Genomic DNA, 115,343 nt, shown 5'->3' with positions numbered 1-115,343 from the left:
TCATTATGGGCGTGCGCGGCTTTAACTGGGGGCTGGATTTCACCGGTGGTACGGTTATTGAAATTACGCTCGAAAAACCGGCTGAAATCGATGTGATGCGTGATGCATTGCAGAAGGCAGGGTTTGAAGAGCCGATGCTGCAAAACTTCGGTAGCAGCCACGACATCATGGTCCGCATGCCGCCTGCTGAAGGCGAAACCGGTGGCCAGGTGCTGGGCAGCAAAGTTCTGAAGGTGATTAACGAAGCTACCAATCAGAACGCGGCGGTGAAGCGTATTGAGTTCGTCGGCCCGAGCGTGGGGGCAGACCTTGCGCAAACCGGTGCGATGGCGCTGATGGCGGCACTGCTGTCTATCCTTGTGTACGTTGGTTTCCGCTTTGAGTGGCGACTGGCAGCAGGGGTAGTAATCGCGCTGGCGCACGACGTTATCATTACGCTGGGTATTTTGTCGTTATTCCATATCGAGATTGACCTGACCATTGTGGCATCGTTGATGTCGGTTATCGGTTACTCGCTTAACGACAGTATCGTGGTATCGGACCGTATTCGTGAAAACTTCCGCAAAATCCGTCGCGGTACGCCTTACGAAATCTTTAACGTGTCGCTGACCCAGACGCTGCACCGTACTTTGATCACATCCGGTACTACCTTGATGGTTATCCTGATGCTGTATCTCTTCGGTGGCCCGGTGCTGGAAGGCTTCTCGCTGACCATGCTGATTGGTGTAACCATTGGTACCGCGTCTTCCATCTATGTTGCATCTGCGCTGGCTCTGAAACTAGGTATGAAGCGCGAGCATATGCTGCAACAGAAAGTGGAAAAAGAAGGGGCGGACCAGCCGTCAATTCTGCCGTAATCAAGTTTCAGCTGATGTTGAAAATCCCGGTCAGTAGACCGGGATTTTTTTTGATGTATGGTGATTGCGAAAATCCCCACATCTTGGGAAACTGCGCGTAACCCTACATTTTATCCAGGTAACTTTTTATGGCTATCATCCCAAAAAACTATGCACGGTTAGAAAGCGGTTATCGCGAAAAAGCATTAAAAATCTATCCGTGGGTCTGCGGTCGCTGTTCTCGCGAGTTTGTCTATTCCAACCTGCGTGAGCTAACTGTGCACCATATCGATCACGACCATACCAATAACCCGGAAGATGGTAGTAATTGGGAATTGTTGTGTCTGTATTGTCACGATCATGAGCATTCGAAATATACCGAAGCGGATCAGTATGGTACGACCGTTATCGCAGGGGAAGATGCGCAGAAAGATGTCGGTGAAGCGAAGTACAACCCATTCGCTGATTTAAAAGCAATGATGAATAAGAAGAAGTGATAAATACGCAAAATTGCCTGATGCGCTATGCTTATCAGGCCTACGTAATCTCAGCAATGTATTGAATTTGCGTGCTTTTGTAGGTCCGATAAGGCGTTTACGCCGCATCCTGCATGAACAAAGCTCACGTTGTCAACAATCTGAAATGCCGGGAATAAATCCCGGCATTTTCATAATCAGAAGTTGTAACCTACCACCAGGTAACCACCCCAGCCGGTAGAGCGAACGTTGAAGTTGCCGTTGCCGAAGTTCAGCTCTGCATCGTCGTTCCACTGACCACCGTCGTGCCAGTAACGTGCAACGACAGAGTAGTGCCAGTGATCGTAGTTCAGTGCCAGAATATGGCTGGAAGCGATGGAGTTATTGGTACGCGTCTTAATACCATTCATTGCGTTACCGCTGTCATCACCCAGATCGGAACCCCAGTCGAAGTTGGTGAAACCGATGTAGCTCAGCTGACCGCCCCACAGATCGGTAATCGGCACAAAGTATTTAATTTTGAAACGGTAACCGTCCCACTCGTTTTCGTTCGCTGCGCCGTAGTTCTGCCACTGATATTTCGCATAGACGTTCATGGACAGGCTCATCGGCAGGCCAGTGTCGATGTCAGTACCCAGACCCATGTACCAGGTGCTCTGGCGACCATCTTTGTTACGACCCATGTCGTAAATGTAGTTGTTCGCGAAGTACCACTCTTTGAACGGACCAAAGCTAAGATCAGTATTGGTCAGCTTATCGATGGAGAAACGCGGTTCGATTTCCATAAACAGCGGAGAACCGTGGTTCCAGATACCTTTGGCATCGGAGTTACCGCCGAAGAATACCGGCGCATCCGCGTAACCATAGAAGTCGAACCAGTCTTTTTTAGCGAATGCTTCATACTCCAGGTAGGTATCGTTACGGATCTGCGGTCCGAAACGAGTGTGATAGCTACCAACTACGTTAACGCTCTGGTGCCACCAGTCGGAAAGGTACTGAGGTTTATCGTTTTCAGCTGCGTTGACAGTAAAAGACGAAGAGAGCGCCAGTACCGCACCGGCTGCCAGTAATGTTTTTTTCATATGTATGCCACTGTTTGAAAATCCCTTGCGGGAGTGAAAAAGGCGCAAATTGCGTTTCTAAATATTTCCTATACAGAGGAGCCTATTATAAAAATCATTGCTCACAAAAATATGTTGTATTTCACAGTTCTATCATTTACGTAATCGATTGCGTTCACGAATACACATATTCGGGCGGGAATTGTACTGACTTTCACCCTTGTTGCAAACTTTTACTATCAATCTGGGTGATGTAAGCAGAGTAACAAAATGAAGGAGGAAGATGTTGCGGGACGCACAAAACGCCCCGCAAAACGTTTACTGCATAACAGGTTGAATGTCGTGGATGCGAACAAAACCTAACTGGTCTGTTGAAATGCCATTTAGCTGTAACGGAATGTCAACATCGCTCGGAGCGAGGACGCTGGCAGGTGCGTTAATCAATTGATTCTGCACATTGACTTCCTGAAAATTGTCAGTTGTTCCCTGAATTTGTCCATATTCAACGGTTCCGCTGAAAGCGGGTAAGGGATCATTAGACTCGCCCTGAATCCGTAACGTCAGAGCGGTGCCATCTGCATTTTGCGTAATATTCACCAGTGACATACGTAAAGTGCCAATTTGGCTTTCCAGCCGTGCCGGTGTATTTGCACCAGGCAACAGGTAAACCCCACTGCTGGATTTTGCGTTCAGCGTATTTTGCTGAGTGATTTTGACGGTTTCTTTGTTGAGCTGAGTCATCTCTTTATTCAACGTGTTGACGCTGTGTTTCATCTGGCGCACTTCGCTTTGCTGTACGCAGGCGCTCAGGCTGAACAGGCTTCCCAGCAGGAGTAGTCGAAAACATACTTTAATATTCATAGGTCGTCCCTTTCTCGTCTCAATAAGTCTAATGGTAGAGGCTTAAAGCGGTGAAAGCATCGATCCTTTATCTCAAAAGCGTTGCGCCTTTGTTGTATCGTCAGTTCAGGGTAAAATAGATTTCTATTAACCACCTGGTCAGGACGCCGTATGCATTGCCCATTCTGTTTCGCCGTGGACACTAAGGTAATTGACTCTCGTCTCGTGAGCGAGGGCTCTTCCGTACGCCGCCGTCGGCAGTGTCTGGTGTGTAATGAACGTTTCACTACTTTTGAAGTGGCGGAACTGGTTATGCCGCGTGTCGTGAAAAGCAACGACGTGCGCGAACCGTTTAATGAAGAAAAATTGCGTAGCGGAATGCTGCGGGCGCTGGAAAAACGTCCGGTGAGTTCCGATGACGTCGAAATGGCGATCAACCATATTAAATCGCAACTCCGTGCCACCGGTGAGCGCGAAGTGCCGAGTAAAATGATTGGCAATCTGGTGATGGAGCAATTGAAAAAGCTCGATAAAGTCGCCTATATCCGTTTTGCCTCTGTCTATCGCAGTTTCGAAGATATCAAAGAATTTGGCGAAGAGATTGCGCGCCTGGAGGATTAAACCGTGCAGGACGAGTTATACATGGCGCGGGCGCTAAAGCTGGCGCAACGAGGACGCTTCACCACTCACCCTAACCCGAATGTCGGGTGCGTCATTGTGAAAGATGGCGAAATTGTCGGTGAAGGTTACCATCACCGCGCGGGCGAACCGCATGCCGAGGTACACGCGTTGCGTATGGCAGGTGAAAAAGCCACTGGCGCAACGGCGTATGTGACACTCGAACCCTGTAGTCATCATGGTCGTACGCCACCGTGTTGCGACGCATTAATTGCTGCTGGCGTAGCGCGCGTGGTTGCCGCAATGCAAGACCCCAATCCGCAGGTCGCTGGGCGTGGACTTTACCGTTTGCAACAGGCTGGCATTGACGTCAGCCACGGACTGATGATGAATGAAGCCGAGCAATTGAATAAAGGTTTCCTCAAGCGCATGCGCACCGGCTTTCCTTATATACAGTTGAAACTTGGCGCGTCGCTAGATGGCCGTACGGCGATGGCGAGCGGTGAAAGCCAGTGGATCACTTCGCCTCAGGCGCGACGCGATGTACAACGTCTGCGTGCGCAAAGTCATGCCATTTTAACCAGTAGCGCCACAGTCCTGGCGGACGATCCGGCTTTAACGGTGCGTTGGTCCGAGCTGGATGAACAAACTCAGGCGCTCTATCCGCAACAAAATCTCCGCCAGCCGGTACGTATTGTGATTGATAGCCAAAATCGCGTGACGCCGGAACACCGCATTGTGCAGCAGCCGGGCGAAACCTGGTTCGCGCGTACGCAGGAAGATTCTCGTGAGTGGCCGGAAACGGTACGTACCTTGCAGATTCCAGAGCATAAAGGTCATCTGGATCTGGTTGTGCTGATGATGCAACTCGGCAAGCAACAGATTAACAGTATCTGGGTGGAAGCGGGCCCAACGCTCGCTGGTGCATTGCTACAGGCGGGTTTAGTCGATGAGCTGATTGTCTATATCGCACCTAAACTATTAGGCAGCGACGCCCGCGGATTATGTACGCTGCCAGGGCTTGAGAAATTAGCCGACGCCCCCCAATTGAAATTCAAAGAGATACGTCATGTAGGCCCGGATATTTGCCTGCATTTAGTGGGTGCATGATCTCCCGGCTCGAAAGGGAAGCAGCGCACGAAATATTATGCTAAAATCCGCCCCCCTGCGGGGCCATACTCGAACCCGAAGGAAGAAAATGAACATTATTGAAGCTAACGTTGCTACCCCGGACGCTCGCGTCGCCATCACCATCGCGCGTTTCAACAACTTTATCAATGACAGCCTGCTGGAAGGTGCAATTGACGCACTGAAACGTATCGGTCAGGTAAAAGATGAAAACATTACCGTTGTTTGGGTGCCTGGTGCCTATGAGCTGCCGCTGGCGGCGGGTGCACTGGCTAAAACCGGTAAATACGACGCGGTGATTGCGCTGGGTACGGTTATTCGTGGTGGCACTGCCCACTTTGAATATGTCGCTGGTGGTGCAAGCAACGGCCTGGCGCATGTTGCCCAGGACAGCGAAATTCCGGTTGCTTTTGGGGTTCTGACCACTGAAAGCATTGAACAAGCGATCGAACGTGCTGGCACCAAAGCTGGTAACAAAGGTGCAGAAGCTGCACTGACCGCGCTTGAAATGATTAATGTATTGAAAGCCATCAAGGCCTGAAATTAGTAAGGGGAAATCCGTGAAACCTGCTGCTCGTCGCCGCGCTCGTGAGTGTGCCGTCCAGGCGCTCTACTCCTGGCAGTTGTCCCAGAACGACATCGCTGATGTTGAATACCAGTTCCTGGCTGAACAGGATGTAAAAGACGTTGACGTCCTGTACTTCCGTGAGCTGCTGGCCGGGGTGGCGACTAACACCGCATACCTCGACGGACTGATGAAGCCATACCTGTCCCGCCTGCTGGAAGAACTGGGCCAGGTAGAAAAAGCAGTACTGCGCATTGCGCTGTACGAGCTGTCTAAACGTAGCGATGTGCCGTACAAAGTGGCCATTAACGAAGCGATCGAACTGGCGAAATCGTTCGGCGCAGAAGACAGTCATAAGTTCGTCAACGGCGTACTGGATAAAGCAGCACCTGTGATTCGCCCTAACAAAAAGTGATATCCAGGCCGGCAGAGTAACGGAAAAACAGTTCCGCACTCGCCGGCCTTTTCTTTTTTACCTGCTGAGGCATAACGTATGGCATGTGGCGAGTTCTCCCTGATTGCCCGTTATTTTGACCGTGTAAGAAGTTCTCGTCTTGATGTCGAACTGGGCATCGGCGACGATTGCGCACTTCTCAATATCCCCGAAAAACAGACTCTGGCGATCAGCACTGATACTCTGGTGGCGGGCAATCACTTCCTTCCTGACATCGATCCTGCGGATTTGGCGTATAAAGCACTGGCGGTAAACTTAAGCGATCTGGCGGCAATGGGGGCCGATCCGGCCTGGCTGACGCTGGCATTAACCTTACCGAACGTAGACGAAGCGTGGCTTGAGTCCTTCAGCGACAGTTTGTTTGATCTTCTCAATTATTACGATATGCAACTCATTGGCGGCGATACCACGCGTGGGCCATTATCAATGACGTTGGGTATCCACGGTTTTGTTCCGATGGGACGAGCCTTAACGCGCTCTGGGGCGAAACCGGGTGACTGGATCTATGTGACCGGTACACCGGGCGATAGCGCCGCCGGGCTGGCGATTTTGCAAAACCGTTTGCAGGTTGCCGATGCTAAAGATGCGGACTACTTGATCAAACGTCATCTCCGTCCATCGCCGCGTATTTTACAGGGGCAGGCACTGCGCGATCTGGCAAATTCAGCTATCGATCTCTCTGACGGTCTGATTTCCGATCTCGGGCATATCGTGAAAGCCAGCGACTGCGGCGCACGTATTGACCTGGCATTGCTGCCGTTTTCTGATGCGCTTTCTCGCCATGTTGAACCGGAACAGGCGCTGCGCTGGGCGCTCTCTGGCGGTGAAGATTACGAGTTGTGTTTCACGGTGCCGGAACTGAACCGTGGCGCGCTGGATGTGGCTCTCGGACACCTGGGCGTACCGTTTACCTGTATCGGGCAAATGACCGCCGATATCGAAGGGCTTTGTTTTATTCGTGACGGCGAACCTGTCACGTTAGACTGGAAAGGATATGACCATTTTGCCACGCCATAAAGATGTCGCGAAAAGTCGCCTGAAAATGAGTAATCCGTGGCATCTGCTGGCTGTCGGATTCGGAAGTGGGTTAAGCCCAATCGTTCCTGGCACGATGGGATCGCTGGCGGCGATCCCTTTCTGGTATCTGATGACCTTTTTGCCCTGGCAGCTCTACTCGCTGGTGGTGATGTTGGGGATCTGTATCGGCGTCTATCTTTGTCATCAGACCGCGAAAGATATGGGCGTGCACGATCACGGCAGCATTGTCTGGGACGAATTTATCGGCATGTGGATCACGCTCATGGCATTGCCGACCAATGACTGGCAGTGGGTCGCCGCCGGATTCGTCATTTTCCGTATTCTGGATATGTGGAAGCCGTGGCCGATCCGCTGGTTTGATCGCAATGTACATGGCGGCATGGGGATCATGATAGATGATATTGTCGCTGGGGTGATTTCCGCAGGCATCCTGTACTTTATCGGTCATCACTGGCCGATTGGTATCCTATAGTAGGCCGGATAAGGCGTTCACGCCGCATCCGGCGGTTGTGCGCCTTATCAGGCCTGGATTCTTATTTAAATCCAACCACCGGATGCGGCTTATACGGCGTTTCCAGCTCGGCAATCTGTTCAGGCTTCAAGGTGATATCCACCGCGTTCAGCAATTCATCAAGCTGTTCTTCCCGCGATGTACCGATAATCGGTGCAGCAATGCCCGGTTTACTCAACAACCAGGCCAGCGCAACTTGTGCTCGTGTCGCTCCCAGTTCTTCACTGACGCCCGTTAACCGCTCCGCAATTTGCGCGTCATTTTCATCGCTTTCTTTATAGAGATTTTTCCCCACCTCATCAGATACCAGCCGTGCAGTGGTTTCTCCCCACGGACGCGTCAGACGTCCCCGCGCCAGCGGACTCCACGGAATGACCGCCACGCCTTCCTGATAACATAGCGGCAGCATCTCGCGCTCTTCTTCGCGATAAATCAGATTGTAGTGATCCTGCATACTGACAAACTGCGCCCAGCCGTGCTGTTTTTGTAGATCCAGCGCCTGAGCAAACTGCGAGGCGTGCATGGATGACGCGCCGATATAACGCGCTTTCCCGGCTTTGACCACGTCGTTCAGAGCTTCCAGCGTCTCTTCGATCGGCGTGTTGTAATCCCAGCGATGAATTTGCAGGATATCGACATAATCCATGCCGAGACGGCGCAGGCTGTCGTCGATAGAGCGCAAAATTTGCGTACGGGATAATCCTTCCGGTAAATCACCAACGCGATGGAACACTTTGGTGGCAACGACCACGTCTTCACGACGGGCGAAATCCCGCAGTGCGCGACCGACAATCTCTTCGCTGCTGCCATCGGAATAGCTATTGGCGGTATCAAAGAAATTTATGCCGCCTTCCAGTGCGCGTTTAATTATGGGACGGCTGCTCTCTTCCGGCAGTGTCCATGCGTGATTACCGCGATCTGGCTCGCCAAAGGTCATACAGCCGAGGCAAAGTCGGGAAACGCGAAGGTCAGTTTTTCCTAAGGGGTTGTATTGCATGCTGCCACTCCTGCCATGAATAATTTCTTAAGCATAGCAGGAGTGGCGTAGGGATTATGCCAGCCAGGCCTTGATTTTGGCTTCCATACCGGCGGCATCGAGGCCGAGTTCGGCGCGCATTTCTTCCTGAGTTCCTTGCGGAATAAAGAAGTCCGGCAGACCAATGTTCAGCACGGGTACTGGTTTACGATGGGCCATCAGCACTTCGTTCACTCCGCTGCCTGCGCCGCCCATAATGGCGTTTTCTTCTACGGTGACCAGCGCTTCATGGCTGGCGGCCATTTCCAGAATTAACGCTTCATCAAGCGGTTTCACAAAACGCATATCGACCAGCGTAGCGTTCAGCGATTCAGCGACTTTCGCCGCTTCTGGCATCAGCGTACCAAAGTTAAGGATCACCAGTTTCTCGCCACGACGCTTCACAATGCCTTTGCCAATTGGCAGTTTTTCCAGCGGCGTCAGTTCCACGCCAACCGCGTTGCCACGCGGGTAGCGTACCGCTGACGGGCCATCGTTATAGTGATAGCCGGTATAGAGCATCTGGCGACATTCGTTTTCATCGCTCGGGGTCATAATGACCATTTCCGGTATGCAGCGCAGGTAAGAGAGATCAAAAGCACCCTGATGGGTTTGACCGTCAGCACCAACAATGCCCGCGCGGTCGATGGCGAACAGGACCGGGAGCTTTTGAATCGCCACGTCATGCAGCACCTGATCATAGGCGCGTTGCAGGAAAGTGGAGTAAATCGCGACAATGGGTTTGTACCCACCAATCGCCAGACCCGCAGCAAAGGTCACGGCGTGTTGCTCGGCAATTGCCACATCGAAGTAGCGATCCGGGAATTTACGTGAAAACTCGACCATGCCGGAACCTTCACGCATCGCCGGAGTAATCGCCATCAGCTTGTTATCTTTCGCTGCCGTTTCGCACAACCAGTCGCCAAAGATTTTTGAATAGCTCGGCAAACCACCGCTACTTTTCGGCAAACAACCGCTGGAGGGATCAAATTTAGGCACGGCGTGGAAGGTGATTGGGTCTTTTTCTGCCGGTTCATAACCACGACCTTTTTTGGTCATGATATGCAGAAACTGCGGGCCTTTCAGGTCGCGCATGTTCTTCAGCGTGGTGATAAGCCCCAGCACATCGTGACCGTCAACCGGGCCGATATAGTTAAAGCCCAGCTCTTCAAACAACGTGCCTGGCACCACCATGCCTTTAATATGTTCTTCGGTACGTTTGAGCAGCTCTTTAATGGGCGGAACGCCAGAGAAAACTTTTTTCCCGCCTTCGCGCAGTGAAGAGTAAAGCTTACCGGAAAGCAGCTGCGCCAGATGGTTGTTGAGCGCACCAACATTTTCGGAAATCGACATTTCATTGTCGTTGAGAACCACCAGCATATCAGGACGGATATCGCCCGCGTGGTTCATCGCTTCAAACGCCATGCCAGCGGTAATCGCGCCATCGCCAATGACACAGACGGTGCGGCGATTTTTGCCTTCTTTCTCGGCAGCAACCGCAATACCAATTCCGGCACTGATGGAGGTTGATGAATGCCCGACGCTTAATACGTCATATTCGCTTTCGCCGCGCCACGGGAACGGGTGCAGGCCACCTTTCTGACGGATGGTGCCGATTTTGTCGCGGCGTCCGGTCAAAATTTTATGCGGATAAGCCTGATGCCCCACATCCCAGATTAACTGGTCAAACGGAGTGTTATAGACGTAGTGCAGCGCCACGGTCAGTTCGACCGTGCCCAGCCCGGAGGCGAAGTGCCCGCTGGAACGGCTCACGCTGTCGAGTAAATAGCGGCGCAGTTCGTCGCAGAGTTTCGGTAAACTCTCTTTCGGCAACAGTCGTAACTCCTGGGTGGAGTCGACCAGTGCCAGGGTCGGGTATTTGGCAATATCAAAACTCATCAGGGGCCTATTAATACTTATTGTTTATTTATTACGCTGGATGATGTAGTCCGCTAGCGCTTCCAGTGCCGAGGTATCGAGTGATTGTTCAGCCAGTTGTTTCAGCGACTGGCGGGCATCGTCGATCAGATCCCGGGCTTTCTTCCGGGCTTGCTCAAGACCCAGAAGTGCAGGGTAGGTACTTTTACCAAGTTGCTGGTCGGCACCCTGGCGTTTTCCCAACGTTGCAGTATCTCCCACCACATCCAGGATGTCATCCTGAACCTGGAAGGCAAGGCCGATGCTCTCTGCGTACTTGTCGAGTACTGGCAGAGCACGACGCCCTTTATCTCCGGCGCTTAATGCACCAAGGCGAACGGCGGCGCGAATCAATGCGCCGGTTTTATGACGATGAATACGCTCAAGCGCGTCCAGAGGTACGTGTTTGCCTTCCGCGTCTAAATCCAACGCCTGACCACCACACATTCCGGCAATACCGCTGGCGCTCGCCAGTTCAGAAATCATCGAAATTCTGTCGCGATCCGACACTTCTGGCATATCAGCATCGCTTAAAATCGAGAACGCCAGCGTTTGTAAAGCGTCGCCAGCGAGAATCGCGTTCGCTTCGCCAAATTTCACATGGCAGGTCGGCAAGCCGCGACGCAGATCGTCATCATCCATCGCCGGTAAATCATCATGAATTAATGAGTAAGCGTGGATACACTCTACGGCGGCAGCGGGTGCGTCCAGCGTGTTTGTGCTAACGCCGAACATATGACCGGTGGCATAAACCAGGAAAGGTCGCAGGCGCTTACCACCTAATAATGCGCCATACTGCATGGTTTCGACCACGGGAGTGTTCTGAAAGGGCAGTGGGGCGATAAAACGGCTCAGCGCCTGGTTGGCCTGCTTAACGCAGGCTTCGAGTTGCTGCGGGAAGTCCATTACTCATTGTCCGGTGTAAAAGGGGTTAGAGAGGCGTCTTCGTTGTCAGACAGCAGAATTTGTACGCGCTGTTCGGCTTGTTGTAATTTAGCCTGCCCCTGACGTGCCAGCTGCACGCCACGTTCGAACTCGTTCAGCGCCTCTTCCAGCGGCAGGTCGCCACTTTCCAGACGGGTTACAATCTGTTCCAGCTCGCTCAGCGCCTTTTCAAAGCTGGTGGGCGCCTCATTTTTCTTCGGCATAATGAATGTCTGACTCTCAATATTTTTCGCCCCGTCATGGTAACGGACTCAGGGCAAATAGCAAATAACGCGCAATGGTAAGGTGATGTGCGCAGCAAAGCGATGTTAGTGGTATACTTCCGCGCCTGGATGCAGCCGCAGGTGTGGGCTGCTGTATTTTTCCCTATACAAGTCGCTTAAGGCTTGCCAACGAACCATTGCCGCCATGAAGTTTATCATTAAATTGTTCCCGGAAATCACCATCAAAAGCCAATCTGTGCGCTTGCGCTTTATAAAAATCCTTACCGGGAACATTCGTAACGTTTTAAAGCACTATGATGAGACGCTCGCTGTCGTCCGCCACTGGGATAACATCGAAGTTCGCGCAAAAGATGAAAACCAGCGTCTGGCTATTCGCGACGCCCTGACCCGTATTCCGGGTATCCACCATATTCTCGAAGTCGAAGACGTGCCGTTTACTGACATGCACGATATTTTCGAGAAAGCGTTGGTTCAGTATCGCGATCAACTGGAAGGGAAAACCTTCTGCGTACGCGTGAAGCGCCGTGGCAAACATGATTTTAGCTCGATTGATGTGGAACGTTACGTCGGCGGCGGTTTAAATCAGCATATTGAATCCGCGCGCGTGAAGCTGACTAACCCGGATGTCACTGTTCATCTGGAAGTGGAAGACGATCGCCTCCTGCTGATTAAAGGCCGCTACGAAGGTATTGGCGGTTTCCCGATCGGCACTCAGGAAGATGTATTGTCGCTCATTTCCGGTGGTTTCGACTCCGGTGTTTCCAGCTATATGTTGATGCGTCGCGGCTGCCGGGTGCATTACTGCTTCTTTAACCTTGGCGGCGCGGCGCATGAAATTGGCGTGCGTCAGGTGGCGCATTATCTGTGGAACCGCTTTGGCAGCTCCCACCGCGTGCGTTTTGTCGCCATTAATTTCGAGCCGGTAGTCGGTGAAATTCTTGAGAAAATCGACGACGGTCAGATGGGCGTTATCCTCAAACGTATGATGGTACGTGCCGCTTCTAAAGTGGCTGAACGTTACGGCGTACAGGCGCTGGTCACCGGCGAAGCACTGGGCCAGGTGTCCAGCCAGACCCTGACCAATTTGCGTTTAATTGATAATGTCTCCGATACGTTGATCCTGCGTCCGCTGATCTCTTACGACAAAGAGCACATCATCAACCTGGCTCGCCAGATTGGCACCGAAGACTTTGCCCGTACTATGCCGGAATACTGCGGTGTTATCTCCAAAAGCCCGACGGTGAAAGCGGTTAAGTCGAAGATTGAAGCGGAAGAAGAGAAGTTCGACTTCAGCATTCTCGATAAAGTGGTTGAGGAAGCGAATAACGTTGATATCCGCGAAATCGCCCAGCAGACCGAGCAGGAAGTGGTGGAAGTGGAAACCGTCAATGACTTCGGCCCGAACGACGTGATTCTCGATATCCGTTCTGTCGATGAACAGGAAGATAAGCCACTGAAAGTCGAAGGGATTGATGTGGTTTCTCTGCCGTTCTATAAACTGAGCACCAAATTTGGCGATCTCGACCAGAACAGAACCTGGCTACTGTGGTGTGAGCGTGGGGTGATGAGCCGTCTGCAGGCGCTCTATCTGCGCGAGCAGGGCTTTAACAATGTGAAGGTATATCGCCCGTAATTTGTAGTTTTTACGTCGCATCTGGTCAGATGCGACGTTTGCCGCATCCGACACTACTCGTAATAATTATAAATCCCTGCCGCCATCACCAGTTGTGATGCCACTTCATGGGCTTTCTCGCGCCCAACCAGCAGGTCGATAATTTTCAGACCAAAGTCGATAGCTGTACCCGGCCCCTGGCTGGTCAGCAATTTTACCCGTGCATCCCAGACGACGCGCTTGTCCTGCCATTGTTCAGCGGGAATTTTGTCTTTCAGCGTCGGGAAGCCGGTCATATTGCCAATCGGAAAGATATCGTGCGGCACCAGCACGGTGGCTGGCGCGGCGCAAATAGCCGCGACGATACGCCCGGAACGGTGGAACTGTTTAACGGTTTCAACCAGCAGGGTACTATCGCGAAAACACTCTGCGCCTTTAATGCCACCAGGCAGTATGATCACGTCATATTCACCATCAGCCACCTCGACCAGCGGCGCATCCGCCAGCAGCTTCACGCCGCGCGAGCAGGTAATTGCCAGGTTGCCATCGCTGGCTACGCTGGCAGTGGTGACTTTGATACCGCCGCGAACCAAGAGGTCGATCGTGGTGACGGCTTCAGTCTCTTCACTACCAGGGGCGAGGCAAACCAGTGCCGATGCGCTCATATTCACTCTCCTTTCTTTTTACCATTTCAAACAGGCGGGTGTTTTCCGGTACGGCAATCCCATGCGCGCGGGCGCGGCGTAAGAGAAAACCATTGATATAGTCGATTTCAGTGTGGCGCAGCGCGCGGATATCCTGCAACATCGACGAGATATTTTCCGCTGTGGCATCAATCACCTGCATCACGTAATCACGCAAATCTTCCGCTGAAGTATGATGCCCTTCGCGTTCGATCACTGCCGCGACTTCTTCGCATATTTGCATAATTTCTTGCGGATGATGACGTAATTCACCGTTCGGGCAATTCAAGATGGCGGTCAGTGGATTAATCACACAGTTGACTGCCAGCTTGCGCCACAGCTCGGCGCGAATATTGTTATGCCAGGCAACGTCAGGCAACACGGTTTGCAAAATATCCGCCAGATAACTGTAATCGCCGTCCTGTTGCCGTGCTGGACCAATATGCGTGATACCGTTTGCCACATGAATAATGACATTGCCGTCGCGGCGGGCGGCATGGGTGGTGGTGCCCATCAGTAATGGCTGCTGAATGTTTTGCAATTCTTCGATGGTGCCCATGCCGTTGTGAATTAACAGTATTGGCGTAGTTACAGGCAGTGTGGACGCGAGGCTTTTGACGGCATCGGAAACCTGCCATGCTTTCAGCGTCACCAGGAGCAGATCGCTGGTGGCAAGAAAATCGGGATCGTTGGCGGTCAGCGATTCGTTAAATATCGAACCATCAGTCTCAACCAGATTCACACTACAATAAGGTTGCGGTACGCGCAGCCAGCCCTGAACTTCGTGACCCTGTTTACAAAGTGCTGTAAGCCATAATTGCCCTAAGGCACCGCATCCCAATACGGTAATTTTCATTGTTCCTCCTCACCCGCAACCACTCCGGGTGTTCAATAAGGCTATCCCTTAATTGTGCATGCTGTTGCGACTATGCACAATTAAGGGATACGTCCTGGTGCAGGACTGTTGGTTATTTAACTTTGCAGGTATTATGCTTCGCATCAAAAATGAAGGGAGAGGAAAAGATGCCATCTTTCGATATTGTCTCTGAAGTTGATCTTCAGGAAGCACGTAACGCGGTCGATAACGCGAGCCGCGAAGTGGAGTCCCGTTTTGACTTCCGTAACGTTGAAGCCTCATTTGAGCTGAACGACGCCAGCAAAACCATCAAAGTGTTGAGCGAGTCCGACTTCCAGGTCAATCAGTTGCTGGATATTCTGCGTGCCAAGCTGCTGAAGCGCGGCATTGAAGGCAGTTCACTGGATGTACCGGAAAATATCGTTCATAGCGGTAAAACCTGGTTTGTGGAAGCGAAACTGAAACAGGGCATTGAGAGCGCCACTCAGAAAAAAATCGTCAAGATGATCAAAGACAGCAAACTGAAAGTGCAGGCGCAAATTCAGGGCGATGAGATCCGCGTGACTGGCAAATCTCGTGATGATTTGCAGGCTGTCATGGCGATGGTGCGCGGTGGCGATCTGGGTCAGCCGTTCCAGTTCAAAAACTTCCGCGATTAATCGCGACAACCTGCGCTTTGTTCATGTCAGATGCGGCATGAACGCTTGGTTCGGCCTACAAAGGTTTGTAAATCAGGAGCTTAGTAGGCCTGATAAGCGTAGCGCAGCAGGCAATTTCGCCTCGCTTTTATGCCTGGCGAATTGCCTGTTCAACATCAAAGCGATTCGTCACTTTGCTGTCGATTTTCACATAAGCTGAATGTTCTTCTTCTGCAATCAACACTTCTTTGATGCCTTCAGTTTCTAGCAAACGCACTTTTAACGCCTCGTTTGCGGCAATGTTCGCCGGGATTTCAATGCGCAAGCTGCTGACATACGGCGGTTCTTTCATGGTACTGGCGACTGCCAGCCACACTGCGGCCAGCATTGCGCCAGCGAGAAATACGCCCTGACCGTCAAACATGCCGTCAATCCAGCCGCCCAGTGAACCGCCAATCGCCACGCCAAGAAACTGGCTGGTGGAGTAAACACCCATCGCCGTACCTTTGTAACCGGCTGGCGACTCTTTACTGATAAGTGAGGGCAGGAGGGCTTCCATCAAATTAAACGCCACAAAGAAAAGCTGCACGCCGACCACCAGTTGCCAGAACTGCGTTTGCGCGTTCCACAACACAATTTCCGCAACCACGATCAACCCGACGCAGAAGACAAAGACTTGCTTCATTTTGCGCTTAACTTCAGCGTAGATAATGAAAGGCACGACCGAGCCAAAGGCGATTAGCATTGTCGCCAGATAGACCTTCCAGTGTTCAGCCGCCGGGAACCCCGCATCAGCCAGTTGTCCGGGCAGGGCAACAAAGGTCGACATCAGCAAAATATGCAGACACATAATGCCAAAGTTGAGTTTCAGCAGCCGCGGTTCCGCCAGCACTTTACTGAAACTGCCTTTCACCATTCCGGCCTCACGATTAAGTACGTGAGTGCTACTGTTGGGCACAACCCAAATGGTCAACGCAATGCCGGTCGTTGCCAGAATAGCGATCATCCAGAACAGCGCGTGCAGCCCAAGTTTGTGAGTGATGATCGGGCCAAGTACCATCGCAATGGCAAAGGTAATGCCAAAACTCACGCCGATAAACGCCATCGCTTTGGTGCGGTTTTGTTCGCGCGTGAGATCGGAAAGCAGCGCCATAACGGCAGCAGCAATCGCACCGGAGCCTTGTAACGCCCGGCCCAGAATAATTCCCCAGATGGAGTCAGAGAGCGCAGCGATAACGCTACCGGCAGCAAACACTGCCAGTCCGCCGACAATTAATGGTTTTCGACCAATGCGGTCGGAAAGTAGGCCAAACGGAATCTGAAAAACGGCCTGAGTCAGACCATAAATACCAATGGCAATACCGATTAATGCTTCGCTGGCACCTTGCAGAGCCATGCCGTACGTGGTCAGAACCGGCAGAACCATGAACATGCCCAGCATGCGCAACGAGAATACGGTCCCTAAACCCCAGGTCGCGCGCCGCTCAGCTGGCGTCATTTTATAATCGTTCATTACCACCTCTATTTTAAATTCGCGACTAGTGTAAAGCGGCAAACGAATGGGGTAAACATGCGGATTTTTTAGTAAATATTTCGAGAGGGATATGATTCTAATGCTAAGAAAAAAGGTGCCGTAGCACCTTTTTAATAGAGAGGTTGTGTTACCACACAGCAGCCAGCAGCGTATGCGAGTCCGGCACCATAAAATCAACGGACATCATCACCGAGAGGGCAGTGATGGCGATGATAGAGAAGCCGAACAGCTTGCGCGCCCAGACTCTGTCATCAGCAACTTTATAGCCGCGCAGGGCCATACCTAACCACCAGACACTCACCGCCGCGGCGACCACCAGATATTTATACCCAGCGTAACCGCCAAGAGAGAGCATCAGCGTGGCAACGGCAAAGGCGATGATATACAGCGTGATGTGATTCTTCGCCACCGAAATGCCTTTTACCACTGGCAATACCGGAATGTTTGCCGCCTGGTAATCCTTAAAGCGGAAAATGGCGATGGCATAGGAGTGAGGCATCTGCCACAGGCTGAAGATAGCCAGCAGAATCGCTGCGCCGCTATCGAACTCGCCCGTTACCGCACAGTAGCCGATCACCGGCGGCGCTGCGCCGGAGAGCGAACCAATCAATGTGCCGTAGACCGAGTGGCGTTTCATGTACAGGCTATAAACGCCGACATAAACCACAAAGCCCATCACCCCCAGCCAGCAGGCCAGCGGATTCGCGCCAAACCACAGCAGCATAAAGCCAGCAATACCCAGCAAGGTGGCGTACACCAGCGAGACAGCAGGAGAGATCAGGCCTTTAACCAGCACCCGATTCTTCGTCCTTTCCATCTTTCTGTCGATATCCCTGTCGATGTAGTTGTTAAACACACAACCCGACGCCACAACCAGTGACACCCCAACCAGCGTGTAGATAAACAGGGGATAATCAATGCTGCCTTTTGAGGCTAACAGGAATCCCCCAATCACCGAGATCAGGTTGCCAAAGATGATGCCTGGTTTCGTTACTTGCAGGTATTGCTTAAACATCATAACCGCCGCTCTTAGTGCATCATCATGTTGTAGTTGAGGTTCCACATAATCCAGATGGAGCCCACAACCAGGATAGCGATGATTAGCACGGTGAAGACAAACGCCGTCATGTTCCAGCCTTCATCTGATTTGGTATTCATGTGCAGGAAGCACACCAGATGCACCAGAACCTGTACCACAGCCATTACCAGGATTGTTCCCAGAATTACGGCCGGAGAGGCAGAACCTGTCATTACCATCCAGAACGGGATCACCGTCAGGATTACCGACAGGATAAAGCCTGTCATGTAGGTTTTTACGCTGCCATGGGATGCGCCGCTATGTTCGTTAGAATGACTCATTACATCGCCCCCATCAGATAAACAACAGTGAACACACAGATCCAAACCACATCCAGGAAGTGCCAGAACAAGCTCAGGCACATGATGCGGGTACGGTTAGTGCTGGTCAGTCCGCGACGGGCGATTTGCACCATCAGCACCGCCATCCAGATAAGACCGGAAGTGACGTGCAGACCGTGCGTGCCGACCAGCGCAAAGAACGCTGACAGGAAGCCGCTGCGATCCGGACCCATGCCGTTAACAATCAGGTGATGGAATTCGTAGATTTCCATCCCGATAAATCCGGCGCCAAACAACCAGGTCAACGCCAGCCAGGAGATAACCTGGCTTTTGTTGTTTTTGTACATGGCGATAGCCGCCATGCCGTAGGTGATGGAGCTGAACAACAGCAAGAAAGTTTCAACCAGAACGAACGGCAGTTCGAAAATGTCCTTACCTGTCGGGCCGCCTGCGGTGCCGTTCACCAGAACGGCATAGGTAGCAAACAAGATAGAGAACAGAATGCAGTCGCTCATCAGGTAGATCCAAAATCCGAAGATTTTGGTTCCGCCTGCATCGTGGTGCCCGTGTTCGTGCGCGTGGGCAGTCGCGTGCGTCAAAGTATCAGTTGCCATTTTTCAGCCCTGCCTTAGTAATCTCATCGAAATGCTGGTTTTCCAGTTTTTCGATTTCTGCCACCGGCACGTAGTAATCCACGTCCTCGTCGAAGCTTTTCACGATCCAGGTGATGATCATGCCTGCGAAGCCAACAATCGCCAGCCACCAGATATGCCAGATCATGGCGAAACCGAAGATGGTGGAGAAAGCTGCAATGACGATACCTGCACCGCTGTTTTTCGGCATATGAATTTCTTCATAGTGGTCAGGCTTTTTATACGCTTCGCCTTTCTCTTTCATTTCCCAGAATGCATCACGCTCGTGAACGTGCGGCACAACGGCAAAGTTATAGAACGGAGGCGGGGAAGAGGTTGCCCACTCCAGTGTACGGCCACCCCACGGGTCGCCAGTCAGGTCACGGTTCTGGTCGCGGTCGCGAATAGAAACGTACATCTGAATAACGAGGCAGAGAATACCCAGCGCAATCAGTACCGCACCGCTGGCTGCAATCATCAGCATGGTGTGGAACTGCGGGTCAATCTGCTGGCTCAAACGACGGGTCATGCCCATGAAGCCCAGCGCGTACAGTGGCATAAAGGCAACGAAGAAGCCGATGATCCAGAACCAGAACGCGCGTTTACCCCAGGTTTCGTTCAGTTTGAAACCGAACGCTTTAGGCCACCAGTAGGTCATCCCTGCGAAGCAGCCGAAGACCACGCCGCCGATGATAACGTTATGGAAGTGCGCAATCAGGAACAGGCTGTTATGCAGAACGAAGTCCGCGCCCGGTACTGCCAGCAACACGCCAGTCATCCCACCCACCGAGAAGGTGACGATAAAACCGATGGTCCACAACATCGCCGAATGGAACACGATGCGGCCCTGATACATGGTGAACAGCCAGTTGAAGATCTTCACCCCGGTCGGGATGGCGATAATCATCGTGGTGATACCAAAGAAGGCGTTTACGTTCGCGCCCGCACCCATCGTAAAGAAGTGGTGCAGCCATACGATGAACGACAGCACGGTGATACAGACGGTTGCCCATACCAGCGAGGTATAACCAAACAGACGTTTACGCGAGAAGGTTGCCGCAATTTCGGAGAACACACCGAAAACAGGCAGGATCAGGATGTAAACTTCCGGGTGGCCCCAAGCCCAAATCAGGTTGATATACATCATCATGTTGCCACCCATATCGTTGGTAAAGAAATGGGTGCCCAGATAGCGATCCAGGGTCAACAACGCGACGGTAACCGTCAGAATTGGGAAGGAAGCAATAATCAGTACGTTCGCGCACAGTGATGCCCAGGTAAATACTGGCATCTTGAACATGGTCATGCCCGGCGCGCGCATCTTCAGAATGGTAACGAAGAAGTTGATACCGGTAAGCGTCGTACCTATACCGGATAGCTGGAGACTCCATATCCAGTAATCGACACCGACTCCCGGACTGTACTCTATTCCCGATAGCGGTGGATAGGCCAGCCAGCCGGTCTGTGCGAATTCGCCCACGCCGAGAGAAACGTTAACCAGAATCACACCAACAACGGTAAACCAGAAGCTTAAGTTGTTGAGGAACGGGAACGCAACGTCACGCGCGCCGATCTGCAGCGGAACCACCAGGTTCATCAGACCGATAACGAAAGGCATCGCCACGAAGAAGATCATAATCACGCCGTGCGCGGTGAAGATCTGATCGTAGTGGTGAGGTGGCAGGAAGCCCGCTTCGCCCGCCGAGGCAAGAGCCTGCTGGCTACGCATCATAATCGCGTCAGCAAAACCACGCAGCAACATCACAATCGCCACGATGATATACATGATACCGAGGCGTTTATGGTCGACGGAGGTCAGCCACTCTTTCCACAGGTAGGTCCACTTACCGAAGTAAGTGATCAGGCCAACGAGCGCCAGACCTCCCAAAATAATGCCAGCGATCGTAACCATGACGATAGGTTCATGGAACGGGACTGCATCAAGTGATAATTTTCCGAACATCTTTATTCTTCCTCAACCCCTTTAATGGGCGGATTCCGCGTGGCTCATGTCCATGCCTTCCATACCTTCGTGTGCGCTGTGCTCACCTTCTGGCTGGGTCATGTCCATGCTCTTACCGTGAGCCATAAACTTGTTAATTACATCGGCAAACAAATCTGGTTTCACGTTGGAGAAATATTCCACCTGGTTGTATTCGCTAGGCGCAGCCAGTTTTTCGAACGCAGCCATGTCAGACATGCTGTTCGGCGACTGTTTCGCTTTTGCGACCCACTGGTCGAATGCGGCGCGATCTGGTGTGGCGATAGCTTTAAACTTCATGCCTGAGAAGCCCGGACCGCTGTAGCTGGCGGAGATACCGTCATAAGTACCGGGTTCGTTGGCGATCAGATGCAGGCGAGTCTGCATACCGGCCATGGCATAAATCTGGCTACCCAGACGCGGAATAAAGAAGGAGTTCATCACGGAGTTGGAGGTCACTTTGAAGTACACCGGAGTGTTCGCCGGGAAAGCGATTTCATTCACAGTAGCAATGCCCTGTTCCGGGTAGATGAAGAACCATTTCCAGTCCATGGAAACCACTTCGATGGTAATGGGCTTCTCGTCGTGTGCCAGCGGCTTGCTAGGCTCAAGAGCGTGAGTGGTTTTCCAGGTCAGTACCGCAAGGAAGATGATGATTAAGATAGGTACCGTCCAGACCACAGCTTCCACTTTATTGGAGTGTGACCAGTTCGGGCTGTACTTAGCATCTTTATTGCTCGCACGGTACTTCCAGGCGAAACCAACAGCCATCAAGATTGCGGGAATAACGACAATCAACATCAGGCCAAATGCCGTCAGTATCAGTGAACGTTGCTCCAGACCAATCTGTCCTTTGGGATCTAACAGCGCAGAATTACAACCACTGAGCAATACAGTGCCTGCAAATAATGACAACCATCCCAAACTTTTATTGTATTTCCTGAGTCTCATTTAACGACCTCAATTCCACGGGATCTGGTGGCGTTTAAAGTGTGTGGGCATTTTACGGGAAGGTTACATTACTGTAAACATGATTAAATTCCTGTTACTTGGATTTGGCTGTCAGGTCACATATGTTGCGAAACATATCAAGTTGGTTTTAAGAAGCTGTTGCAAAAGGGCGTTATAACGAAAGGGGCGTGCGGAAGTGGTGGGGCAGGGCAATTGGTATAACCAATTACAGAATAAAACAATTATTTAACAAATAATTATCATTGAAGTGACAATTAAGGTGAGGGGAAATAAAGTGTCATTTGCTGAATCGTGTAAGAAAAATAGAATCTATAAATGGCGTCAATAATTTTCGAAATCTAAGCCGCACAAAAGAACAAATATTATTAAGCGATGCTGATGTTTATTTAGCCGTAATAATTACGCCGGGTGATTACTACAGCTAAATAATATTCACAGTTTACGTCAGATGCGTTTTTCGTAGCGCCAGGTAATCCAGTAAACCACCAAGCACGACACCGCACAGGGCGACTAAAACGCCGACTTCCAGTAGAGCAGACAGGAAGGAGAAGTGGGTCAAATCCAGGGCATCCATCGTTAACAGCAATAGCCATACGGCCAAAAGACCGAAGCCCGCCGCAAGGGTCCACATGGCGAAGGCATAACCTGACGGATACTCGGTACGTGGGATAAAGTTGTCATTGACCCGCGTGTACTCCAGCGTCTGTCTGCAGACCAGCAGCAAAATAAGTCCAGGTATGGCGGCGGCAACAGAGAATAGATAGAACGTCGGCCAGCCGTGAGCTTCAACAAACCAACCAGCTACTGGTCCTACATAAACCCGTCCTACAGCAGAAAGCGCTGAGAGCAGAGCAAACTGGGTGGCGGAAAATGACTTATTACACAAAGTCATTAACAGCGCTACAAACGCCGATGTACCCATCCCTCCACACAGGTTTTCGAAAAAGACGGCCGCGCCCATGCTGTAGAGATGCTTATCAGTCACGGAAAGCAGCCAGTAACCTGCGTTGGACGCGCCTTGTAAAATGCCGAAAATCATAAGCGCACGGAACAATGACAGGCGCTGCATCAAAATTCCGCCGAACAATGCGCCGACGATGGTCGCCAGCAGACCGAGCGTTTTGTTAACTACACCCACTTCGCCGGCATCAAATCCGACGCCGCGAATCAAAAAGGTGGTTGTCAGGCTCATGGCGAAAGCATCGCCCAGCTTGTACAGAACGATAAGAAGCAAAATAAGCCAGGCATTATTGCGGCCAAAGAAATCTCGCAGGGGGGCAACAACCGCTTGTTCCAGCGTTTTGGGCACAGGAATAGTGTCGGTTGGTTCTGGTGCAAGCAGCGTCGCGATAATGCAGGGGATCAGCAGCGCCGCCATCAACCAGTACATGCCCTGCCAGCCCAGCCATTTATCCGCCAGCCATAAAGCCAGACCGCCGGAAACCAGCATCCCCAGGCGATATCCCAGCACGCTGATTGCCGCACCTGCGCCGCGTTCTTCCGCTGGCAACACATCCGTTTTCCAGGCATCAAAGACGATATCCTGGGAGGCGGAACAAAAAGCGATCACCACCGCCAGTGCCGCCATCCAGCGGAGTTGAGTGCCTGGTTCGAGAAAACCCATCGCCGCAATAGCGACTAATAACAGGATTTGCGTGGCGAGCAACCAACCGCGCCGCCGCCCAAAAAACGGGGGTGTGTAGCGGTCCATCAGCGGTGACCAGAGGAATTTAAAGACGTAAGCCTGGCCGACCAGAGAGAAGAAACCAATGGTTTTGAGATCGATATTCTCGACCGTCATCCACGCCTGTAAGGTGCCGGATGTCAGGGCGAGCGGTAGCCCGGAAGCAAACCCCAGGATCAGCAAAATAGCTGAACGTGGCTGTTGGAAAATACGTAAATATTGACTGGACATGGGCGTCTACAGGCCCGGCTTGCGCCGGGCCAGAGGGCAGAAATTAACGCGCGTTCTGCTTGATGAATTCGTGGATGCTGGTGTCCTGAGACATGTCAGCAATGGTGTCGGTTAGCACACTGTTAACCGCATCAGCGATATTTTTATTGGAAGCCTGAAAAGCGCCTTCAACGTTGTAGCTGGCACGATAGTTTTTGGTCATCTTGTTGCCATTCTGCGCGGTGGCGATGATGGCGATATCTGCTTTAGTGGCGATGTTGTAACGCACGTTGCCCTGGGATACGTCCGCATATAACTGACTAACAATAATTTGCAGGTTCACCGGACCATTTGGGCCGACCATGTAACCACGAGCGGTCATTTGTTTTTCCAACACTTCTTGCAGCAGGAAACGCAAATCGCGAGAGGCGGTCAGGGTGACAATCTGATTATCGCGGGTCACTTTCGCCAGCGCCTGATCGGTACGTTGATCGGCGCCATTAATGCTAACGGTGACGCCCATCAGGCTTGGATCCTGTTGCGGCAGCGTCATTGTTGGGGAAACGTCAATCGTCGTTGGTGGTGTTGCGCATCCTGCAAGCATAAACAGAGCAACTAACGGGAAGAGGATTTTTTTGAACATGTTCTGGCTCTCAGAGACTGGTAAGCGTGTTTGGTAAAAATTCTCGCCATCATAACATTGCCAACGACGAGGGGAAGTGGGTAAGGCATGTAAATTCATCGTGTTGACGAAATAATCACCTTGAGTAAAAGAATCAGTAGTGCGCAGGATGTGAATTAATCATTAAATCAGTAAACTTCATACGGTTGACAGAAAAACTGGGACGAAAGCTAAATATTTGTTGCTAAGCTGTAATGGAAACGGTAAAAGCGGCTAGTATTTAAAGGGATGGGTGACATCTCAGCGTTGTCGGAGGAGATATTTCATGATGATACGTGAGCGGATAGAAGAAAAATTAAGGGCGTCGTTCCAACCCGTATTCCTCGAAGTTGTGGATGAAAGCTATCGTCACAATGTCCCAGCCGGCTCTGAAAGCCATTTTAAAGTTGTGCTGGTCAGCGATCGTTTTACGGGTGAACGTTTTCTGAATCGTCATCGAATGATTTACAGTACTTTAGCGGAGGAACTCTCTACTACCGTTCATGCGCTGGCTCTGCATACTTACACTATCAAGGAATGGGAAGGGTTGCAGGATACCATTTTTGCCTCTCCTCCCTGTCGTGGAGCAGGAAGCATTGCGTAAAAACGCATTTGCAACCGTCAGCGCTTTTCCAGTATGTTGCTAAAGATTTTATGAAAAACGGCCTGCGGGCCGTTTTGTTTTGCCTGGATTTTGCGCTTTTTGCCCAGCATTCAGACGAAATTTCCCCGGGAATTGTGAAAAAATACGCGGTAGCGCGCAATAACCGTTCTCGACTCATAAAAGTGATGCCGCTATAATGCCGCGTCCTATTTGAATGCTTTCGGGATGATTCTGGTAACAGGGAATGTGATTGATTATAAGAACATCCCGGTACCGCGAAGCCAACAACCTGTGCTTGCGGGGTAAGAGTTGACCGAGCACTGTGATTTTTTGAGGTAACAAGATGCAAGTTTCAGTTGAAACCACTCAAGGCCTTGGCCGCCGTGTAACGATTACTATCGCTGCTGACAGCATCGAAACCGCTGTTAAAAGCGAGCTGGTCAACGTTGCGAAAAAAGTACGTATTGACGGCTTCCGTAAAGGCAAAGTGCCAATGAATATCGTTGCTCAGCGTTATGGCGCGTCTGTACGCCAGGACGTTCTGGGCGACCTGATGAGCCGTAACTTCATTGACGCCATCATTAAAGAAAAAATCAATCCGGCTGGCGCACCGACCTATGTTCCGGGCGAATACAAGCTGGGTGAAGACTTCACCTACTCTGTAGAGTTTGAAGTGTATCCGGAAGTTGAACTGCAGGGTCTGGAAGCGATCGAAGTTGAAAAACCGATCGTTGAAGTGACCGACGCTGACGTTGACGGCATGCTGGATACTCTGCGTAAACAGCAGGCTACCTGGAAAGAAAAAGACGGCGCTGTTGAAGCAGAAGACCGCGTGACCATCGACTTCACCGGTTCAGTTGACGGCGAAGAGTTCGAAGGTGGTAAAGCGTCTGATTTCGTACTGGCGATGGGCCAGGGTCGCATGATCCCGGGCTTTGAAGACGGTATCAAAGGCCACAAAGCTGGCGAAGAGTTCACCATCGACGTGACCTTCCCGGAAGAATACCACGCAGAAAACCTGAAGGGTAAAGCAGCGAAATTCGCTATCAACCTGAAGAAAGTTGAAGAGCGTGAACTGCCGGAACTGACTGCTGAATTCATCAAACGTTTCGGCGTTGAAGATGGTTCCGTAGAAGGTCTGCGCGCTGAAGTGCGTAAAAACATGGAGCGCGAGCTGAAGAGCGCCATTCGTAACCGCGTTAAGTCTCAGGCGATCGAAGGTCTGGTAAAAGCTAACGACATCGACGTTCCGGCTGCGCTGATCGACAGCGAAATCGACGTTCTGCGTCGCCAGGCTGCACAGCGTTTCGGCGGCAACGAGAAACAAGCGCTGGAACTGCCGCGTGAACTGTTCGAAGAACAGGCTAAACGCCGCGTAGTTGTTGGCCTGCTGCTGGGCGAAGTTATCCGCACCAACGAGCTGAAAGCTGACGAAGAGCGTGTGAAAGGCCTGATCGAAGAGATGGCTTCTGCGTACGAAGATCCGAAAGAAGTTATCGAGTTCTACAGCAAAAACAAAGAGCTGATGGACAACATGCGTAACGTGGCTCTGGAAGAACAAGCTGTTGAAGCTGTACTGGCGAAAGCGAAAGTGACTGAAAAAGAAACCACTTTCAACGAGCTGATGAACCAGCAGGCGTAATTTACGCAGCATAACGCGCTAAATTCGCACAAAGGCCCGTCACCGCCAGGTGGTGGGCTTTTTTTTGTCATGAATTTTGCATGGAACCGTGCGAAAACGCTCTTTCGGTGTTAGCGTAACAACAAAAGATTGTTATGCTTGAAATAGGATGATGCCGTACCCATAACACAGGGACTAGCTGATAATCCGTCCATAAGGTTACAATCGGTACAGCAGGTTTTTTCAATTTTATCCAGGAGACGGAAATGTCATACAGCGGCGAACGAGATAATTTTGCACCCCATATGGCGCTGGTGCCGATGGTCATTGAACAGACCTCACGCGGTGAGCGCTCTTTTGATATCTATTCTCGTCTACTTAAGGAACGCGTCATTTTTCTGACTGGCCAGGTTGAAGACCACATGGCTAACCTGATTGTGGCGCAGATGCTGTTCCTGGAAGCGGAAAACCCAGAAAAAGATATCTATCTGTACATTAACTCCCCAGGCGGAGTGATCACTGCCGGGATGTCTATCTATGACACCATGCAGTTTATCAAACCTGATGTCAGCACCATCTGTATGGGCCAGGCGGCCTCGATGGGCGCATTCCTGCTGACCGCAGGGGCAAAAGGTAAACGTTTCTGCCTGCCGAACTCGCGCGTGATGATTCACCAGCCGCTGGGCGGCTACCAGGGCCAGGCGACCGACATCGAAATTCATGCCCGTGAAATTCTGAAAGTTAAAGGGCGCATGAATGAACTTATGGCGCTCCATACGGGTCAATCATTAGAACAGATTGAACGAGATACTGAGCGCGATCGCTTCCTTTCCGCCCCTGAAGCGGTGGAATACGGTCTGGTCGATTCGATTCTGACCCATCGTAATTGATGCCAGAGGCGCAACTGTGCCGCTATACTTATCCAGGGCGGCACAACGCTATAAGCGACTTGCGCCTGAGAATGGCATTTGCGTCGTCGTGTGCGGCACAAAGAACAAAGAAGAGGTTTTGACCCATGACAGATAAACGCAAAGATGGCTCAGGCAAACTGTTGTACTGCTCTTTTTGTGGCAAAAGCCAGCATGAAGTGCGCAAGCTGATTGCCGGACCATCCGTGTATATCTGCGACGAATGTGTTGATTTATGTAACGACATCATTCGCGAAGAGATTAAAGAAGTTGCACCGCATCGTGAACGCAGTGCGCTACCGACGCCGCATGAAATTCGCAACCATCTGGACGATTATGTAATCGGTCAGGAGCAGGCGAAAAAAGTGCTGGCGGTCGCGGTATACAACCACTACAAACGTCTGCGCAATGGCGATACCAGCAATGGCGTCGAGTTGGGCAAAAGTAACATTCTACTGATCGGTCCGACCGGTTCCGGTAAAACGCTGCTGGCTGAAACGCTGGCACGCCTGCTGGATGTTCCGTTCACTATGGCCGATGCGACTACGCTGACTGAAGCCGGTTATGTGGGCGAAGACGTTGAAAACATCATTCAGAAGCTGTTGCAGAAGTGCGACTACGACGTACAGAAAGCGCAGCGCGGTATTGTCTACATCGATGAAATTGACAAGATTTCACGTAAGTCTGACAACCCGTCTATTACCCGTGATGTTTCCGGTGAAGGCGTACAGCAGGCACTGTTGAAACTGATCGAAGGTACTGTTGCTGCTGTTCCACCGCAGGGCGGACGTAAGCATCCGCAGCAGGAATTCTTGCAGGTAGATACCTCTAAGATCCTGTTTATCTGTGGCGGTGCGTTTGCCGGTCTGGATAAAGTGATTTCCCATCGTGTAGAAACCGGCTCTGGCATTGGTTTTGGCGCGACGGTAAAAGCGAAGTCCGACAAAGCAAGTGAAGGCGAACTGCTGGCGCAGGTTGAACCGGAAGATCTGATTAAATTTGGTCTGATCCCTGAGTTCATCGGTCGTCTGCCGGTAGTTGCAACGCTGAATGAGCTGAGCGAAGAAGCCCTGATTCAGATCCTCAAAGAGCCGAAAAACGCCCTGACCAAGCAGTATCAGGCGTTGTTTAATCTTGAGGGCGTTGATCTGGAGTTCCGTGACGAGGCGCTGGATGCTATCGCTAAGAAAGCGATGGCACGTAAAACCGGTGCCCGGGGTCTGCGCTCCATCGTAGAAGCCGCACTGCTCGATACCATGTACGATCTGCCGTCCATGGAAGATGTCGAAAAAGTGGTTATCGACGAATCGGTAATTGATGGCCAGAGCAAACCGCTGCTGATTTATGGTAAGCCGGAAGCGCAACAGGCATCTGGTGAATAATTAACCATTTCCATACAGTCAGTTAACCAAAAAGGGGGGATTTTATCTCCCCTTTCATTTTTCCTCTATTCTCGACGTTGAATGTGGGGGAAACATCCCCATATACTGACGTACATGTTAATAGATGGCGTGAAGCACAGTCGTGTCATCTGATTACCTGGCGGAAATTAAACTAAGAGAGAGCTCTATGAATCCTGAGCGTTCTGAACGCATTGAAATCCCCGTATTGCCGCTGCGCGATGTGGTGGTTTATCCGCACATGGTCATCCCCTTATTTGTCGGGCGGGAAAAATCTATCCGTTGTCTGGAAGCGGCGATGGACCATGATAAAAAAATTATGCTGGTCGCGCAGAAAGAAGCTTCAACGGATGAGCCGGGTGTAAACGATCTTTTCACCGTCGGGACCGTGGCCTCTATATTGCAGATGCTGAAGCTGCCTGACGGCACCGTCAAAGTGCTGGTCGAGGGGTTACAGCGCGCGCGTATTTCTGCGCTCTCTGACAATGGCGAACACTTTTCTGCGAAGGCGGAGTATCTGGAATCGCCGACCATTGAGGAGCGGGAACAGGAAGTGCTGGTGCGTACTGCAATCAGTCAGTTCGAAGGCTACATCAAGCTGAATAAGAAAATCCCACCAGAAGTGCTGACGTCGCTTAACAGCATCGACGATCCTGCGCGTCTGGCTGATACCATTGCCGCGCATATGCCGCTGAAACTGGCTGACAAACAGTCCGTTCTTGAGATGTCCGACGTTAACGAGCGTCTGGAATATCTGATGGCGATGATGGAATCGGAAATCGATCTGCTGCAGGTTGAGAAACGTATTCGTAACCGCGTGAAAAAGCAGATGGAGAAATCCCAGCGTGAGTACTATCTGAACGAGCAAATGAAAGCTATTCAGAAAGAACTCGGCGAAATGGACGACGCGCCGGACGAAAACGAAGCCCTGAAGCGTAAAATCGATGCGGCGAAAATGCCGAAAGAGGCAAAAGAAAAAGCAGAAGCAGAACTGCAGAAGCTGAAAATGATGTCTCCAATGTCGGCTGAAGCAACCGTGGTGCGTGGTTATATCGACTGGATGGTTCAGGTGCCGTGGAATGCGCGTAGCAAGGTCAAAAAAGACCTGCGTCAGGCGCAAGAGATCCTCGATACCGACCATTACGGTCTGGAGCGCGTGAAAGATCGCATCCTTGAGTATCTTGCGGTTCAGAGCCGTGTAAACAAAATCAAGGGGCCGATCCTCTGCCTGGTAGGGCCGCCGGGGGTAGGTAAAACTTCCCTGGGTCAGTCCATCGCCAAAGCTACCGGGCGTAAATATGTCCGTATGGCGCTGGGCGGCGTGCGTGATGAAGCGGAAATCCGCGGTCACCGTCGTACTTACATCGGTTCAATGCCGGGTAAATTGATCCAGAAAATGGCGAAAGTGGGCGTTAAGAACCCGCTGTTCCTGCTCGATGAAATCGACAAAATGTCTTCTGACATGCGTGGCGATCCGGCTTCTGCTCTGCTTGAAGTGTTGGATCCAGAGCAGAACGTGGCATTCAGCGACCATTACCTGGAAGTGGATTACGACCTGAGCGACGTGATGTTTGTCGCGACGTCGAACTCCATGAATATTCCGGCGCCGTTGCTGGATCGTATGGAAGTGATTCGTCTGTCTGGTTACACCGAAGATGAAAAACTGAACATCGCCAAACGTCACTTGCTGCCGAAGCAGATTGAACGTAATGCGCTGAAAAAAGGTGAGCTGACCGTCGACGATAGCGCCATTATCGGCATTATTCGTTACTACACCCGTGAGGCCGGCGTGCGTGGTCTGGAGCGTGAAATCTCCAAACTGTGCCGTAAAGCGGTTAAGCAGTTACTTCTCGATAAGTCATTAAAACATATCGAAATTAACGGTGATAACCTGCATGATTACCTCGGCGTACAGCGTTTCGACTATGGTCGCGCGGATAACGAAAACCGCGTCGGTCAGGTAACGGGTCTGGCGTGGACAGAAGTCGGTGGCGACTTGCTGACCATCGAAACTGCGTGTGTACCAGGTAAAGGTAAACTCACTTATACCGGTTCGCTGGGCGAAGTGATGCAGGAGTCCATTCAGGCGGCGTTAACGGTGGTTCGCGCGCGTGCGGAAAAACTGGGGATCAATCCAGATTTTTACGAAAAACGCGACATCCACGTGCACGTACCGGAAGGTGCGACGCCGAAAGATGGTCCGAGCGCCGGTATTGCCATGTGCACTGCGCTGGTTTCTTGCCTGACCGGTAACCCGGTTCGCGCCGATGTGGCGATGACGGGGGAGATAACCTTGCGTGGTCAAGTGTTACCAATCGGCGGTTTGAAAGAAAAACTGCTGGCGGCGCATCGTGGTGGAATTAAAACTGTGTTAATTCCGTACGAAAATAAACGCGATCTGGAAGAGATTCCAGACAACGTGATTGCCGATCTGGACATCCATCCGGTGAAAAGAATTGAGGAAGTTCTGACTCTCGCGTTGCAAAATGAACCGTCTGGCATGCAGGTTGTAACCGAAAAATAGTGACCTCGCGCAAAATGCACTAATAAAAAAAGGGCTGGCAGGTAAATTCGGACTTGCCAGCCTTTTTTTGTCTCGTTAAGTTAGAGGGCGGATTAGGCTTGCCCTTATTAAGGGGTGTTGTAAGGGGATGGCTGGCCTGATATAACTGCTGCGCGTTCGCACCTTGAAGGATTCAAGTGCGAGATAAATTATAAAGAGGAAGAGAAGAGTGAATAAATCTCAATTGATTGACAAGATTGCTGCAGGGGCTGATATCTCTAAAGCTGCGGCTGGCCGTGCGTTAGATGCTATTATTGCTTCCGTAACTGAATCCCTGAAAGAAGGGGATGATGTAGCACTGGTAGGTTTTGGTACTTTTGCCGTTAAAGAGCGTGCTGCCCGTACTGGTCGCAACCCGCAGACCGGTAAAGAGATCACCATCGCTGCAGCTAAAGTACCGAGCTTCCGTGCAGGTAAAGCACTGAAAGACGCGGTAAACTAAGTGTTGTCCCCATTGGGGATGTGACGAAGTTCAAGGGCGCATCTACTGATGTGCCTTTTTTATTTGTATTCCGTGACTTTCTGCGCATTGTGGGCTGACAATTGCCCCCGTTTCTTGTCACAATAGGCCTTTGCGCGCAGCGATAAGTTGCGTGAGGTATACAGTCATCTACAGCGGAGTGTTGTTACACCATGATGGACAGCTTACGCACGGCTGCAAACAGTCTCGTGCTCAAGATTATTTTCGGTATCATTATCGTGTCGTTCATATTGACCGGCGTGAGTGGTTACCTGATTGGCGGAGGCAATAACTACGCCGCAAAAGTGAATGACCAGGAAATCAGCCGTGGGCAGTTCGAGAACGCCTTCAACAGCGAGCGTAATCGCATGCAGCAACAGCTGGGCGATCAATACTCCGAGCTGGCGGCGAACGAAGGCTATATGAAAACCCTGCGTCAACAGGTGCTGAATCGTCTTATCGACGAGGCTCTGCTGGATCAGTATGCTCGTGAACTGAAACTGGGTATCAGCGATGAGCAGGTTAAGCAGGCGATTTTCGCGACCCCGGCTTTCCAGGTTGACGGCAAGTTCGATAACAGCCGCTACAACGATATCCTCAACCGAATGGGAATGAGTGCCGATCAGTACGCGCAGGCGCTGCGTAACCAGCTTACCACCCAACAGCTGATTAATGGCGTTGCCGGCACCGACTTTATGCTGAAAGGTGAAACTGACGAACTGGCCGCGCTGGTCGCTCAACAACGTGTAGTGCGTGAAGCGACTATCGAAGTTAACGCGCTGGCGGCTAAGCAAGCTGTGACCGAACCAGAAATCGCCAGCTACTACGAGCAAAACAAAAACAATTTCATGACTCCGGAACAGTTCCGCGTGAGCTACATTAAGCTGGATGCCGCTACGATGCAGCAACCGGTTAGCGATGCGGATATCCAGAGCTACTACGATCAGCATCAGGATCAATTCACCCAGCCGCAGCGCACGCGCTACAGCATCATCCAGACAAAAACTGAAGATGAAGCGAAAGCCGTACTTGATGCGCTGAACAAAGGCGGTGATTTTGCCGCGTTAGCAAAAGAAAAATCTGCTGATATTATCTCTGCCCGTAACGGCGGTGATATGGGTTGGTTAGAAGACTCCACCACCCCAGACGAACTGAAAAATGCCGGTCTGAAAGAAAAAGGCCAGCTTTCTGGTGTGATCAAATCCTCGGTAGGTTTCCTGATTGTCCGTCTGGATGACATTCAGCCAGCAAAAGTGAAGTCGTTAGACGAAGTTCGTGACGACATCGCAGCGAAAGTGAAACACGAAAAAGCGCTGGATGCATACTACGCACTGCAACAGAAAATAAGCGATGCAGCAAGCAACGACACTGAATCTCTGGCTGGTGCAGAGCAGGCTGCGGGCGTTAAAGCTACTCAGACTGGCTGGTTCAGCAAAGATAAGCTGCCGGAAGAGTTAAACTTCAAGCCGGTTGCAGACGCTATCTTTAACGGCGGTCTGATTGGTGAAAACGGCGCTCCGGGCATCAACTCTGACATCATCACCGTAGACGGCGATCGTGCATTCGTTCTGCGCATCAGCGAGCATAAACCGGAAGCGGTTAAACCGCTGGCAGATGTTCAGGAACAGGTTAAAGCGATGGTTCAGCACAACAAAGCTGAACAACAAGCGAAAGTGGATGCTGAAAAACTGCTGGTCGCTCTGAAAGCGGGCAAAGGTGCTGAAGCTTTACAGGCTGCCGGTCTGAAATTTGGCGAACCGAAAACCTTAAGCCGTTCCGGTCGTGATCCGATTAGCCAGGCAGCGTTTGCACTGCCACTGCCAGCGAAAGACAAACCGAGCTATGGTATGGCGACCGATATGCAGGGCAATGTGGTTCTGCTGGCGCTGGACGAAGTGAAACAAGGTTCAATGCCGGAAGAGCAGAAAAAAGCGATGGTGCAGGGTATTACTCAAAACAACGCACAAATCGTCTTTGAAGCTCTGATGAGTAACCTGCGTAAAGAGGCGAAAATCAAAATTGGTGATGCGCTGGAACAGCAATAATCCTGAAGCCGCCTCGCAAAAAAATGCTTTGCAGCTGTAACAAGAAAAGGTCGCTTTCGCGGCCTTTTCCATTTCTGAACATTGCCATTTGTTTACTGTTTTCACTACCGTTAAGGTGATTCCACTGTTAACAAACAAGGAGAAAACAGTATGAAACACGGAATCAAAGCACTGCTCATTACCCTGTCCCTGGCCTGTGCCGGAATGTCTCATAGCGCGCTGGCGGCGACTCCTGCGGCGAAACCGGCGGCGGTAGAAACCAAAGCGGAAGCACCTGCAGCACAAAGCAAAGCGGCACTACCGGCGAAAGCCAGCGATGAAGAAGGCACCAGGGTCAGCATCAATAATGCCAGCGCGGAAGAGTTAGCCCGCGCGATGAATGGCGTTGGCCTGAAGAAAGCGCAGGCGATTGTCAGTTATCGGGAAGAGTACGGCCCGTTTAAAACAGTGGAGGATTTAAAACAGGTGCCAGGGATGGGCAATTCGCTGGTGGAACGTAATATGGCGGTAATAACCCTGTAATTAATTTGCATAGTGGCAATTTTTTGCCAGACTGAAGAGGTCATACCAGTTATGACCTCTATACTTATAACAGTTCTTATAACAACAACGTAAGGTTATTGCGCTATGCAAACACAAATTAAGGTTCGTGGATATCATCTTGATGTTTACCAGCACGTTAACAACGCCCGCTACCTTGAGTTTCTCGAAGAAGCCCGCTGGGATGGGCTGGAAAACAGCGACAGTTTTCAGTGGATGACCGCCCATAACATCGCTTTCGTGGTGGTGAATATCAATATTAACTATCGCCGTCCGGCAGTATTGAGCGACCTGTTAACTATCACCAGTCAGTTGCAGCAATTAAATGGAAAGAGCGGCATTTTAAGTCAGGTCATCACTCTTGAGCCGGAAGGGCAGGTGGTAGCCGACGCGCTCATTACGTTTGTTTGTATCGATCTCAAAACGCAGAAGGCTTTAGCGCTGGAAGGGGAGCTGCGCGAAAAGCTGGAGCAGATGGTTAAGTAAACGTTTTGTTGTGCCGGATGCTCATGCCGCATCCGGCAACATCCCGAGTAATTACTTCAACCCGGTCTTCTGCTTCATCGCTGCCATCACCGTCGGTTTATCGGCCAGATAATGATTCAAACCGTTGGCGCGTAAATTACATGCCGCACATTGACCGCAACCGTCGCCTTTAATGCCGTTATAGCAGGTCAGCGTTTCGTTACGGACTACATCCAGTTTGCCGTAATAATCTGCCAGCGCCCAGGTTTCCGCTTTATCAATCCACATCAGCGGCGTTTCAAAACGAATCTCTTTCGCCATGCCCAGACTAACGGCATGGTTCAATGCTTTCACAAATTCATCGCGGCAATCCGGGTAACCGGAGAAGTCTGTTTCGCAGACCCCGGTAATCACCGCTTCTGCTTTCACCTGATACGCGTAAATCGCCGCCAGCGTCAGAAACAAAATATTACGCCCAGGGACAAACGTATTAGGGATGCCATCGGCTTCAGGTTCATAATCTGGCACTGGAATGCTGTCACGCGTCAGACTGCTGACTGCCAGTTCATTAAGCAGGGTGACATCCAGCACCTTATGCGCGCGTGCACCCAGTTTCAGCGCCAGATCGCGTGCGACGTCGATTTCTGCGCGATGGCGCTGACCGTAATCGAACGTCACGCAATGGACTTCATCATATTGTTGTAATGCCTGCACCAGACAGGTGGTGGAATCCTGGCCTCCACTGAACACAACGACAGCACGTTTCATAGATAATCCTGCTTGAACAATAAAAGAGTTATGGTAACGCCTGCGATTAACCCGGACCAGCTATTCATTGCGACGGCGCGGGTAGCCAGGCTTCGGTAAATTCAAACCAGCCGCGCGGTGTCAGTCGCACACCGTTTACTCCGGGCGGCGCGCTAATGCGATAGTGATAGTTGAACAGTGGTGTCAGCGTTGCGTCTGCCATTAACTGGCTAAACACCGTTTTCAGAGCATTAAATCGGTTTTCCTCATCAGGCATTACTTGCACGGCATCCAGCGTTGATTGCAGATGTGCGTATGTACTGGCAGTAAAAACATGCGGCCACAGCGGATCGCAGCGCAGCCACTGTTCAAGGGTATATTCCGGTGCTTCGCCAATTAATCTGTCGCCCATCATGAGGTCTGCTTGATCCAGTGGCGTGGCACCGTCCCAGTTTTTCGCGTTATGAAAAACAATCTTTAGCTCGCAACCTTCTTCTGCCAGCGTCGTTCGTAGCTGTTCTGCCATGGCGTGAAGTTCCACGGGTAGGTGATAAACCAGCGTCAGCGTTTCAGGTAGTTTGACTTCCTCCGGAACTTGCCATTGTGGAATGGTCCAGCCTGGAAGCAATGCATTACTGGCGGTGATCAGGTTTTCTCCGACTTCCAACGTTTGTAGTAAGCCGGATTGATGAATAATGGTGATCACTTTTCGAGCCTGCCAGAGCGTCAGTCGGGGGCTTTTGCGCAACGTTAAATAGCAAAAACCTAAACTGATGCCGCTACTGACCTGACTGACCCGTGGCAACTCCTCTGGTTTGCCGATGGTGATTTGGACGGGATGCCGACAACTGGTACCCAAATCTTTTTCAAAAAGTGGTGGGGTTATCCAGTACTCCACCGCTTTTAGTAGCGGATGACGTAAATGGTAATAATCATGACTTTCGAGTCGCACCAGTTCCGGTGTGAATTGTGTTAAGCGGAAAGGTCCGGTTCCTACCAGTGGGAATTGCGGATGTGCCAGATGGCAGCAATAGCTCGCCAGCCGGTGTGCAAGCCAGTAATCGGGGCGATTTAAAAAGAATGTCAGACACTGCGAATGGGTGACTTCAATACGCTGCACGCTAATAAATAACTGCCTCAGAGCAGGCAACTGTAGCAACATCAGCAAGCGTTGATGCAGTTGTGTCGCTTTTACTGCATCACCGTTATGCCAGTGTAGGGTTGAGCGAAGATAAAAGTCCCAGCGTAACCCGTCAGCAGACGTTTCCCAGTGATGCGCTAAATCGCCAATTGGGCGCTGGGAGTTATTGTCGAAACGGGTCAGGCCGGAAAAAATTTGCCCGGCGAGATGCTGTTCGGCACGACCGGCTAAAAAACCAGGTTGCAGTGGTTCGAGCGGGCGATAGTAAGGAATACGCAACGTCGGGGTATCGTTTTGCCATTGCCCGCCCATAAATGGTTGTAACATGGTACGCAGTTCGCCAGGCGCTAGCTGCGCGAGTTCCAGCACATCCTGTTGTTTTCCACTTTCCAGCGCCTGTTCCATCATCGTATTGCGCAGCGATTCCGGCGTCACCAGAAAGCGCAGTTGCCCGCGTTTTCCGCGTCCGGATTGTGCCTGCCACTCAAGCCATCCCGCCTCCTGCGCCTGACGTAACAATGTGCGTACATGGCGTTCGCTGCAAAAACAGCGTTCGGCCAGTTCGCTGACGGTAACGGATTGTGGTGCTCCGGCAGAAGGTTGCCACAAACGTTGATATTGGTTAAGACGATTAAGCAGTCGCATATAAACCCGGAACAATATTTTTTATCTATTCACTATTACTTCCGTATATATCAAGTGATACTCAATCACCATTAACCTTGTCACAGAGTGGGGAAAGAAATGGCTCGTCTGGCAGCATTTGATATGGACGGCACTTTATTGATGCCTGACCATCGTTTAGGTGAGAAAACGCTCTCTACTCTGGCGCGCCTGCGTGAACGCGATATTACCCTTACATTTGCTACGGGGCGTCATGCGTTGGAGATGCAGCATATTCTCGGGGCGCTATCGCTGGATGCGTATTTAATTACCGGTAACGGTACGCGTGTGCACTCTCTGGAAGGCGAACTTTTACATCGTGATGATTTACCTGCGGATGTAGCGGAACTGGTTCTGTACCAGCAATGGGATACCCGAGCCAGCATGCATATTTTTAATGACGATGGTTGGTTTACCGGGAAAGAGATCCCGGCGTTATTGCAGGCATTTGTCTATAGCGGTTTTCGTTATCAGATAATCGATGTTAAAAAAATGCCACTCGATCGCGTTACCAAGATCTGTTTCTGTGGCGATCACGACGATCTTACGCGCTTGCAGATCCAGCTACACGAAGCTTTAGGCGAGCGTGCACATTTGTGTTTTTCCGCGACTGATTGCCTGGAAGTGCTGCCGGTGGGGTGTAATAAAGGCGCGGCATTGACGGTACTGACCCAACATTTAGGTTTTTCGCTGCGTGACTGTATGGCCTTTGGTGATGCGATGAATGATCGCGAAATGTTAGGCCGCGTCGGTAAGGGCTTCATTATGGGTAATGCGATGCCGCAATTGCGCGCGGAACTCCCTCATTTACCGGTGATTGGACACTGCCGTAATCAGGCTGTCTCTCACTTTTTGACGCACTGGCTGGATAATCCACATCTACCTTATTCCCCCGAATAACGAGATCCCTTCCAGCACCGGGCAACTGCCCGGTTTTTTTTGCCTCGAATTTGTCATTTTGTGCATTCTCTGTGAAATCGCACGGAATAAATTGTCGCTATTTGGCCTTTAAAATAGAATCAAAAGAGAAAATAATTCTCTGTGGATTGGCTATGTTAGATAAAATTGACCGTAAGTTGCTGGCCTTATTACAGCAGGATTGCACCCTTTCTTTGCAGGCACTGGCAGAAGCCGTTAATCTGACAACCACGCCTTGCTGGAAGCGTCTGAAACGGTTGGAAGATGACGGTATTCTTATCGGCAAAGTCGCGTTGCTGGATCCGGAAAAAATTGGCCTGGGTCTGACTGCTTTTGTGCTGATTAAAACGCAACATCACAGCAGTGAATGGTACTGTCGCTTTGTTACGGTCGTCACGGAAATGCCGGAAGTTCTCGGTTTTTGGCGCATGGCCGGTGAATACGATTATCTGATGCGGGTCCAGGTTGCTGATATGAAGCGCTACGATGAGTTTTATAAGCGTCTGGTTAACAGTGTGCCGGGGCTTTCGGACGTCACTTCCAGCTTCGCGATGGAACAGATTAAGTACACCACTTCGTTGCCTATCGAATAATTATCCAGGATCAGGTCAGGACATAACGCGTGCGATTATTTGCTCAACTAAGCTGGTATTTCCGCCGGGAATGGCGTCGCTATCTCGGGGCTGTCGCCTTGCTTGTCATTATTGCGATGCTGCAACTGATCCCGCCAAAAGTCGTTGGTATTGTTGTCGATGGCGTGACAGAAAAACACTTTACTACCGGGCAGATCCTGATGTGGATCGCCACCATGGTGCTGATTGCCGTCGTGGTTTATCTCCTGCGCTACGTCTGGCGCGTACTGCTGTTCGGCGCGTCTTATCAACTGGCTGTTGAACTACGTGAAGATTATTACCGCCAGCTAAGCCGCCAGCATCTAGAGTTTTATCTGCGTCATCGTACGGGCGACCTTATGGCCCGTGCGACAAATGACGTCGATCGTGTGGTATTTGCTGCCGGTGAAGGAGTGCTAACGCTGGTGGATTCGTTGGTGATGGGTTGCGCAGTGTTGATAATGATGTCAACGCAGATTAGCTGGCAGTTAACTTTAATTGCGCTGTTGCCGATGCCAGTGATGGCAATCATGATTAAACGTAATGGCGACGCGTTGCATGAACGCTTTAAGCTGGCGCAGGCCGCCTTTTCGAGCCTTAACGATCGTACCCAGGAGAGTCTGACCAGTATTCGCATGATTAAATCCTTTGGTCTGGAGGATCGCCAGTCTGCACTGTTCGCAGCAGATGCCGAAGACACCGGCAAGAAAAACATGCGAGTAGCGCGCATTGATGCTCGTTTCGACCCGACCATTTATATCGCCATTGGCATGGCGAATTTACTGGCGATTGGTGGTGGTAGTTGGATGGTTGTGCAGGGCAGCTTAACGTTGGGCCAGCTCACCAGTTTTATGATGTACCTTGGTTTGATGATTTGGCCGATGCTGGCGCTGGCGTGGATGTTTAATATTGTGGAGCGCGGTAGCGCGGCGTATAGCCGAATTCGAACCATGCTGGCCGAAGCGCCAGTCGTTATTGATGGTAGTGATAAGGTGCCAGAAGGTCGTGGTGAACTGGATGTGAATATTCGTCAGTTTACGTATCCTCAAACTCATCATCCTGCGCTGGAAAACGTCAATTTCGCCCTGAAACCCGGTCAGATGCTGGGTATTTGCGGGCCGACCGGTTCCGGCAAAAGTACCCTGTTGTCGCTCATTCAGCGTCATTTCGACGTCAGCGAGGGTGATATCCGTTTTCATGATATTCCTTTGACGCAGTTGCAGCTCGATAGCTGGCGTAGCCGCCTGGCGGTAGTTAGCCAGACACCGTTCCTTTTTTCTGACACGGTTGCTAATAACATCGCGCTGGGTTGTCCAAATGCCACCCAGCAAGAGATTGAACACGTCGCGCGTTTAGCCAGCGTGCATGAAGATATTCTTCGTCTGCCGCAAGGTTACGATACGGAAGTGGGCGAGCGTGGCGTAATGCTTTCCGGTGGACAAAAACAGCGAATCTCCATTGCCAGGGCATTGCTGGTGAATGCGGAAATCCTCATTCTTGACGATGCGCTATCGGCGGTAGATGGTCGCACGGAACACCAGATTCTACATAACCTGCGCCAGTGGGGGCAGGGGAGAACGGTGATTATCAGCGCCCATCGCCTTTCTGCCCTGACCGAAGCGAGCGAAATTATTGTGATGCAGCATGGGCATATTGCCCAGCGTGGCGATCATGATGTGCTGGCGCAGCAAAGCGGCTGGTATCGGGATATGTATCGTTATCAACAACTGGAGGCGGCGCTCAACGATGCTCCGGAAAATCACGAGGAGGCTGTTGATGCGTAGTTTTAGCCAACTCTGGCCGACTCTGAAGCGCCTGTTAGCTTACGGTTCGCCGTGGCGTAAACCGCTGGGTATTGCCGTGTTGATGATGTGGGTGGCCGCGGCGGCAGAAGTGAGCTGCCCGCTGCTCGTCAGTTACTTTATCGACAATATGGTGGCGAAAAATAATCTGCCGCTGAAAATGGTTGTCGGGCTGGCGGCGGCATATGTCGGGCTGCAACTGTTTGCCGCCGGGCTGCATTACGCGCAGTCGCTGTTGTTCAACCGGGCGGCAGTAGGCGTGGTACAACAGTTACGTACCGATGTGATGGACGCCGCACTGCGCCAACCGTTGAGTGAGTTTGATACTCAGCCGGTCGGGCAGGTCATTTCCCGCGTTACTAATGATACTGAAGTGATCCGCGATCTCTACGTTACCGTGGTCGCGACCGTTTTACGTAGTGCCGCTCTGATAGGGGCGATGCTGGTAGCGATGTTCAGTCTCGACTGGCGAATGGCGCTGGTAGCGATAATGATATTCCCTGTCGTGCTGGTGGTGATGGTGATATATCAGCGTTACAGTACGCCGATTGTCCGCCGTGTACGCGCCTATCTGGCGGATATCAACGACGGCTTTAACGAAGTTATTAACGGCATGAGCGTTATCCAGCAATTCCGCCAGCAGGCGCGATTTGGCGAACGTATGGGCGAAGCCAGCCGTTCACACTATATGGCGCGAATGCAAACGCTACGGCTGGACGGCTTTTTACTGCGGCCACTGCTTAGTCTGTTTTCATCGCTCATTCTTTGTGGCTTGCTGATGCTGTTTGGCTTCTCCGCCAGCGGCACTATTGAAGTGGGCGTGTTGTATGCGTTTATCAGCTATCTTGGGCGACTTAACGAACCCTTAATCGAACTGACCACGCAACAGGCGATGCTGCAACAGGCTGTTGTTGCTGGTGAGCGCGTGTTTGAGCTGATGGACGGACCGCGCCAGCAATATGGCAATGATGATCGCCCGTTACAGAGCGGCACCATCGAAGTCGATAACGTGTCATTTGCTTATCGCGATAACAATCTGGTGCTAAAGAACATTAATCTCTTTGTGCCTTCGCGCAATTTTGTGGCGCTGGTCGGGCATACCGGCAGTGGCAAAAGCACCCTCGCCAGTTTATTGATGGGCTATTACCCGCTAACGGAAGGTGAGATTCGCCTTGATGGTCGTCCGTTAAGTTCGCTCAGTCATAGCGCGCTGCGTCAGGGCGTGGCAATGGTGCAGCAAGATCCGGTGGTGCTGGCGGATACCTTCCTTGCCAACGTGACGCTGGGGCGTGATATTTCCGAAGAGCGCGTCTGGCAGGCCCTGGAAACGGTACAGCTGGCGGAACTTGCGCGTAGCATGAGCGACGGTATTTATACGCCGCTTGGCGAGCAGGGGAATAATCTCTCGGTCGGGCAAAAGCAATTACTGGCCCTCGCACGCGTGCTGGTGGAAACACCGCAAATATTGATCCTTGACGAAGCCACCGCCAGTATTGATTCCGGTACTGAACAGGCAATTCAACACGCACTGGCGGCGGTGCGTGAACACACTACGCTTGTGGTGATTGCTCACCGCTTATCGACCATTGTCGATGCAGACTCTATTCTGGTGCTTCATCGTGGGCAGGCAGTGGAGCAGGGGACTCACCAGCAACTGCTGGCCGCCCAGGGTCGCTACTGGCAGATGTATCAACTGCAACTTGCGGGTGAAGAGCTGGCTGCCAGCGTGCGTGAAGAGGAATCCCTGAGCGCCTGATTCGCGCAAAATTTCATCGTTGGTGCAAAAATGTAACGCACTGTGCACTGTTATAGTGCGTGATATAGCATACAAACAGACTCATTACGCTTTTCCCCCTCTCCCTTTCAGGGAGAGGGCCGGGGTGAGGGTAATCGTTCACCTCGGTGTAAATCTGTTCCCCTCACCCTAACCCTCTCCCCAAAGGGGCGAGGGGACTGCCCGAGCACACTTTGAACGTCGTCATCATCTCTGCATCACCCTTCGTTTTTCATTTCTGGCACACCGCTTGCAATACCTTCTTCGTGTAGCAGAACCATTACCGAATTCTGACCGGAGGGGATCTATGAAGCTGGTGACCGTGATAATCAAACCATTCAAGCTGGAAGACGTTCGTGAAGCGTTATCTTCCATTGGTATTCAGGGCCTGACCGTCACCGAAGTGAAAGGTTTCGGGCGTCAGAAAGGGCATGCCGAGCTGTACCGGGGCGCGGAATACAGCGTCAATTTCCTGCCAAAAGTAAAAATTGATGTGGCGATTGCTGATGACCAACTCGATGAAGTGATCGATATCGTCAGTAAGGCGGCTTACACCGGAAAAATTGGCGACGGCAAAATCTTCGTCGCTGAATTGCAACGCGTCATTCGTATTCGTACCGGCGAAGCCGACGAAGCGGCGCTGTAATCTCTGGCACACAGCAACAGGAACGAAAAATGAAGATAGCGACGATAAAAACTGGGCTTGCTTCACTGGCGATGCTGCCGGGACTGGTAATGGCTGCACCTGCGGTAGCCGATAAAGCCGACAATGCGTTTATGATGATTTGTACTGCGCTGGTGCTGTTTATGACTGTTCCGGGGATTGCCCTGTTTTACGGTGGGTTGATTCGCGGCAAAAACGTGCTGTCAATGCTGACGCAGGTGACCGTAACCTTTGCGCTGGTCTGTATTCTCTGGGTGGTTTACGGCTACTCGCTGGCGTTTGGCGAGGGCAACAACTTCTTCGGTAACATTAACTGGTTGATGCTGAAAAACATCGAACTGACCGCAGTCATGGGCAGCATTTATCAGTACATCCACGTGGCGTTTCAGGGATCGTTTGCCTGCATTACTGTGGGCTTGATCGTCGGGGCGCTGGCGGAACGAATCCGCTTCTCAGCTGTGTTGATTTTCGTGGTGGTATGGCTGACGCTCTCCTACATTCCGATTGCGCATATGGTGTGGGGCGGCGGTTTGCTGGCTTCTCACGGTGCGCTGGATTTCGCGGGTGGCACGGTGGTGCACATTAACGCCGCAATCGCCGGTCTGGTGGGCGCGTATCTGATAGGCAAACGCGTGGGCTTCGGCAAAGAGGCATTTAAACCGCACAATCTGCCGATGGTCTTTACCGGGACTGCCATTCTCTATATCGGTTGGTTTGGCTTTAACGCTGGGTCAGCGGGCACGGCGAATGAAATCGCGGCGCTGGCATTTGTGAATACTGTGGTCGCAACGGCGGCGGCAATTCTTGGCTGGATCTTCGGTGAATGGGCGCTGCGTGGTAAGCCTTCACTGCTGGGAGCGTGTTCTGGCGCGATTGCCGGTCTGGTCGGCGTGACGCCAGCGTGTGGCTACATTGGTGTTGGCGGCGCGTTGATTATCGGCGTGGTAGCTGGTCTGGCGGGCTTGTGGGGCGTTACCATGCTCAAACGCTTGCTGCGGGTGGATGATCCCTGCGATGTCTTCGGTGTACACGGCGTTTGTGGCATTGTCGGCTGTATCATGACCGGGATTTTTGCCGCCAGTTCGCTGGGCGGCGTGGGCTTCGCTGAAGGTGTGACGATGGGCCATCAGTTGCTGGTACAGCTGGAAAGTATCGCCATTACTATCGTCTGGTCTGGTGTTGTGGCATTTATCGGCTACAAACTGGCGGATCTGACAGTTGGTTTGCGTGTGCCAGAAGAGCAGGAGCGCGAAGGGCTGGACGTCAACAGCCATGGCGAGAATGCCTATAACGCGTAACCAGCACTGTAAAAAACAGCCGGACGGTTTTCACCTCCGGCTATTTTTTTAATTGTGATTACGCATTACCCCTTCCTGAACGGTCGAGGCAACCAGCACGCCGTCCTGGGTATAAAACTCACCGCGCACAAAGCCGCGTGCGCTGGACGCCGAGGTGCTCTCCACGCTATACAGCAGCCATTCATTCAAATTAAATGGCCGATGGAACCACATCGAATGGTCGATGGTCGCTATCTGAATTCCTGGTTCGAGAAAACCAATGCCGTGCGGCTGTAAGGCGACCGGGAGGAAGTTAAGATCGGAAGCGTACCCCAGCAGATGTTGATGAACACGCAGATCATCCGGCACGCTACCATGTGCGCGGATCCACACCTGACGATGCGGCGCGGCGACGTGGCCTTTCAGTGGGTTATGAAACTCTACCGGGCGGACTTCCAGCGGACGATCGCAGATGAATTTATCTTTCAGCACTGGCGGCAGCAGGTGCGCCAGCGACTGGGCGATCTGTGTTTCCGAAGGTAAACCATCAGGCGCTGGGGCCGGAGGCATCTCTTTTTGGTGTTCGAATCCAGCTTCTGGCGCCTGGAAAGACGCTGTCATATAAAAAATGGGTTTGCCGTTCTGAATCGCTGCCACACGACGAGCACTGAAACTGTTGCCGTCGCGCAGTGTTTCGACATCATAAATAATCGGCTTCTTGCTATCACCAGGGCGAAGAAAGTAGCTGTGGAATGAATGCACCAGACGCTCTTCGGGTACTGTCTCCTTTGCGGCATACAGGGCCTGACCCACGACCTGACCGCCAAACACCTGGCGTAAACCTAAATCTTCACTCTGGCCGCGAAAGAGTCCTTCCTCAATTTTTTCCAGATTCAACAATGTCAGTAAATTTTTTAAGGCCTGACTCATATTAACTCTCCAGTAACAAAGCTGCCGCAGCAAGCCAAAGTGAGTTGAGTATAACGCAATTTTGTCACTGGTCCGATGGGTGCAATGGTCTGAATTACGGGCTAAATGCAGGCGTAAATACGTGATTTGTGCCACACTTATTAACGTTACGATTTTGTTAACCACTCTTCCGGCGAGGAAAGTTAGCCCGCTGGTGCATTGATAATAAGGAGAAGTAAATGAAACTCGTGCACATGGCCAGTGGTTTAGCGGTTGCGATTGCGTTGGCGGCTTGCGCAGATAAAAGCGCGGATATTCAGACGCCAGCACCGGCTGCAAATACGTCTATTTCAGCAACACAACAACCTGCTATCCAGCAACCGAATGTCTCCGGTACGGTCTGGATCCGTCAGAAAGTCGCACTGCCGCCTGATGCTGTGCTGACCGTGACACTTTCTGACGCGTCGTTAGCCGATGCGCCGTCTAAAGTACTGGCGCAAAAAGCGGTGCGTACCGAAGGTAAACAGTCACCATTCAGCTTTGTTCTGCCATTTAACCCGGCAGACGTTCAGCCGAACGCGCGTATTCTGTTGAGTGCGGCGATTACCGTAAACGACAAATTGGTGTTTATTACCGATACCGTTCAGCCGGTGATCAACCAGGGGGGAACTAAAGCCGACCTGACATTGGTTCCGGTTCAGCAAACCGCCGTGCCTGTCCAGGCCAGTGGTGGCGCAACAACTACCGTACCATCGACTTCACCGACCCAGGTGAATCCATCTTCGGCAGTTCCTGCCCCTACGCAATACTAAGCGTTACTAACCCCTTTCCATCTGGAGAGGGGTTAGTAGTTCCAGCGATAACGCTGCAAGTCGATTTTCCCGCTTCCCGATACCATCACACCTTCTGCCAGCAATGCCTGGCGCTGGCGCTGTAAATCTGGTCCGGTTAATGAGATTGTGCCGTGGCGATTAACCACCCGATGCCAGGGCAAAGTGCTGCCTTCGGGCAGGCGCTTTAACACACCGCCAACCTGGCGTGCGGCACGGGGCGATCCTGCCAGTTTCGCGACATCGCCATAAGTAGTGACATACCCTTCGGGAATAGCGGCTACGATTTGCCACACGCGTTGGGGAAATGAATCTTCTTTTTCCATCTTTTCTTCCTGAGATAATTTTTCAGCATAATCTGGAAAAACGCCCGAGTGAAGCCGCATTGCGCAAGAAACCAGCATCTGGTACGCAATGGGTTGCAATTAGCAGGGGCAGCAGTGATAATGCGCCTGCGCGTTGGTTCTCAACGCTCTCAATGGGGGCTCTGTTGGTTCTCCCGCAACGCTACTCTGTTTACCAGGTCAGGTCCGGAAGGAAGCAGCCAAGGCAGATGACGCGTGTGCCGGGATGTAGCTGGCAGGGCCCCCACCCATTTCTGCCTCCCACCGTTTCGTCAAAAAATTCCAATGTGGCTAAACTTTAACCACGACTGATGCCGCAAGAATTTTCTGGCTGCGCAGTACGCTTCGGAGGTATGTCTGATGAAGTATGTTGATGGTTTTGTGGTTGCTGTTCCTGCCGACAAAAAGGATGCCTATCGGGAAATGGCCGCAAAGGCCGCGCCGCTGTTTAAAGAGTTTGGCGCCCTGCGCATTGTTGAATGCTGGGCCAGCGATGTACCGAATGGCAAAGTGACCGATTTTCGCATGGCGGTCAAAGCGGAAGAGAATGAGGAAGTGGTTTTTAGCTGGATTGAATACCCTTCAAAAGAGGTCCGCGACGCTGCCAATCAGAAGATGATGTCGGACCCACGGATGAAAGAGTTTGGTGAGTCCATGCCGTTTGATGGTAAACGAATGATTTACGGTGGGTTCGAGTCAATCATTGACGAGTAACGTGACGGGCTGTGCGGCGTGCCGCCAGCCCCAAAATTCACAGATGGCGTTCTGCCCAGCGTATAAACTCCTCTTTCGGTAATGCTTTGCTGTACAACCACCCCTGGCCGTAATGCACGCCATGCTGGCGTAGCCACTCTTCCTGTTTGCTGGTTTCAATCCCTTCCGCCACCATTTTAAGTTTTAGCGTTTTGGCCATTTCGATGATATGCGGTGTGACATTTTTATATTCCAGCGCATCAACGAAGGATTTATCGATTTTCAGAATATCGACGTCCAGATCCTGCAAATAGCTTAAGCTCGAATAACAGGTACCAAAATCATCAAGATAAATTTCATGACCAACCTGTCGATATCGGGAAATTACCGGGGCGCTGATTTTGGGATCGGCAAACTCGCGTTCAGTCAGTTCAAGGGCGATCTGTCTGGGGTTGACCTGGTAGTGATTGATCATTTCACGCAGCAATTGCGGGATTTTTTCCGAGGTGAGCACGGTGGATTCAAAATTGATCGAAATATGCTGCTGCGGATGCTGACGCAGCCAGTCACCCATATCTTCAAAGACCGTTTTGATAATAAGCAGAGTCAGAGATTCTGACAGGCCAGTTTGTTGCGCCAGCGGGATAAAACTATCCGGTGACAACCAGCTACCGTCTGTCTGCGGCCAGCGCGCCAGCGCTTCAGCTCCGACAATCTTACCATTCGATAAGGAGATAATAGGCTGATAGTGCACGCAAATATCGCGGTTTTCGATAGCATCCTGCAGGCGATGATGCGGTGACTGGATACGGCGTAAAATCCGCAGGACGAACATTGCTGCCAGTAGGCCAATTAACAATCCGACAGGCAACCAGATAATGACCTGCCGATACCAACCTTTTTGTAACGTTTTTGTCGAAGCCCAGGTGATGATGGAAATGTTCATCTCAGGGAGAGGCTGGATATTGTAAATGATTCCATTCTTTTCGATGTGTTCACCCGGTGTTTTTTGTAGCTGGGTAATAATTCCCTGGGCTATTTCGTCACTGCTGGTAATGATAATGTTATGCGCGTTGCCAATAATCGCGGCATCAATTTGCCACGAGCTATAAGGAATCACATCTATAAATGAGGCGGGGTCAATCATCACTATGTAATGTGCAGTTCCCATAGCGACCATGTAGCGGGTAATACCTAAATCGTTGTGTGAGGTTAACCATACCCGATAACCATCGTTCGATATTTTACCTGGCTCGGGGAAGGTATCTGGTGGACTTTCATGTTCCAGAGAAGAGCACTGAGGAACGTTGTTATCGACATAGACCACTTCCTGAATATAGCGATAACTATAAGACACCCGGCGCATTTCCATTAGATGAGCCTCGCTACAGGCTGCGCCTTGCCATTTTTCCAGTTTTTGTAGTGCATCTTTCCCTTGCGACGCCACTTTGTTGGCACGAATAGCGACGCGGGATGAGTAGGTATGCAGCTCTTCAATAAATGACGTTTCTACTTGTTGATGAGCCAGCCAGATGCTTAAGCCCACAGGCAGAAGAACGGAAAGGATCAGTACTCCTGAAATTAGGCTGACCAGATGTCGTGTTCTCACCAGCATGTCCTTATTTACGCAGTGTAGGGAAAGTATATCCGATAGCGAATAAGGGCATGCAAAAGATAAGTGATGCGAGGGAGTTTGGTGAAATGAGTTGTGGCAACGATTGTTGGCAATTCACCAGGCGCGGATGTTTACGCCTGGTGAGGGCGATACAACTTATGTTGTCGCTTCGGTGCGGGCGAGAGTGAAAATATCGTAAAAGGACAACTCACCTTTACGAGCGATCATTTTCTGCAGCTGTTCTTTGTGGATGTTCGCGACACGCGGCGAGTTCAGAATAGCGTCGACCAATGCAGTTGGAACAAAGCGTGTATTGTACCATTCGCCGTTGTAGCAAACCCGGAAGTCCAGAACGTCGATATCTTCATAATGGTAACGCGGATAAACGTCAAAAAAGAAGAAACCGTTAAGAAGGATGAACAATACCACCAGGAGCCAGACTGAACCAACCAGCGTTTCAGACTGTAACATCACCGCCAGAGTGGCAAAAAAAGCGACATACATGCCGATAAACAGCCCTGGATGTTTACGGATAAAACTGATACTAAAGCGAGGTTTGTTATCGCGTTTTTCGTGCGCATTCAGTGCATCAATTGTTTCGGTCAGCAGGCGTTGTATTTCAGTCATCTTTTGCCTTTGTGGTATCTGCAACTTTTCAGGGAACACCCTATTTTAACGTGGGAATCATATGATGAAAGTAACAGATTAACCACAATTTTGCATAACAGTTGCAACTATGGTTACAGTTTTTTAATGACAGTGGCCGGGTTACCGCCCACGACAACGTTAGCCGGAACATCTTTTGTGACGACGGCACCAGAGGCCACCACGACGTTATCGCCAATAGTTACACCAGGGTTGATGACAGCACGTCCGCCAATCCAGACGTTATTACCGATAGTCACAGGTTTCCCTAGTTCAGCGCCACTATTACGCTCTACCGGGTCGACAGGGTGCGTAGCGGTATAAATGTGAACACCTGGCGCCAACATGCAATTATCACCGATACGAATTGGGCAGACATCGAGCATCACACAATCGAAGTTGGCGTAAAATCCTTTGCCCAAAAAAATGTTATAGCCATAGTCGCAGCGAAAAGAGGGCTCAATATAAGCATCTGCTACCTGACCGAATAAATCGGTGAGAATTTTCTGGCGTAATGTTTGTTCTTCCGGTGCGGAATGATTGTATTGGTGAATAAGCTGACGAGCGCGCAGGCGATCGCGAGATAACTCCTCATCTGCCGAGCGATACAACTCACCAGCAATCATCTTTTCTTTTTCTGTGCTCATTACTGACCTCTTGTTGCTGAAAATGCGGCAACACGGTAATGCGAAAAGCCAGTTAAGAGAACGTTCCCGTTTCCCGAGTGTGATGAAGGTCACATGCAATATACTTTCATTGCGAATAATATAATAATGTTAATAAACAGCCGGTTACATCTCCGAATGTCTACTATTTAATTACCGAATAAATTTCCATACAGAGGAGGGGATCTTGTCGTACAGTTTATTCATGGTCAATTCTGCGAGGCGGTGATCTGCGGCTGAGTAAAATACCGCCAGTTCATTATCTGATAATTCGTATTTATTTTTCTCGATAACACGCTCAAGCGTGTCAATTGTCTGGCAACGACGCAGACGCATCAAATAATCGGTTTTCGTTAAAGGTTTATCGGACATACTTCTACCCATGGTTGTAATAATTCTAACAAGATAAACTCGCAGGATTCTCTTTAGTGGCATTCACAAAACAACGGAACAGTCGGTTTCCTGACTTCCGCCATTTTTGGAGATCCTGCATATTAATACCATAACTACTGAACAACATAAAGGTGTCGTCCAGATATTCATCTATCTGCTCAATGAGCTTATTGTCTTCATTATACTTAATTTTGTAATTAAGTGCGAAGGTTGCTATATGCTCAATGAGTTCATTAAGCTGCAGATTGATGGCCGAGGTAGGGTCGTTAACCCAACCATGGTTACTTTCTTCAAGGTTTGCAAGACAGTCATGATACAAGGTTTCGCAGAGAAATTTAAGCTGCGCGATATCATGTCTTTTTGGTGAGTATTCATCCATAACGCGTCCCCCTTCTTAGCGGTTGAACTAACGGACACCTTTTGGGATGGAAAACTTACAGACCTGGCCTTGCCCTCTCACTTGTTAGATTAACTATAAGCTACTCTTTGGCGGTTTTCATCGTATTATTACGAAAAATTACAATTAGGAGTAGAGGGAAAAGCCTCTCTTCTTCATTCCAGCGCCGACGACGTAATGGCTAAAGCACTTTGCCTGATGCTATTCATAACATAACGTAATAAGGATGTTTGAGAGTGATAAAGTGGCCTGACGATTTGTAACACTAATACCCAGGATTGCTCTGATTATGATGTAATTGACATGAGAAAATAAAGAATTGCCGCAAATAATTAAGAATAGCCTCTAGATGCCCATGGGTTATTAAATCCATCGGTACAACTTAATATAAATTAACTAACAATAAGTATTTTTTATGAATTTTATGCGGTGTTAAAACTAGCTTACGTTTGAAATCATTAACTATAAACAGTTCGACATTAAGATTACGCGTATAAAAAAGGCCGCTTGCGCGGCCTTAGTGATTACGAAGTTAATCAGTGATGATCGACTGTATGGCTATGTTCGATATCTTCATTTTTGCGGCTAAAGCGGCGGCGAACCACCACGAAGAACACCGGAACGAAGAAGATTGCCAGTACTGTTGCGGTCACCATCCCACCCATTACGCCAGTACCTACCGCATTTTGTGCGCCAGAACCAGCACCGGTGCTGATAACCAACGGCATAACGCCAAGGATAAATGCCAGTGAAGTCATCAGAATTGGGCGTAAACGCATCCGCACCGCATCCAGAGTTGCTTCAATCAGACCTTTCCCTTCTTTATCCATCAAGTCTTTGGCGAATTCGACGATAAGTATCGCGTTCTTCGCCGACAACCCAATGGTTGTGAGCAGGCCCACCTGGAAGTAAACGTCGTTGGTCAGGCCGCGGAAGGTGGCTGCCAGCAACGCACCGATAACCCCCAGCGGAACGACCAGCATAACGGAGAATGGAATTGACCAGCTCTCGTACAATGCCGCCAGACACAGGAACACGACAATCAACGAAATCGCGTACAGCGACGGCGCCTGGTTGCCGGAGAGACGTTCCTGATAGGACATACCCGTCCAGTCGTAGCCAACACCGGTAGGCAGTTTGCTCGCCAGTTGTTCCATCAGCGCCATTGCTTCACCGGTACTCTTCCCTGGTGCCGCCTGGCCTAAGATTTCCATAGATGGCAGGCCGTTGTAACGTTCCAGACGCGGCGAACCGTACTCCCAACGAGAAGAGGAGAATGCCGAGAATGGCACCATCTGACCATCAGCAGCACGCACATACCAGTTGCCGATATCTTCCGGCAGCATGCGGTATTTAGCTTCTGACATGACGTAAACTTTCTTCACACGACCGCGGTCGATAAAGTCGTTCACGTAGCTGCCACCCCATGCAGCACCCAGAGTGGTGTTAATGTCGTTGATAGAAACACCCAGCGCCTGAGCTTTTTCCTGGTCGATATCAATCTTAAACTGCGGGGTATCTTCCAGACCGTTTGGACGCACACTGGTCAGCAATTCAGGATGCTTCGCTGCTTCTGCAAGCAGTTGGTTACGTGCCTGAGTCAGTTTTTCGTGACCGAGGCCTGCCTGGTCAATCAGCTCAAAGTCGAAGCCGGTTGCCGTACCCAATTCCACAATCGCAGGCAGGTTAAAGGCGAAGACCATCGCATCTTTAATTTGCGAGAAGGCGCGCGTCGCACGCATGGTAATCGCTTCAACTTTGTTTTCATCACCTGGACGATCAGCCCAGTCCTTCAACGAAACGAACGCAATACCGGTGTTCTGACCACGTCCCGCAAAGCCGAAGCCGTTAACGGCGAATACCGACTCAACGTTGTTCTTCTCTTTGGTCAGATAGTAATCCGTCACCTCATTGAGCACTTTCTGCGTACGTTCCTGCGTCGCACCCGCTGGCAGTTGGACCATGGTCATAAATACACCCTGGTCTTCATCTGGCAAGAAGGAGCTTGGCAGACGTACAAACAGATAAGCCATGCCGACCACAATGATCAGATACAGCACCAGATAACGCCCCGTACTGCGCAGAATACCGCCTACGCTGTCGGTGTAGTGGTGCGTGCTCTTCTCGAACATGCGGTTAAACCAGCCGAAGAAGCCTTTTTTGCCTTCGCCATGATCGCCTTTAGCGATAGGTTTCAGCATAGTGGCACAAAGTGCCGGAGTCAGGATCAACGCCACCAGTACCGACAGCGCCATTGCTGAAACAATGGTAATGGAGAACTGACGATAGATTGCACCAGTAGAGCCGCCGAAGAAGGCCATCGGTACGAATACCGCCGACAACACCATCGCGATACCGACCAGAGCGCCCTGAATCTGCCCCATCGACTTACGGGTGGCTTCTTTTGGCGGCAAACCTTCTTCCGCCATCACACGCTCAACGTTTTCTACCACAACGATAGCGTCATCCACCAACAGGCCGATGGCGAGCACCATCCCGAACATTGTTAGCGTGTTTATCGAGAAGCCAAAGGCGGCAAGGACGGCAAAGGTCCCCAGCAATACCACCGGTACGGCAATGGTCGGAATCAACGTCGCGCGGAAGTTCTGCAGGAACAGATACATTACCAGGAACACGAGGATGATCGCTTCGACCAGAGTTTTAACCACTTCGTGAATAGAGATTTTCACGAACGGTGTGGTGTCGTACGGGTAAACAATTTTCAGACCCGACGGGAAGAACGGTTCCATCTTCGCCAGTTCAGCACGGATTGCCGCAGCGGTATCCAGCGCGTTCGCGCCGGTTGCCAGCTTGATCCCCAGACCAGAAGCCGGTTGTCCGTTAAATTCCGCGATGATGTCGTAGTTCTCGCCACCCAGTTCAATTTTCGCCACATCACGCAGCAGCACGCGGGAACCATCCTGATTCACTTTCAGCAGAATTTTGCCGAATTCTTCAGTAGAGGTCAGACGCGTCTGAGCAATAATAGAGGCGTTAAGCTGCTGGCCTTTCACCGGCGGTGTACCGCCGAGCTGACCGGCTGCAACCTGGGCGTTCTGCGCTTTGATAGCGGTAATGACATCAACCGGCGTAAGCTGGTATTTGTTCAACTCATTCGGGTTCATCCAGATACGCATCGCGTACTGTGAACCGAACAGCTGAACGTCACCAACGCCCGACGTACGGCTAATGGCGTCTTTCATATTCGCCGCCACGTAGTCGGAGATATCTTCCTGCGTCATGGTGCCGTCAGTGTTGATAACGCCGACAACCATCAGGAAGCTGCTGGAAGATTTCTCAACGCTCACCCCTTGCTGCTGAACTTCTTGCGGCAGCAACGGCATCGCCAGCTGCAGTTTGTTCTGCACCTGAACCTGCGCGATATCCGCATCAGTACCAGACTCAAAGGTCAGGGTGATCTGCACGGTACCCGTGGAGTCACTGTTAGAGGACATATACATCAGGTTATCGATACCGTTCATATTCTGTTCGATAACCTGTGTCACTGTGTCCTGCACTGTTTTCGCATCAGCGCCGGGGTAGGAGGCGGAGATCGTGACCGCCGGCGGTGCAATAGTAGGATATTGCGCCACCGGCAGTTTGAGGATCGCCAACCCCCCTGCCAACATGATGATGATGGCGATCACCCACGCAAAAATCGGGCGATCGATAAAGAAATTAGGCATGTCTTAACGGCTCCTGTTTAAGTTAAGACTTGGACTGTTCAGGCTGAGCACCGCTTGCGGCTTGCTGGTTATTATCAGCGGTAACTTCTTGTGCTTTTACCTGGACACCAGGACGCACTTTCTGCAGCCCACTTATTACTACGCGATCGCCTGCTTTCAGACCTTCTGTCACCAGCCACTTATCGCCAATAGCCTGGCTTGCAACGATCGGACGGGTTTCCACTTTGTCATCCGCGCCAACTACCAGTACGGTGGCATCGCCACGCGGCGTACGGGTTACGCCCTGTTGCGGGACTAAAATAGCGTTTGGATTAAGCCCTTCTTCCAGACGTGCGCGCACGAACATACCCGGCAGCAGAGTGTGATCCGGGTTCGGGAAGATAGCGCGTAGGGTGATAGACCCAGTGGTCTGATCAACGGTAACGTCAGAGAATTCCAGCGTACCGTCCTGCGGGAACTTAATGCCGTCACTGGTGATCAGCGACACTTTGGCTTTGCCGTTCTCTTGTTTCAGCGTGCCATTCGCCAGTTCCTGTTTCAGGCGCAGGAAGTCGTTGCTGGACTGGGTCACATCAACGTAGATCGGATCAAGTTGCTGCACGGTTGCCAGCGCAGTCGCCTGACCGTTTTGCACCAATGCGCCTTCCGTCACGTTCGATTTACCAATACGGCCAGTAATCGGAGAGGTGACTTTGGTGTAAGCCAGATTGATCCGCGCGGTTTCAACAGCCGCTTTCGCCGCAGTGACCGCAGCATTTGCCTGTTGCGCATCAGCCAGCGCCTGATCGTACTCTTGCTTACTGATGTACTGAGTACCCAGCAGCTTCTGGTAACGATTAACAGTTAGTTGCGCGATATTGGCTGCAGCCTGCGCTTTCGCCAGATCGCCTTTTGCACTGTCGTACGCCGCCTGGTAGGTAGCAGGATCAATCTGATAAAGAGAGACACCTGCTTCGATGTCGCTACCTTCTTTGAAATTACGCTTCAGGATAATCCCGCTAACTTGAGGACGAACTTCTGCGATCCGGAAAGCACTGGTGCGGCCCGGAAGCTCGGTTGTGATCTGCAGAGGTTCAGTTTTGACTGTTACTACCCCAACGGCGGGCATCTGCTGGCCACCTTGTTGGGCCTGTTTGTCGTCACATCCTGTAAGCGCTAAGCTGCCTGAGAGCATCAGAACGATCGCCAGAGGCGTAAACCCTCTGTTTTTGTTCATATGTAAACCTCGAGTGTCCGATTTCAAATTGGTCAATGGTCAAAAGTCGATAAACCCATTGCTGCGTTTATATTATCGTCGTGCTATGGTACATACATTCATAAATGTATGTAAATCTAACGCCTGTAAATTCACTAACATATGGCACGAAAAACCAAACAAGAAGCGCAAGAAACGCGTCAACACATCCTCGATGTGGCGCTACGTCTTTTCTCACAGCAGGGGGTATCATCCACCTCACTGGGAGAGATTGCAAAAGCGGCAGGCGTTACGCGCGGTGCAATCTACTGGCATTTTAAAGACAAGTCGGATTTATTCAGTGAGATCTGGGAGCTGTCAGAGTCCAATATTGGTGAACTAGAGCTTGAGTATCAGGCAAAATTCCCTGACGATCCACTCTCAGTTTTAAGAGAAATACTAATTCATGTTCTTGAATCGACGGTGACAGAAGAACGGCGTCGATTATTGATGGAGATTATTTTCCACAAATGCGAGTTTGTTGGAGAAATGGCAGTTGTCCAACAGGCACAACGTAATCTCTGCCTGGAAAGTTATGAACGTATTGAGCAAACATTAAGGCATTGTATTGAAAACAAATTATTGCCAGTCGATTTAATGACGCGCCGTGCGGCGATAATTATGCGCGGTTATATTTCCGGTCTGATGGAAAACTGGCTGTTTGCACCGCAATCTTTTGATCTCAAAAAAGAAGCGCGCGATTACGTTGCCATTTTGTTGGAAATGTATCTCCTTTGCCCGACCCTTCGTGCCCCCGCTGCCAACGAAAAATCCTGAATCAGACTCCAGGATTTATCCTGGACATTTTCGCTGTTGCTATTCTGACTCTCTACACCGTGATATTCTAGCCGCCCGACTAGTTCAGGTCGTTCTTCAGGTTCAGAAACCTTCATTCATCATGACTATGTTCCAGTATTACAAACGATCACGGCATTTTGTTTTTTCAGCATTTATTGCTTTTGTTCTTGTCTTGTTATGCCAGAACACGGCGTTTGCGCGGGCGTCATCGAATGGTGATCTACCGACGAAAGCAGACCTGCAGGCACAACTTGACTCACTTAATAAACAAAAAGATCTTTCTGCCCAGGACAAGCTGGTGCAGCAAGATATTACTGACACGTTAGCCACCCTCGAGAAAATCGATCGTGTAAAAGACGAAACGGTGCAATTAAAGCAAAAAGTTGCCGAAGCGCCAGAGAAAATGCGTCAAGCGACCGCAGCGTTAACTGCGCTTAACGATGTGGATAACGACGAAGAAACCCGCAAAACTCTGAGTACGCTATCGTTGCGCCAGTTGGAATTACGCGTCTCCCAGGCGCTGGACGATTTGCAGAATGCACAAAATGATCTGGCTTCTTATAACAGCCAGTTGGTTTCGTTACAGACGCAGCCTGAACGCGTGCAAAATGCGATGTATACCGCCTCGCAGCAATTGCAACAAATTCGCAGCCGCCTGGATGGAACCGAGGTCGGCGAAGCCGCCTTACGTCCCAGCCAGAAAGTGTTAATGCAGGCACAGCAGGCTTTGCTGAATGCCGAGATTGACCAACAGCGTAAAAGCCTGGAAGGGAACACCGTCTTACAGGACACCCTGCAAAAGCAGCGAGATTACGTGACGGCGAACAGTACGCGCCTTGAACATCAGCTACAACTGTTGCAGGAGGCAGTAAACAGTAAACGCCTGACATTAACCGAAAAAACGGCGCAGGAAGCCGTTACCCCGGATGAAGCTGCGCGTATTCAGGCTAATCCGCTGGTGAAGCAGGAGCTGGAAATTAACCAGCAATTAAGCCAGCGTCTGATAACCGCTACCGAAAACGGTAATGTCCTGATGCAGCAAAACATCAAAGTCAAAAACTGGCTGGAGCGGGCGCTGCAATCGGAACGTAACATTAAAGAGCAGATTTCTGTCCTGAAGGGCAGTCTATTACTGTCGCGAATCCTCTATCAGCAACAACAAACGCTGCCCTCGGCAGATGAACTGGAAAATATGACCAACCGCATCGCGGATTTGCGTCTCGAACAGTTTGAAGTCAACCAGCAGCGTGACGCGCTGTTCCAGAGCGATGCGTTCGTCAGCAAGCTGGAAGAAGGTCACGCCAACGAAGTTAACAGCGAAGTTCACGATGCGTTATTGCAAGTGGTTGATATGCGTCGCGAACTGTTGGATCAGCTTAACAAACAGTTAGGTAACCAACTGATGATGGCCATTAACCTGCAAATTAACCAGCAGCAGTTAATGAGCGTATCGAAGAACCTGAAATCCATCCTGACTCAGCAAATCTTTTGGGTGAACAGTAACCGTCCGATGGACTGGGACTGGATTAAAGCGTTCCCGCAAACGCTGAAAGATGAGTTTAAATCAATGAAAATTACGGTGAACTGGGAAAAAGCCTGGCCCGCCGTATTTATCGCTTTCCTTGCCGGTTTGCCGTTGCTGTTGATTGCCGGGCTGATTCACTGGCGTTTAGGCTGGCTGAAAGCATATCAACAAAAACTGGCATCGGCGGTAGGTTCCCTGCGTAACGATAGCCAGCTCAATACGCCAAAAGCGATTCTTATTGACCTGATCCGCGCACTGCCAGTGTGCCTGATTATTCTCGCTGTCGGCCTGATTCTGCTGACGATGCAGCTCAACATCAGTGAATTATTGTGGTCGTTCAGCAAAAAACTGGCGATTTTCTGGCTGGTGTTTGGCCTGTGCTGGAAAGTGCTGGAGAAAAACGGTGTTGCTGTGCGTCACTTTGGTATGCCGGAACAGCAAACCAGCCACTGGCGTCGGCAAATTGTCCGCATCAGCCTCGCGTTGCTGCCAATCCATTTCTGGTCTGTGGTGGCAGAACTCTCCCCACTGCATCTGATGGATGACGTATTGGGGCAGGCGATGATTTTCTTAAACCTGTTGGTGATTGCCTTCCTGGTGTGGCCAATGTGCCGCGAAAGCTGGCGTGATAAGGAGTCACACAGCATTCGTCTGGTCACCATTACCGTGTTGTCGATTATTCCAATAGCGCTAATGGTGCTGACTGCTACGGGATATTTTTACACTACGCTGCGTCTGTCTGGCCGCTGGATTGAAACGGTTTATCTGGTGATCATCTGGAACTTGCTCTACCAGACCGTGCTGCGCGGCTTAAGCGTGGCGGCACGTCGTATTGCCTGGCGCCGTGCGCTCGCGCGTCGACAGAATCTGGTTAAAGAGGGCGCAGAAGGCGCCGAGCCGCCGGAAGAACCCACCATCGCGCTGGAGCAGGTTAACCAGCAAACGTTGCGTATTACCATGCTGCTGATGATTGCGCTGTTTGGTGTCATGTTCTGGGCGATTTGGTCCGATTTGATCACCGTGTTCAGCTATCTCGACAGCATCACACTGTGGCATTACAACGGTACTGAAGCCGGTGCTGCGGTGGTGAAAAACGTCACTATGGGTAGCCTGCTGTTTGCGATTATTGCCTCAATGGTGGCCTGGGCGTTGATTCGCAACCTGCCTGGTTTGCTGGAAGTGCTGGTGCTGTCGCGCCTGAATATGCGCCAGGGAGCATCGTATGCCATCACCACTATCCTTAACTACATCATTATTGCTGTTGGTGCGATGACGGTATTCGGGTCACTTGGCGTCTCGTGGGATAAACTCCAGTGGCTGGCGGCAGCATTATCCGTAGGTCTTGGTTTTGGCTTACAGGAGATCTTCGGTAACTTCGTCTCTGGTTTGATCATCCTGTTCGAACGTCCGGTGCGCATTGGCGATACGGTCACTATCGGTACGTTCTCCGGAACGGTCAGCAAGATCCGTATTCGTGCCACCACTATTACCGACTTCGATCGCAAAGAAGTGATCATTCCGAACAAGGCATTTGTGACCGAGCGTCTGATCAACTGGTCACTGACTGACACCACCACGCGTCTGGTGATCCGTCTGGGCGTGGCCTACGGTTCCGATCTGGAAAAAGTCCGCAGAGTGCTGCTGCAGGCGGCAACCGAGCATCCAAAAGTAATGCACGAACCAATGCCGGAAGTCTTCTTCACGGCGTTTGGCGCCAGCACGTTGGATCACGAACTGCGCTTGTATGTTCGTGAACTACGCGATCGTAGCCGCACCGTCGATGAACTGAACCGCACCATTGATCAGTTATGCCGTGAAAACGACATCAACATTGCCTTTAACCAGCTTGAAGTGCATTTGCACAATGAGAAGGGCGATGAAGTGACGGAAGTGAAACGTGACTACAAAGGTGACGATCCGACGCCTGCGGTAGGGTAATAACGAAAGGGGCGGCATTTAGTTGCCCCGAGATTGCTGACAAAGTGCGCGTTGTTCATGCCGGATGCGGCGTGACCGCCTTATCCGGCCTACGAAACTGCAAGAATTCAATATATTGCAGGAGCGGTGTAGGCCTGATAAGCGTAGCGCATCAGGCAGTTTTGCGTTTGCCAGCAATCTGAGGGAACATTTAGCCGCCCCATTTATTTATCACTTTTCGCCTCATCATCCCGCGTTAATTTCTTTTCATAATCACGCTTTACAATATCCAGCGCACGCAGCACGGTACTGGCAGGGATCTGATTTTCCTCCAGCAGCACAATTAAATCGACGGCCAGTTTGACATCGTCAGGGGCATTTTCCAGTGACATACTTTCTCCATTGTTAGCGGGTTAAACGCGCTAACCTGTTTTCGATTTTTTCCAGCGCATGGCGGCACCGTGCCAGGCGCGCTTCATAGGCTTCTACTTCACGATGCAGCGTTTGCTGTTCCATGAGATCGGTCGCCCGCGCCAGACGGGCTTTACGTTCGGCAACCATCTCACGTAGCCGTCGCTCAAATTCCTGATGCTGAATACGTTTACGCTGCCAGCGGGCAATTTTGGGTGGTGCGCTATCCCACTCGCGTAGCGACCAGGCTGCGGCTTCACGCGCTATAGCCTCCAGTTGCGCCGCCAGATGTTCTGCCAGCCAGGCGACTTGCGGCAGTTGCTGTTGCTCAACTGCATGACGAAGCGCGGACAAATTATCTCCCGCTTCTACCAGGCACGCCTGTAACGTTGTCGCACGGGTCCGAAAAAGATGCCTGTCGAAACGGGCGCTTAACGTGCCGAACTGCGACACCGGGGCGCAATGCTGGCGCAGCGTAGCAAGCTGACTTTCCAGTTTTTCCAGCAGCAGGGCAGTTTTCACGATAAGACCTCAATGAAAATGATAATTGTTATGCTAAAGTAGCCACTCTGTATGCTGACTACACATAATATGCAACGAATCATTTTAATCATCATTGGCTGGCTGGCGGTAGTGTTGGGTACGCTGGGCGTAGTATTACCGGTATTACCAACGACGCCGTTTATCCTGCTGGCCGCCTGGTGCTTTGCCCGTTCATCGCCGCGCTTTCACGCCTGGTTGCTGTACCGCTCATGGTTTGGCAGCTATCTACGTTTCTGGCAGAAACATCATGCGATGCCACGCGGTGCAAAGCCTCGGGCGATATGCATTATTTTACTGACTTTTGCGATTTCACTTTGGTTCGTACATATGACGTGGGTGCGGATTCTGTTATTGGTGATCCTCGGCTGTTTGCTGATTTTTATGTGGCGAATCCCGGTGATTGATGAAAAGCAATAAAAACGACAAAGCACAACAATCGCTGTTGCAATTATCGCCCACAGCCAGTACATTCTGGCGTTTTCGAGCACAGGCGCAGGCGGTCAAAGGTTAAACAACTGTTACTTTTGACTCGTTTAAAACGCGCCGTGAGTACCACCGTAACAAGCAGGCATACACTTATGACCGCGACTGCACAGCAGCTTGAGTATCTCAAAAATAGCATCAAAAGCATTCAGGACTACCCGAAACCCGGCATTCTTTTCCGCGATGTCACCAGCTTACTGGAAGACCCGAAAGCTTACGCTCTCAGCATCGATTTACTGGTTGAGCGTTACAAAAATGCGGGCATTACCAAAGTTGTCGGCACTGAAGCTCGTGGCTTCTTGTTCGGCGCTCCGGTAGCACTGGGTCTGGGCGTTGGTTTTGTGCCGGTACGTAAACCAGGCAAACTGCCGCGCGAAACTATCAACGAATCTTACGAACTGGAATACGGCACCGATAAGCTGGAAATCCACGTTGATGCCATTAAACCTGGCGACAAAGTGCTGGTGGTTGATGATTTGCTGGCAACAGGCGGCACCATTGAAGCGACTGTGAAACTGATCCGTCGCCTGGGTGGTGAAGTCACTGATGCTGCGTTCATCATTAATTTGTTCGATCTTGGCGGCGAACAGCGCCTCGAAAAGCAGGGCATTACCTGTTATAGCCTTGTCCCGTTCCCGGGCCATTAATTTTCGCCAGCCCACGTCATGGGCAGCACAAGATGTACATTCAGCCTCGCCGTTCTGACGGGGCTGTGTTAGCATTACCCCTTCGTGAATCCACCTTCCAGCGTTTCAGAGCCTGCCAATGAGTTATCAGGTCTTAGCCCGAAAATGGCGCCCACAAACCTTTGCTGACGTCGTCGGCCAGGAACATGTGCTGACCGCACTGGCGAACGGCTTGTCGTTAGGGCGTATTCATCATGCTTATCTTTTTTCCGGCACCCGTGGCGTCGGAAAAACCTCTATCGCCCGACTGCTGGCGAAGGGGCTAAACTGCGAAACCGGGATTACCGCGACGCCGTGCGGCGTGTGCGATAACTGTCGTGAAATCGAGCAGGGGCGCTTTGTCGATCTGATTGAGATCGACGCCGCCTCGCGCACCAAAGTTGAAGATACCCGCGACCTGCTGGATAACGTTCAGTACGCTCCGGCGCGTGGTCGTTTCAAAGTTTATCTGATCGACGAAGTGCATATGCTGTCGCGTCACAGCTTTAACGCACTGTTAAAAACCCTTGAAGAGCCGCCAGAGCACGTCAAGTTCCTGCTGGCGACGACCGATCCGCAGAAATTGCCGGTGACGATTTTGTCGCGCTGTTTGCAATTTCATCTCAAGGCGCTGGATGTCGAGCAAATTCGCCACCAGCTTGAGCACATCCTTAACGAAGAACATATCGCTCACGAGCCACGCGCTCTACAACTGCTGGCACGCGCCGCCGAAGGCAGTTTGCGAGACGCGTTAAGTCTGACCGACCAGGCGATTGCCAGCGGCGACGGCCAGGTTTCAACCCAGGCCGTGAGTGCGATGCTTGGCACGCTTGACGACGATCAGGCGCTGTCGCTGGTTGAAGCGATGGTCGAGGCCAACGGCGAGCGTGTAATGGCGCTGATTAATGAAGCCGCTGCCCGTGGTATCGAGTGGGAAGCGTTGCTGGTGGAAATGCTCGGCCTGTTGCATCGTATTGCGATGGTACAACTTTCCCCTGTTGCACTTGGCAACGACATGGCCGCCATCGAGCTGCGGATGCGTGAACTGGCGCGAACCGTACCGCCGACGGATATTCAGCTTTACTATCAGACGCTGTTGATTGGTCGTAAAGAACTGCCGTATGCACCGGATCGCCGCATGGGCGTTGAGATGACGCTGCTGCGCGCGCTGGCATTCCATCCGCGCATGCCGCTGCCTGAACCGGAAGCACCGCGTCAGTCCTTTGCACCCGTCGCGCCAACGGCAGTAATGACACCCACGCAGGTGCCGCCGCAACCACAACCTGCACCGCAGCAGGCACCGACTGTACCGCTCTCAGAAACCACCAGCCAGGTGCTGGCGGCGCGCCAGCAACTGCAGCGTGCTCAGGGAGCAACCAAAGCAAAAAAGAGTGAACCGGCAGCCGCTACCCGCGCGCGGCCGGTGAATAACGCTGCGCTGGAAAGACTGGCTTCGGTCACCGATCGCGTTCAGTCGCGTCCGGTGCCATCGGCGCTGGAAAAAGCGCCAGCCAAAAAAGAAGCGTATCGCTGGAAAGCGACTACCCCAGTGATGCAGCAGAAAGAAGTGGTCGCCACGCCGAAGGCGCTGAAAAAGGCGCTGGAACATGAAAAAACGCCGGAACTGGCGGCGAAGCTGGCGGCAGAAGCCATTGAGCGCGACCCGTGGGCAGCACAGGTGAGCCAACTTTCGCTACCAAAACTGGTCGAACAGGTGGCGTTAAATGCCTGGAAAGAGGAGAGCGACGACGCGGTATGTCTGCATTTGCGCTCCTCTCAGCGGCATTTGAACAACCGCGGCGCACAGCAAAAACTGGCTGAAGCGTTGAGCACGTTAAAAGGTTCAACGGTTGAACTGACTATCGTTGAAGATGATAATCCCGTGGTGCGCACGCCGCTGGAGTGGCGTCAGGCGATATACGAAGAAAAACTTGCGCAGGCGCGCGAGTCCATTATTGCGGATAATAATATTCAGACCCTGCGTCGATTCTTCGATGCAGAGCTGGATGAAGAAAGTATCCGCCCCATTTGATCGTAAGCACAGCTTACGTTCGTCATCCTTAACGTGATTGAGAGAGAAACCTATGTTTGGTAAAGGCGGTCTGGGCAACCTGATGAAGCAAGCCCAGCAGATGCAAGAAAAAATGCAGCAGATGCAGGAAGAAATCGCGAAGCTGGAAGTGACAGGCGAATCTGGCGCAGGTCTGGTGAAAGTGACCATCAATGGCGCTCACAACTGCCGCCGCGTAGAGATCGACCCGAGCCTGCTGGAAGATGACAAAGAAATGCTGGAAGACCTGGTAGCTGCAGCATTTAACGACGCAGCACGTCGTATCGAAGAAACTCAGAAAGAAAAAATGGCCTCTGTTTCCTCCGGAATGCAGCTGCCGCCTGGCTTTAAGATGCCGTTCTGATGCAAACCAGCCCGCTGTTAACACAGCTTATGGAAGCACTGCGCTGTCTGCCGGGCGTTGGCCCGAAGTCGGCGCAGCGTATGGCGTTCACGCTGCTTCAACGCGATCGTAGCGGCGGGATGCGCCTTGCGCAGGCGCTCACCCGGGCAATGTCGGAAATCGGCCACTGCGCCGATTGTCGCACCTTCACTGAACAGGAAGTCTGTAACATCTGTTCAAATCCGCGTCGTCAGGAAAACGGTCAAATCTGCGTGGTGGAGAGTCCGGCGGACATCTATGCCATTGAGCAGACTGGACAGTTTTCAGGCCGTTATTTTGTGTTGATGGGGCATCTGTCACCGCTGGACGGCATCGGTCCGGATGATATCGGGCTTGATCGCCTGGAACAGCGTCTGGCGGCAGAAAAAATCACTGAAGTGATCCTCGCCACCAACCCGACGGTCGAAGGTGAGGCCACCGCCAACTATATTGCCGAGCTTTGCGCGCAATATGACGTGGAAGCCAGCCGTATCGCTCATGGCGTACCGGTTGGCGGCGAGCTGGAAATGGTTGACGGCACCACGTTGTCACATTCCCTTGCCGGGCGTCATAAGATTCGTTTTTAAGCAAACGAGAGCAGGATCACCTGCTCTCGCTTGAAATTATTCCCCCTTGTCCCCATTTCTCCCTCATCCTGTTTTTAACCTTAAAATGGCATTGTTGAGGTAGACCTACATGAAAGGACAAGAAACTCGTGGTTTTCAGTCAGAAGTGAAACAGCTTCTGCACCTGATGATCCATTCTCTGTATTCCAATAAAGAAATCTTCCTGCGTGAGCTTATCTCTAACGCCTCCGACGCGGCGGACAAGCTGCGTTTCCGCGCGCTCTCTAACCCGGACCTGTACGAAGGTGATGGCGAACTGCGCGTTCGTGTCTCTTTCGATAAAGACAAGCGCACGCTGACCATCTCCGATAACGGCGTGGGGATGACCCGCGACGAAGTGATTGACCATCTGGGGACTATTGCTAAATCTGGCACCAAATCATTCCTCGAATCCCTGGGTTCTGACCAGGCGAAAGACAGCCAGCTGATCGGTCAGTTCGGTGTTGGTTTCTACTCCGCGTTTATCGTGGCCGATAAAGTGACCGTGCGTACTCGCGCGGCAGGTGAAAAACCAGAAAACGGCGTGTTCTGGGAATCTGCTGGCGAAGGTGAATACACTGTTGCCGACATCACCAAAGAAGATCGCGGTACTGAAATTACCCTGCATCTGCGTGAAGGCGAAGACGAGTTCCTCGATGACTGGCGCGTCCGCTCCATCATCAGCAAATACTCCGACCATATCGCGCTGCCGGTAGAGATCGAAAAACGCGAAGAGAAAGACGGCGAAACCGTTATCTCCTGGGAGAAAATCAACAAAGCGCAGGCGCTGTGGACCCGTAACAAGTCGGAAATCACCGACGAAGAGTACAAAGAGTTCTACAAACATATCGCTCACGACTTTAACGATCCGCTGACCTGGAGCCACAACCGCGTTGAAGGTAAGCAGGAGTACACCAGCCTGCTGTACATCCCGTCCCAGGCACCGTGGGATATGTGGAACCGCGATCATAAACACGGCCTGAAACTGTACGTCCAGCGTGTGTTCATCATGGACGACGCAGAACAGTTCATGCCGAACTATCTGCGCTTCGTGCGTGGCCTGATTGACTCCAGCGATCTGCCGCTGAACGTTTCCCGTGAAATCCTCCAGGATAGCACCGTAACTCGCAACCTGCGCAATGCGCTGACCAAGCGTGTGCTGCAAATGCTGGAAAAACTGGCGAAAGACGACGCCGAAAAATACCAGACCTTCTGGCAACAGTTTGGCCTGGTACTGAAAGAAGGTCCGGCGGAAGATTTCGCTAACCAGGAAGCGATTGCGAAACTGCTGCGTTTTGCTTCTACCCATACCGACTCTTCTGCGCAGACCGTGTCTCTGGAAGACTACGTTTCCCGCATGAAAGAAGGGCAGGAGAAAATCTACTACATCACCGCAGACAGCTACGCGGCAGCGAAGAGCAGCCCGCACCTGGAACTGCTGCGTAAGAAAGGCATCGAAGTTCTGCTGCTTTCCGACCGCATCGATGAGTGGATGATGAACTATCTGACTGAGTTCGACGGTAAACCGTTCCAGTCTGTGTCTAAAGTTGACGAGTCGCTGGAAAAACTGGCTGATGAAGTTGATGAGAGCGCGAAAGAAGCGGAGAAAGCACTGACTCCGTTTATCGACCGCGTGAAAGCACTGCTCGGCGAGCGTGTGAAAGATGTGCGTCTGACCCACCGTCTGACCGATACGCCAGCGATTGTCTCTACCGACGCGGACGAAATGAGCACTCAGATGGCGAAACTGTTTGCCGCAGCGGGCCAGAAAGTGCCGGAAGTGAAATACATCTTCGAACTGAACCCGGATCACGTACTGGTGAAACGCGCGGCAGATACCGAAGATGAAGCGAAGTTCAGCGAGTGGGTAGAACTGTTGCTGGATCAAGCGCTGCTGGCAGAACGCGGTACGCTGGAAGATCCGAACCTGTTTATTCGTCGTATGAACCAGCTACTGGTTTCCTGATAACAACCCTCACCTTAACCCTCTCCCTAAAAGGGAGAGGGGACCAATAGTATAGATATTAAAGAACTACGCTGGTTTTCACCCTGTTTGGTTGAATACATTATCTGCACTTTCCGCAAATTATCTCGCCTTTAACCGTTTCAGCCCCGGGCGCCTTTCTTGAGGCAATCGCCTGATGGTGGTATCGTTTATCGCTTTTTCAAAAAATTCGACACATTTTAAGGGGATTTTCGCAATGCGTATCATTCTGCTTGGCGCTCCGGGCGCGGGGAAAGGGACTCAGGCTCAGTTCATCATGGAGAAATATGGTATTCCGCAAATCTCCACTGGCGATATGCTGCGTGCCGCAGTCAAATCTGGCTCCGAGCTGGGTAAACAAGCTAAAGACATTATGGACGCTGGCAAACTGGTCACCGATGAACTGGTGATCGCGCTGGTTAAAGAGCGCATTGCTCAGGAAGATTGCCGTAACGGTTTCCTGCTGGACGGCTTCCCGCGTACCATTCCGCAGGCAGATGCGATGAAAGAAGCGGGCATCAATGTTGATTACGTTCTGGAATTTGACGTACCGGACGAACTGATTGTTGATCGTATCGTAGGCCGCCGCGTTCACGCGCCGTCTGGTCGTGTTTATCACGTTAAATTCAATCCGCCTAAAGTAGAAGGCAAAGACGATGTTACCGGCGAAGAACTGACTACCCGTAAAGACGATCAGGAAGACACCGTACGTAAACGTCTGGTTGAATACCATCAGATGACTGCGCCGCTGATCGGCTACTACTCCAAAGAAGCGGAAGCGGGTAACACCAAATACGCGAAAGTCGACGGTACCAAACCGGTTGCTGAAGTTCGCGCGGCTCTGGAAAAAATCCTCGGCTAATTCGAAAGCGCGCACGGACAGTCCACTCGCTCCCTCGGGGAGAGAGTGAGGGGAACAGGCCCGCACAAGCAAATTTATCAGCAATCTCAGGCCGGATATTCATTCGGCCTTTCACAAAAAACTCAATCAGCGTTATTCCTTTTTTCTGATTTAACCTCTCACAGCAATTAGTTCTTCTTCTTCTCTTTTCCGCTACAATTATCAACAAGTTGAATCGATAAGAGGCGGTAATGCGTCAGACTAAAACCGGTATTCTGCTGGCAAACCTGGGGACGCCCGATGCCCCCACTCCTGAAGCGGTAAAACGCTACCTGAAACAATTTTTAAGCGACAGACGTGTGGTTGATACCTCACGGCTGTTATGGTGGCCATTATTGCGCGGTGTGATTTTGCCGCTGCGCTCGCCGCGTGTGGCGAAGTTGTACGCCTCGGTCTGGATGGAGGGCGGCTCGCCTCTGATGGTTTACAGCCGCCAGCAACAGCAGGCGCTGGCACAACGGTTACCGGATACGCCAGTGGCGCTGGGAATGAGCTACGGCTCGCCATCACTGGAAAGTGCCGTAGATGAACTACTGGCAGAACATGTTGATCATATCGTGGTGCTGCCGCTCTATCCGCAATACTCCTGCTCAACGGTCGGCGCGGTATGGGATGAACTTGCACGCATTCTCGCGCGCAAGCGTAGCATTCCGGGGATTTCGTTTATTCGCGATTACGCCGATAACCATGATTACATAAATGCACTGGCGAACAGCGTACGCGCTTCTTTTGCCAAACATGGCGAACCGGATCTGTTGCTGCTCTCTTATCATGGCATCCCTCAGCGTTACGCAGATGAAGGCGATGATTATCCGCAACGTTGTCGAACAACGACGCGTGAACTGGCTTCCGCACTGGGGATGGCACCGGAAAAAGTGATGATGACCTTTCAGTCGCGCTTTGGTCGGGAACCCTGGCTGATGCCTTATACTGATGAAACGCTGAAAATGCTCGGAGAAAAAGGTGTTGGTCATATTCAGGTGATGTGCCCGGGTTTTGCTGCGGATTGTCTGGAAACCCTGGAAGAGATTGCCGAGCAAAACCGTGAAGTCTTCCTCGGTGCGGGCGGAAAAAAATATGAATATATTCCGGCGCTAAATGCCACACCGGAACATATCGAAATGATGGCTAATCTTGTTGCCGCGTATCGCCAAAGCTGAGTGGTAAAGAACCGAGCACCGTCGCGTAGAGCATCGTCGGCGGCTTTCATCATCCGTGAATAATGCAAAAAGGCGTGCTGCGTACCGGAGTAGAGTCTGAACTCACAAGGCTGCTGATGCGCCGCTAACGTCTGGTAAAGCAGGCGGCTGTCATCCAGTAGCGGATCGAACTCCGCTCCGGCTCTCTGGATTTGGACAAAATAAGCGGATCTCCACCTGTCCGTATTTTGTCGGAACTGCGTAATCCCTGGTTTCCATTTCTGGAGCGCCAGCATTCCAGAATCGCCGCTCAAGCGCGTAATGCTGACGCTGCTCCGCAAGTGCTCCTGCCGCGGGTGAGGGCGGTAAATCCGGCTGAAGAGTATTCACAACAGTCTTCATTTCAGCAGAAATAAGGTCCAGAACGGGTAATTTGTTTTCCATCTTCATGCAAAAATCCCTTTCAAATTACGCCATTGTAAGGAAGCTCTGCCATGATAATGCGATCTCGTCTGCTGATATTGAAAATGGCTGCATCTCGCGCGGTCCCGTGAGATTGTGTTAACATTCGCCGCTCAGTTAACCACCCGTAAAAACAACCATGAAATTTCCCGGTAAACGTAAATCCAAACACTACTTCCCCGTAAACGCACGCGATCCGCTGCTTCAGCAGTTCCAGCCAGAAAACGAAACCAGCGCCGCCTGGGTCGTGGGTATCGATCAAACGCTGGTCGATATTGAAGCGAAGGTGGATGATGAGTTCATTGAACGTTATGGATTAAGTGCCGGGCATTCACTGGTGATTGAAGATGATGTTGCCGAAGCACTCTATCAGGAGCTTAAAGAGAAAAACCTGATTACCCATCAGTTTGCGGGTGGCACCATTGGTAACACCATGCACAACTACTCTGTGCTGGCGGATGACCGCTCGGTACTGCTGGGTGTGATGTGCAGCAATATTGAAATTGGCAGCTACGCCTATCGCTATTTGTGTAATACCTCCAGCCGTACCGATCTTAACTATCTGCAAGGCGTAGACGGCCCGATTGGACGCTGTTTTACGCTGATTGGCGAGTCTGGCGAACGCACTTTTGCCATTAGTCCTGGTCACATGAACCAGCTACGGGCAGAAAGCATTCCGGAAGATGTGATTGCCGGAGCCTCGGCGCTGGTACTTACCTCTTATCTGGTGCGTTGCAAGCCGGGCGAACCCATGCCGGAAGCAACCATGAAAGCCATTGAGTACGCGAAGAAATATAACGTACCGGTGGTGCTGACGCTGGGCACCAAGTTTGTCATTGCCGAGAATCCGCAGTGGTGGCAGCAATTCCTTAAAGAACACGTCTCTATCCTTGCGATGAACGAAGATGAAGCCGAAGCGTTGACCGGAGAGAGCGATCCGCTGCTGGCATCTGACAAGGCGCTGGACTGGGTGGATCTGGTGCTGTGCACAGCCGGGCCAATCGGCTTGTATATGGCGGGCTTTACCGAAGACGAAGCGAAACGTAAAACCCAGCATCCGCTGCTGCCTGGCGCTATCGCAGAATTTAACCAGTATGAGTTTAGCCGCGCCATGCGCCACAAGGATTGCCAGAATCCGTTGCGCGTTTATTCGCACATTGCGCCGTACATGGGCGGACCGGAAAAAATCATGAACACTAACGGAGCAGGGGATGGCGCACTGGCAGCGTTGCTGCATGACATTACCGCCAACAGCTACCACCGTAGCAACGTACCAAACTCCAGCAAACATAAATTCACCTGGCTGACGTATTCGTCGTTAGCGCAGGTGTGTAAATATGCTAACCGTGTGAGTTATCAGGTACTGAACCAGCATTCACCTCGTTTAACGCGCGGCTTGCCGGAGCGTGAAGACAGTCTGGAAGAGTCTTACTGGGATCGTTAAGTTATCGACCAGACCGGACGACGATGGCATCCGTAGGCCGGATAAGATGCGTCAGCATCGCATCCGGCAATGCTGTTTATCCAGGGAAAGTAGCAAGATGAAATGTATTTCTGTGCCACTTACGAAACAGGCAATGGAACGTCTTGATTATGATTGCTGCAAGCCAGGCGATCTGTTTGAGGTAGTGTTAAACGCCGCCGACGAACAGGCATTAGCTGAAACTGACATCATTACCTTGCTCAACGCCACTTTACATATCTGTATCGATGATTTTGAAGATGAGCATGTCACGAATATACGTAAGCTTAAGCACATGGCTGCGCTTATTGAACAAACGCTCATCACCCATCCTGAAAATTCATTCCTCAATATTTTGCTAATACAAACACGCCGGGCGCTGGTAGCCAGTACCGGCGTCTTTTTTTACTTCTGACATGGATGCATAGGATGCAAAAGGTTTGGTATCTGCAACATACGCATTTTGGCGATATGAAAGGTATCGGCATTTACACCCGTTATGAACTGGCCTTGCAGGCCAAAAAAGACGTGGAAAATAAGCCAGGGTTTGTGGATTACCCGGAAAATTTTCAGTTTATTGAATGCATCCTTAACCAGGATCTTTGGGGAGATTTTCCCGTTACACAGGCAGACGATCCCGTCGGGGCGATGGTTTACAGCCTGTGGCATATCCGTGATGATGAGGCCGATGATTACGCTTTCCTCGGCATTTATACGACTGCAGAGCTGGCAGAGCAGGCCCGGGAACGAGCCTGCCGCTATTTTCAGGAAGATGCTGCAAATATTCAGCCAGATAAAGGGCAGCTTGATCGTACCTGGTGGGAAGATGGCTTCATTTCATGGGACCAGGCCTCGGAATTGATTACTCCCAACGCGGGGTAAGTGTCCTGCATTTTGCTCTCAATGCCTGATGCGACGCTGGCCGCGTCTTATCAGGCCTACATATCCGCGCCTATTATCCGGCAATCACCGTTTACCCCGTCACCACTTCACCCGCCGGTGGCGTTTCCAGCAGTTCCAGCATGGTACGGGCGATTTCACGCTCGCCCATCACCACCTGATTCGCGCCACGTTCGGTGATATATGCCACTTCATCGTCATAATGGGCGCGGGCAATAATCTCAATATCCGGGTTTTTCGCGCGAGCAGACGCCACAATCTCGCCTGCTTCGTAACCGTTGGGAATCGTCAGGATCAGCCATTTTGCGCATTCCAGATGTGCCAGTTGCATGATCTCTTCGTTCGCCGCGTTGCCTAATACCGCCCGGACCCCGCGCTCGCGCAGTTCATCGACGCGAGTACGTGATGTTTCAATCACTACTAAAGGAATATCAGACGCAAGCAATTTCTCCCCCAGCAGGCTGCCCACACGACCGTAACCCACCAGCAGCGCATGATTGCAGATATCCACTGGGATCTGCTTTTCTTCTTCAATTGCCTCTTCCAGCGTCTGCTCTTCCAGCGTTTCGGTCTTCGCCAGATATTTCTCCAGTAGTGCAAAAAGCACCGGGTTGAGCATAATCGACAGAATTGCCCCCGCCAGCACCAGGTTTTGTCCCGCCTGCGGCAGCAGATTCAACGCCATCCCCAAACCTGCCAGAATAAAGGCGAACTCACCAATCTGTGCCAGACTGGCGGCGATGGTCAACGCCGTACGCTGGGAGTGACCAAACAACCGGACGAGGAAAAGCGCCGCGACTGATTTACCAAACAGAATAATCGCCAACGTAGCCAGCACCGCCAGCGGCTGCTGAATCAGAATTAACGGATCAAACAACATCCCGACAGAGACAAAGAACAGCACCGCAAACGCATCGCGCAATGGCAGCGTATCGTGGGCAGCACGGTGGCTAAGTTCGGACTCATTCAGCACCATCCCGGCGAAGAACGCGCCCAGCGCAAAGGAGACGTCAAACAGTTCCACCGCGCCAAAAGCAATCCCTAACGCCAGCGCCAGCACCGACAGGGTAAACAGCTCGCGCGAACCCGTCGCCGCGCTACGAGCCATAATCCACGGCACCAGACGGCGACCTACCAGCATCATAATGGCGATAAACGCGACCACTTTGCCGATGGTGATACTCATATCCAGCGCCAGCGTCGCAAAGCCCACATCGCCCTGTTCCAGCATTCCTGCCACTGCGGGCAACAACACCAGCGTAAGGACCATCACCAGATCTTCCACAATCAGCCAGCCAATGGCGATTTGCCCTCGCTGGCTGTCTATTAATTGCCGTTCTTCAAGTGCGCGTAGTAACACCACGGTACTGGCAGTGGAAAGACACAAACCGAACACGATACCGGTCATCAACGACCAGCCCAGCACGGCAGATAGCGCCATACCCAGCAGCGTCGCCACGGCTATCTGGGCGATCGCGCCGGGAATGGCGATGGACTTTACCGCCATCAAATCCTTGAGCGAAAAATGCAGGCCGACGCCGAACATCAGCAAAATGACGCCCAGTTCCGCCAGTTCAGGCGCAAGTTTTGTATCAGCAACAAAGCCCGGAGTGAACGGCCCTGCCAGCACACCCGCTAACAGATATCCCACCAGAGGAGAAATACGCAGTTTATTGGCCAGCATGCCGAGGATAAAGGCGAGCACAAGGCCGCCAACAATGGTGGTGATAAGCGGGGTGGCGTGATGCATTCCGTCTCCTTTTCCTGGTGGTTGTTGTCCATTTTTGGCCGGGAAAACCAAAATTACAGGTAATAGTTTATGACAATTTCATTGGTGATGTTTATGAATAATTGTTGAATTTTGCAGAAAAATGGAATTAGCCACGAAAAAAGCACGGATCGGAAAAGTGATGGGGTGTATGAAGAGGAAAGGCTTATGGCTACTGGAAAGAGATGCGGTCAAAGTTAGCCTCTGACCGCCAGGAAATCAGTCTTTATGTCGATTATCGGGTAAGAATATGGTCAACATTCCAAGAAGCGGCAGGAAAGCACATATTTTATAAACTAACTCGATACTGGTATGGTCGGCGATAAGCCCCAGAACTGCGGCTCCAAGGCCACCCATGCCAAAAGCAAAACCGAAAAAGAGCCCAGAAACCATGCCGATACGTCCCGGCAACAACTCTTGCGCATAAACCAGAATGGCAGAAAACGCCGAGGCGAGGATAAATCCAATAATCACCGTCAAAACTCCCGTCCAGTGCAGGCTGGCGTACGGTAAAATAAGCGTAAAAGGCGCAACGCCGAGGATAGAGCCCCAAATCACATATTTTCGACCAATCTTATCGCCAACAGGCCCGCCAATCACCGTCCCCGCCGCAACGGCAAATAAGAAAGCAAACAAATGCAGTTGGGCATTCTGGATGGATAATCCGAATTTTTCCATCAGATAAAAGGTGTAATAGCTGCTGATGCTCGCCATATAGAAATATTTCGAGAAAATCAGCACTAACAGTACGCAAACAGCCAACACGACCTTATTTCGTGGCAGTGGATTGATTATTGGCGCTTTCGGCTTGCCTTTACTCATTCGGTGCTGTGCAGAGTACCAGCGGCTGATTTGCGCCAACACCACGATTGCCAGCAGTGCCGCCAGTACAAACCATGCAACGTTGCCTTTGCCATATGGGGCGATGAGCACCGCCGCCAGCAATGGCCCCAACGAACTGCCAAAGTTACCGCCGACCTGGAAGATAGATTGCGCCAGACCATGACGTCCGCCAGACGCCATACGAGCCACACGGGAAGATTCTGGATGAAAGACCGACGAACCGGTACCCACCAGCGCCGCTGCCAGCAACACTGAGCCAAAACTGCCCGCCAGCGCCAGCAATACCAGACCGCTTAAGGTAAAGCACATGCCAATCGGCAACGACCACGGCATTGGATATTTATCTGTCCAGTAGCCAACTACTGGTTGCAGTAGCGAAGAGGCGAGCTGGAAGGTGAGGGTTATCAGCCCAATCTGCATAAACGTCAGGGAGAACTCTGACTGTAATAGCGGATAAATCGCCAGAATCAGCGATTGGATCATGTCGTTCAGCAGATGCGAGAGGCTGATAGCGCCTAAAATACCAAACGACGTTCTGGCCCTGGAGGCTGACGCAGTCGCGCCCGCCACAGGCTGGGATTGTTCACTCATTGCCATAGGAAAGTCACTTTCTCAGAGTTGCGATGTAAAAATTTATCTTAATTGTGATTATTACCTGACTAACATACCTGTAGGTGCCGTCCGAAGGAAGTCTCAATGTGGAAAACAGAATTTCCAATCTGGATGTAGATTTATCGTTACCGAACGCAGACTTGTCTATGATGTCGCGTCATACTAATTTTCAACACGTTATTATCTGGTCAGGGAGAGAAGTATGAAATTATTGCAGCGGGGTGTGGCATTAGCACTGTTAGCCACATTGTCACTGGCGAGTGAAACTGCGTTGGCCTATGAGCAGGATAAAACCTATAAAATTACGGTTCTGCATACCAACGACCATCACGGTCATTTCTGGCGCAATGAATATGGCGAATACGGTCTGGCGGCACAAAAAACGCTGGTTGACGGTATTCGTAAAGAGGTCGCCGCTGAAGGTGGTAGCGTGCTGCTGCTTTCAGGTGGTGATATTAATACGGGTGTGCCGGAGTCTGACTTACAGGACGCCGAGCCTGATTTTCGCGGCATGAATCTGGTGGGCTATGATGCAATGGCGATTGGCAATCATGAATTTGATAACCCGCTCACCGTATTACGCCAGCAGGAAAAGTGGGCTAAGTTCCCGTTGCTCTCTGCCAATATCTACCAAAAAAGTACCGGCGAGCGCCTGTTTAAACCCTGGGCACTGTTTAAGCGTCAGGATCTGAAAATCGCCGTTATTGGGCTGACAACCGATGACACAGCAAAAATTGGTAACCCGGAATACTTCACTGATATCGAATTTCGTAAACCCGCCGACGAAGCCAAACTGGTAATCCAGGAGCTGCAACAGACAGAAAAGCCAGACATTATTATCGCGGCGACCCATATGGGGCATTACGACAATGGTGAGCACGGTTCTAACGCACCGGGCGATGTGGAGATGGCACGCGCGCTGCCTGCCGGATCGCTGGCGATGATTGTCGGTGGTCACTCGCAAGATCCAGTCTGTATGGCAGCGGAAAATAAAAAGCAGGTAGATTACGTTCCAGGTACGCCATGCAAACCGGATCAACAAAACGGCATCTGGATTGTACAGGCGCATGAGTGGGGCAAGTACGTTGGTCGGGCCGACTTTGAGTTTCGCAACGGCGAAATGAAAATGGTCAACTACCAGTTGATTCCGGTGAACCTGAAGAAAAAAGTCACCTGGGAAGACGGGAAAAGCGAGCGCGTGTTGTACACCCCGGAAATCGCCGAGAACCAGCAAATGATCTCGCTGTTATCGCCGTTCCAGAACAAAGGCAAAGCGCAGCTGGAAGTGAAAATTGGCGAGGTCAATGATCGTCTGGAAGGCGACCGTGACAAAGTGCGTTTTGTGCAGACCAATATGGGACGATTGATCCTTGCTGCCCAAATGGATCGTACTGGAGCCGACTTTGCGGTGATGAGCGGTGGTGGGATCCGTGACTCCATCGAGGCAGGCAATATCAGCTATAAAAACGTGCTGAAAGTGCAGCCATTCGGCAATGTGGTGGTGTATGCCGACATGACCGGTAAAGAGGCCATTGATTACCTGACTGCCGTCGCGCAAATGAAGCCGGATTCCGGTGCCTATCCGCAGTTTGCTAACGTCAGCTTTGTGGCGAAAGACGGCAAACTCAACGACCTGAAAATCAAAGGCGAACCGGTCGATCCGGCAAAAACCTACCGTATGGCGACATTAAACTTCAATGCCACCGGCGGTGATGGCTATCCGCGCCTTGATAACAAACCGGGCTATGTGAATACCGGCTTTATTGACGCCGAAGTGCTGAAAGCGTATATCCAGAAAAACTCGCCGCTGGATGTGAGTGTTTATGAACCGAAAGGTGAGGTGAGCTGGCAGTAATCCGAAAGTGCCGGATGTTTGCATCCGGCACAATGCTTAATCGCGGCGAGCGATATCAGCAAATTTGGCATCGAGGATCTTCGCCAGATCGCCTGCCGCCAGTTCGATATCCAGCCCGCGTTTACCGCCGGAAACATAAATAGTGGCAAATTCTTGTGCGGGGGCGTCGATAATCGTCGGCAGACGTTTTTTCTGCCCCAGTGGGCTAATCCCCCCAACCAGATATCCCGTCGAACGCTGCGCGACCATCGGATCGGCCATCTCTACTTTCTTGGCACCCAGCGCCTTCGCCACTTTTTTGAGATCCAATTGACCGGCGACCGGCGTAACGGCCACGGCAAGGTGTTTCATATCGCCGTTAACTGCGACCAGCAGCGTTTTGTAGACCTGATCCGGATTCAAACCTAATTTTTTGACGACTTCATCGCCAAAATTGGTTTCTGCCGGATCGTGTTCGTAGGAATGAATCTGAAAAGAAATTTTGTTTTTTTCGAGTAATTTAACTGCCGGTGTCATCGTAATTTTCCTGCCTTAAACAAAAAAACGAAGCAAGCATACGCCTGATGGTGGTCCAAAAAAAAGAGCCATCTTGCCTAAGAGTATTGGCAGGATGGTGAGATTGAGCGACAATCGACTTACACCGTCGCTTAAAGTGACGGCATAATAATAAAAATATGAAATTCCTCTTTGACGGGCCAATAGCGATATTGGCCATTTTTTTAGCGCAACATCTGCGGCAAATTCCCTTTTCCATACAGATGTAAAGCACCGACCGCGACCACATAGCGCCCCGGCGGCATGTCGTGTAATTTGTCTCGCCAGGCGAGATTTCGCTGGTGCATCAGTACATCGTACAACGACTGACTGAACGTATTGGGCAGCGTTATTTCATTATTTTGTGGCGGTGTATTCAGCCACCAGCTCATCATTTGTTGCAGCAACCGTGCATTGGTGTGCCAGTGGGTCAGCGTATCGTCCAGCAGCGCCAGTCCTTTGTCAGGGAGCTGGAGCAACATGGCAATCTGTTTTTCTGCCCCTTCCAGTTCAATTACTGGTTTATGTTGTTGCTTCGCCGCCTGCAATAACTGGTAATCGATACCATATTCTGCCCGCAGCCCCAGTTTTTGCGCCTGCGTCGCCTGGAGAACCATCGCGATTTGCCACAGCGGTTGGGTAGAAAACAGCGAAGGGGAAATGCCCATCTCCTGGCTGATATGTTGCAGGTTTTGCAATTGCTCCTCGCTGATACGCTCTTCCAGCGCCTCGCAGGCTGGCAAATTGGCGAATGGGGTATCGCTGGTGGAAACATCCGCCTCGACGATCAGCGCATCGGCGTTTTTGAGCTTTTTGAGCAAACGGGTGGGCAGGGGAGCCATATCGTGACTCCCCATATGAATACTGCCAATCAGATGAAAATGGCGATTGCCGGGAAGAGAGATATCGATAGCAGGCCAGGTGTAATGATTACCGCGCAGCGCGGCCCAAAGCGTTTTTACCCGGTACAACAGATCCATACGACCTCCCTTTGTGAAATATCATGCTAGCGCGCAGGGAGGGATGGCGCAAATGGAGTTGGGGACTTGTTTGATGTGTTTGTATGATTCAGTATGTTCTTGTATCACTATTCACAGGGAAGCAACAGTTAAAAACCATGAAACAGGCAACAATAAAACCGACGACACCCGGAGATATTCTACTCTATGAATATCTGGAACCGCTCGATTTGAAAATCAATGAGTTAGCAGAGTTGCTGCATGTTCATCGTAATAGCGTCAGTGCACTGATCAATAACAATCGTAAACTCACCACTGATATGGCATTCCGTCTGGCGAAAGTTTTTGATACCACAGTCGATTTTTGGCTAAACCTCCAGGCGGCAGTTGACCTGTGGGAAATTGAAAACAACATGCGTACACAAGAAGAATTGGGACTGCGACCGAATATTTGGCACGCCGGGAAGAACGTGCAAAAAGGTCGCGTAAGGCCAAAACATCGCTTCATCTCGTAGGCCGGATAAGGCGTTCACGCCGCATCCGGCATCCGAGCACCATAGCCTGATGCGACGCTGGCGCGTCTTATCAGGCCTACAAACCGATGCCTGAATCGTAGGCCGGATAAGGCGTTTATGCCGCATCCGGCAGTCATGCGTCGATGCCAAATGCGCCGCCCTAAAGCAGCGCATCCGGCAAAAACGTACTCAATCCTTCGGTTTAAACCGCAGCAGCCGGTTGGCGTTACTCACTACGGTAATCGACGAGAGCGCCATTGCCGCCCCGGCGACCACCGGGTTAAGCAGCGTTCCGGTGAACGGCCACAAAATACCGGCGGCGACCGGAATACCAATGCTGTTATAGATAAACGCGCCGAGCAGGTTCTGCTTCATGTTGCGCAGCGTTGCGCGGGAAATAGCGAGCGCATCCGCAACACCCATCAGGCTATGGCGCATCAGGGTAATCGCCGCGGTTTCAATGGCAACATCACTGCCGCCACCCATAGCAATACCGACATCCGCCTGAGCCAGCGCTGGCGCGTCGTTAATACCGTCGCCCACCATTGCCACCTGACGTCCCTCACTTTGCAGACGTTTAATCGCTTCGGCTTTACCGTCCGGCAGCACTCCAGCAATCACTTCATCAATCCCAGCCTCTTTGGCGATTGCATTGGCGGTGGTTGGGTTATCCCCGGTCAACATCACCAGACGATATCCCGCTTTATGCAGGCGTTGTAGCGCCGCCACGCTATCACTACGCAATGGATCACGTACTACCAGCAAGGCCACCGCTTTCCCGTCAACCGCCAGCAGTACAGGCGTTGCCCCTTGCGATGCCTGAGCTGAAATATCGGCTTCAATCGCTTTAGTATCGACTTGCTGATCATTTAACAACGCCTGATTGCCCAGCAATAACGCATGACCTTCAGCTTCACCGCTCACGCCCAGCCCGCGCAATGTGCGGAAACCGTTGACCTGCGGCAGCTGCATATCGCTTGCTTTATCGAGGATCGCCCGTGCCAGCGGATGGCTGGAACCTTGCTCCAGCGCCGCCGCCAGACGCAGCGCCTGCGCTTCGTCAAAATCAGCAAATGTTTTTACCGCGACAACCTGCGGTTTCCCTTCGGTTAGCGTCCCGGTTTTATCGAACACTACGGTGTCGAGCGTACTGGCGCGTTGCAGGGCGTCGGCATCACGCACCAGCACGCCAAATTCTGCCGCACGCCCAACGCCAGAGATAATCGACATTGGCGTTGCCAGCCCCAGCGCACACGGGCAGGCGATAATCAGTACCGTAGTGGCAATCACCAGGGTATAAACAATTTGCGGTGCCGGACCAAAGAAGTACCAGATTGCCGCACTGACCAGCGCAATCACCACCACCACCGGCACAAACACAGCGGAGATTTTATCCGCCAGCTGGCCGATTTCCGGTTTACTGCTCTGGGCCTGGCGCACCATGCGAATGATCCGTGACAGCGTAGTATGGCTGCCAACCGCACTGGCACGAAACAGCACGCTACCGTCCTGAACCACTGTCCCGGCATGGACGCTATCGCCTTCGCCTTTTTGCTGCGGGATAGGTTCGCCCGTCAGCATCGCTTCATCCAGCCACGCTTCGCCCTGGGTAATCTCACCATCTACCGGCACGCGGTCGCCCGTCGTCAGGCGCAGTAACATGCCTGGCTGAACTTCCGCCAGCGGCACGCTTTTTTCACCTTCGTCAGTAACCAGGCGCGCCGTCGGCGGCGTTAAATCGAGTAATTTCTCCAGCGCCTTTGAAGAACGCTGACGTGCGCGCGCTTCCAGCATATGACCGAGATTAATCAAACCAATAATCATCGCGCTGGCTTCGTAATAAAGATGCCGTGCTTCCATCGGGAACCACTGCGGCCACAGGTTGACGCTCATCGAATAGAGCCACGCCACGCCCGTACCCAGCGCCACCAGCGTATCCATCGTCGCCGCGCCGTTTCGCAGGCTTTTCCACGCGCTGCGGTAAAAATGCCCGCCCGCGAAAACCATCACCGCCAGGGTTATCAGGCCGATAACTAACCACAGGCTGCGGTTTTCGGCGGTGACCATCATGTTATCGCCGATCATCCCCCAGACCATCACCGGGATACCCACCGCCAGGGCGACAATCGCCTGCCAGCGGAAGCGCTTCATGGTGGCGATGGCTGTTTCTTGCTGGCGCTCGCGGCGTTTAGCGTCATCTTCAATCGCTTCCGCTCCGTAGCCCGCTTTTTCCACCGCCTGCACTAAATCTTGGGGGGAGGCACTGCCCATCACCAGCGCAGTACGCTCCGCCAGGTTTACCCGTGCCTGGGTGACGCCCGGTACGCTTTGCAGCGCATTTTGTACGCGGGTGACACAGCTGGCGCAGCTCATGCCGCTCAGCAGCAACTGCTGGCTGTCATCGTCATCGGCGGTCGCTGCCGGAAGCTCATCAGAAACCGCTGTCAGTGCTTCCGACGGGATTGATGACTCCGCCAGCGGTTTAGCCTTTGGGTGGCTTACAGATGCGTCATAACCCGCTTGTTTGATGGTTTCGATCAGCTGTTCTGCACTGGCAGTGCCGGTAACGTGTGCTTCAGTGACAGAGACATCAGCTTGCTCAACGTCCGGGCGCTGTTCGAGACTTTCTTTCACGCGTTTAACGCAGTGACCGCAGGACAGGCCGTCCAGGGTCAGGTCGATAGTGTGTGACATAACATACTCCTTTAAGACAGTGTTGACTGACTGTGATAAAGGGTAAACCTTCCAGCAAGGGGAAGGTCAAGAAATTATTTATCAGCGAAATGAAAAGTCGGTAGAGATTAAAAAATTGGCGCAATTTGCATCAGAATTGGACATTTATCTCTTTGTTTTCCTTTATCTAAAGTACGGGTGCTAAGTTAAATCAGGATGCCTGAAAACTGGCATCGGGGTGAGGAAATCCCTCCCGCATCTATAAAAAGGAGTTAACAAAAGATGTTAGATGCAAACAAACTACAACAGGCAGTGGATCAGGCGTATACCCAATTTCACTCACTGAGCGGCGGACAAAACGCCGATTACATCCCCTTTCTGGCGAATGTACCGAGCCAACTGGCGAGCGTCGCTATCGTAACTTGCGATGGCAATATCTATAGTGCCGGTGACAGTGATTACCGCTTTGCGCTGGAGTCCATCTCCAAAGTCTGTACTCTAGCCCTCGCGTTAGAAGATGTCGGCCCACAGGCAGTACAGGATAAAATTGGCGCAGATCCCACCGGACTTCCTTTTAACTCGGTCATTGCCTTAGAACTTCATGGTGGTAAACCGTTATCACCGCTGGTTAATGCGGGGGCTATCGCTGCCGTCAGTCTGATTAAAGCTGAAAACGCCGAACAACGCTGGCAGCGAATTTTACATATCCAACAGCAACTGGCTGGTGAGCAGGTAGCGCTCTCTGATGAAGTCAACCAGTCGGAACAAACAACCAACTTCCATAACCGGGCCATTGCCTGGCTGCTGTACTCCGCCGGATATCTCTATTGTGATGCAATGGAAGCCTGTGACGTGTACACCCGTCAGTGCTCCACGCTCATCAATACTGTTGAACTGGCAACGCTTGGCGCGACGCTGGCGGCGGGCGGTGTTAATCCGCTAACTCAAAAACGCATTCTGCAGGCCGACAACGTGCCGTACATTCTGGCAGAAATGATGATGGAAGGACTGTATGGCCGCTCCGGTGACTGGGCGTATCGCGTTGGTTTGCCAGGAAAAAGCGGCGTTGGCGGCGGCATTCTGACGGTAGTACCTGGCGTGATGGGGATTGCCGCGTTCTCCCCGCCGCTGGATGAAGATGGTAACAGTGTTCGGGGTCAGAAAATGGTGGCATCTGTCGCTAACCAACTCGGCTATAACGTGTTTAAGGGCTGATCATAATGAACGCGGAAGGTGATAACGGTAACAAACCCCTCGGGCTATGGAACGTCGTTTCCATTGGCATCGGGGCAATGGTGGGGGCAGGGATCTTTGCCCTGCTGGGGCAGGCGGCGTTGTTAATGGAAGCCTCAACCTGGGTCGCCTTTGCCTTTGGCGGCATAGTAGCGATGTTTTCCGGTTATGCCTATGCGCGGCTTGGGGCGAGTTATCCCAGTAACGGCGGGATTATTGACTTCTTCCGCCGCGGATTAGGGAACGGCGTCTTTTCGCTGGCATTATCCTTGCTTTACCTGATGACGCTGGCGGTAAGTATTGCTATGGTTGCCCGCGCATTTGGTGCTTATGCCGTGCAGTTTCTGCATGAAGGCAGCCAGGATGAGCATCTTATTCTGCTGTACGCGCTGGCGATCATTGCTCTGATGACGCTATTCAACTCTTTAAGCAACCACGCGGTAGGCCGACTGGAAGTTATCCTCGTTGGCATAAAAATGATGATCCTGTTGTTGTTGATCATTGCGGGCGTCTGGTCGCTACAACCCGCACACATTTCTGTCTCCGCGCCACCCACTTCCGGCGCGTTCTTCTCCTGTATCGGGATTACCTTCCTTGCCTACGCGGGCTTTGGCATGATGGCGAACGCAGCGGATAAAGTGAAAGATCCGGCAGTCATTATGCCTCGGGCGTTTCTGGTGGCGATTGGCGTTACTACGCTGCTTTACATCGCACTAGCGCTGGTGCTGCTTAGCGATGTTTCGGCATTAGAGTTAGAAAAATATGCCGATACCGCGGTAGCGCAGGCCGCTTCTCCGCTGCTCGGGCATGTAGGGTATGTGATTGTGGTGATCGGCGCTTTACTGGCGACGGCTTCAGCCATTAACGCTAACCTGTTCGCGGTATTTAATATCATGGACAACATGGGCAGCGAGCGCGAACTGCCGAAGCTAATGAATAAATCCCTGTGGCGGCAGAGTACCTGGGGCAACATCATTGTGGTGGTGTTGATCATGCTGATGACGGCGGCGTTGAATTTAGGCTCACTGGCCAGCGTCGCCAGCGCCACCTTTTTGATCTGCTATCTGGCGGTGTTTATGGTCGCTATCCGCCTGCGTCATGATATCCACGCCTCGTTGCCAATCCTCGTTGTTGGCACGCTGGTTATGTTGTTGGTGATCATCGGTTTTATTTACAGCCTGTGGTCCCAGGGCAGCAGTGCGCTGATGTGGATTATTGGCGCACTATTACTAAGCCTTATTGTTGCAATGGTAATGAAACGGAATAAAACGGTATAAACTTTCCTGTGCGCAGTGCTTTCTGTACTGCGCTTTTATTTTTTTATCCTTAATTTAATCCCCTTATTTATGCCTTTAATAAATAATTCATACAAAAAAGATATATAGACGGTAAAACTGTGATTTCTATCACTTCTTATCGTGGATTATTCTCAACGAGGATGATGGTAAACTAAAAGTCGTAGTGTATTCTTAATAAATAACGTATAAGCTTTTTCACTGCATTTCTTTTAAAGGGGAAAGTAAAAATGGAAGAGATGCACAAGTTATTACCCTTCTTAAATAAAATGATGCTGGTTATAAAGATCAGTTAAAATAATGACCTGGAAGGAAGTGACTTACCTATGGCGCGATTACTATTAAAAAGCCGTAAAAATAACTGCCTGATATTTTTAATAAGTTTTGTTTTGATGGGAAGAGAAGCGCTTGCTGCGCCATTACCGCAATGGGCCAATGCCCCAGCGGTTACGCCAGTTGCCAGTTTATCCTTACAGGAAAGCATATTGCGCGCCTTTGCGCGCAACCCCGACGTCACCCAACAGGCGGCGCAGATAGGTATTGGCGAAGCGCAAATCGATGAAGCCAAAAGCGCCTGGTATCCGCACGTCGGTTTAACGGGTAATGCGGGGCCTTCCCGGCAAACGGACTCCAGCGGCAGGTTAGATAACAACGTTTCTTATGGCATAACCCTGACGCAGCTGGTGTATGACTTTGGTAAAACCAGTAACGATATCAAACTGCAAACAGCCGCTCGTGACAGCTACCGCTTTAAATTGATGGCAACCCTAACCGATGTTGCAGAGAAAACGGCGACTGCCTATATGGAAGTCAGTCGTTATCAGGCTTTGTGCGATGCGGCTCAACGCAATATTCACTCGCTGGAAAACGTCTACAACATGGCGGCATTGCGCGCTAACGCTGGCCTGAACTCATCGTCGGATGAATTACAGGCCCAGACGCGTATAGCGGGAATGCGCTCGACGCTGGAGCAATACCAGGCGCAAATGGCAAGCGCCAAAGCACAGTTGGCGGTGCTCACTGGCGTACAGCCGGAGGCGATAGCTTCGCCGCCAGCCGCATTAGCCGAACAGCCAGTGTCGCTAAAAAAAATCGACTATCAGTCCATCCCTCTGGTACTGGCTGCTGAAAACCTACGCCAGTCTGCCCAGTACGGCGTGGAGAAAACCAAATCGCAATACTGGCCTACGCTCAGTATTCAGGGCGGCAAAACGCGCTACCAGACCAGCGACCGCTCGTACTGGGACGACCAGTTACAACTGAACGTCAATGCGCCGCTGTATCAGGGCGGCGCGGTTTCAGCCCAGGTGCAACAGGCCGAAGGGCAACAAAAAATCTCTGCCTCGCAGGTTGAGCAGGCAAAACTGGACGTGCTTCAACGAGCGTCGGTGGCGTATGCCAACTGGACTGGCGCACGGGGTCGTGAAGAGGCTGGGTTAGCGCAATCTGAAAGTGCGCACAGAACGCGAGATGTCTACCAAAATGAATATAAATTGGGTAAACGCAGCCTGAATGATCTATTAACCGTCGAGCAAGATGTCTTTCAGGCGCAATCGGCTGAAATAAATGCCAATTATGATGGCTGGGTCGCCGCAGTGAATTATGCCGCTGCGGTTAATAACCTTATTCCATTAGCGGGAATTAAACAGGGCTTATACAACGACTTACCCGACTTGAAATAATCCTGCCATTATTAATATCAGGTATGCATCGTTGTTGAGTGATTACCTTTGTCTTATTTAGATAAATGGACTCGCTAAGGATGTGCGCCATTTATCAGGAATGCCATTATGAGCCTGATTATTGATGTTATTTCGCGAAAAACATCCGTCAAACAAACGCTGATTAATCCTGGCGACGTTACGGTTGTCATTTATGAGCCCTCTGTGGTGCAGGTTCATGCTCAGGCATCTGCCGTTGCGCGTTATGTTCGTGACGGAAATGACCTGTTGATCTATATGCAGGACGGCACGGTGATCCGCTGCAACGGTTATTTCCTGCAAGCGGCAAATACCAGCGAACAATCCGAACTGGTGTTTGCCGATGGTCAACAGCTGACCCATGTCACCTTTGCCGATACCGCGGCGGGTGGATTAGCGCCCGCGGAGCTGACCGCTCAGACCACCGCAATTGAAAGCATTGCGCCGTACCTTGATATCGTCGGCCAGACGACGGCTTTCCCGTGGGGATGGCTGGCGGGGGCGGCGGTAGGTGGCGGCGCGCTTGGCGCTTTACTGGCAAGCGGTGGCGATGATGACTCAAAAACTGAAGTGGTTAACAACCCACCGCCAGCCGAACCCGGCAACGCCACGCCATCGTTTTTGGTAACCGATAATCAGGGCGATCAACGGGGTATTCTTTCCGCCAACGATACCACTGATGACACTACGCCAACCTTTAGCGGCAGTGGGCAGGCGGGGGCGACCATCCAGATTAAAGACAGCAATGGGGACACCATCGCCAGTACCCAGGTCGGTAGCGATGGACGCTGGAGCGTCGATTTGCCCACGCAAAGTGCGGGCGAACATACCTGGTCAGTGGTGCAAATCGTCGGCAGCACCATCACTGACGCCGGTTCGATAACGTTAACCATCGACAATAGTCAGGCTGCCGTACAGGTTGCCACCACCGCAGGCGATAACATCATTAACGCCAGCGAACAGGCCGCCGGGTTTACGCTTTCTGGCACCAGTAGCCATCTGGCACAGGGAACAGAACTCACCGTTACGCTAAACGGCAAAACCTACACCACAACTGTAGGGGCTAACGGTGGATGGAGCGTGCAGGTGCCGACCGCCGATGCGCAAGCGTTAGGCGAAGGGAATCAGGCGGTGCTGGTCAGTGGGAAAGATGCCACGGGCAATACGGTCACTGGCGCGCAACTGTTAACGGTCGATACCCAACCGCCGACGCTTGCTATCAATACCATCGCCCAGGACAACATCATCAGTGCTGCGGAACATAACGCCGCGCTGGTACTGAGCGGTACATCGAATGCGGAAGCGGGGCAAACCGTAACCCTGAACCTGAACGGCGTCACCCACACAGCAACCGTCGGTAGCGACGGAACCTGGCAAGTGACGCTGCCAGCGACAGAGGTACAGGCGCTGGCAGAAGGCAGCCAAACCCTCAGTGCCAGCGTCAGCGACCGGGCAGGAAACACCACCAGCAACAGTGCGAACTTCGCGGTAGACACCAGTGCGCCAGTGGTTAGCGTTAACACCATCGCTGGTGACGATATTCTTAACACCGCTGAACAGATTGTGGCGCAGATTATTTCCGGTCAGGTCAGTGGAGCTTCTCCGGGGGATACGGTCACCGTGAAGTTAGGTGCCACTGTTCTGACAGGCGTAGTGCTGGCGGACGGTACGTGGAATGTGGCGCTGGATCCGGCGGTAACCCGCACCCTGGCGCGTGGCCCTAACGATATTATTGTCACGGTTACCGATGCTGCTGGTAATACCGGCACGGCGACTCATAACATCACCCTGGCAGGCGTCGCGCCGCAAGTGGCGATAGATACCATCAGTGGTGATAACGTACTGAATGCGCTGGAGTCTCAGCAGCCGCTAACGTTAAGCGGCACCGGCAATTTACCCGATGGCGGTACGGTTAACGTGACGTTAAATAATGTCACTTATAGCGCTCAGGTTAGCGGCGGTATCTGGACGCTGAACGTCCCGGTAAGCGATGTTGTCAATCTGGCGAACACCACTTACACCGTCACAGCCAGCGCCACCGATGTGACCGGCAACACTGGCACCGCGCAGAGCAATTTACTGGTCGATACGGTGCTGCCACAGGTGATCATCAACACCTTTGCGGGCGACAACATTGTCAACAACGCCGAAGCGGCGGCAGATCAAACTCTGAGCGGCGTCGTCGTGGGCGCCGCGCAGGGCGACACGGTAACTATTCAACTGGGCGGCAATACTTACACGGCGACGGTGGGCAGCAATCTCACCTGGAGCGTGAATGTTCCGGCGGCAGATTTACAGGCGCTGGGCGATGGTCCGTTAACCATTAATGCTTCGGTTACCACCGTACATGGCAATACGGGCAGCAGCGCGCTTGATATCACCATCAGTGCCGGGCTGCCGGGGCTGCGCATTGACACCATCGCGGGCGATGATGTGATCAATGCCGTTGAGCAGCAGCAAAACCTGATTATCACCGGTAGCAGTACCAATCTGCCCGCCGGAAGAGTGGTCACTGTTTTGCTCGGTGGTAACACCTACCAGGGGGTGACCGACAGCAACGGCAACTGGCAGGTAGGCGTACCTGCGGCAGACTTACAGGCGCTGACGCCGGGTACGATAGTGGTTAATGCCAGCGCAACGGACCCCGCCGGGAACCCGGTTTCCATCGATCGCAACGTGGACGTTAATCCGGGCGCGGTGCTTATCACCATCAATACCGTCTCCGGTGATGACATTATTAATGCCGCAGAAAAAGGCGCGCCGTTAACGCTGACCGGCACCACGCAACTGGTGGAAACCGGGCAAACCGTTGTAGTGAAATTCGCCGGGCAGACCTTTACCACCACCGTTCAGGCAGGAGGCGGCTGGAGCCTGACCGTTCCTGCCAGTGCGGTGAGCAGCCTGGCAGACGGCGCGGCGGAAATTACCGCGACCGTCACTAATATCAGCGGTAACACTGGCGACACCTCCCGTACCATTACCGTCGACAGCCAGGCCCCGGCGTTGGGCATCGATCCGCTGACCGCCGATAACATCATCAACGCCGCCGAAAGCGGGCAGGATTTGCAAATCACCGGCACCACCGACGCTCAGCCAGGGCAGACGGTGACCGTCACGCTGAATGGGCAGACGTATCAGGGCACAGTGCAGTCAGATGGCACCTGGAGCGTGACCGTTCCCGCCGCGAACGTTGACGCACTGGCTGACGGCAACGCCACGGTGACCGCCAGCGTGAACGATGTCGCGGGGAACCCGACCAGCGTCTCACGCGTGGCGCTGGTGGATGCCACGCCGCCGGTGGTGACCATTAATCCGGTGGCGACCGATAACGTCATTAACACGCCGGAACATACCCAGGCGCAAATCATCAGCGGCACGGTCACCGGCGCGCAGGCGGGCGATATCGTTACCGTGACGCTGAATAATGTGGATTACACCACGGTGGTGGATGGTTCCGGCAACTGGAGCCTGGGCGTTCCGGCTTCTGTTGTCAGTGGTCTGGTAGACGGCAGTTATCCCATCAACGTTTCAGTGACTGACCGCGCCGGAAACACGGGTAGCCAGTCACTGACGGTCACGGTTGATACCGCCGCGCCAGTAATTGGTATTAACACCATTGCTGGCGATGATGTGATAAACGCCAGCGAAAAAGGGGCCGATGTTCAAATTACCGGCACCAGCGATCAGCCTGCCAATACCGCCATCACCGTGACGCTGAACGGGCAAAATTACACCACCACAACCGACGCCTCCGGCAACTGGAGCGTCACCGTTCCGGCATCGGCGGTTACCGCATTAGGCCAGGCCAACTATACGGTGACGGCGGCGGTGACCAGCGGTATCGGTAACAGCGCCACCGCCAGCCATAACGTGCTGGTCGACAGCGCGCTGCCCGGCGTGACCATTAACCCGGTGGCGAGCGACGATATTGTTAACGCCGCCGAAGCGGGCGTGGCGCAAATCATCAGCGGGCAGGTTACCGGAGCCGCCGTTGGCGACGCGGTAACCGTGACGCTGGGCGGTAATACTTACACCACCACCGTGCAGGCCGGTTTAAGCTGGAGCGTGAGCGTTCCAGCAACAGATATTCAGGCGCTGGGTAATGGTGATTTAACGGTGAGTGCCTCAGTCACCAATCAAAACGGCAACTCCGGCAGCGGCACGCGTGATATCACCATCGACGCCAATCTGCCCGGCCTGCGGGTCGATACGGTGGCGGGCGATGATGTGGTCAATATCATCGAGCACGGGCAGGCGCTGGTGGTCACTGGCAGCAGCTCGGGGCTGGCAGAAGGCACGCCGCTTACCGTCACGATTAACAACGTCGACTACACCACTGCGGTGCAGGCCGATGGTAGCTGGAGCGTAGGCGTCACGGCGGCGCAGGTTAGCGCCTGGCCTGCGGGAACAGTGACAGTTACCGTGTCCGGGGAAAGTAGCGCCGGAAATCCGGTGAGCATTACGCATCCGGTAACGGTCGATCTCACTCCGGCGGCGATCGCCATCAACACCATCGCCACGGACGACGTGATTAATGCTGCAGAAAAAGGCGCTGATTTAATCCTTTCCGGCACTACCACTAACGTAGAGCCAGGCCAAACCGTCACCGTTACCTTTGGCGGTAAAAATTACACTGCCAGCGTGGCGAGCGATGGTAGCTGGAGTGCCACCGTTCCCGCAGCCGATCTGGCGGCGTTACCCGATGGCAGCGCCTCCGCGCAGGCCAGCGTCAGCAATATAAACGGCAATAGCGCCTCGGCGGTGCATAGCTACAGCGTCGACAGTAGCGCGCCAACCATCATTATCAATACCGTCGCCAGCGACAATATCGTTAACGCCAGCGAAGCCGATGCGGGCGTGACGGTGAGCGGCAGCACCACCGCCGAAGCGGGGCAGATTGTTACGATAACGCTCAACAGCCCGACCGTGCAGACGTATCAGGCAACAGTACAGGCCGATGGCAGCTGGAGCATCAATATTCCGGCGGCAGATCTCGCGGCGCTGGCGGATGGCAGCCATACCCTGACGGCGACGGTCAATGACAAAGCGGGCAATCCGGCGAGCACCACGCATAATCTGGCGGTGGATCTCACCGTTCCGCTGCTGACCATCAACACCATTGCGGGCGACGATATTATTAACGCCACCGAACACGGGCAGGCGCTGGTGATTTCCGGTTCCAGCACCGGCGGAGAAGCGGGGGATGTCGTCACCGTTACGCTAAACAGTAAAACCTACACCACGACGCTGGACGCCTCCGGCAACTGGAGCGTCGGCGTTCCGGCGGCGGATGTCACTGCGCTTGGCAGCGGCCCGCAAACCGTCACCGCCACGGTGACTGATGTGGCAGGTAACAGCGATAGTAAGACGCACACGGTCACCGTCAACCTTACCGCGCCGACCGTTGGCATCAACACCATCGCCACCGATGACGTCATTAACGCCACCGAAAAAGGCGCGGATCTGCAAATTTCCGGCACCAGTAATCAGCCAGCAGGCACCACCATTACGGTGACGCTGAACGGGCAAAATTACACCGCCACGACGGACGCCGCAGGCAACTGGAGCACCACGGTGCCAGCCTCCGCTGTCGGTGCGCTGGGCGAAGCCAGCTACGTGGTGACGGCGAACGTCACCGACAGCGCGGGCAACAGCAATTCCGCCAGCCATAACGTGCAGGTCAATACCGCGCTGCCTGGTGTCACCATTAATCCGGTAGCGACTGACGATATTATTAACGCCGCCGAATCGGGCGTAGCGCAGACCATCAGCGGCCAGGTGACGGGCGCGGCGGCGGGCGATACGGTTACCGTAACGCTTGGCGGGAAAACCTATACCGCTACCGTGCAGGGCAATTTAAGCTGGAGCGTGGACGTTCCGGCAGTGGATATTCAGACCATCGGTAATGGCGACCTGACGGTTAACGCTTCGGTGACCAACGGCGTTGGCAATACTGGCAGCGGTTCGCGAGATATTGTGATAGACGCCAACCTGCCAGGTCTGCGCGTTGACACCGTGGCGGGCGATGATGTGGTCAATAGCATCGAGCACGCTCAGGCGCTGGTGATAACTGGTAGCAGCAGCGGGCTGGCGGCGGGCGCGGCGCTGACGGTGGTGATTAACACGGTCACTTACGCTGCAACAGTATTAGCCGATGGCACATGGAGCGTTGGTGTTCCGGCGGCAGACGTGAGTAACTGGCCTGCGGGTACGGTGAATATCACGGTAAGTGGCACTAACACAGCCGGAACAACATCCACCATTACCCATCCGGTCACCGTCGATCTGGCGGCGGTGGCGATTTCCATTAACACCGTCTCCGGCGATGATGTGATTAACGCCGCCGAAAAAGGGGCAGATTTAACCCTTTCCGGCAGCACCTCCGGCGTGGAAGCGGGGCAAACGGTCACCGTCACCTTTGGCGGGAAAACCTACACCGCCACCGTAGCAGGCGATGGCAGTTGGACAACCACCGTACCCGCCGCCGATCTCAGCGCGTTACGCGACGGCGACGCCACCGTGCAGGCCAGCGTCAGCACTATTAACGGCAACACGGCTTCGGCAACCCACGCCTACAGCGTCGATGCCACGGCCCCGACGCTTGTCATCAATACCATCGCCACTGACGATATTGTTAACGCTGCTGAGGCGGGCAATCCGCTAACCATCAGCGGCAGCAGCACCGCCGAAGCGGGTCAGACGGTAACTGTCACGCTTAATGGCGTGACTTACACCGGCATTGTCCAGGCGGACGGAAGCTGGAGCGTCAGCGTACCGACGGCAGATCTCAGCAACCTGACCGCCAGCCAGTACACCGTCAGCGCCTCGGTAAGCGATAAAGCAGGCAACCCGGCGTCCACCACTCACGGGCTGGCGGTGGATCTCACCGTGCCGGTGCTGACCATCAACACCGTCTCCGGCGATGACATTATTAACGCCGCCGAACACGGACAGGCGCTGGTGATCTCCGGCTCCAGCACTGGCGGCGAAGCGGGCGATATCATCACCGTCACGTTAAACAGTAAAACCTATACCACCACGCTGGACGCCTCCGGCAACTGGAGCGTCGGCGTTCCGGCGGCAGACGTTACTGCGCTGGGCAGCGGTCCGCAAATCATCACTGCGGCCATTACCGACGCGGCAGGCAACAGCGATGATGCAAGCCGCACGGTCACCATAAATCTCACCGCGCCAACCATTGGCATCAACACTATCGCCAGCGATGATGTGATTAACGCAACGGAAAAAGGCGCGGACCTGCAAATCACCGGCACCAGTAATCAGCCTGCGGGCACCACCATCACGGTGACGCTGAACGGGCAAAATTACACCGCCACCACAGATGCTTCCGGTAATTGGAGCGCCACGGTGCCAGCCTCGGCAGTTAGCGCATTGGGTGAAGCTAACTACACGGTAACGGCAAACGTCACTGATACGGCAGGCAACAGTAATTCCGCCAGTCATAATGTGCTGGTCAACAGCGCCTTGCCTGCCGTCACCATTAACGCGGTGGCGACCGATGACATTATCAACGTTGCCGAAGCGGGCAATGCGCAAACCATCAGCGGCCAGGTGACGGGTGCCGCGGCGGGCGACACGGTTACCGTTACGCTGGGCGGCAACACCTACACCGCCACGGTGCAGGCTAATTTAAGCTGGAGTGTCAGCGTTCCGGCGGCGGATATTCAGGCGCTGGGCAACGGTTCTCTTACGGTCAACGCATCGGTCACCAATGCCGTGGGCAACAGCGGCAGCGGCTCGCGGGATATCACAATCGACGCCAATCTGCCTGGCCTGCGGGTCGATACCGTGGCGGGCGATGACGTTATTAACAGCATTGAGCACAATCAGGCGCTGGTGATCACCGGCAGTAGCACCGGACTAACAGCGGGAACGGCGTTATCGGTCGTGATTAACGACGTCACTTACGCTGCCACGGTGTTAGCCGACGGCACATGGAACCTCGGCGTTCCGGCGGCAGACGTCAGCAACTGGCCTGCGGGTACGGTGGATATTACGGTAAGCGGCACCAACAGCGCCGGAACAACCTCCACCATTACCCATCCGGTCACTGTCGATCTGGCGGCGGTTGCCATCACCATTAACACCCTTTCCGGCGATGATGTGATCAACGCCGTCGAAAAAGGCGAAACGCTGGTCGTAAGCGGCAGCACCAGTGGTGTGGAAGCCGGGCAGACGGTGACCGTCACCTTTGGCGGTAAAAATTACACCACTACTGTGGAAGCCAACGGCAGCTGGACGGTGAACGTACCGCCTGCCGATCTCGCTGCCCTGCCGGACGGCGCGGGCAACATACAGGCGAGCGTCAGCAATATTAACGGCAACAGCGCCCAGGCGGATCGTGCGTACAGCGTCGATGCCACCGCGCCGCTTGTGACCATCAACACCATCGCCAGCGACGATATTCTCAACGTGAGCGAAGCGGGCGCGGGTATCACCATCAGCGGCACCACCACGGCGCAGGCCGGACAGACGCTGACCGTCACGCTCAATAACAATACGTACCAGACCACCGTCCAGGCCGATGGCACCTGGAGCGTGAATGTTCCGGCAACGGATTTAAGCGGGCTGACTGCCAGCAGTTATACCGTGACTGCGACAGTGAGCGACAAAGCGGGTAACCCGGCAAGCGCCGATCACGCGCTGGCGGTGGACGTTACCGCGCCGGATCTCACCATTAACACCGTCGCGGGTGATGACATTATCAACGCCATCGAACACGGTCAGGCGCTGGTCGTCAGCGGCACCAGCACGGGCGCGGAACCCGGCGATGTGGTGACCGTCACGCTCAACGGTAAAAACTACACCACCACGCTGGATGCCTCCGGTAACTGGAGCGTGGGCATTCCGGCGGGGGATGTCACGGCACTGGCAACCGGAAGCCAGACCATTACCGCCAGCCTGAGCGATCGCGCGGGCAACAGCGACAGCGCTACCCATAATGTGACCGTTGATCCCAGCGGCCCGACGCTGAGCATTAACACTGTCTCCGGCGATGACATTATCAATAATGCGGAGAAAACCCAGGATCTGACCATCAGCGGCGGCTCCAGCGGTCTGGCGACCGGCACCACGGTCACCGTGATGTTGAACGGCCTGGCGTACAACGCTACTACCGACGGCTCCGGCAACTGGAGCGTTACCGTGCCTGCTTCGGCGGTTGGCGCGCTGGGCGAGGCGGTCTATTCGATTAGCGCCAGCGCCACCGACAGCGCGGGCAACAGCGGCAGCACCACCCATACGGTGAATGTCGAATCGCTCCTGCCTGGGGTGATCATTAATACCGTGGCGGGCGATGACATTATCAACGCCGCTAAAATCGTTGTGGCGCAGACCATCAGCGGTCAGGTCACGGGAACGGCGGTTGCCGGGAATACGGTGATTGTTACCATTGGCGGCAATCAATATAACGCCACCGTGCAGTCAGATTTAAGCTGGAGCGTCAGCGTACCGGCGAACGTTTTGCAGGCGCTGGGTAACGGTGAACTGACCATCAGCGCCTCGGTGACCAATTCCGCAAATAATACCGGCACCACAACGCGCGACATCGTGATAGATGCCAACCTGCCAGGCCTGCGAGTCGATACCGTGGCAGGCGATGATGTGATTAACAGCATTGAGCACACTCAGGCGCTGGTGGTCACCGGTAGCAGCACTGGGCTGGTAGCGGGGGCGGCGTTGACGGTGGTTATCAACGGCGTCACCTACGGCGCAACGGTCCTCGCCGATGGCACCTGGAGCGTCGGCGTTCCGGCGGCAGATGTCACAAACTGGCCTGCGGGGACGGTCGATATTGCCGTCTCTGGCACCAACACCGCCGGAACCACAACCAGCATTAGCCATCCAGTCACGGTCGATCTCGCAGCCGTGGCGATTACCATCAACACCCTTTCCACTGACGATGTGATTAACGCCGCCGAAAAAGGCAGCGATTTGCAGCTTTCCGGCACCACCTCCGATGTGGAATCGGGGCAAACCATCACCGTTATCTTCGGCGGCAAAAGCTACACCACCACGGTTGCCGCGGATAATAGCTGGGGGCTGACGATCCCAGCCGCCGATCTCGCAACCTTGCCAGATGGCGCAGCAAACGTCCAGGCCAGCGTCAGCAACGTCGCAGGTAACAACGCCCAGGCCACACATGTTTACAGCGTCGATGCCACCGCGCCCTCTGTCACCATCAATACGATTGCCTCCGACGATATTCTTAACGCCGCCGAAGCGGGATCGGCGCTGACCATCAGCGGCACCAGCACGGCGGAAGCGGGGCAGACGGTGACCGTGACGCTAAACGGCGTGAATTACAGCGGCAACGTGCAGGCAGATGGAAGCTGGAGCGTCAGCGTACCAACTGGCGATTTAGCCAACCTTACCGCAAGCCCCTATACGGTGAGCGCGGCGGTCAGCGACAAAGCCGGAAATCCGGCTTCGGCAACGCATAACCTGACGGTAGATCTCGTTGCTCCGGTCGTCACCATTAACACGGTGGCGGGTGATGACATCATCAACGCTACTGAACACGGACAGGCGCAGATTATCAGCGGCTCGGCAACGGGCGCGACTACCGGTAATACGGTTTCCGTGACGATTGGCACGACCACCTATACCACCGTGCTGGACGTCAACGGCAACTGGAGCGTCGGCGTGCCTGCCAGCGTCATTTCCGCGCTGGCGCAGGGCGATGTGACCATTACTGCCACGGTTACCGACTCCGCAGGCAACAGTGGCACGGCCTCGCACACTGTCAGCGTGGCGCTCGGTGCGCCGGTACTCGGCATTAACACCATCGCCGTCGATGACATTATTAATGCCACGGAGAAAGGCGCGGATCTGGCGATTTCCGGCAGCAGCAACCAGCCTGCGGGCACGCAGGTAACCGTGACGCTCAACGGGCAAAATTACACCACCACTGCTGATGCTTCCGGCAACTGGAGCGTGACCGTTCCGGCGTCCGCCGTAAGCGCCCTCGGTGAAGCCACTTATACGGTGACAGCCTCCGCCACTGACGCCGATGGCAACAGCGGTTCCGCCAGCCATAACGTTCAGGTTAATACCGCGCTGCCGGGCGTCACCATTAACGTGGTGGCAACGGACGATATTATTAACGCTGCCGAAGCGGGCGCGGGCCAGACCATCAGTGGGCAGGTGACGGGGGCTGCGGCAGGCGATACCGTTACCATAACGCTCGGCGGGGCGACTTACACTGCCACGGTGCAGGCGAATTTAAGCTGGAGCGTTAATGTTCCGGCCTCCGCGCTACAGGCGCTGGGCAACGGCGAGCTGACCATTTCGGCTTCGGTAACGAACAGCGTAGGCAATACCGGTAACGGCACGCGTGAAATCACCATCGACGCGAATCTGCCCGGTCTGCGGATCGACACCGTGGCGGGCGATGATGTGGTCAACATTATCGAGCACGATCAGGCGCTGGTGATTACCGGCAGCAGCTCCGGTCTGGCGGCGGGCAGCAACGTCACGCTGACCATTAACGGGCAAACCTATGTTGCGGCGGTACTGGCGGATGGCTCATGGAGCGTCGGCATTCCGGCGGCAGATGTCAGCGCCTGGCCTGCGGGGACGGTCACAATTACGGCGAGCGGCAACACCACCGCCGGAAACCCGGTCAGCGTCACCCATCCGGTGACTGTCGATCTCTCGGCGATTGCCGTCAGCATCAACGCCATTACCGCCGATGATGTGATTAACGCCGCTGAGAAAGGCGCGGCGTTAACGCTCTCTGGCAGCACTACTGGTGTGGAGGCCGGACAAACGGTCACCGTCACCTTTGGCGGCAAAACCTACACAGCAAGCGTCGCGGCGAACGGTTCGTGGAGCACCACGGTTCCGTCGGCAGATATGGCAGCCCTGCGTGATGGAGATGCCAGCGCACAGGCCAGCGTCAGCAATGTTAACGGCAACAGCGCCAACACTACCCACGCTTACAGCGTCGATGCCAGCGCACCAACGGTGACCATTAACACCATTGCGGGCGACGACATTCTTAACGCCGCCGAAGCCGGAGCTGCGCTGACCATCACCGGCAGCAGCACGGCGGAAGCGGGGCAGGCGGTGACCGTCACCCTCAATGGCGCAAACTATACCGGCACGGTTCAAACGGACGGTAGCTGGAGCGTCAGCGTACCGTCAGCCGACTTAAGCACCCTGACCGCCAGCAACTACACCGTTAGCGCAGCGGTGAGCGACAAAGCCGGAAACCCGGCCTCGGTTAATCACAACCTGACGGTAGATACTTCCGTTCCGGTCGTCACCATCAACACGGTGGCGGGTGATGACGTGATCAACGCGGCGGAACACACCCAGGCGCAGATCATCAGCGGCTCCGCCACCGGTGCGGCAACTGGTAGCACCGTGACGGTGACTATCGGCACAAATACCTTTACCACGGTGCTGGACGCCAGCGGCAACTGGAGCGTCGGCGTTCCGGCAAGCGTCGTCTCGGCGCTGGCAAACGGCACGGTGACCATTAACGCCAGCGTCACCGATGTCGCCGGTAACAGCGGCAGCGCCACGCATCAGGTGACGGTCAACACCGGGCTGCCAACCATTACCTTTAACGCCATCAGCGGCGATAACGTCCTGAACGCCGATGAAAAAGGCCAGCCGTTGACCATCAGCGGCGGCAGTACGGGGCTGGCGACGGGCGCACAGGTTACCGTCATGCTCAACGGTCACAACTACAGCGCCACCACCGACGCGTCGGGCAACTGGACCTTAACGGTGCCGGTGAGCGATCTGGCGGCTCTAGGCCAGGCCAACTATACCGTCAGCGCCAGCGCCACCAGTGCGGCGGGCAACACCGCCAGCAGTCAGGCGAATTTACTGGTCGACAGCGGCCTGCCGGGTGTCACCATCAACACCGTGGCGGGCGACGATATTATCAACGCCGCCGAAGCGGGCGCCGATCAAACCGTCAGCGGGGTGGTGACTCGCGCCGCCGCTGGCGATACGGTTACCGTGACGCTGGGCGGCAACACTTACACCACCACGGTACAGGGCAACTTAAGCTGGAGTATCAGCGTTCCGGCAGCCGATCTCCAGGCGCTGGGCAATGGTGATTTGACCATTACCGCCTCGGTCACCAATGCTAATGGCAACACCGGCAGCGGCACGCGGGATATCACCATTGATGCCAACCTGCCGGGGCTGCGGGTGGATACCTTGGCGGGCGATGATATCGTCAACAGCATCGAGCACGGACAGGCGCTGGTGATCACTGGCGGCAGCAGTGGCCTGAATGCAGGTGCTGTGCTGACGGTTACCATCAACAGTGTGGCGTATTCCACCACGGTACAGGCGGACGGGAGCTGGAGCGTCGGCATTCCGGCGGCAAGCGTCAGCGCATGGCCTGCGGGGCCGTTAACCGTTGAGGTAGCCGGGCAAAGCAGCGCCGGAAATCCGGTCAGCGTCAGCCATCCGTTCACCGTCGATTTAACGGCGGTGGCGATCAGCATCAACACCGTTACCACCGACGATGTAATTAACGCTGCCGAAAAAGGCACTGACCTGACCCTTTCCGGCAGCACCAGCGGGATTGAAAGCGGGCAAACTGTCACCGTCACTTTTGGCGGCAAAACCTACACCGCAAGCGTCGCTGCCAACGGGAACTGGAGCGTAACGGTTCCGGCGGCAGATCTGGCAACCCTACCAGACGGCGCGGCGAACATGCAGGCCAGTGTCAGCAGCGCGAGCGGCAACAGTGCCTCGGTGACTCATGCGTATAGCGTTGACGCCAGTGCGCCGACGCTCACCATTAACACTATCGCCAGCGATGACATCCTTAACGCCGCAGAGGCCGGAAGCCCGCTCACCATCAGCGGTACCAGCACTGCCGAAACCGGGCAGGCGGTGAGCGTCACCCTTAATGGCGCTACCTACACCGGCACTGTACAGGCGGACGGTAGCTGGAGCGTCAGCGTTCCCTCGTCAGCCTTAGGCGCGCTGAACGCAAGCAATTACACCGTCAGCGCGACGGTCAACGACAAAGCGGGCAACCCCGGCAGCGCCAGCCATAATCTGGCGGTAGACACCACCGCGCCCGTTCTCACTATTAACACCGTGGCGGGCGATGACATTATCAACGATGCCGAACACGCTCAGGCGCTGGTGATCTCCGGCACCAGCACGGGCGGGGAAGCGGGCGATGTGGTGAGCGTTGAGCTCAACGGCAAAACCTACACCACCACCCTGGATGCCTCCGGCAACTGGAGCGTCGGCGTTCCGGCGGCGGATGTTACTGCTCTCGGTAGCGGTGCGCAGACCATCACTGCCAGCGTCAGCGATCGGGCGGGCAACAGCGATGACGCCAGCCGTACCGTGACCGTCAGCCTCAGCGCGCCAGTGATTAGCATCAACACCATCGCGGGCGATGACGTGATCAACGCGACGGAAAAAGGATCGAATCTGGCGCTTTCCGGCACCAGCGATCAACCCGCAGGTACGGCGGTTACCGTCACGCTGAATGGACAAAACTACAGTGCCACCACGGATGCCTCCGGCAACTGGAGCGTTACCGTGCCTGCCTCGGCGGTCAGCGCGCTGGGCGAAGCCACCTACAGCGTCACGGCGAGCGTCACCAACGCCCAGGGCAACAGCAGCACCGCCAGCCATAACGTGCAGGTCAATACCGCGCTGCCGGGCGTCACCATTAATCCGGTGGCGACGGACGATATTATCAACGCTTCAGAGGCAGGCAGCGCGCAAACTATCAGCGGCCAGGTAACCGGTGCGGCGGCGGGCAGCACCGTCACCGTTGAACTGGGCGGTAAAACTTACAGCGCCACCGTGCAGCCAGATTTAAGCTGGAGCGTCAGTGTGCCTGCCGCCGACTGGCAGGCGTTGGGTAACGGTGAGTTAACGGTTAATGCCTCGGTAACCAACGCCGTTGGCAACACCGGCAGCGGCTCGCGCGATATCACCATCGATGCCAGTCTGCCCGGCCTGCGGGTCGATACCGTTGCAGGCGATGATGTGGTCAATATGATCGAACACGTTCAGGCGCAGGTGATTTCCGGCAGCAGCTCCGGTTTTGCGGCAGGCACGGCGTTGACGGTGGTGATTAATAACCAAACTTACGCCGCGACGGTGCTGGCGAACGGCAGCTGGAGCGTCGGCGTTCCGGCGGCGGATGTCAGTAACTGGCCTGCGGGAACGCTGAACATTACCGTTAGCGGGGCGAATAGTGCCGGAACGCAAACCAGCATTACCCATCCGGTGACCGTTGATCTCACTACCGTCGCCATCAGCATGAACAGCATCACCAGCGATGATGTGATTAACGCCGCCGAAAAAGGCGCAGCGTTAACGCTCTCCGGCAGCACGTCCGGCGTCGAAGCGGGGCAAACCGTCACCGTCATCTTTGGCGGTAAAACCTACACCACCACGGTGGCGGCAAACGGTAGCTGGAGCACCACCGTTCTGGCGGCGGATATGGCGGCTCTGCGCGATGGCGATGCCAGCGCCCAGGTGCGGGTGACTAACGTCAACGGCAACAGCGCCACAGCAACGCACGAATACAGCGTCGATAGCGCCGCGCCAACGGTCACCATCAACACCATTGCCAGCGATAACATCATCAACGCCAGCGAAGCGGCGGCAGGTGTGACGGTCTCCGGCACAAGCACGGCGCAAACGGGGCAAACGCTCATCGTCACGCTAAACGGCACTAACTACCAGACCACGGTGCAGGCAGACGGCAGCTGGAGCTTAACGCTGCCTGCCAGCGACTTAACCGCGCTTGCCAATAACGGCTATACCCTGACCGCCACGGTCAGCGATCTGGCGGGTAACCCTGGCAGCGCCAGCAAAGGTGTGACCGTCGATACCACCGCGCCGGTGATAAGCTTTAACACCGTGGCGGGCGATGATGTGATTAACAACGTCGAACACACTCAGGCGCAGATTATCAGCGGCACCGCCGCGGGCGCGGTGGCGGGCGACCGCCTGGTGGTGACCATCGCCGGGCAGCAGTATGTCACCAGCACCGATGCCAGCGGCAACTGGAGCGTCGGCGTGCCTGCCAGCGTGGTTTCCGGCCTTGCAGACGGCACGGTGACCATCAGCGCCACCATCACCGATAGCGCAGGCAACAGCAGCACGCAGACGCACAACGTGCAGGTGAACACGGCGGCAGTGTCGCTCTCGGTCAGCACCATCAGCGGCGATAACCTTATTAACGCCGCCGAAGCAGGCAGTGTACTGACCCTTAGCGGCACTGGCACTAATTTCGCGACAGGTACAGTGGTGACCGTGTTGCTTAACGGCAAAGGCTACAGCGCCACCATTCAGAGCAACGGGAGTTGGAGCGTGAACGTGCCTGCGGCAGACGTTGCGGCACTGGCGGATGGCACCAGCTACACGGTCAGCGCCTCCGCTCAGGACAGCGCCGGAAACAGCGCCACGGCCTCGCGCAGCGTAGCGGTAGATCTGACCGCACCGGTTATCAGCATCAACACCGTTTCGACGGACGATCGACTCAGCGCCGCCGAACAGCAGCAACCGTTAACCCTTAACGGTTCAACCAGCGCGGAAGTGGGGCAGACGGTCACCGTCACCTTTGGCGGCAAAACTTACACTGCCACGGTTGCCGCCAATGGCACCTGGGCGCTGAACGTGCCTGCGGCGGATCTGACCGCGCTCGGGCAGGGCGCGCAGACCATTACCGCCAGCGTGAACGATCGTGCCGGTAACCCCGGTCAAACCACGCACGCCCTGACCGTCGATACCATTGCGCCAACGGTCACCATCGCCACCGTGGCGGGTGACGATATTATCAACAACGCTGAACAGCTCGCCGGGCAAACCATCAGCGGCACCACCACCGCCGAAGTGGGCCAGACGGTAACCGTTACCTTTAACGGGCAAACCTGGACCGCAACGGTCGGTAGCGGCGGAAGCTGGTCGGTGTTTATTCCGGCGCAACAGTTTGCCGGATTAAGCGACGGCAGCTACACCATTAGCGCGACGGTTAGCGATCAGGCCGGAAACCCCGGCAGCGCCAGCCGTGGCGTGACGCTGAACGGCGACGTGCCCACCGTCACTATCAACACCTTTGCGGGCGACGATGTAGTGAACGCGGCGGAACACGGCTCGTCGCTGGTGATCAGCGGCACCACCACCGCCCCGGTCGGACAGACGCTGACCCTGACTTTAAACGGCAAAACCTACACCACCACGGTACAGACCGGCGGTAGCTGGAGCTACACCCTCGGCAGCGCCGATGTCACCGCGCTGGCGGACGGCAATGCCTACGTGATTAACGCCTCGGTGAGCAACACCATTGGCAATACCGGCAGCAGCAATCACACCATTACCGTGGATCTCAGCGCTCCGGCGATGGGCATTAATATCGATTCCCTGCAAGCCGACACCGGCCTTAGCGCCAGCGACTTTATCACCAGCGTCAGCCCGGTGGTGGTCAACGGCTCGCTCACCGCCGCGCTTGCCAGTAACGAGACGGCGCAAATCAGTATCGACGGCGGCGTAACCTGGACCACGCTTACCGTTACCGGCACGACCTGGCGCTATAACGACAGCCGCACGCTAACCGATGGTAACTATCTCTATCAGGTGCGGGTGATTGACGCGGCGGGCAACGTCGGCGCGACTGACAGCCAGAACGTGGTGATCGACACCATCGCGCCAGATCCGGCGGTGAAAACCATCGCCATCAGCGCGATCACCACCGATACCGGCTTGATCACTAACGATTTTGTTACCAGCGACACGACGCTTGCGGTGAGCGGCACGCTGGGCGCGGCGCTTTCTGCCGGTGAGTTCGCGCAAATCAGCATCGATGGCGGCACAACCTGGCAGAATCTTTCGGTAAGCGGTTTGACCTGGACATATCTTGACGGGCGGACGCTGACCGACGGTAATTACAACTATCAGGTGCGGGTGATCGACACCGCCGGAAATATCGGCGCCACCGCCAGCCAGATAGTCACCGTGGACACCACCGCGCCGCTGGCGAGCAAAACCATCACCATTGCGGGCATCAGCGATGACACCGGGTTAAGCAGCAGCGATTTTGTCACTCGCGACACCACGCTGACCGTGCGCGGGACGCTCGGCGCGGCGCTTGCCGCCGATGAACGGGCGCAAATCAGCCTCGACGGCGGCGTCACCTGGACTACGTTAACCGTTATCGGCACCAGCTGGAGCTATGCCGATGGTCGCACACTGACTGATGGCACCTGGAACTACACGGTGCGGGTGGTGGATCTGGCGGGGAACGTCGGGCAGACCGCGACGCAAAACGTGGTGGTCGACACCACCAGCCCGGAACCGGCGAAAAGTATCACGATTACCGGTATCAGCGATGACACCGGAGCCAGCAGCACTGATTTTATTACCAGCGACACCTCGCTTACCGTGCGCGGCGTGCTGGGGGCTGCGCTCGGCGCTAATGAGTTCGCGCAAATCAGTACCGACAACGGCGCAACCTGGGTGAACGTGACCGTCGCCGCAGACGGCCTTAACTGGAGTTACGTTGACGGGCGAACCCTCACCAACGGCACCACCACCTGGCAGGTGCGGGTGGTCGATCTGGCGGGCAACGTTGGCGCAACCGGCAGCCAGTCGGCGCAGATTGACACCGTTAACCCGGCGCAGGTGCTCACCATCGCCAGTATCAGCACCGACACGGGGAGTTCGGCAACTGACTTTATCACCAGCGACACCACGCTCACGCTGACCGGTTCGCTGGGAGCGGGGCTTGCCAGCGGCGAAGTGGCGCAGATTAGCCTTGATGGCGGCGCGACCTGGATCACCCTCACCACCAACGGTACGCAGTGGACTTACACCGACAGCCGCACGCTGACCGACGGCAGCTATGTTTATCAGGTGCGGGTGCTGGATCTGGCGGGTAACACCGGCCCGGTGGTATCAAAAACGGTGGTAGTTGATACGATTAACCCCACCGCCACGCCGACGATTGTGTCGTATACCGATGATGTCGGGCAGCGGCAGGGAACGTTAAGCAGTTCGCAGGCCACTGACGATACCACGCCGCTGTTAAACGGCGTGCTCTCTGCGCCGCTTGCCAGCGGTGAAGTGGTTTACCTCTACCGTAACGGGCTGCTGTTAGGCGCGGTAACGATGGTCGGCGCACTGAACTGGACCTACAGCGACAGCGGGCTGGTCAGTGGTGCCTACACCTACAGTGCGCGAGTGGTGGATCTGGCGGGGAATATCACTTCCTCCAGTGATTTTGTTCTGACGGTCGACACCTCGATTCCGACGACGCTGGCGCAAATCACCAGCCAGACCACGCGCGACACCACGCCGATTATTAGCGGGGTGATCACGGCGGCACTCGCCAGCGGGCAGTATGTTGAAGTAGTAATCAACGGCAAAACCTACACCTCGCAGCCGGGCGGCGCGGTAGTGGTCGACCCGGCGCATAACACCTGGTATGTACAGTTGCCGGATACCGACGCGCTGGCAGCGTCTGCGACCGCCTATAACGTGACCGCGCAGGTAAAAAGCTCGGCGGGCAACGGCAATACCGCTAACGTCAGCAATGGCACGGTGACGGTGAACGCAGCGATTGATTACACACCGACCTGGACCACCGCCAATAAAACCACCGCTTGGGGGCTGACCTACGGCCTTGACACACACGGGATGTGGACGGTGCTGGCAAACCAGCAGGTGATGCAATCGACCGACCCGCTGACCTGGTCGAAAACTGCCCTGACGCTGTACCAGAGCGGCAACAGCTACGCCACCAGCTCCATCGCCGATTACGACCGTAACGGCACGGGCGATCTGTTTATCACCCGTGATGACTATGGTACGGGCTATATCAACGGCTTTACCAATAACGGCGACGGCACGTTTTCCAGCGCCATTCTGGTCGCCGTCGGCACCTTGACGTGGTATGGCTCGGTAGTGGCGTTTGATAAAGAGGGCGATGGCTATCTCGACTTCTGGATTGGCGACGCGGGCGGGCCGGACTCCAACACCTTCCTGTGGAACAACGCAGGTACGCTGGTAGGCAACTCTACCGTTGTGAACAACGGAGGGAGCGCCACGGTGGGCGGGGTGGTGAACGGCTATCTTTCACTCAACGAAGGTTCCGGCGTCGATCTTAATAACGACGGCAAGGTCGACCTGGTTCAGCACACCTTCAACCTGAACAACTATTACACGTTGTCTTCGCTCATCAGCCAGGGCAACGGGACGTTTGTCTGGGGGCAGAACACCATCAACACCTTCCTCAGCGTTGCAGGCAGCGGTGGTAACTCGACGTCTGTCTCCATGACCTGGGCCGATTTTGACGGTGACGGCGATATGGATCTGTTCCTGCCTGCCAGCCAGGGAAGAGCTAACTACGGCTCGCTGTTATTCAACACCAACGGCGTGCTGGGAAATCCGGTGGCGGTGGGGGCAACGGCAACCACTTACGCCAGCCAGTTTAGCGTGGCGGTGGACTGGAACCACGACGGCCTGATGGATATCGCCCGTATCGCCCAGACCGGGCAGTCGTATCTTTATACTAACGTCAGCAACGCCAGCAACTGGACGCAGTCGGTACTCGGCGGCAGTCAGAGCGGCACCACCAGCGGCGTGGCGGCAATGGACTACGACTGGGACGGCGCGGTGGATGTGCTGGTGACCAAACAGTCGGGCAGCGTGTTCCTGATCCGCAATACCAACACGGTGAGCTACGGCACCTCGCTGCATTTGCGCATCACCGATCCTAACGGTATTAACGTCTACTACGGCAATACCGTAAAACTGTACAACTCGGCGGGGGTGCTGGTCGCCACGCAAATCATCAACCCGCAGTCGGGGATGGGGGTTAACGACACCTCGGCGCTGGTCAACTTCTACGGGCTGAACGCCGGAGAAACCTACAACGCGGTGCTGATCAAATCCACTGGCACCACCGCCAGCAATATCGATCAAACGGTCAATACCACCTGGGGCGGTTTACAGGCTACCGATGCCACTCACGCTTACGACCTCAGCGCCGAAGCGGGTACGGCGAGCAATAACGGCAAGTTCGTCGGCACCGGCTATAACGACACCTTCTTCGCCACCGCAGGCACCGACACCTACGACGGCTCCGGCGGCTGGGTGTACAGCTCCGGCACCGGAACCTGGCTTGCGAACGGCGGGATGGATGTGGTTGATTTCCGGCTCTCGACGGTGGGCGTGACCGCGAACTTAAGCGTCACCACCGCGCAGGCCACCGGCTTTAACACTTCGACATTTACCAATATTGAGGGGATATCCGGCTCGAACTTTAACGATACCCTCACCGGCAGCAGCGGCGATAACCAGCTGGAAGGGCGCGGCGGCAACGACACCATTAACATCGGCAACGGGGGCCACGACACCTTGCTCTATAAACTGCTCAACGCCAGCGACGCCACCGGCGGCAACGGCTCGGACGTGGTGAATGGCTTTACGGTAGGCACCTGGGAAGGCACCGCCGACACCGATCGCATTGATATTCGCGAGCTGTTGCAGGGCAGCGGCTACACCGGCAACGGCAAAGCCAGCTACGTCAACGGCGTGGCGACGCTGGATGCGCAGGCCGGAAACATCGGTGATTTTGTCAAAGTCACCCAGAGCGGCAGCGACACCATCGTGCAGATCGACCGCGACGGCACGGGCGGCACTTTTGCGACAACTAACGTGGTCACGCTGACGGGCGTGCATACCGACCTCGCCACTTTGCTGGCGAATCATCAGTTGATGGTGGTGTAGATAATGAAAAAAAATGCCCAGTCCGTGGAAGCCTGGCTGGAGGCGATGATCGCCGTGGCGCGCTATTATCGCCTTGATTTTTCTCAGGAGAACGTGCGCGCAACCGTCAACTGGGAGCGCGACAGCAAGCGGGAAGAGTTGCTTACCGATATGGCGCGGCAGTTGGGGATGGGGCTGCGGTTGGTGGAGTTTTCCGCCGACTCGCTTAACCCCTGGCGGCTGCCGCTGATCGCGGTGTTTGATAATCAACAGATTGGCGTGATCACCCGCCGCGACAATTACGACAATATCAGCGTTCAGTTCAGCGGTGACGAAGGGCTGGAAACCACGCTTAATATCGCGGATATTGAAGACAAAATCGTCGAACTGGCGCTGCTGCGCCCGCTCAGCGCCATCCCTGACGCGCGGGTAGATGACTACATTCGTCCGTATCAGGCGAACTGGTTCTGGAGCCTTTCGCTAAAAGACTGGCGGCGCTATGGCGATATTATGCTGGCCTCGCTGGTGGCGAACGTGCTGGCGCTGGCGGCGATGATTTTCTCGATGCAGGTTTACGATCGGGTGGTTCCTGCGCAGTCCTATCCGACGCTATGGGTGCTTTTCGCCGGGGTGATGATGGCGATCCTGTTTGAGTTCTGTATGCGCATGGTGCGCACGCATCTCTCGGATATGATTGGCAAGCGGGCGGATCTGCGCATTTCGGACCGCGTTTTTGGTCATGCGCTACGGCTGAAAAACAACGTGCGCTCGAAATCCACCGGATCGTTTATCTCGCAGATCCGCGAGCTGGAATCGGTGCGGGAGCTGATTACTTCCACCACCATCGGCGCGGTGGCGGACCTGCCATTCTTCCTGCTGTTTGTCTTTATTTTGTGGATGATCGGCGGCTGGCTGGTGCTGGTGGTTTTGCTGGCGCTGCCGTTGCTGGTGATCCCCGGCCTGCTGGTGCAACGCCCGCTGGCGCGGCTGGCGAACGAAGGAATGCGCGAGTCAGCGGTACGCAACGCTACGCTGGTGGAAGCCGTGCAGTCGATTGAAGATATTAAACTGCTGCGCGCCGAACAGCGTTTTCAGAATCAGTGGAACCACACCAACGACGTGGCCTCGTCCATCAGCATGAAGCAACGTTTTCTCACCGGGCTGCTGCTCACCTGGACCCAGGAAGTGCAGTCCATCGTCTACGTGGTGGTGCTGCTGGTGGGCTGCTTTATGGTGATGAACGGCGACATGACCACCGGCGCGCTGGTCGGGACGACGATCCTGGCTTCGCGCACCATTGCGCCGCTGTCGCAGATATCCGGCGTGCTCTCGCGCTGGCAGCAGGCGAAAGTAGCACGTAACGGCCTTGATGAACTGATGAAGCGCCCGGTGGATCAGCCGGAACACGGCAAACTGGTGCATAAAGCGGTGCTGCACGGTAATTATCAGTTCAGCAACGCGGTGTTTTATTACGACGAAGAAGAGAAGATTGCCGATGTAGCGATTGGCAAACTCAACATTCAGGCTGGTGAGAAAATCGCCATTCTCGGGCGCAACGGCGCGGGTAAATCGACGCTACTGCAAATGCTCGCCGGAATGCGTATCGCCCAGCAGGGGCAGGTGTTGCTGGATAACATCAGTATCGGGCAGCTTGATCCGGCAGATCTGCGGCGAGACATGGGGCTACTCAGCCAGACCGGGCGACTGTTCTTTGGTTCGCTGCGGGAAAACCTCACCATGGGGATGCCGGAAGCCAGCGATGAAGATATCGAACGCGCGTTAACCCTCAGCGGAGCGCTGCCCTTTGTGCAGAAGCAGAAAAACGGCCTCAACTACATGATTCAGGAAGGGGGATTTGGCCTCTCTGGCGGTCAGCGGCAAACGCTGCTGCTGGCGCGGCTACTCATCTCTCAACCCAATATCGTCCTGCTCGACGAACCCAGCGCCTCGCTGGACGAAATGGCGGAAGCGTATTTAATCGAACAACTGAAACAGTGGATTGGGCATCGCACGCTGGTTATCGCCACTCACCGCACGGCGATGCTGCAACTGGTGGACCGCATTATCGTGATGGATCAGGGGCGGATTGTGATGGATGGCGCGAAAGAGGCCATTTTGCGTGAACAGAGCGAACCCACGGCGCGACGGGTGGTGTTGCAGGAGAAGAATAAGGGGTCTGCTGCATGAACGGACAACTGCAATACAACCGTGGCCTGACTGAACCCCGCTTGCCGCGTTCGGCGCTGGCGGTACGCGTTACCGCTGTGATGCTGCTCTGTTTTCTCGGCTGGGCGTGGTACTTCCAGCTTGATGAAGTCACCACCGGCAGCGGCACGGTAGAACCCTCCGGGCGCGAACAGGTGGTGCAGTCGCTGGAAGGCGGAATTCTGTATCATCTCGACGTGAAAGTTGGCGATATTGTCGAACTGGGCCAGCCGCTGGCGCAGCTTAACCGCACCAAAACGGAATCCGACGTCCAGGAAGCGATGTCGCGGCTGTACGCTGCGCTGGCAACCTCGGCGCGGCTGCGGGCGGAAGTGAGCAATAAACCGCTGGTCTTCCCTGACGAACTGAATAAATTCCCCGAACTTATCGAGTCGGAAACGGCGTTGTACAACACTCGCCGCGACGGGTTGAACAAAGCCACCACCGGGCTGACGCAGGGGATTAGCCTGGTCAATCGCGAACTGGCGATGACCCAGCCGCTGGTAAAACAGGGGGCAGCGAGCAGCGTCGAAGTACTGCGCCTGCAACGCCAGGCCAATGAACTGGAAAACAAACTCAGCGACGTGCGCACGCAATACTACGTTCAGGCGCGCGAAGAGTTAGCAAAAGCCAATGCGGAAGTGGAAACCCAGCGTTCGGTGATCCGTGGACGGGAAGACTCTCTCACCAGGCTCAACTTTACCGCGCCGGTGCGAGGCATTGTTCAGGATATTGACGTCACCACGGTTGGCGGCGTCATCGCCCCCGGTGGTAAACTGATGACCATCGTGCCGCTGGATGAGCAACTGCTGATTGAGGCAAAAATCTCCCCGCGCGATGTGGCGTTTATCCATCCGGGGCAAAAATCGCTGGTGAAAATAACTGCCTACGATTACTCCATCTACGGCGGCCTGCCGGGAGAAGTAGCGGTGATATCACCAGACACAGTGCAGGATGAAGTGCGGCGCGATGTTTATTACTATCGGGTGTACATTCGCACTTTCAGCAACCATCTGGAAAACAAAAGCAAACAGCAGTTTCCGATATTCCCCGGTATGGTGGCGACGGTCGATATCCGCACCGGCAAAAAAAGCGTGCTGGATTATCTGTTGAAACCCTTTAACAAAGCACAGGAGGCGTTGCGCGAACGATGAACATTAGCGATGTAGCAAAAATTACCGGCCTGACCAGCAAAGCCATTCGCTTCTATGAAGAGAAGGGGCTGGTGACGCCGCCGATGCGCAGCGAAAATGGTTATCGAACCTACACGCAGCAGCATCTCAACGAATTGACCTTACTGCGCCAGGCGCGCCAGGTGGGCTTTAACCTGGAAGAGAGCGGCGAGCTGGTGAATCTGTTTAACGACCCGCAGCGTCACAGTGCCGACGTCAAACGTCGCACGCTGGAGAAGGTGGCGGAGATTGAACGGCATATCGAAGAACTGCAATCTATGCGCAACCAGCTACTGGCGCTGGCGAATGCCTGCCCTGGCGATGACAGCGCCGACTGCCCAATTATCGAAAATCTCTCCGGCTGCTGCCATCATCGGGCTGGGTGATTAAGGCTTGCGAAAATAGTCGTCCATTATTTTCGTCAGCTCCGGACGTTCGCCGTCATCGTTGATGGCAAAATCCAGAAAAAAGGCATCTGCTTGCGGCGTTCGGGTTTGCGCCATTAACCGGAAGGTGAGGGGGCGATAAATGGCGTATGCCGGATGACTGATAACGAATCGGGCAAAGTCAACAAAAAGCGGCGAGTGTGTGAAAAACAGCGCCTGCAAAATTACATCAGCCTTTTCATCCTCCCCAAAACCTTGTTGGATCATGCGATTAATACGTGTTTCGCTCAAATTCCCGGCCTCAACAATTTGCCAGACTTGATCCAGTGAAGGGTAACGGCTGACGCTCTGCTGCAACTCTTCTGACCAGGTTTCGGATGGGCTTACGTGCTTATCAGGGCCGAAACTCTCCCATGCGCTGGGCGGCAATTTTTTCCACGCGGTGAGTTTTGGTATGCGGTATTGCAGCTCTGTTTTGTGCAGAAATTCCCTGCCCGGAAATACCAGGGTTTGCTGCTCATCATTAAAACGAGTTGCCGTGCTGAGCACCAGTGTTTTGAGCGGTCGACCTTCCAGCGCGGCGGCAGTGGCTTTATGGTGTCCGTCGAGCAGAACGCATAGATAGGAATCAGGGAGATACCAGGCCAGAGCGCGGGCGTCCGGTTTATCGCGATAAAACGTCGCACGCTCAGGATTAAAATGTGATTGCGGCTGGCCGGGTAGAAGAAAGCAGGGCGCGGTGTCACTGAAAGAGCAATATTCCTGATCCCAGACGGCAACGGTTGCCGGATTACTGGAACTATGGTCCGTTGCCGCCCAAAAGAAATGCCCATTGCCATCTGTCGGGTAAAGTTCACGATCTTCCAGCAGATAATAGCCATCAGCCAGGCATGAGAACAGCGGCGTCAGTGCAGCAAAAGCGTCCGTCATGCCAGACCACGGGCGATTCCAGTTTTCGAGAGCAGACAAAAACCGGGCAGCTCCCTGTTCATTATCCGCAAAACCGCTGTAGACAAATTCCGCGCAGGTGGGGCAGTCGGCCTCGGACCAGAAACGAATCAATGGGACATCTTGCCAGCAGAGCGAACGGATAAGCCCGTAAGGGTGCGGATCGTAAGTCACACATTGACGCAGAAATCCTTTCCCGGACTTCACCGAAAAAATGACGCCTGCAGCGGTATTTTTCAGTAGACGTACTTCAGGTTTTCGACAAGGGAAAAGCATGGCCACTCCTTAGCCAAAATTTCAGTTCCCTGAACTGTGCCAGAAAATTACGCTGGTGACTATTGCTCTGGAAATGGAAACGGTGCCCTTACCCATTAATCCCCGTTTGCACCGAAAGAATATGCTGCAAACTTTCTACCATAATGCGCCCCGACTGAAATAAGCCTTCCTGGATTTCATTGTTAACATTCACAGCGTGAACCAGGGAGGCTAATAACACCACTTGCAAGAAGGCAAAAATAAACGCACCGATAATCATAATATGCGTCGTAGGTATTTTCTTTTCATTCTTCATTGCAGATAACCCACAAACTGACCTTCCTTCATTAATGCCACTTTTCCCGTGTGGTGATAAACAATGACGTTATAAAGACCTGACTGATAAACAGTGGCATCTTTATTGTCTTCATCAATTGCACATAATGAATCATTGAGATAAGCGAAGTTTTTACTGCTCATTCTAAAGGTCATGCCAAATCCTTTATAAATGGCTTTCTTTGCCGCCTGGGCATGTTGTGCGGCTTCTGCATTTTTAAATGCCTGCGCTTCGGAAGCACTTAAAATAGCCGTCTGGCGCTGCTGTTCTGCGAGGTAACAGCTGTCATGACTGACGCCCTGCGCCTGGCAATCTGCGATGCGGGAAGCGGGTGAGCTACAGCCAGCCAGTAATATAACAGCCAGCAGGGAAAAGGATTTAATGGAGCTATTCATCATTGTTAACCTTAAATAAACTGCGGAATATTGCGAATAAGAAATTGCTATTAAAATTAGAACGAATAACCCACGCCGACACCCGCGCCGAAATCAGATTGTGTATCCGCAGAGACTCCCGCTTTAATTACCGTATGAATTCCAGCATTAAACGAAGCACCGACAGATACCGCAGATTCATTGTTGAATGTACCCGCCCCGGCAGACACCATCATAAAATCACCTGTCTTAACTTGAGGCTGTGAAGCAATAGCGACGGCTGACGCAATACCCGCATTAGCCTCTTTACGGTTATCTTCCACTTCGTGTTTCAACGAACTGAAGTTGTTATTGAGCGAATTGATTTGCTGGCTGTTATCTGCAACACGTTTTTGCGTGTTTGTTAACTGCTGGTGTGTTTGGGCAGAATCTTGTGTCAGACTTTCGATTTGCTCATGTGCCTGGGCCGAGTCTTGCGCAAGGTTTCGAATTTGTTCACCGTATTGCACGCTATCGATTTGCTGTTGCGTCGCGACATTGGAAGCCAGTTCATTAATTCTCTGCCCCTGATCAGCGGTTGAACGTTCATTGGCTTCATTTTGCGCCGTCAGTTTGGCATTAATCATCTTTTGATAATGCGCAGTTGACTGGGGATCGCCGATTGCAGCGACCGTTTTTTCTGTGGCTGCGATCTGCTTCTGTTGCTCTGTAATCTGCGTTTGTTGGGCTTCAGACTGTGATTGTTGCGCATCAGCAGTGGCTGTCTGAAGAGCGTTAATCATGCTCTGATAACGAGCAGCGGTCTTTACATCACCCGTGGCGGCAACGGTTTTTTGCGTGGCAGTGATTTGTTCCTGCTGTTCGGTAATCGCCGTACTGTTTTTTTCAATCTGGTTTTTGTTGTCGCTTACGACACCGGAAAGTTTCTGGCCATTCATCAGCGCGGTATTAGCGTTCGCGTTGGCATGATCGGCACTTGCTTTAACATCTGCGACATCATCTTTCATTGCACTCACATCGGTGCGGACAGCGGCAACATCTTTTTGTGTGTCGGAAATGGCCGACTTATTGGCGTCGATATCCGTTTGCGCCACCATAATGGCATGGTGCGCGTCATCGGCTTTAAGCGAAGCCCAGTTAGCAGAGTGCTGGGCATCCTGAATTGACGAGTCCTGTGCGGCATCGCGATGTATTTGGTTCTGCTCACTTAACGCCATCTGTTCTTGCTGTTCAGCAATAGAGGAGCTGTTTTTTTCAATCTGGTTTTTGTTGTCGCTCACGGCACCGGAAAGTTTCAGGCCATTCATCAGCGCGGTATTAGCGTTCGCATTGGCATGATCTGCACTTGCTTTAACATCTGCGACATCTTTCTGAGTATCAGCAATAGCTCCCTTGTTCGCATCAATTGCAGATTGCGCAGTGGTAAGCGCTTTTTTGGCGTCATCTGCATTTGCCGCCGCAATGCTTGCGATATTGTGTGCGTTCTGAATTGCGGTATCTTGCGCCGCGTCGCGATCAGCCTGGTTTTGGTCGGTGACGTTGCTGTCAGTCTGTACGGCTGTACTGGCAGGGTAAATATTATCGCCTGTCTGCGGGTCCATATATCCATGAGAAAACAGGTAATCTTGCGCGGCTTCTGTATTACCTGTC

The 115,343-nt window shown here is 53.3% G+C and carries 86 protein-coding genes, 1 other RNA gene, 2 pseudogenes and 1 other annotated feature (2 of these 90 only partly in view); of the genes and pseudogenes, 50 read left to right on the top strand and 39 right to left on the bottom strand.

The genetic code is table 11. The annotated features are described in order from the left end of the window. Together secF and yajD are read left to right on the top strand one after the other, a co-directional pair. Nucleotides 1-857 carry the 3' portion of a protein translocase subunit SecF gene (secF, locus tag D9742_RS17965; protein WP_130206230.1) on the top strand. It extends 115 nt beyond the left edge of the window, so only the last 857 of its 972 coding nucleotides appear in the window; the start codon falls outside the window, past its left edge; it ends in the stop codon at nucleotides 855-857. A gap of 128 nt (nucleotides 858-985) precedes the next feature. Continuing rightward, on the top strand, nucleotides 986-1,333 hold the full coding sequence (gene yajD, locus D9742_RS17960; RefSeq protein WP_000974813.1) for an HNH nuclease YajD: 348 nt from the start codon (nucleotides 986-988) through the stop codon (nucleotides 1,331-1,333). A 176-nt stretch (nucleotides 1,334-1,509) separates the two neighbouring features. Here the strand turns inward: yajD and tsx are convergent, their stop codons facing one another. Together tsx and D9742_RS17950 are read right to left on the bottom strand one after the other, a co-directional pair. After that, the gene (tsx, locus tag D9742_RS17955) at nucleotides 1,510-2,394 is read right to left on the bottom strand and encodes a nucleoside-specific channel-forming protein Tsx (RefSeq protein ID WP_064527121.1); all 885 of its coding nucleotides are present in this window, start codon (nucleotides 2,392-2,394) and stop codon (nucleotides 1,510-1,512) included. A 297-nt stretch (nucleotides 2,395-2,691) separates the two neighbouring features. Then, on the bottom strand, nucleotides 2,692-3,234 hold the full coding sequence (locus tag D9742_RS17950; RefSeq protein WP_130237758.1) for a DUF3251 domain-containing protein: 543 nt from the start codon (nucleotides 3,232-3,234) through the stop codon (nucleotides 2,692-2,694). 150 nt (nucleotides 3,235-3,384) lie between these two features. On the opposite strand from D9742_RS17950, the gene nrdR reads away from it, so the two are divergent. The 6 genes from nrdR to pgpA all read left to right on the top strand — a co-directional run bounded on the left by nrdR (nucleotide 3,385) and on the right by pgpA (nucleotide 7,488). Further along, entirely contained in the window at nucleotides 3,385-3,834 is a 450-nt protein-coding gene (gene nrdR / locus D9742_RS17945; protein WP_064527125.1) for a transcriptional regulator NrdR, read from the top strand. Between the two features lie 3 nt (nucleotides 3,835-3,837). Further along, nucleotides 3,838-4,941 (top strand): bifunctional diaminohydroxyphosphoribosylaminopyrimidine deaminase/5-amino-6-(5-phosphoribosylamino)uracil reductase RibD, encoded by a 1,104-nt coding sequence (ribD, locus tag D9742_RS17940; RefSeq protein ID WP_130237757.1) that lies wholly within the window; start codon nucleotides 3,838-3,840, stop codon nucleotides 4,939-4,941. A gap of 88 nt (nucleotides 4,942-5,029) precedes the next feature. After that, nucleotides 5,030-5,500: a 6,7-dimethyl-8-ribityllumazine synthase gene (ribE, locus tag D9742_RS17935; RefSeq protein ID WP_001021161.1), complete on the top strand. Its 471-nt coding sequence runs from the start codon at nucleotides 5,030-5,032 to the stop codon at nucleotides 5,498-5,500. Between the two features lie 19 nt (nucleotides 5,501-5,519). Continuing rightward, on the top strand, nucleotides 5,520-5,939 hold the full coding sequence (gene nusB / locus D9742_RS17930) for a transcription antitermination factor NusB (RefSeq protein WP_000801125.1): 420 nt from the start codon (nucleotides 5,520-5,522) through the stop codon (nucleotides 5,937-5,939). Between the two features lie 78 nt (nucleotides 5,940-6,017). Then, a complete protein-coding gene (gene thiL, locus D9742_RS17925; protein WP_130237756.1) occupies nucleotides 6,018-6,995 on the top strand; it encodes a thiamine-phosphate kinase in 978 nt (325 codons plus the stop codon). Then, nucleotides 6,973-7,488, top strand: a complete 516-nt coding sequence (gene pgpA, locus D9742_RS17920; protein WP_053883271.1) for a phosphatidylglycerophosphatase A — start codon at nucleotides 6,973-6,975, stop codon at nucleotides 7,486-7,488. The genes thiL and pgpA overlap by 23 nt, the downstream gene beginning before the upstream one ends. Before the next feature lie 61 nt (nucleotides 7,489-7,549). Here pgpA and yajO read toward each other — a convergent pair whose 3' ends face one another. Genes yajO through xseB form a run of 4 tightly spaced genes read right to left on the bottom strand, consistent with a single transcriptional unit; the run spans nucleotide 7,550 to nucleotide 11,607 of the window. Next, nucleotides 7,550-8,524: a 1-deoxyxylulose-5-phosphate synthase YajO gene (gene yajO / locus D9742_RS17915; protein WP_130237755.1), complete on the bottom strand. Its 975-nt coding sequence runs from the start codon at nucleotides 8,522-8,524 to the stop codon at nucleotides 7,550-7,552. 54 nt (nucleotides 8,525-8,578) lie between these two features. Then, a complete protein-coding gene (gene dxs / locus D9742_RS17910; RefSeq protein WP_000006824.1) occupies nucleotides 8,579-10,441 on the bottom strand; it encodes a 1-deoxy-D-xylulose-5-phosphate synthase in 1,863 nt (620 codons plus the stop codon). Between the two features lie 24 nt (nucleotides 10,442-10,465). Continuing rightward, nucleotides 10,466-11,365: a (2E,6E)-farnesyl diphosphate synthase gene (gene ispA / locus D9742_RS17905; protein ID WP_000347217.1), complete on the bottom strand. Its 900-nt coding sequence runs from the start codon at nucleotides 11,363-11,365 to the stop codon at nucleotides 10,466-10,468. After that, the gene (gene xseB, locus D9742_RS17900) at nucleotides 11,365-11,607 is read right to left on the bottom strand and encodes an exodeoxyribonuclease VII small subunit (RefSeq protein WP_001717762.1); all 243 of its coding nucleotides are present in this window, start codon (nucleotides 11,605-11,607) and stop codon (nucleotides 11,365-11,367) included. Before xseB ends, ispA begins: the two co-directional genes overlap by 1 nt. 205 nt (nucleotides 11,608-11,812) lie before the next feature. Here xseB and thiI point away from each other — a divergent pair, with 205 nt between their 5' ends. Further along, nucleotides 11,813-13,261, top strand: coding sequence for a tRNA uracil 4-sulfurtransferase ThiI (thiI, locus tag D9742_RS17895; RefSeq protein ID WP_060616557.1), 1,449 nt, complete (start codon nucleotides 11,813-11,815; stop codon nucleotides 13,259-13,261). 53 nt (nucleotides 13,262-13,314) lie between these two features. Here thiI and yajL read toward each other — a convergent pair whose 3' ends face one another. Further along, nucleotides 13,315-13,905, bottom strand: a complete 591-nt coding sequence (gene yajL, locus D9742_RS17890) for a protein deglycase YajL (protein WP_075332130.1) — start codon at nucleotides 13,903-13,905, stop codon at nucleotides 13,315-13,317. Then, the gene (gene panE / locus D9742_RS17885) at nucleotides 13,868-14,779 is read right to left on the bottom strand and encodes a 2-dehydropantoate 2-reductase (protein ID WP_130237754.1); all 912 of its coding nucleotides are present in this window, start codon (nucleotides 14,777-14,779) and stop codon (nucleotides 13,868-13,870) included. Before panE ends, yajL begins: the two co-directional genes overlap by 38 nt. Nucleotides 14,780-14,946: 167 nt before the next feature. On the opposite strand from panE, the gene yajQ reads away from it, so the two are divergent. Further along, nucleotides 14,947-15,438, top strand: a complete 492-nt coding sequence (gene yajQ, locus D9742_RS17880) for a nucleotide binding protein YajQ (protein ID WP_001138904.1) — start codon at nucleotides 14,947-14,949, stop codon at nucleotides 15,436-15,438. Nucleotides 15,439-15,565: 127 nt separating this feature from the next. On the opposite strand, the gene D9742_RS17875 is transcribed toward yajQ, so the two are convergent. The 8 genes from D9742_RS17875 to D9742_RS17840 all read right to left on the bottom strand — a co-directional run bounded on the left by D9742_RS17875 (nucleotide 15,566) and on the right by D9742_RS17840 (nucleotide 24,432). After that, a complete protein-coding gene (locus tag D9742_RS17875; protein WP_130237753.1) occupies nucleotides 15,566-16,930 on the bottom strand; it encodes an MFS transporter in 1,365 nt (454 codons plus the stop codon). Nucleotides 16,931-17,078: 148 nt separating this feature from the next. After that, nucleotides 17,079-17,969, bottom strand: coding sequence for a heme o synthase (cyoE, locus tag D9742_RS17870; RefSeq protein ID WP_000971339.1), 891 nt, complete (start codon nucleotides 17,967-17,969; stop codon nucleotides 17,079-17,081). A gap of 11 nt (nucleotides 17,970-17,980) precedes the next feature. Further along, nucleotides 17,981-18,310, bottom strand: a complete 330-nt coding sequence (locus D9742_RS17865; protein ID WP_130237752.1) for a cytochrome o ubiquinol oxidase subunit IV — start codon at nucleotides 18,308-18,310, stop codon at nucleotides 17,981-17,983. After that, nucleotides 18,310-18,924 carry a cytochrome o ubiquinol oxidase subunit III gene (locus tag D9742_RS17860; protein WP_000179819.1) on the bottom strand — a complete coding sequence of 205 codons (615 nt, stop codon included), beginning with the start codon at nucleotides 18,922-18,924 and terminating at the stop codon, nucleotides 18,310-18,312. The genes D9742_RS17865 and D9742_RS17860 overlap by 1 nt, the downstream gene beginning before the upstream one ends. Beyond that, on the bottom strand, nucleotides 18,914-20,905 hold the full coding sequence (gene cyoB, locus D9742_RS17855; protein ID WP_000467180.1) for a cytochrome o ubiquinol oxidase subunit I: 1,992 nt from the start codon (nucleotides 20,903-20,905) through the stop codon (nucleotides 18,914-18,916). The genes D9742_RS17860 and cyoB overlap by 11 nt, the downstream gene beginning before the upstream one ends. A gap of 21 nt (nucleotides 20,906-20,926) precedes the next feature. Further along, complete coding sequence (cyoA, locus tag D9742_RS17850) at nucleotides 20,927-21,874, bottom strand: cytochrome o ubiquinol oxidase subunit II (RefSeq protein WP_001239434.1); 948 nt, start codon at nucleotides 21,872-21,874, stop codon at nucleotides 20,927-20,929. A 460-nt stretch (nucleotides 21,875-22,334) separates the two neighbouring features. Beyond that, the gene (ampG, locus tag D9742_RS17845; protein WP_001612512.1) at nucleotides 22,335-23,810 is read right to left on the bottom strand and encodes a muropeptide MFS transporter AmpG; all 1,476 of its coding nucleotides are present in this window, start codon (nucleotides 23,808-23,810) and stop codon (nucleotides 22,335-22,337) included. A 43-nt stretch (nucleotides 23,811-23,853) separates the two neighbouring features. Continuing rightward, complete coding sequence (locus tag D9742_RS17840) at nucleotides 23,854-24,432, bottom strand: lipoprotein (protein WP_130206262.1); 579 nt, start codon at nucleotides 24,430-24,432, stop codon at nucleotides 23,854-23,856. A 304-nt stretch (nucleotides 24,433-24,736) separates the two neighbouring features. Between D9742_RS17840 and bolA the strand changes: the two genes are divergently transcribed. From bolA to fadM, 9 genes are all read left to right on the top strand, one after another. Next, nucleotides 24,737-25,054 carry a transcriptional regulator BolA gene (gene bolA / locus D9742_RS17835; protein ID WP_130215453.1) on the top strand — a complete coding sequence of 106 codons (318 nt, stop codon included), beginning with the start codon at nucleotides 24,737-24,739 and terminating at the stop codon, nucleotides 25,052-25,054. A 343-nt stretch (nucleotides 25,055-25,397) separates the two neighbouring features. Further along, the gene (tig, locus tag D9742_RS17830; RefSeq protein ID WP_001198386.1) at nucleotides 25,398-26,696 is read left to right on the top strand and encodes a trigger factor; all 1,299 of its coding nucleotides are present in this window, start codon (nucleotides 25,398-25,400) and stop codon (nucleotides 26,694-26,696) included. Nucleotides 26,697-26,941: 245 nt separating this feature from the next. Then, nucleotides 26,942-27,565, top strand: coding sequence for an ATP-dependent Clp endopeptidase proteolytic subunit ClpP (gene clpP, locus D9742_RS17825; protein ID WP_000122253.1), 624 nt, complete (start codon nucleotides 26,942-26,944; stop codon nucleotides 27,563-27,565). 125 nt (nucleotides 27,566-27,690) lie between these two features. Then, nucleotides 27,691-28,965 carry an ATP-dependent protease ATP-binding subunit ClpX gene (clpX, locus tag D9742_RS17820; protein WP_000130305.1) on the top strand — a complete coding sequence of 425 codons (1,275 nt, stop codon included), beginning with the start codon at nucleotides 27,691-27,693 and terminating at the stop codon, nucleotides 28,963-28,965. Between the two features lie 187 nt (nucleotides 28,966-29,152). Then, nucleotides 29,153-31,507: an endopeptidase La gene (lon, locus tag D9742_RS17815; RefSeq protein ID WP_130237751.1), complete on the top strand. Its 2,355-nt coding sequence runs from the start codon at nucleotides 29,153-29,155 to the stop codon at nucleotides 31,505-31,507. A gap of 190 nt (nucleotides 31,508-31,697) precedes the next feature. Next, nucleotides 31,698-31,988 carry a nucleoid-associated protein HU-beta gene (gene hupB / locus D9742_RS17810; RefSeq protein ID WP_254892905.1) on the top strand — a complete coding sequence of 97 codons (291 nt, stop codon included), beginning with the start codon at nucleotides 31,698-31,700 and terminating at the stop codon, nucleotides 31,986-31,988. 191 nt (nucleotides 31,989-32,179) lie between these two features. Beyond that, nucleotides 32,180-34,051, top strand: a complete 1,872-nt coding sequence (gene ppiD, locus D9742_RS17805) for a peptidylprolyl isomerase (protein WP_130237750.1) — start codon at nucleotides 32,180-32,182, stop codon at nucleotides 34,049-34,051. Nucleotides 34,052-34,201: 150 nt separating this feature from the next. Continuing rightward, nucleotides 34,202-34,573 carry a helix-hairpin-helix domain-containing protein gene (locus D9742_RS17800; RefSeq protein WP_130237749.1) on the top strand — a complete coding sequence of 124 codons (372 nt, stop codon included), beginning with the start codon at nucleotides 34,202-34,204 and terminating at the stop codon, nucleotides 34,571-34,573. Between the two features lie 105 nt (nucleotides 34,574-34,678). After that, nucleotides 34,679-35,077, top strand: coding sequence for a long-chain acyl-CoA thioesterase FadM (gene fadM, locus D9742_RS17795; protein WP_001194534.1), 399 nt, complete (start codon nucleotides 34,679-34,681; stop codon nucleotides 35,075-35,077). Nucleotides 35,078-35,128: 51 nt separating this feature from the next. On the opposite strand, the gene queC is transcribed toward fadM, so the two are convergent. Together queC and D9742_RS17785 are read right to left on the bottom strand one after the other, a co-directional pair. Further along, entirely contained in the window at nucleotides 35,129-35,824 is a 696-nt protein-coding gene (queC, locus tag D9742_RS17790; protein WP_130237748.1) for a 7-cyano-7-deazaguanine synthase QueC, read from the bottom strand. 64 nt (nucleotides 35,825-35,888) lie between these two features. Beyond that, nucleotides 35,889-37,589 (bottom strand): SgrR family transcriptional regulator, encoded by a 1,701-nt coding sequence (locus D9742_RS17785; RefSeq protein WP_130237747.1) that lies wholly within the window; start codon nucleotides 37,587-37,589, stop codon nucleotides 35,889-35,891. A gap of 99 nt (nucleotides 37,590-37,688) precedes the next feature. Here D9742_RS17785 and cof point away from each other — a divergent pair, with 99 nt between their 5' ends. The 6 genes from cof to amtB all read left to right on the top strand — a co-directional run bounded on the left by cof (nucleotide 37,689) and on the right by amtB (nucleotide 44,674). Then, a complete protein-coding gene (cof, locus tag D9742_RS17780) occupies nucleotides 37,689-38,507 on the top strand; it encodes an HMP-PP phosphatase (RefSeq protein WP_130237746.1) in 819 nt (272 codons plus the stop codon). 152 nt (nucleotides 38,508-38,659) lie between these two features. After that, a complete protein-coding gene (decR, locus tag D9742_RS17775; RefSeq protein WP_000884589.1) occupies nucleotides 38,660-39,118 on the top strand; it encodes a DNA-binding transcriptional regulator DecR in 459 nt (152 codons plus the stop codon). A 29-nt stretch (nucleotides 39,119-39,147) separates the two neighbouring features. Further along, on the top strand, nucleotides 39,148-40,920 hold the full coding sequence (locus D9742_RS17770; RefSeq protein WP_130237745.1) for a SmdA family multidrug ABC transporter permease/ATP-binding protein: 1,773 nt from the start codon (nucleotides 39,148-39,150) through the stop codon (nucleotides 40,918-40,920). Continuing rightward, a complete protein-coding gene (locus D9742_RS17765; RefSeq protein ID WP_130237744.1) occupies nucleotides 40,913-42,694 on the top strand; it encodes a SmdB family multidrug efflux ABC transporter permease/ATP-binding protein in 1,782 nt (593 codons plus the stop codon). The genes D9742_RS17770 and D9742_RS17765 overlap by 8 nt, the downstream gene beginning before the upstream one ends. A gap of 325 nt (nucleotides 42,695-43,019) precedes the next feature. Then, a complete protein-coding gene (glnK, locus tag D9742_RS17760) occupies nucleotides 43,020-43,358 on the top strand; it encodes a P-II family nitrogen regulator (RefSeq protein WP_000780338.1) in 339 nt (112 codons plus the stop codon). Between the two features lie 29 nt (nucleotides 43,359-43,387). Next, the gene (gene amtB, locus D9742_RS17755) at nucleotides 43,388-44,674 is read left to right on the top strand and encodes an ammonium transporter AmtB (RefSeq protein WP_130215471.1); all 1,287 of its coding nucleotides are present in this window, start codon (nucleotides 43,388-43,390) and stop codon (nucleotides 44,672-44,674) included. 48 nt (nucleotides 44,675-44,722) lie between these two features. Here the strand turns inward: amtB and tesB are convergent, their stop codons facing one another. Next, nucleotides 44,723-45,583 (bottom strand): acyl-CoA thioesterase II, encoded by an 861-nt coding sequence (gene tesB, locus D9742_RS17750; protein WP_130237743.1) that lies wholly within the window; start codon nucleotides 45,581-45,583, stop codon nucleotides 44,723-44,725. 218 nt (nucleotides 45,584-45,801) lie between these two features. Here tesB and D9742_RS17745 point away from each other — a divergent pair, with 218 nt between their 5' ends. Continuing rightward, nucleotides 45,802-46,374: a YbaY family lipoprotein gene (locus tag D9742_RS17745; RefSeq protein WP_000779831.1), complete on the top strand. Its 573-nt coding sequence runs from the start codon at nucleotides 45,802-45,804 to the stop codon at nucleotides 46,372-46,374. Between the two features lie 32 nt (nucleotides 46,375-46,406). Here the strand turns inward: D9742_RS17745 and D9742_RS17740 are convergent, their stop codons facing one another. Then, nucleotides 46,407-46,718 carry an MGMT family protein gene (locus D9742_RS17740; RefSeq protein WP_032223285.1) on the bottom strand — a complete coding sequence of 104 codons (312 nt, stop codon included), beginning with the start codon at nucleotides 46,716-46,718 and terminating at the stop codon, nucleotides 46,407-46,409. Nucleotides 46,719-46,880: 162 nt separating this feature from the next. Here D9742_RS17740 and ffs point away from each other — a divergent pair. Beyond that, nucleotides 46,881-46,977: signal recognition particle sRNA small type (gene ffs, locus D9742_RS17735), an RNA gene on the top strand. 119 nt (nucleotides 46,978-47,096) lie between these two features. After that, complete coding sequence (locus tag D9742_RS17730) at nucleotides 47,097-47,450, top strand: DUF1428 domain-containing protein (RefSeq protein WP_064529090.1); 354 nt, start codon at nucleotides 47,097-47,099, stop codon at nucleotides 47,448-47,450. Between the two features lie 37 nt (nucleotides 47,451-47,487). On the opposite strand, the gene D9742_RS17725 is transcribed toward D9742_RS17730, so the two are convergent. The 7 genes from D9742_RS17725 to acrA form a co-directional block, all read right to left on the bottom strand. Then, on the bottom strand, nucleotides 47,488-49,038 hold the full coding sequence (locus D9742_RS17725; protein ID WP_130237741.1) for an EAL domain-containing protein: 1,551 nt from the start codon (nucleotides 49,036-49,038) through the stop codon (nucleotides 47,488-47,490). 162 nt (nucleotides 49,039-49,200) lie between these two features. After that, nucleotides 49,201-49,671, bottom strand: coding sequence for a YlaC family protein (locus D9742_RS17720; protein WP_130237740.1), 471 nt, complete (start codon nucleotides 49,669-49,671; stop codon nucleotides 49,201-49,203). Between the two features lie 113 nt (nucleotides 49,672-49,784). Next, nucleotides 49,785-50,336, bottom strand: a complete 552-nt coding sequence (gene maa, locus D9742_RS17715) for a maltose O-acetyltransferase (protein WP_130237739.1) — start codon at nucleotides 50,334-50,336, stop codon at nucleotides 49,785-49,787. A gap of 171 nt (nucleotides 50,337-50,507) precedes the next feature. After that, nucleotides 50,508-50,726, bottom strand: a complete 219-nt coding sequence (locus D9742_RS17710) for an HHA domain-containing protein (RefSeq protein WP_001280991.1) — start codon at nucleotides 50,724-50,726, stop codon at nucleotides 50,508-50,510. 25 nt (nucleotides 50,727-50,751) lie between these two features. Beyond that, nucleotides 50,752-51,126 (bottom strand): Hha toxicity modulator TomB, encoded by a 375-nt coding sequence (tomB, locus tag D9742_RS17705; RefSeq protein WP_000344800.1) that lies wholly within the window; start codon nucleotides 51,124-51,126, stop codon nucleotides 50,752-50,754. Nucleotides 51,127-51,680: 554 nt separating this feature from the next. Further along, nucleotides 51,681-54,830, bottom strand: coding sequence for an efflux RND transporter permease AcrB (acrB, locus tag D9742_RS17700; protein WP_130237738.1), 3,150 nt, complete (start codon nucleotides 54,828-54,830; stop codon nucleotides 51,681-51,683). A 22-nt stretch (nucleotides 54,831-54,852) separates the two neighbouring features. Continuing rightward, the gene (gene acrA, locus D9742_RS17695) at nucleotides 54,853-56,046 is read right to left on the bottom strand and encodes a multidrug efflux RND transporter periplasmic adaptor subunit AcrA (protein WP_130237737.1); all 1,194 of its coding nucleotides are present in this window, start codon (nucleotides 56,044-56,046) and stop codon (nucleotides 54,853-54,855) included. A gap of 141 nt (nucleotides 56,047-56,187) precedes the next feature. Between acrA and acrR the strand changes: the two genes are divergently transcribed. Both acrR and mscK read left to right on the top strand, forming a co-directional pair. Further along, on the top strand, nucleotides 56,188-56,841 hold the full coding sequence (gene acrR, locus D9742_RS17690; RefSeq protein WP_130237736.1) for a multidrug efflux transporter transcriptional repressor AcrR: 654 nt from the start codon (nucleotides 56,188-56,190) through the stop codon (nucleotides 56,839-56,841). A 121-nt stretch (nucleotides 56,842-56,962) separates the two neighbouring features. Next, complete coding sequence (mscK, locus tag D9742_RS17685) at nucleotides 56,963-60,325, top strand: mechanosensitive channel MscK (protein ID WP_130237735.1); 3,363 nt, start codon at nucleotides 56,963-56,965, stop codon at nucleotides 60,323-60,325. 203 nt (nucleotides 60,326-60,528) lie between these two features. Here the strand turns inward: mscK and rsmS are convergent, their stop codons facing one another. Further along, a complete protein-coding gene (rsmS, locus tag D9742_RS17680) occupies nucleotides 60,529-60,696 on the bottom strand; it encodes a pleiotropic regulatory protein RsmS (protein ID WP_000051154.1) in 168 nt (55 codons plus the stop codon). A 13-nt stretch (nucleotides 60,697-60,709) separates the two neighbouring features. Then, a complete protein-coding gene (gene priC / locus D9742_RS17675; RefSeq protein ID WP_130237734.1) occupies nucleotides 60,710-61,237 on the bottom strand; it encodes a primosomal replication protein N'' in 528 nt (175 codons plus the stop codon). Between the two features lie 69 nt (nucleotides 61,238-61,306). Between priC and D9742_RS17670 the strand changes: the two genes are divergently transcribed. The 8 genes from D9742_RS17670 (at nucleotide 61,307) to hemH (ending at nucleotide 69,488) form a co-directional block, all read left to right on the top strand. Further along, nucleotides 61,307-61,675, top strand: a complete 369-nt coding sequence (locus tag D9742_RS17670) for a DUF454 family protein (protein ID WP_130237783.1) — start codon at nucleotides 61,307-61,309, stop codon at nucleotides 61,673-61,675. A gap of 161 nt (nucleotides 61,676-61,836) precedes the next feature. Further along, entirely contained in the window at nucleotides 61,837-62,388 is a 552-nt protein-coding gene (apt, locus tag D9742_RS17665; RefSeq protein WP_064529079.1) for an adenine phosphoribosyltransferase, read from the top strand. A 118-nt stretch (nucleotides 62,389-62,506) separates the two neighbouring features. Beyond that, nucleotides 62,507-64,438, top strand: a complete 1,932-nt coding sequence (gene dnaX, locus D9742_RS17660; RefSeq protein ID WP_130237733.1) for a DNA polymerase III subunit gamma/tau — start codon at nucleotides 62,507-62,509, stop codon at nucleotides 64,436-64,438. Further along, nucleotides 63,771-63,835 (top strand) — a sequence feature (DnaX frameshifting element). Its footprint overlaps the gene before it by 65 nt. A 52-nt stretch (nucleotides 64,439-64,490) precedes the next feature. Then, nucleotides 64,491-64,820: a YbaB/EbfC family nucleoid-associated protein gene (locus tag D9742_RS17655; protein WP_001515903.1), complete on the top strand. Its 330-nt coding sequence runs from the start codon at nucleotides 64,491-64,493 to the stop codon at nucleotides 64,818-64,820. Continuing rightward, a complete protein-coding gene (recR, locus tag D9742_RS17650; protein ID WP_130206305.1) occupies nucleotides 64,820-65,425 on the top strand; it encodes a recombination mediator RecR in 606 nt (201 codons plus the stop codon). The genes D9742_RS17655 and recR overlap by 1 nt, the downstream gene beginning before the upstream one ends. A gap of 109 nt (nucleotides 65,426-65,534) precedes the next feature. Continuing rightward, complete coding sequence (gene htpG / locus D9742_RS17645) at nucleotides 65,535-67,409, top strand: molecular chaperone HtpG (RefSeq protein ID WP_000678201.1); 1,875 nt, start codon at nucleotides 65,535-65,537, stop codon at nucleotides 67,407-67,409. Nucleotides 67,410-67,644: 235 nt separating this feature from the next. Continuing rightward, a complete protein-coding gene (gene adk, locus D9742_RS17640; protein ID WP_130237732.1) occupies nucleotides 67,645-68,289 on the top strand; it encodes an adenylate kinase in 645 nt (214 codons plus the stop codon). Nucleotides 68,290-68,519: 230 nt separating this feature from the next. After that, nucleotides 68,520-69,488, top strand: coding sequence for a ferrochelatase (gene hemH, locus D9742_RS17635; protein WP_130237731.1), 969 nt, complete (start codon nucleotides 68,520-68,522; stop codon nucleotides 69,486-69,488). Here hemH and D9742_RS17630 read toward each other — a convergent pair. Beyond that, nucleotides 69,482-69,917 (bottom strand): annotated as a pseudogene (locus D9742_RS17630) (alpha/beta hydrolase fold domain-containing protein); the annotation flags it as partial. The gene hemH and the pseudogene D9742_RS17630 sit on opposite strands and share 7 nt — an antisense overlap. 151 nt (nucleotides 69,918-70,068) lie before the next feature. On the opposite strand from D9742_RS17630, the gene gsk reads away from it, so the two are divergent. From gsk to D9742_RS17615, 3 genes are all read left to right on the top strand, one after another. Further along, nucleotides 70,069-71,373, top strand: a complete 1,305-nt coding sequence (gsk, locus tag D9742_RS17625) for an inosine/guanosine kinase (RefSeq protein WP_130237730.1) — start codon at nucleotides 70,069-70,071, stop codon at nucleotides 71,371-71,373. 133 nt (nucleotides 71,374-71,506) lie between these two features. After that, a complete protein-coding gene (locus tag D9742_RS17620; protein WP_240780492.1) occupies nucleotides 71,507-71,806 on the top strand; it encodes a hypothetical protein in 300 nt (99 codons plus the stop codon). A gap of 14 nt (nucleotides 71,807-71,820) precedes the next feature. Further along, the gene (locus D9742_RS17615; RefSeq protein ID WP_130237729.1) at nucleotides 71,821-72,273 is read left to right on the top strand and encodes a hypothetical protein; all 453 of its coding nucleotides are present in this window, start codon (nucleotides 71,821-71,823) and stop codon (nucleotides 72,271-72,273) included. A 91-nt stretch (nucleotides 72,274-72,364) separates the two neighbouring features. Here the strand turns inward: D9742_RS17615 and ybaL are convergent, their stop codons facing one another. Together ybaL and fsr are read right to left on the bottom strand one after the other, a co-directional pair. After that, entirely contained in the window at nucleotides 72,365-74,041 is a 1,677-nt protein-coding gene (gene ybaL / locus D9742_RS17610) for a YbaL family putative K(+) efflux transporter (protein WP_130215499.1), read from the bottom strand. A 237-nt stretch (nucleotides 74,042-74,278) separates the two neighbouring features. Further along, nucleotides 74,279-75,499 (bottom strand): fosmidomycin MFS transporter, encoded by a 1,221-nt coding sequence (gene fsr / locus D9742_RS17605; RefSeq protein WP_130237728.1) that lies wholly within the window; start codon nucleotides 75,497-75,499, stop codon nucleotides 74,279-74,281. 217 nt (nucleotides 75,500-75,716) lie between these two features. Between fsr and ushA the strand changes: the two genes are divergently transcribed. Beyond that, complete coding sequence (ushA, locus tag D9742_RS17600) at nucleotides 75,717-77,369, top strand: bifunctional UDP-sugar hydrolase/5'-nucleotidase (RefSeq protein WP_130237727.1); 1,653 nt, start codon at nucleotides 75,717-75,719, stop codon at nucleotides 77,367-77,369. Nucleotides 77,370-77,405: 36 nt separating this feature from the next. Here the strand turns inward: ushA and ybaK are convergent, their stop codons facing one another. Continuing rightward, nucleotides 77,406-77,885, bottom strand: a complete 480-nt coding sequence (gene ybaK, locus D9742_RS17595) for a Cys-tRNA(Pro)/Cys-tRNA(Cys) deacylase YbaK (protein ID WP_130237726.1) — start codon at nucleotides 77,883-77,885, stop codon at nucleotides 77,406-77,408. Nucleotides 77,886-78,088: 203 nt separating this feature from the next. Next, nucleotides 78,089-78,883 carry a TraB/GumN family protein gene (locus D9742_RS17590; protein WP_130237725.1) on the bottom strand — a complete coding sequence of 265 codons (795 nt, stop codon included), beginning with the start codon at nucleotides 78,881-78,883 and terminating at the stop codon, nucleotides 78,089-78,091. A 137-nt stretch (nucleotides 78,884-79,020) separates the two neighbouring features. Between D9742_RS17590 and D9742_RS17580 the strand changes: the two are divergent. Next, nucleotides 79,021-79,343 (top strand): annotated as a pseudogene (locus D9742_RS17580) (HigA family addiction module antitoxin); the annotation flags it as partial. A 223-nt stretch (nucleotides 79,344-79,566) separates the two neighbouring features. Here the strand turns inward: D9742_RS17580 and copA are convergent. Then, a complete protein-coding gene (copA, locus tag D9742_RS17575) occupies nucleotides 79,567-82,071 on the bottom strand; it encodes a copper-exporting P-type ATPase CopA (protein WP_130237724.1) in 2,505 nt (834 codons plus the stop codon). Nucleotides 82,072-82,332: 261 nt separating this feature from the next. Here copA and glsA point away from each other — a divergent pair, with 261 nt between their 5' ends. The 7 genes from glsA (at nucleotide 82,333) to cueR (ending at nucleotide 111,779) form a co-directional block, all read left to right on the top strand. Next, nucleotides 82,333-83,265 carry a glutaminase A gene (glsA, locus tag D9742_RS17570; protein ID WP_130237723.1) on the top strand — a complete coding sequence of 311 codons (933 nt, stop codon included), beginning with the start codon at nucleotides 82,333-82,335 and terminating at the stop codon, nucleotides 83,263-83,265. Nucleotides 83,266-83,267: 2 nt separating this feature from the next. Further along, a complete protein-coding gene (locus tag D9742_RS17565) occupies nucleotides 83,268-84,560 on the top strand; it encodes an APC family permease (RefSeq protein ID WP_130237722.1) in 1,293 nt (430 codons plus the stop codon). 344 nt (nucleotides 84,561-84,904) lie between these two features. Further along, complete coding sequence (locus D9742_RS17560) at nucleotides 84,905-86,260, top strand: TolC family outer membrane protein (protein ID WP_130237721.1); 1,356 nt, start codon at nucleotides 84,905-84,907, stop codon at nucleotides 86,258-86,260. A gap of 108 nt (nucleotides 86,261-86,368) precedes the next feature. Beyond that, complete coding sequence (locus D9742_RS17555) at nucleotides 86,369-108,037, top strand: Ig-like domain-containing protein (protein WP_130237720.1); 21,669 nt, start codon at nucleotides 86,369-86,371, stop codon at nucleotides 108,035-108,037. Nucleotides 108,038-108,040: 3 nt separating this feature from the next. Further along, nucleotides 108,041-110,203 (top strand): type I secretion system permease/ATPase, encoded by a 2,163-nt coding sequence (locus D9742_RS17550; protein WP_130237719.1) that lies wholly within the window; start codon nucleotides 108,041-108,043, stop codon nucleotides 110,201-110,203. Then, nucleotides 110,200-111,375 (top strand): HlyD family type I secretion periplasmic adaptor subunit, encoded by a 1,176-nt coding sequence (locus tag D9742_RS17545; protein WP_130237718.1) that lies wholly within the window; start codon nucleotides 110,200-110,202, stop codon nucleotides 111,373-111,375. Before D9742_RS17550 ends, D9742_RS17545 begins: the two co-directional genes overlap by 4 nt. Further along, a complete protein-coding gene (cueR, locus tag D9742_RS17540) occupies nucleotides 111,372-111,779 on the top strand; it encodes a Cu(I)-responsive transcriptional regulator (protein WP_001026752.1) in 408 nt (135 codons plus the stop codon). The genes D9742_RS17545 and cueR overlap by 4 nt, the downstream gene beginning before the upstream one ends. On the opposite strand, the gene D9742_RS17535 is transcribed toward cueR, so the two are convergent. The 4 genes from D9742_RS17535 to D9742_RS17520 all read right to left on the bottom strand — a co-directional run. Continuing rightward, a complete protein-coding gene (locus tag D9742_RS17535) occupies nucleotides 111,780-113,003 on the bottom strand; it encodes a hypothetical protein (RefSeq protein WP_130237717.1) in 1,224 nt (407 codons plus the stop codon). 88 nt (nucleotides 113,004-113,091) lie between these two features. Next, a complete protein-coding gene (locus tag D9742_RS17530) occupies nucleotides 113,092-113,298 on the bottom strand; it encodes a hypothetical protein (protein WP_130237716.1) in 207 nt (68 codons plus the stop codon). Next, nucleotides 113,295-113,717, bottom strand: a complete 423-nt coding sequence (locus tag D9742_RS17525) for a hypothetical protein (protein WP_130237715.1) — start codon at nucleotides 113,715-113,717, stop codon at nucleotides 113,295-113,297. The genes D9742_RS17530 and D9742_RS17525 overlap by 4 nt, the downstream gene beginning before the upstream one ends. Before the next feature lie 53 nt (nucleotides 113,718-113,770). After that, nucleotides 113,771-115,343 carry the 3' portion of a YadA-like family protein gene (locus tag D9742_RS17520; protein WP_130237714.1) on the bottom strand. Its footprint extends 167 nt past the window's final position, so 1,573 of the gene's 1,740 nt are visible here — the last part of the coding sequence; the start codon falls outside the window, past its right edge; its stop codon occupies nucleotides 113,771-113,773.

The organism is Escherichia sp. E1V33 (assembly GCF_004211955.1).
GTDB lineage: Bacteria > Pseudomonadota > Gammaproteobacteria > Enterobacterales > Enterobacteriaceae > Escherichia.
Note: the sequence above shows the minus strand (reverse complement) of the source record. Positions and strands in the feature narration are given on the sequence as shown.

Coding starts and splice junctions, on each gene's coding strand:
- yajD (WP_000974813.1), top strand. CDS start 986: ATGGCTATCATCCCAAAAAACTATGCACGGTTAGAAAGCGGTTATCGC.
- tsx (WP_064527121.1), bottom strand. CDS start 2,394: ATGAAAAAAACATTACTGGCAGCCGGTGCGGTACTGGCGCTCTCTTCG.
- D9742_RS17950 (WP_130237758.1), bottom strand. CDS start 3,234: ATGAATATTAAAGTATGTTTTCGACTACTCCTGCTGGGAAGCCTGTTC.
- nrdR (WP_064527125.1), top strand. CDS start 3,385: ATGCATTGCCCATTCTGTTTCGCCGTGGACACTAAGGTAATTGACTCT.
- ribE (WP_001021161.1), top strand. CDS start 5,030: ATGAACATTATTGAAGCTAACGTTGCTACCCCGGACGCTCGCGTCGCC.
- thiL (WP_130237756.1), top strand. CDS start 6,018: ATGGCATGTGGCGAGTTCTCCCTGATTGCCCGTTATTTTGACCGTGTA.
- pgpA (WP_053883271.1), top strand. CDS start 6,973: ATGACCATTTTGCCACGCCATAAAGATGTCGCGAAAAGTCGCCTGAAA.
- yajO (WP_130237755.1), bottom strand. CDS start 8,524: ATGCAATACAACCCCTTAGGAAAAACTGACCTTCGCGTTTCCCGACTT.
- dxs (WP_000006824.1), bottom strand. CDS start 10,441: ATGAGTTTTGATATTGCCAAATACCCGACCCTGGCACTGGTCGACTCC.
- ispA (WP_000347217.1), bottom strand. CDS start 11,365: ATGGACTTCCCGCAGCAACTCGAAGCCTGCGTTAAGCAGGCCAACCAG.
- xseB (WP_001717762.1), bottom strand. CDS start 11,607: ATGCCGAAGAAAAATGAGGCGCCCACCAGCTTTGAAAAGGCGCTGAGC.
- thiI (WP_060616557.1), top strand. CDS start 11,813: ATGAAGTTTATCATTAAATTGTTCCCGGAAATCACCATCAAAAGCCAA.
- yajL (WP_075332130.1), bottom strand. CDS start 13,905: ATGAGCGCATCGGCACTGGTTTGCCTCGCCCCTGGTAGTGAAGAGACT.
- panE (WP_130237754.1), bottom strand. CDS start 14,779: ATGAAAATTACCGTATTGGGATGCGGTGCCTTAGGGCAATTATGGCTT.
- yajQ (WP_001138904.1), top strand. CDS start 14,947: ATGCCATCTTTCGATATTGTCTCTGAAGTTGATCTTCAGGAAGCACGT.
- D9742_RS17875 (WP_130237753.1), bottom strand. CDS start 16,930: ATGAACGATTATAAAATGACGCCAGCTGAGCGGCGCGCGACCTGGGGT.
- cyoE (WP_000971339.1), bottom strand. CDS start 17,969: ATGATGTTTAAGCAATACCTGCAAGTAACGAAACCAGGCATCATCTTT.
- D9742_RS17865 (WP_130237752.1), bottom strand. CDS start 18,310: ATGAGTCATTCTAACGAACATAGCGGCGCATCCCATGGCAGCGTAAAA.
- D9742_RS17860 (WP_000179819.1), bottom strand. CDS start 18,924: ATGGCAACTGATACTTTGACGCACGCGACTGCCCACGCGCACGAACAC.
- cyoB (WP_000467180.1), bottom strand. CDS start 20,905: ATGTTCGGAAAATTATCACTTGATGCAGTCCCGTTCCATGAACCTATC.
- cyoA (WP_001239434.1), bottom strand. CDS start 21,874: ATGAGACTCAGGAAATACAATAAAAGTTTGGGATGGTTGTCATTATTT.
- ampG (WP_001612512.1), bottom strand. CDS start 23,810: ATGTCCAGTCAATATTTACGTATTTTCCAACAGCCACGTTCAGCTATT.
- D9742_RS17840 (WP_130206262.1), bottom strand. CDS start 24,432: ATGTTCAAAAAAATCCTCTTCCCGTTAGTTGCTCTGTTTATGCTTGCA.
- bolA (WP_130215453.1), top strand. CDS start 24,737: ATGATGATACGTGAGCGGATAGAAGAAAAATTAAGGGCGTCGTTCCAA.
- tig (WP_001198386.1), top strand. CDS start 25,398: ATGCAAGTTTCAGTTGAAACCACTCAAGGCCTTGGCCGCCGTGTAACG.
- clpP (WP_000122253.1), top strand. CDS start 26,942: ATGTCATACAGCGGCGAACGAGATAATTTTGCACCCCATATGGCGCTG.
- clpX (WP_000130305.1), top strand. CDS start 27,691: ATGACAGATAAACGCAAAGATGGCTCAGGCAAACTGTTGTACTGCTCT.
- lon (WP_130237751.1), top strand. CDS start 29,153: ATGAATCCTGAGCGTTCTGAACGCATTGAAATCCCCGTATTGCCGCTG.
- ppiD (WP_130237750.1), top strand. CDS start 32,180: ATGATGGACAGCTTACGCACGGCTGCAAACAGTCTCGTGCTCAAGATT.
- D9742_RS17800 (WP_130237749.1), top strand. CDS start 34,202: ATGAAACACGGAATCAAAGCACTGCTCATTACCCTGTCCCTGGCCTGT.
- fadM (WP_001194534.1), top strand. CDS start 34,679: ATGCAAACACAAATTAAGGTTCGTGGATATCATCTTGATGTTTACCAG.
- queC (WP_130237748.1), bottom strand. CDS start 35,824: ATGAAACGTGCTGTCGTTGTGTTCAGTGGAGGCCAGGATTCCACCACC.
- D9742_RS17785 (WP_130237747.1), bottom strand. CDS start 37,589: ATGCGACTGCTTAATCGTCTTAACCAATATCAACGTTTGTGGCAACCT.
- cof (WP_130237746.1), top strand. CDS start 37,689: ATGGCTCGTCTGGCAGCATTTGATATGGACGGCACTTTATTGATGCCT.
- decR (WP_000884589.1), top strand. CDS start 38,660: ATGTTAGATAAAATTGACCGTAAGTTGCTGGCCTTATTACAGCAGGAT.
- D9742_RS17765 (WP_130237744.1), top strand. CDS start 40,913: ATGCGTAGTTTTAGCCAACTCTGGCCGACTCTGAAGCGCCTGTTAGCT.
- glnK (WP_000780338.1), top strand. CDS start 43,020: ATGAAGCTGGTGACCGTGATAATCAAACCATTCAAGCTGGAAGACGTT.
- amtB (WP_130215471.1), top strand. CDS start 43,388: ATGAAGATAGCGACGATAAAAACTGGGCTTGCTTCACTGGCGATGCTG.
- tesB (WP_130237743.1), bottom strand. CDS start 45,583: ATGAGTCAGGCCTTAAAAAATTTACTGACATTGTTGAATCTGGAAAAA.
- D9742_RS17745 (WP_000779831.1), top strand. CDS start 45,802: ATGAAACTCGTGCACATGGCCAGTGGTTTAGCGGTTGCGATTGCGTTG.
- D9742_RS17740 (WP_032223285.1), bottom strand. CDS start 46,718: ATGGAAAAAGAAGATTCATTTCCCCAACGCGTGTGGCAAATCGTAGCC.
- D9742_RS17730 (WP_064529090.1), top strand. CDS start 47,097: ATGAAGTATGTTGATGGTTTTGTGGTTGCTGTTCCTGCCGACAAAAAG.
- D9742_RS17720 (WP_130237740.1), bottom strand. CDS start 49,671: ATGACTGAAATACAACGCCTGCTGACCGAAACAATTGATGCACTGAAT.
- maa (WP_130237739.1), bottom strand. CDS start 50,336: ATGAGCACAGAAAAAGAAAAGATGATTGCTGGTGAGTTGTATCGCTCG.
- D9742_RS17710 (WP_001280991.1), bottom strand. CDS start 50,726: ATGTCCGATAAACCTTTAACGAAAACCGATTATTTGATGCGTCTGCGT.
- tomB (WP_000344800.1), bottom strand. CDS start 51,126: ATGGATGAATACTCACCAAAAAGACATGATATCGCGCAGCTTAAATTT.
- acrB (WP_130237738.1), bottom strand. CDS start 54,830: ATGCCTAATTTCTTTATCGATCGCCCGATTTTTGCGTGGGTGATCGCC.
- acrA (WP_130237737.1), bottom strand. CDS start 56,046: ATGAACAAAAACAGAGGGTTTACGCCTCTGGCGATCGTTCTGATGCTC.
- acrR (WP_130237736.1), top strand. CDS start 56,188: ATGGCACGAAAAACCAAACAAGAAGCGCAAGAAACGCGTCAACACATC.
- mscK (WP_130237735.1), top strand. CDS start 56,963: ATGACTATGTTCCAGTATTACAAACGATCACGGCATTTTGTTTTTTCA.
- rsmS (WP_000051154.1), bottom strand. CDS start 60,696: ATGTCACTGGAAAATGCCCCTGACGATGTCAAACTGGCCGTCGATTTA.
- D9742_RS17670 (WP_130237783.1), top strand. CDS start 61,307: ATGCAACGAATCATTTTAATCATCATTGGCTGGCTGGCGGTAGTGTTG.
- apt (WP_064529079.1), top strand. CDS start 61,837: ATGACCGCGACTGCACAGCAGCTTGAGTATCTCAAAAATAGCATCAAA.
- dnaX (WP_130237733.1), top strand. CDS start 62,507: ATGAGTTATCAGGTCTTAGCCCGAAAATGGCGCCCACAAACCTTTGCT.
- D9742_RS17655 (WP_001515903.1), top strand. CDS start 64,491: ATGTTTGGTAAAGGCGGTCTGGGCAACCTGATGAAGCAAGCCCAGCAG.
- recR (WP_130206305.1), top strand. CDS start 64,820: ATGCAAACCAGCCCGCTGTTAACACAGCTTATGGAAGCACTGCGCTGT.
- htpG (WP_000678201.1), top strand. CDS start 65,535: ATGAAAGGACAAGAAACTCGTGGTTTTCAGTCAGAAGTGAAACAGCTT.
- adk (WP_130237732.1), top strand. CDS start 67,645: ATGCGTATCATTCTGCTTGGCGCTCCGGGCGCGGGGAAAGGGACTCAG.
- hemH (WP_130237731.1), top strand. CDS start 68,520: ATGCGTCAGACTAAAACCGGTATTCTGCTGGCAAACCTGGGGACGCCC.
- gsk (WP_130237730.1), top strand. CDS start 70,069: ATGAAATTTCCCGGTAAACGTAAATCCAAACACTACTTCCCCGTAAAC.
- D9742_RS17620 (WP_240780492.1), top strand. CDS start 71,507: ATGGAACGTCTTGATTATGATTGCTGCAAGCCAGGCGATCTGTTTGAG.
- D9742_RS17615 (WP_130237729.1), top strand. CDS start 71,821: ATGCAAAAGGTTTGGTATCTGCAACATACGCATTTTGGCGATATGAAA.
- ybaL (WP_130215499.1), bottom strand. CDS start 74,041: ATGCATCACGCCACCCCGCTTATCACCACCATTGTTGGCGGCCTTGTG.
- fsr (WP_130237728.1), bottom strand. CDS start 75,499: ATGGCAATGAGTGAACAATCCCAGCCTGTGGCGGGCGCGACTGCGTCA.
- ushA (WP_130237727.1), top strand. CDS start 75,717: ATGAAATTATTGCAGCGGGGTGTGGCATTAGCACTGTTAGCCACATTG.
- ybaK (WP_130237726.1), bottom strand. CDS start 77,885: ATGACACCGGCAGTTAAATTACTCGAAAAAAACAAAATTTCTTTTCAG.
- D9742_RS17590 (WP_130237725.1), bottom strand. CDS start 78,883: ATGGATCTGTTGTACCGGGTAAAAACGCTTTGGGCCGCGCTGCGCGGT.
- copA (WP_130237724.1), bottom strand. CDS start 82,071: ATGTCACACACTATCGACCTGACCCTGGACGGCCTGTCCTGCGGTCAC.
- glsA (WP_130237723.1), top strand. CDS start 82,333: ATGTTAGATGCAAACAAACTACAACAGGCAGTGGATCAGGCGTATACC.
- D9742_RS17560 (WP_130237721.1), top strand. CDS start 84,905: ATGGCGCGATTACTATTAAAAAGCCGTAAAAATAACTGCCTGATATTT.
- D9742_RS17555 (WP_130237720.1), top strand. CDS start 86,369: ATGAGCCTGATTATTGATGTTATTTCGCGAAAAACATCCGTCAAACAA.
- D9742_RS17550 (WP_130237719.1), top strand. CDS start 108,041: ATGAAAAAAAATGCCCAGTCCGTGGAAGCCTGGCTGGAGGCGATGATC.
- D9742_RS17545 (WP_130237718.1), top strand. CDS start 110,200: ATGAACGGACAACTGCAATACAACCGTGGCCTGACTGAACCCCGCTTG.
- cueR (WP_001026752.1), top strand. CDS start 111,372: ATGAACATTAGCGATGTAGCAAAAATTACCGGCCTGACCAGCAAAGCC.
- D9742_RS17535 (WP_130237717.1), bottom strand. CDS start 113,003: ATGCTTTTCCCTTGTCGAAAACCTGAAGTACGTCTACTGAAAAATACC.
- D9742_RS17530 (WP_130237716.1), bottom strand. CDS start 113,298: ATGAAGAATGAAAAGAAAATACCTACGACGCATATTATGATTATCGGT.
- D9742_RS17525 (WP_130237715.1), bottom strand. CDS start 113,717: ATGATGAATAGCTCCATTAAATCCTTTTCCCTGCTGGCTGTTATATTA.